Consider the following 111,734-nt stretch of genomic DNA (forward strand, 5'->3'; position numbering starts at 1 on the left):
GACTCGGCGAGCTCGTCGAGCCGCAGCGCCGGGTCCGGCTGGTAGCGATCCTTCCAGCGCCGCACGTGCGCGCCGAACGACGCGAATTCGTCGCGCGTCGTCCAGTCCGAATGAAAACCCGTCGCGAAGATCAGGAAATCGACCGTGTAGCGGCCGCGCGGCGTCGTTACTTCCAGCCCGTCCGCATGGTCGGCGAGCGTCTCGATCGGGCTGCCCGCATGAAAGTGCGCATGGTCGTGGCGCGAGACGCGCAGCACGCTGTCGCGCGGCGGCGGCGTTTGCGACGTCAGCGCGTAGTGCATGAAGCGCCACTTCGTTGCGTCGTCGAGATCGGCGTAGCCGTGCACGAGGCCCGGGCTGCCGATGCCGGTCAGCTTGTTGATGCGCGGAATGTCCGCGCGACGGAAGAACAGGTCGACGCGCGCGGCGCCCGCTTCCAGCGCCGTGCCCGCGTTGTCGAACGCGGACGCGCCCGCGCCGACCACGCCGACGCGCTTGCCCGCGAGCGCGGCGAAGTCGATCGGCTCGGACGAATGGGCCCAGCGCGTGCGCGGCGCACGTTGCGCGACGGGCGGCACATACGGGCCGCCGAGCCCGTCGCGACCGGTCGCGAGCACGACGTGCCGCGCGAGCAGCGTCTGTGCTTCGCCGTTGCCGCGCACGTCGAGCGCGAGCAGGCCGTCGTCGCGCGGGCGCAGCGCGACGAGCGTCGTGTCGTTGCGTACCTGCAGGTCGAGCACGCGCCGATACCAGCGCAGGTAGTCCATCCATTGCGGGCGCGGGATCTTGTAGAGCGCGTCCCACGCGTCGCGGCCGTATTGCGCTTCGAACCAGGCGCGGAACGTCAGCGCGGGCAGGCCGAGCGCGGGGCCCGCGAGCTGCTTGGGCGAACGCAGCGTCTCCATCCGCGCGAACGTGACCCACGGGCCTTCGTAGCCGGCCGGCGCGCGGTCGATCACGCACTGGTTGTCGATGCCGAGCAGGCGCAGCTCGGCGGAAGCCGCGAGCCCGGCCATTCCGCCGCCGACGATCGCGACGTCGAGCACGCGCACGCCGTCCGCTTCGCGCGACGGCACCCACGACGGCGCGGGCAGGTCGAGCCAGCGCAGGTCCTGCGCGAGCCGCGCTTCGAGTGCGTCGAGCTGGCTCGTCATGCGGCCTCCGGGCGCGCGCGGCGCGCACGGGTCGGGCGAGGCGGGCGCGCGGTGCGGTCGGTGCGCAGCCGGTCGCCGCGCAGCAGCGCGTCGTGCGCGGCGGCGTCGTGAAAGATCACGTCGTCGAGCAGCGTGCGCGTCGTGCGATGCAGCGCGTCGAGCAGCGCATCGACGGCCGCCGTGCGCGCCTTGCCGGCCGGCGTCGCGACGCCGAACGCGAACGGAATGTCGACGTCGAGCGCGCGCGCGACGACACCCTCGACAGGCAGTGCGACGCCGGTGGCCGGATCGACGATGCCGATCCCGATGCCCGCGCGCGCGGCCATCACCGCATTCAGCGACGCATTGGTTTCGATAAACACGCGCGCGTCGACCCGCGCGGCCGCGAACGCCGCATCGATCCGCTGGCGCAGCCGGTGCCGGTTCGCGACCGTCACGATGCGGCGTCGCGCGAGGTCGCGCAGCGCGATCCGCGGCTTCGCTGCGAGCGGATCGTCGGCCGGCAGCACGGCGACGCACGGCGTTTGCGCGATCCAGTGCACGTCGAGCCCGGCATGCGCCATCGGCAGCGTGACGACGCCGACATCGGCCGTGCCGGCCAGCACCTCGTGCACGACGTGCTCGGCCGATTCGCTGCGCAACTGATAGTGCGGCGCATGCGCGTCGTCGGGCAGCGCGGCGAGCGCGGCCGGCACGAGCGTGGCCGCGAGCGACGGCGTGGCCGCGATGCGCACGGGTTCGGCGGTTTCGTCGCCGAGCGCGCGCGCCCGCGCCTCGATCGCACGCAGGCCGACCAGCGAGCGTTCGACTTCCTCGTACAGCAGGAACGCGCGGCGCGTCGGCGTGACGCGCGGACCATGCCGGTCGAACAGCGCGTAGCCGAGATCGGCCTCGAGTTCCTGGATCTGCCGCGTGACGGCCGGCTGCGAGCGGCCGAGCAGTTCGCCCGCGCCGGTCACGCTGCCGGCCGACATGACCGCGGAAAAAGCTTCGAGTTGATGCAGCTCCATGACGCGTTCCGATGATGCAATTTGCGCATTGTAGGAGCGTGAGCATGCGTGATTCATATAATGATTTTTGCTATCGACAGCGGGAAAACTGCGAAGGGCGCGATCGTCGCGGCGGCCGGTGGTGCGCGTATGCACGCCGGTTGCGCGAGGTCGCGAGAACGAAACGCCAATCGAATCAATGCGATGCGATGCAGGCCCGTACTTCGCCTGATGCGCGACGGACAGCCGACCGTTCGCGAGCGTCGCTTGCTTCGCGCCGCATGCGATATCGATATGCGCAAAACTTCGTTGGATCGTCCTGAACCGGATGGTTACATGCCCTCACTCTTTTCGACTGACTGAAGCTGGGGGACGCATGAACGTTTCGGGGAACGACGCGCGCGGCGCATGGCGACGCGTGCTGGGCACGGTGGCGGCGCTCGCTGCCGCATGGGGGCTGTCGACGGGCGGCGCGCTCGCGGCCGGCGTGTCGGGCGAGCCGGTGGTGATCGGCGTGAGCGGCCCGCTCACGGGCCAGGACGCGCAATACGGCGAGCAGTGGAAGCGCGGTTTCGATCTCGCGCTCGACGAGATCAACGGCAGCGGCGGCATTCACGGCCGGCCGCTCGCGATCGACTTCCAGGACAGCCGCAGCGATCCGCGCCAGGCAGTGGCGATCGCGCAGAAGTTCGTCGCCGATCCGCGCATCGCGATCGAGCTCGGCGATTTCTCGAGCGCGACGTCGATGGCAGCGTCGCCGATCTATCAGCGCGGGCAACTGATCCAGTTCGGCTTCACGAATTCGCATCCGGATTTCACGAAGGGCGGCGATTATCTGTGGAGCACCGCGCTGAGCCAGGCCGAGGAGCAGCCGCTGCTCGCGCGCTATGCGGTGAAGGAACTCGGCTTCAAGCGGATCGCGGTGCTGTACCTGAACACCGACTGGGGCCGCACCAGCAAGGACATCTTCGCGAAGGCGGTGGCGGGGCTCGGCGCGCAGGTCGTCGCGGCCGAAGGCTACCAGCCGGCGGAGAAGGATTTCCGCTCGACGCTCGTGCGGATCGGCGCGTCGAAGCCCGATTCGATCGTGCTGATCTCGTACTACGCGGACGGCGCGCAGATCGTGCGTCAGGCGCGCACGTCGGGCGTCGCACTGCCGATCGCGGCGGTGGGCTCTGTGTATTCGCCGAAGTTCCTCGAACTGGGCGGCACGGCCGTCGAAGGCGTCTATACGGAATCGAACTTCTTCCCGGCCGAACCGCGCCCCGAGGTGCAGGCGTTCGTGCAGCGCTATCGCGCGAAATTCCACGCCGATCCCGATTCGTTCGTCGCGCGTGCGTACGACGCGCTGATCCTGTCGGCCGAGGTGCTGCGCCGCTACGGCACGACGCGCCAGGCCGCGCACGACGGCTTCGCGAAGATCAGCGACGTGCCGAGCGTGATCTTCGGCAAGGTGCGTTTCGATCCGCAGACGCGTCGCGTCGCCGGCGCGCGCACGGTCTATCTGGTCGTGAAGCAGGGGCAGTGGGCGCTGTGGGACGGCGCGAAGCCGCAGCTCGCGGCGCGCTGAACCCGACCTGAACCGCCTGCACCTGACGGACGCATCGTGATGGCTTCCTGGCTCGACTACACGCTCAACGGCCTCATCGTCGGCAACATCTACGCGCTGCTCGCGGTCGGGCTCGCGCTGATCTTCGGCGTGTCGCACCTGATCAACTTCGCGCACGGCTCGGTGTACATGGTCGGCGCATTCATCGGCTGGCTGTGCCTGACGCGCTTCGGGCTGCCGCTACCCGTCGCGCTCGCGGCGGTCGTGGTCGGCTGCGGCGCGCTCGGCATCGCGATCGAACGGATCGGGCTGCGGCCGCTGCGCCATGCCGCGCGCATCGCGCCGCTGCTCGCGACGATCGGCATCAGCTTCATCCTCGACCAGCTCGCGCAACTCGCGTTCGGCGCGGACCCGCGCGCGGTGCCGACGCCGCTGCCCGACTGGCACGTGCGGATCGCCGGCGCGACGCTCGGCTCGCTCGACCTGCTGATCGCGGGTATCGGCATCGCGGCGGCCGCGCTGCTGTACGGTTTCCTGCGCTTCACGCGGCTCGGCTGGGCCGTGCGCGCGACCGCGCAGGATCGCGACGCGGCGCTGCAGATGGGCGTCGACGTCGATCGCGTGAACCAGACCGTGTTCGCGATCGCGTGCGCGCTCGGCGGCGTGAGCGGGCTGCTGGTCGGCATGTACTACAACAGCATCGATCCGGCGATGGGTTTCCAGGCGACGCTGAAAGGCGTCGTCGCGCTGCTGATCGGCGGGCTCGGCAACGTGCCGGGCGCGATCGCCGGCAGCCTGCTGCTCGGTCTCGTCGAAAGCTACGGCGTCGCGCTGTTCGGCACCAGCTATCGCGACCTGTTCGCGTTCGGGCTGCTGATCGTGTTCCTCGTGTGGCGGCCGAACGGCTTGTTCAGCGCGGATCGCGCGCTGCCGCCCGAGCCGATGACGGGCACCTTCCTCGCCGCCGCGAAAGCCGTGCGCGTGCCGCGCCCGGTGCTCGTCGTGCTGATCGCGGCGGCGGCCGTGCTGCCGTGGCTCGGTGCATCGCCGTACGTGTTGCAGACGCTGACCAACGCGTGGCTGTACGGGCTGCTCGCGCTGAGCCTCACGCTCGTCGCGGGCACGGTCGGGCAGATCTCGCTCGGCCACGCCGCGCTGCTCGTGATCGGCGCGTATGCGTCGGCGCTGCTGTCGTCGGATCTCGGCTGGTCGCCGGCCGTGACGATTCCGTGCGCGGGCGTGATCACCGCCGTGCTCGGCACGCTGCTCGTCTATCCGGCGTTCCGGCTGCGCGGGCACTACGTGTCGATCGCGACGCTCGGCATCGGCGAAGTGGTGAGCCTCGTGATCCTGAACTGGGACGGCCTGACGCGCGGCCCGCTCGGCATCACCGGCATCGCGCCGCTGCCGTGGGCGACCACCGCGCGCGCCGCGTACTGGTTCACGTTCGCGGTGCTCGTCGTGTTCGCGCTCGTGCAGGTGCGGCTGCTGCGTTCGCATCTCGGCCGCACGCTGCGCGCGGTGCGCGAGGACGATGTGGCTGCGCGTGCGCACGGCATCGCGCCGAACCGCTACAAGGCGATCGCGTTCGCGGTCGGCGGCGTCGCGGCCGGGGTGAGCGGCGGCATCGCCGCGCATCTGTACAGCTACATCAATCACCAGACCTTCGATTCGCAGGTGTCGATCCTCGCGCTGACGATGGTGATCCTCGGCGGGCTCGGCAACGTGCTCGGCGGCATCGTCGGCGCGATCGCGCTGATCGGGCTGCCCGAGCTGTTCCGCTGGGCGGCCGACTACCGGATGCTGATCTATGGCCTCGTGCTGCTGCTGCTCGTCCGGTTCCGGCCGCAGGGCCTGCTCGGCACGGTGTGAGGAGGAATGCGATGACCACCACTCGACCCCTGCTCGACGTGCAGGGCCTGACGCGCCGCTTCGACGGCGTGACCGCGCTCGACGGCGCGAGCCTGACGCTGGCCGACGGCGAACTGCTGAGCGTGATCGGCCCGAACGGCGCGGGCAAGTCGACGCTGTTCAACCTGATCGCGGGCGCCGACCGGCCCGACGCCGGCCGCGTGACGTTCGACGGACGCGACATCACCGGCACCGCGCCGGAACGGCTCGCGGCGCTCGGCATCGCGCGCACGTTCCAGCACGGCCGCGTGTTCGGCAACCTGAGCGTGCTCGACAACGTGCTGATCGGCGCGCATGCGCGGCTGCGCGCGGCACGGCCGGGCTGGCCGGCGCTCGGCGCGGCCGCCGAAGTGCTGCGCGCGCTCGTGCGGCCCGCGTCGGTACGGCGCGAGGAAGCGGAACTGCGCGAAGAAGCGCGCGCGATCGTCGCCGGCTTCGGCGAACGGCTCACGCCGCGCATCGATCATCCGGCGCACAGCCTGTCGTATGCGAACCGGCGGCGCGTGGAGATCGGCCGCGCGCTCGCGCTGCATCCGCGCCTGCTGCTGCTCGACGAGCCGACGGCCGGGATGAACGAGACGGAGACGGCCGAGATGCTGCAACTGATCCAGTCGCTGAAGGCGCGCGGCCTGACGATCCTGCTGATCGAGCACAAGCTCGAACTCGTGATGCGCGTGTCCGACCGCGTGATGGTGCTCGACAACGGCGTGAAGATCGCCGAGGGCGCGCCGCGCGACGTGCGGCACGATCCGCGCGTGATCGAGGCCTATCTCGGCCGCCGTCATGCGGGCGGCACGTCGGCCGATCGGACCGTGCAGGCGGCCGCATGAGCGTACTATCCCCGGAACCCGATACGACCATGACCGATGCGCTGCTGAAACTCGAACATCTCGACACGTTCTACGGACCGGTGCAGGTGCACTTCGACGTGAACTTCGAGGTCGGTCGCGGGCAGATCGTCAGTCTGCTCGGCGGCAACGCGAGCGGCAAGTCGACGACGATGAAGCTGATTCTCGGGCTGATGCGGCCGAAGCGCGGCGTCGTGCGTTTCGACGGCGACGACGTGACGGCGCTCGCGACGCCGCAGCGCGTGCGGCGCGGGATCGCGGCCGTGCCGGAGGCGCGGCGGCTGTTCGCCGACATGAGCGTGCGCGAGAACCTGCTGATGGGTGCATACACGCGCGGCGATCGCGCGGCGGTGGCCGACGACTACGAGCGTGTGCTCGACCTGTTTCCGCGGGTGCGCGAACGGCTTGCGCAGCGTGCGGGCACGCTGTCGGGCGGCGAGCAGCAGATGCTCGCGATGGCGCGCGCATTGATGGCGCGACCGAAGCTGATCTGCATGGACGAGCCGACGATGGGACTGTCGCCGCTCTACGTCGACAAGGTGCTCGAACTGATCGACGCGATCAACCGGCAAGGCGTGACGGTGTTCATGGTCGAGCAGAACGCGAGCCTCGCGCTGGAGATCGCGCACTACGGGTACGTGCTGCAGACGGGGCGCGTCGTGCTGGAAGGGCCCGCGAAAACGCTGCTCGACGACGAGCGCGTGCGCGATGCGTATCTCGGTGGGGAGGCGGTGGCGGTGTAGTGGGCGTGGCGCGTTTCATCGCCCGGCATTCGCTGAGTGCGCGTCGCCGAGCTTGCCTTGAAGCCTGCGCTCGGGCTCTGTCCGATGCAAGTGAACCGCGTACGTGTCCCACGGGAGCTCGATATCCTGTGCCGAGAGCGCAGCCGCCTGAACCATCAGTCTGCCCGCTTCGCCACGATGATAGCCGCCGTGCGTGACGACATGGGTCAGCATCTCTTCGCGCGTCATGTATCCGTTGTCGCCATCGGTAAACAGAAAGGGAATCGATTCCGACAGCATGTCGGGTGTGGCGGTTGCCACATAGTCGAGATACCAGCGATCGAGCGTGGCGAATGCCGCGCGCAGCGCTTCCGGCTCCGGCGTGTCAGGCGTGTTGTCGGACACGAAGCCGTGACGCTCGCCGCTCAGATGCGCGGCGAATATCCGGTTCACCACGAGGCAATGGTTCATCAGCCGCAGCGCGAGATGACGTGCTTGCGCATGCCGCTCCGCGTCGAGCCCCGACATCGCCTTCAGCATTTCGTCATTGGCCCATGCCTGGTAGCGCAGCATGCGGGACAGGAGTGCGTTCGCGCTCATGGTCGTTTCCTCGTCGGGTTCACCTAATATGTGAGCTTCGTCACCATTATTTTCAGTGGGAGCCCGCATGTCCACTCGCGTTTCCAATGCCGTCGCCGCGATGCGCAAAGCCCCGCGCCAGGCTCGTTCGCGTGCGACGGTGGACGTGATCGTCACGGCCGGGGCTCGCGTTCTCGACAAGCACGGATGGGCCGGATTCACGACCAACGAGGTCGCGCAAGTCGCCGGGGTGAGCATCGGCTCCGTGTATCAGTATTTCCCGAACAAGCTCGCGTTGGTCGATGCGATTCGGCGTCGCCATTTCGACGACGTGCTCGCCGTGCTGCAGCGCGCGCATGACCGTCAGGCGAGCGCCGGGCGTCGGCTCGAAGGTCTGATCGGCGACCTGATCGCCGCGCACCGCGATTACCCTGCGCTGCACCGGGCGCTGCTCGATCTCCCCGATCCGGGCGGTGCGAAAGACGCGTATGACGCATTTCAGAAGGAATATCTGCGCCGGTATGCGCTGATCGTTGCCGCGTGTCGCGGGCGTGCGCCGGTCAAGGCCGATACGTTGACCGCGCAGGTGCTGTCGTCCGCGTTCGAAGGTGTCGTGCACAACGCGGCCCGGCGCGGGCTGCTAGGGGATCCGAAACTGAAGCGCGAGCTCGTCAGGCTGGCCGGCACTTACCTCGAAGATCACCGCTCGGCGACGGCGAATGTGCGTTCATGAGCCGACCGGAAAAATCGTAACGGATACCGAAATTCGCGGTAGATTGACGCTCTCCTGATTTCGAACACCACGGGGTTGCCGCGCCATGTTGACCTGTTCCATCCAGAAAGTCGGCTACGATGTCAATCAGCTCGATCAGCAGGGCGCGACCGACTACGCGTCGTTCGTTCACGCATTCGATGCGTTCCCTTGGGCGGCCCAGCACGTCGAATGGAACGAGACGCAGGACGGCCCGCTGCCGGCGCTCGTGCTGCAGCAGGCCGACGATCAGCGCGAGCTGTGGGTGACTGCGTTGACGGATGCGCATTCGGACGGCTTCCAGCTGAATGTGGTGTCCATGCGGATGAAGAAGGGGCTCTTCGGGATCGGCAAGGGAAAGCTGGAGCAGCACGTCGAGACGATCGACGTGAGAAGGCGCGTCGACGTCGATGCGTTGTGCCGGTTGTTCTGCGACCGTCAGTACGACGCGCTGGATCAACGGGTTGCGCGACACGCGCAGCGCAACACCGACGACGATCGGGACAGCGACGACTGAACGCGTGTCGCCCGGCGGCGTTCGATCGAGCGTACCTGCGCCGGATCCGCGGTTGTCTAAGCGTCGCGTGCGGCGTGCGTCGTCGTCGCCCGCGGAAACGTCAGCACCACCGCGAACCCGCCCGCATCGGGAAACGCGAACCCGACGCGCCCGCCGTGCGCCTTCATCACTTCCTGCACGATCGCGAGCCCGAGCCCGGACCCCGTGCGCCGCTCGCTGCCGTCCGGCGCGATCCGCACGAACGGCTGCAATGCCGCGTCCCAGTGCTCGCGCGGTATCCCGCGCCCGTTGTCGGTGACGGTCAGCGTCACGGCTTGATCCGCGTTGCCCTGGGTCGCGACCGACACGACGATGTCGTCCGCATGGCCATGCAGCAGCGCGTTGTGCAGCACGTTCGACAATGCTTCCTGCAGGCTGATCGCATCGCCGTCGATCCACGCATGCGGCGCGTCGCTCGCGAACGCGACGGCCACGTCGCGCTCGCCGGCGAGCGGAATCGTGCGGCCCAGCACCTCCTTCGCGAGCGCGACGAGGTCGACCGGTTGCAGCGGCACGGCCTCGGTGCGATGAATCACCATCGCGTGATTGAGCAACTGCCCGGTGAGCCGGCCGACGTCCGACGAGGTCGCGCGCAGCGCATCGAGCCGCGCCGCGTGACGCGCGGGGTCGGATTCGCCGTCGAGCAGCTCGATCTGCGCGTCGAGCCGCGCGAGCGGCGTGCGCATCTGGTGCGCGGCGTCGGCGATGAAGCGCTGCATCGCGTTGATCCGCTCGGCGAGGCGGTGCATCAGGCCATTGATCGACCCGATGATCGCGTCGATTTCGCTCGGCGTATCGACGGCCACGGGCCGCAGGTCGGCCGGGTCGCGTGCGGCGATGATCGCGCCGATCTGCGCGAGCGGGCGCAGGCCGCGCCGGATCGCGAGGCCGCTCGCACCGACCGCGAGCACGCTCATCAGCAGGATCAGCGTCCACACCTTGAGGCTCATGTCGTTCGTCAGCTGCTGGCGCGCGTTGGTTGTCTGCGCAACCGTCACGAGCGCCCAGCCGGGCGTGCTTTCCTCGGGCATGTAGCGTGCGGTCGTCGCGGTGCGGATCCGGTGCCCCTGGTAGACGGCGTTCGCGAACGCGGGGCCCTGCTTCGCGGCGGCGAGCGTCGCGGGGCTCGCGAGGTCGTTGTAGCCGGCCACGACGACGCCGCGCGAATCGACCACCTTGTAATAGACGAGGTCGTAGCGCGACAGTGTCGACAGCGCGGCCACCGGCGGATTCAGCGCGAGCACGCCGCCTTGCACGTACAGGTTTTCCGCGACCTGGATCGACGCGCCCGCCAGCAACTGGTCGTACGCGCGTTCGGCCGCGACGCCCGCGTAGTAGCGCGCGATCGCCGCGAGCGCGAGCGCGCCGGTCGCGACGACGAGCGCGATGAACAGCAGCGTGCGTCCGAACAGCGTCTTCGGAAACCAGTCAATGCGCGGCAATCTGATACCCCATCCCGCGGGCGGTGCGGATCTCGACCGAGCTGCCCTGCAGCTTCCTGCGCACGCGCGTCACGTATTGCTCGACCGCGTTCGCGGTCGGCTCGTTGCCGAAGCTGAACAACTGGTTCAGCAGTTCTTCCTTCGAGAAGATGCGCTGCGGGCGGCTCGCGAGGATTTCGAGCAGCGCGAATTCCTGGCGCGACAGCGACAGCGGCTGGCCGTCGAGTTCCGCGAGGCGGCTGCTGCGGTCGATCACGAGGCCGCCGAGCGTCAGCACGTCGTTCGCGTGGCCGCTGTTGCGGCGCAGGAGCGCCTGCACGCGTGCGTCGAGTTCGCGGTAGTCGAACGGCTTCACGAGGTAGTCGTCGGCGCCGAGGCCCAGGCCGCTCACGCGGTCGTCGATCGCCGAGCGCGCGGTGACGAGCAGCACGGGCGTCGTGCTGCCCGACGCGCGCAGGTTGCGCAGGACCGTGAAGCCGTCCATGCCGGGCAGATTCGCATCGAGCACGACGAGATCGAAACGCTCGACGCGTAGCAGCCCGTTCGCGGTCGCGCCGTCGGTTTCGAGATCGACGGCGTGGCCGAGCCGGGCCAGGCGGCCGCGGATCGCCGCGCCGATTTCGGCATCGTCCTCCACGACGAGAATACGCATGGTGCCGTTTGCAGGTAGAGGGGTTAGGGGTTTTCCCGAGGCCGGGATGTCAGCATTTTCTCAGACTCGGTCGATAACCTGTGTCGAGCCGGAAGCGGATGCAAGGACGGCATTAATACCAGAAATATTCAAGGAGACGGCAAGATGCAGCATGTCACGGGCACGACGAACGCGCGCCGCGGCGCCACGCCGGCCCGCGCGTGGCGGCTGGCCGTTCGCCGCACGTCGACGGTGCGTGCATGACGACGTCGCCGCGCCGCCGCGCGTTGATCGCCGCCGGGCTCGGCGTGCTGGGCGTGCTCGGGGCGCCGGCGCTGGTGCGCGCGAAGCCGCGCACGGTGCGGATCTCGAAAGGCTATGGCGTGCTGTACCTGCCGCTGCTCGTGATGGAGAAGCAGCGGCTGTTCGAGCGGCATGCGGCGCGCCACGGCGTGCGCGACGTCGCGGTCGAATGGGTGCTGCTCGACGGCGGCAATTCCGTCAACGACGCGATGATGGCCGGCACGCTCGATTTCGCGGGCGCCGGCGCGCCGGGTTTCATCGAGCTATGGGCGCGGGCGCGCGGCATTCCGAACGTCGAGGTGATCGGCATCAGCGGGCTGTCGACCACGTCGCTGTCGCTCAACGCGAACCGGCCGGGCCTCGTGTCGCTGCGCGACTTCGCGCCGTCCGACCGGATCGCGGTGCCGGGCATCCGCACGTCGCTGTCGGCGGTCGTGCTGCAGATGGTCGCGAGCCGGCAGCTCGGCCCCAGGCATTTCGCGCAGCTCGATTCGATCACCGTGAACCTGCCGCATCCGCAGGCGATGCAGGCGCTGATCCGCCGCGAGAACGGCGTGACCGCGCACTTTACGTCGCCGCCGTTCTCGACGCTCGAATTGCGGCAGCCGGGCATCCATCGCGTGGTGAGCTCGGTCGATGTGCTCGGCCCGATGACGCTCGACGTCGTGTTCGCGCCGAAGCGGCTCGTCGATGCGGAGCCCGCGCTCGCCGTCGCGTTTCTCGGCGCGCTCGACGAAGCGAATCGCCTGATCGCGCAGGACCCGCGTGCGGCGGCGGCGCTGTATGCGACGTCGTCGGGCGTCGGCGTGTCGCACGACGACGTGATGCGGATGCTCGCCGCGCCCGACACGCGCTTCTCGGTGCTGCCGAACCAGCTGATGGACTACGTCGAATTCCTGTACCTGGCCGGCACGATCAAGGCGAAGCCGCGCGCGTGGCACGAGATGTTCGCGCCGATGCTCGACGACTACCGGTCGGGTTGAGCCACGCCTGCGGCCAACCGAATCCATTCATCGAACCCGCTGACGCCGGCGCATTCGTCACGCGCGACGCCGAATCAACCCGCCGATTCAACCGATATGCAACCGATTCACGCAAGGAGCCTGAAGTGAACGCTACCGACACCCTGGACCCCGCGTCCGCCGAAGAACAGCGCATCATGTCGAAGATGGCGCGGCGCCTGCTGCCCATCCTCGTCGTGATGTTCCTGATCGCGTTCATCGACCGGCAGAACGTCGGTTTCGCGAAACTGCAGATGGTGCACAGCCTCGGGATGACGGAAGCCGCGTTCGGGCTCGCGTCGTCGCTGTTCTTCATCGGCTACCTGCTGTTCGAGGTGCCGAGCACGCTCGCATTGCATCGTTACGGCGCACGCGTGTGGCTCGCGCGGATCATGCTGACGTGGGGGCTCATCACGGTGCTGATGGGCTTCACGACGTCGATGCCGGCGTTCTGCTCGCTGCGCTTCGTGCTCGGCATCGCCGAGGCCGGTTTTTATCCGGGCGTGATCTATTACCTGACGCTGTGGTTCCCGCAGAGCTACCGCGCGAAGGTGCTCGGCATCTTCACGCTCGGCAGCGCGCTCGCGAACATGCTCGGCTCGCTGGTCGGCGGCGTATTGCTGAGCCTGAACGGCGTGTGGGGGCTCGCGGGCTGGCAGTGGGTGTTCGTCGCGACGGGCCTGCCCGCCGTGATCGTCGCGATCGTCGTGTTCCGCGTGCTGCCCGCGTCGTTCCGCGAAGCACCGTTCCTCGACGCGCGCGAGAAGCAGATCGTCGCGGCCGCGCTGGAGCGCGAGAAGCCCGCGCAGGCCGAGCACGGCCAGCCGTGGAAGGCGCTGCTCGATCCGCGCGTGATGCTGTTCGCGGCGACCTACATGCTGATGTCGACGTCGCTGTACGGCGTCACGTACTGGCTGCCGACGATCGTGAAGTCGTTCGGCGTGTCGAGCACGACGAACGGGTTCCTGAGCATGCTGCCGTGGGCGCTCGCGGTGGTGCTGCTGGTGTGGCTGCCGTCGAAGCTGCGGCGTGCGAAGAGCATCCTGCGCACGATCGCGATCGTCGCGGCGCTCGGTGCGCTCGGTTTTCTGCTGAGCCTCGTGCTGCCGTCGACGCCGCTGCGCTTCATCGCGCTCGTGCTCGGCGGCGCGTGCATCCCGCTGCTGTATCCGTGCTTCTGGTCGATGCCGCCGCGCTATTTCACCGGCGCGCGGGCGGCCGCGAGCGTCGCGGCGATCAACTCGATCGGCAACCTCGGCGGCTTCTTCAGCCAGAACCTGATGCCGTTCGCGGGCAAGGTGACGGGCACCGCGTTCGGGCCGATGATCGTGCCGATCGTGTGCCTCGCGCTGCTCGGCGTCGGCGCGCTGGTCGCGTGGACGCGCTCGGAGCGGGGGATGGTGGCGGCGCGGGCGTGATGGGGCGCGGCTTGGCCCGGGATACGTGGGTTAGGCCGAATGGCTGACTGCACGCGAAAAAGTGAGTGTGCTACCATGCATTACATATGTAATACATGGAGTGTGCGATGAAAACCGCGACCATGCCGGCGCTGCGTGTCGATCCGCAATTGCGGGAGGAGGCAGAGTCGGTCCTTGAGGAAAACGAGACGTTGTCTGCGTTCATGGAGTCGGCGCTGCGCGACGGGATCGCGCGTCGCCGTCTGCAACGCGAGTTTGTAACCCGTGGCCTCGCATCGCGCGACGAGGCGCGTCGTACCGGTGAATACGTCGATGCCGCCGACGTGCAGGCCGAACTCGAGGGTATGCTGAAGGCTGCGCGTGCAGCGAAGGCGGCTGATTGATCTATCGGGTCCGATATACACGTGCGGCCCGTGAGGATCTGGTACGGATGTATCGATACTTGCTCGAATGTGATGTGGATGCGGCGGCGCGGGCTGTGGACGCGATCGAACAAGGTGTCGCCATGCTCCGCATGTTTCCGTTCACATGCCGCAAGGTCGATCACGGAAATCCATTTTTGCGCGAGCTGATCGTGTCCTTCGGCACGTCGGGCTATGTCCTGCTGTTCGAGATTGAAGCAGCCGAGCAAGTTACGATTTTAGCCGTACGACACCAACGGGAAGATGATTACCTCTGATACGTGACGATGCGGTGGTTGTCGTTGCCGCGTTGGTCAGCGATTGATTCGCGAATCCCCGTCCACGCTATGCGCGACCGCCACAGGCGCCGGCACCCGCGGAATCTCGACCTCCACCGTCGTGCCTTCGCCGAGCGTCGTCGCGATCCGCAGCGTGCCGCCGACCAGATACGCACGCTCGCGCAACCCCACCAGCCCGAATGAACTCGACTTGCGCGGCACCGCGGGATCGAAGCCCGCGCCGTCGTCGCGTATCGTCAGCGCGATCGCTTCGCCGCCGCACACGAGTTCGACGTTCGCATGCGACGCGGCCGCGTGCCGGGCGACATTCGCGAGCGCTTCCTGAGCGATGCGGAACACGGCCGTCGCATACGGCTCGTCGAGCTGCAATTCGGGCGGCTCGACGTGCAGCGCACACGCGATCCCGTGACGGTGCCGGAAATCCTCCACTAGCCATTGCATCGCCGCCGCGAAGCCGAGATCGTCGAGCATCAGCGGGCGCAGGTCCGACGCGATGCGGCGGGTCGCGGCCACCGCGCCGCGCGCGAGCGCATGCATCGCCGCGATCTTGCGCGCGAGCGACGCGTCGTCCTGCGGCACGCGGTCGATCAGCCATTCGAGATCGTTCTTCAGCGTCGCGAGCGTCTGCGCCAGTTCGTCGTGCAGTTCGCGCGCGATGCGGCGCTGCTCGGCTTCGCGCGCGCTGGCGCTGATCGCGGCGATCTCGCGCAACTCCTCGCGCGACGCCTGCAGCGCCCGCTCCGCGCGCACGCGTTCCTCGACTTCGCGTCGCAAGTCGCGGTTCGACGCGCTCAGCTGCGCGGTGCGCGCGGCGACGCGCTGTTCGAGCCGTTCGTTCGCCTCGTTCAACTGCGCGCTTTTCTGCGCGACGAGCAGATGCTGGTAGCGCGCGCCGGCCAGCGCGCGCACCGTCTGCGCATGCAGCCGGCCGTTCTCGAACAGCATCGCGAACAGCACGACGCCCGACGCGACGAGACCGTACGCACGCCCCGCATAGAAGCCGAGGTCGAAGCGGCCGTGATTCAGCATCGACGACAGCGCGATGTCGAACAGCCACGCGACGAGCACCGTCATCACCCACAGATCGAGCACCGAATGGCGGCGCCGCTGCCGCCACATCAGCATCAGCGCGACGAGGTTCAGCCCCCAGACGACCGTGATCGCGTTCGTCATCGTCGCGGTCATCCTGTTGCCGCTCATGATGCGCGGCAACAGGTCGTGGCCGGCGGTCGCGAGCAGCGCGAGCGCGACCGTCGCGCCGATCGCGGCCGCGATGCAGAGAACGACCGGAATCGCCGCGCGGCGCTGCGGGGCCGGAGCCGGGCGCCCGCGCGACGCTGCGCGCAGCAGCGCGTATGCGGCGACCGACAGCGGAAAGCCGCCGTGCCAGAACAGGTACAGCCACGCGGTGGTCTGTTCGCCGGCGCCGAGCAGGCCGCGCGGCGCGAACAGGCCGGGGAAGGTCAGCATGTGCGTGCCGGCCATGAACGCCGTGAACAGGTAGCCGCCCGCCAGCACGAGCAGCGGCTTCTCGCGCAGGATCGCGTACTGGCCGAGCAGCAGGCCGGCCGTCACCATGTCGTTGACGACGATCGCCGACTGGTACACGGGAATGAACGCCCAGCCCGGCGCGAGCGGCAGGGTGGCGAACGGTGCGAGCGCGGCGAAGATCACGGCCGAGACGAGCACCGTCGCGAGCGCGAGCCGCCGCTCGCGCCGGCCCGGCGGCAGCGACGACATGAACAGGCGCGACGTATCCGGATCGTCGTCGTTCGGCGGCGGCGGCAGCGGTGCGGAGGGGAAGCGGAAGGCGGCCATCATGCGTCGTCGGCGCCGAGGTCGAGATCGTGGCGCACCGCGTAGCGGATCAGGGCGGCTTCGTGCGGCAGCGCCATCTTGTCGAGGATGCGCGTCTTGTACGTGCTGACCGTCTTCGCGCTCAGCGCGAGTTCAAACGCGATCTGCGTGACCGTCTGGCCGGCGACGATGCGGCGCATCACGTCGAGTTCGCGCGCGGACAGTCGCTCGTGCGGCAATACCTGAGCCGGCGCGCGCAGCGTGCGAGCGAGGCTTTCGGCCGCGGACGGGCTCACGTAGATGCCGCCCGCGGCCACCTTGCCGACGGCTTCGACGAGCTCGGCGGTCGCACTGTCCTTCGTCAGGTAGCCGGTGGCGCCAGCCTTGAATGCGCGCGCCGCATACTGCGTTTCCGCGTGCATCGTCAGCACGAGCGTGCGCAGCGACGGCGCCTGGCGCTTGACCAGCCGGATCAGCTCGATGCCGGTCGGCGCGGGCATCGACAGGTCGAGCAGCAGCACGTCGGCGACGGTGCGCTCGGCCAGCGCGAGCGTGCCCGAGCCGTCGCTCGCCTCGCCGACGATCTCGAAACCGCCGGCCATCTCCAGGATGTGACGCAGTCCGTCCCGCATGACTGCGTGATCGTCAGCCAGAATTACCCTGATCATCTTCCAGCGATCCTCTTCGGGATGACGCCGCGTGTTGCCGTCCGGTTGTCGCCGCGGCCGTTCTTCTGACCAATATATGCCCCCGGACCCGAAAACGGTACTCGTTCGAGAAATTTTCGGGAGGGTTGAACGCGGAATGTGCACTGAAACGAAATAATTCACGGGAAAGGGTACGGCGCGACGCGCATCCGGATCCGGGTATTCCCGGGTGATCGTGGCACCCGCGCGGGGCCGGCGCGGCATCACGGCAACCGGTCCGCGAACCGGTCCGATTCGGGACTAAACTGGTGCCCGATGCCACTCGCGTCAACCAAGGAGTCCTGCGATGATCGACCTTGCCGATATCCTGCCGTCCGCATTGCCCGCCGCTGTCGCGTGGGCCGAAGCGGAGGCGGCGCGCGGGCTCGCGCGGGGCACGCCGCTGACGCCGGCACAAGCCGACGACGCGCGCACGGTGGGCGTCGCGCAACCGGAGCGGATCCGCGTGACGGCCGTCGATCGCATGCCGTTTCCCGACACGCCGACGCTTGCCGCGCTCGCCCGCGACACCGGGCTGCTCGCGCCCGGGACGATCGGCCTCACGCTCGGCCATGCGGTGTACGTGCTGCGCGGGCAGGACACGCGCCGCCTGCTGACTCACGAATTCCGGCATGTGCATCAATACGAGGCCGCCGGCTCGATCGGCGCGTTTCTTGCGCGCTATCTGCACGAGGTCGCGACGGTCGGCTACCACGATGCGCCGCTCGAGGCCGACGCGCGACAACACGAATTCGATTGACCCCTGACCCCGACACCGGCGCGAGCGTGCGCATGTCGCGATGAACGTATCCAATGCCCCTGCCGGCCCGCCGTTCGCGCGCCGGGCCGCACCGTTCGGGAGCGTGTGATGAGCGACACGATCCATGCGTGGATCGGTGCGATCGGCGCGCATCCGCTGCTCGTGCTGGCGATCGTGTTCGTGGCCGCCTGCGCGGAGGCGATCGCGTTGATCGGCACGATCGTGCCGGCCGGCGCCGTGATGTTCGCGGCCGGCGCGCTGATCGGCGCGGGCGCGCTCGACGCGTGGGCGACGATCGGCGTCGCGGCCGTCGGCGCGGTGATCGGCGACGGGATCAGTTACGAACTCGGGCGGCATTACCGCGGGATGATCCGCAACGCATGGGCGCGCTTCGGCTATGCGAACGCCTACGCGCGCGGCGAGGAATTCGTGCTGCGTCACGGCATGAAGAGCATCGTGCTCGCGCGTTTTCTCGCGCCGGTGCGTGCGGTGGTGCCGGTCGTCGTCGGCTGCGCGACGCTGCCGCGCCGGTCGTTCTATCCGGTCAACGTGATCTCGGCGCTCGTGTGGGCGCCTGTCCACGTCGCGCCCGGCATCCTGTTCGGCGCGTCGGCCGCGCTGGCCGCGGCGATCAGCGTGCGGGTCGCCGCGATCCTGCTGGTCGTCGCCGCGCTGGTCGCGCTCGTGTGGATCGGCGTGCGCATCGCGCTGCGGCGCGGCTGGCCGCTGCTGTGCCGTGCGCTCGCCGAAGCCCTGCATGCCTGCGCGCGCCGCTGGCCGCGGTTCGGCGCGCGGCTGCACGACGGGATCGCGTACCTGCGCGGGTTGCCGGGCGCGGTGCCCGTGCTCGCGCTGCTGTTCATCGGCTGTGTGTGGCTGTTCGCGGGCATCGTGCAGGACGTCGTCGCGAACGATCCGCTGATGCACGCGGACATCGCGCTGTACGCGTTCCTGCAGAACCTGCGCACGCCGCCCGTCGACGCCGCGATGAGCGCGCTCGCCGTGCTGCATGGGCACGACACGGGGCTGATCGTCGCGGCCGCGTTTCTCGTCTGGCTGATGATTCATCGCTGCTGGCTGTCGGCTGCGTGGTGGCTCGCGACGGTCGGCGTCGCCGTCGTGCTCGTGCCGGTGTTCGGCGGAGGCGTGCCGGGCGCGACACCCGCGAGCCTGCCGCCCGGCGCGCCGCACGTGGCGCTGCCCGACGCCGACGCCGCGTTCGCGATCCTCGCGAGCAGCGGCCTCGGCTGGGTGCTCACGCGCGACCGGCCCGCGTTGTGGCGCATTCCGGTCGTGACCGCGGTCGTGCTGTGGATCGTGCTCGGCGGTTTCGCGCGGCTGTACGTCGGCGACACCTGGTTGTCGGGCCTGCTGGGCGGATGGAGCCTCGGGCTCGCGTGGTTCGCGTTGCTCGCCGGCGCCTATGCGTACTGGCGCGTGCGCGAGCATGTGCAGCCGAGAGGCGCGCTCGTCGCGGTCGTCGTCGTGCTCGCGACGGCCGGCGTATGGACGGTGCCCGCGCAATGGCAGCTCGATCGCGCGGCGCGTCCGCATGTCGGCGACGTGGTCGCGATGACCGTCGACCAGTGGCTGCGCGGCGGCTGGCAGCGCGTGCCGACGCGGCGTACCGAGATCGGCGGCGACCGCGAGGAATATCTGCCGCTGCAATGGAGCGCGACGTCGGACACGCTCGACCGGCATCTCGCGCAGGCCGGCTGGCAGCGTGCGACGCCGTGGTCGCCGGCCACCGCGCTGCGCTGGCTGTTGCCGCAGGCGCCGACGGATACGCTGCCCGTGCTGCCGCGCTATACGCATGGCGAAAGCACGCGGCGCGTGTTCGTCCATATCGACCCGGCCCACCCGGAAAGCCGTTTCGTGCTGCGGCTGTGGCGTTATCCGTACGTGCTGCAGGATGCGCTCGGCATGCGGCCGCTGTGGTACGGCGCGCTGTATCGCGAGACGCTGCGCCGGCCGGCGCGGCTGATGACGATCGTGCGCACGACGACGATCGACGATGCGGCGGCGATCGCGCAGGCGCTGGCGGTCGAGCCGACGATCGCGCATCGGCCGGCGGGAGTGACGGTCGCGCCGGACGAGATGCTGCTGGTGTGGATGGTGAGGCCGTGAGGGGGTGCGCGTGCCGTGCGCCCCTTACGCGTGCGACGGCTGCGCGGGAACGACGGACAGGCGCAGGCCGACGGTCTTGAGCACCGCGAGCAGGGTCTTCAGCGTCGGGTTGCCGTTCGGGGACAGCGTGCGATACAGCGATTCGCGGCTGATGCCGGCTTCGGCCGCGACGGCGCCGAGCCCGCCATACGCTTCCGCGACCGTGCGCAGCGCGAGCAGGCCGGCCGCGCGGTTGTCCGGGTCGTCGAGCGACTCCATCGCGACGCGCAGATAGGCGACCGCGAGCTCGCGGTCGGCGCCGAGTTCGGCGACCTCTGCGTCGTGGTGCGATACCGCGCCTTTGAGCTTGTTCACATTTGCCTCCGTTTCCAGTTCGACCAGTGTTCCTTTGCGCGCCGGATGTCGTCGGATTGACTCGCCTTGTCGCCGCCTGACAATAGCAGCACCAGGGCGCTGCCGTGCCGGCCGAAGTACACGCGATAGCCGGCGCCGACATGGACGCGCAGTTCGATCACGCCTTCGCCGACCGGCTCGCAGTCGCCGAAATTGCCGGTCTGTACGCGGCGCAGGCGCTCGCGGATGCGTGCCTGCGCGAGCTTGTCACGCACGGCGTTCAGCCATTCGGTGAAAGGCTCGCGACCGTCGTCGCGCTGATAGCGAAGCAGTTCGAACTTGGAGAGCATTGTAACTTATAAGCTACAAAAAATCAATGGAACGAATCGGGTCGCATGCAATGGCTTCACAGCCGACGCGCATGCAGCGTCTTCATGGTTCGGCTGTCAGGGCATGGAGCGGACCTCCCGGACGACGATCATTGTTTCATCCGGTCGGGCGCGCGACGATTCGGCCAAATGGCCGGTATCGATGGCGTGATGAGGGGGGATGCGCTCGGAGACGGAGAGCGAGAGGAACGACTGGGTGGAGGGTTTGCCGGCTCGCGATGTGTACCGCGAGCCGGCAGATTCCCGCGCTACTGCTTCGCCGGCACGGCGGTCGCGACTTTGTCGAGTGCCGCCGGAATGTACGTATCGAGTTGCGCGGTCACCGATTCGTAGAAGTCGATCGGCTTGCCCCATGCGTCGGGCACGTCGACGTGTTTCCCGCTCGCGTACTCGGCCAGCGTGAACACCTTGCCGGCCGCCGCTGGATAGAGCGCGAGCACCTTTTCCTTGTGCTTGTCGGTCATCGTCAGGATGACGTCCGAATGCTTGACGTCGTTCGCGTTCAACTGCGCCGCGCGATGCGCGGACGTGTCGATCCCGCGGCGCTTCATCAGGATCACGCCGTTCTCCTCCGGCTTTTCGTCGTACGGATCCTCGTCGACCGCGCGCGAAATTACCGCGACATGCGCGTGGCGCTGCGCGATCAACTGGCCGGCAATCGCTTCCGCCATCACGCTGCGCCCGGTGTTGCCCGTGTCGACGAACGCGACCTTCTTCGGTTCGTCGGCCCATGCCGACGTCGCGCACTGGATGCCGACGCCGCAGAGCAGCGCAAGCGTGCCGAGGGTGTGCCTTCTTTTCATGATGTCTCCGCCAGGGTGGGGTGGTTGCTCGCCCCGGTGACGCACCGGGGTTTGCGGGAAATCATGACGGCCGCATGCGGCGGAAAAAAATAAACGGCCGGTTTTCGCAAGTCGGTGTCGCTTCGTTGCAAGCGGGTGCGACGCTCGGGCCGGCGCCGAGCGTCGTACGTCGCTGCTTCATCGTCATGCCGGCGAGGCGACACGTTCCGCTGCAAACCCCGCCAACGTACGCAACGCATCCCGCGCCGAGCGCAGATAAAACGCCTGCAGATGAAACACGTGCCAGCGTGCCGCATGAATCTCCAGCCGGCACAGCACGCCGCACGCATGCGCATGCTCCGCGAGGCGCTGCGCGTCGGACAGCAGCACTTCCTGGTCGCCGGCCTGGATCAGCATCGGCGGCAGGTCGCGCAGGTCGGTGTCGAGCGGGCCGCGCGCCGCGGCGGACCCCGTGCCGTGATACCAGCGCAGGCCCTGTTCGAGCCAGCCGCGCCGGATCATCGGATCGTCGTGGCGGCGCGAGGCCAGCGTCGCGCCGTCGAGCGCCGGGTCGGTCACGGGCGAGATCAGCAGCAGCGCGGCGGCAGCCGGCTCGCCGCGCTCGCGCAGCGCGATGGCGAGCGCCAGCGCCAGCGCGCCACCGGCGGAGTCGCCGGCGATCACGATCCGGTGTGGCGCATAGCCCTGCGTGCGCATCGCATCGTAGGCGGCCAGTGCATCGTCGAGCGCGGCCGGGCTCGGATGCTCGGGCGCGAGCCGGTAATCGGGCACCCACACCGGCAGCCCCGCGTCGTTCGCGAGGCGCGTCGTCACGCCGCGATGCGTATGCGGCCCGCCGAGACAAAATGCGCCGCCGTGCAGATAGAGGATCGCGCCACCCGTATCGCCACGCTTCGGCGCGACGACTTCGACGGGCACGCGTTGCGCCGACGTGCGGTAGCGCAGCGTGCCGCCCGCGCCGGGCATCAGCGGCGACAGCAGCGCGACGACGCGGCGCTGCATGCGCGCGCCGAACGGCGGCCCGATCAGCGGCCGGAACGCGACGCGCAGGAAACCGCGCAACGAAGCGGCCGTGAAGGCTTCGAGTCTGCCGGCGGGCGGCGCGACCATCGTGCCGTGCAGCGGCGAGGCCGCCGCGGGCAGCGGCTGCGACAAGCGGTACGCGGACATGCCGGTGAAGCGCGTGATCCACCGGTAGGTCAGCGTGAAGCCCGGCCAGTTCGTGCTGTTGTGTCCCGACGCATCGACGTACCAGCTCTTGCAATTGCTCCATACCGACCCTGCGAGCCGTTGCTGCACGTGCACGTTGAAACGCCGGTAGCGGCGCGCGTCGACGTCGATCTCGCGCGCGCCGTCGCGACGCATCGCATGCACGCAGCGCATCACGTGCGCGATCTGGCTTTCGAGCATGTAGACGATCGAGTTGTGACCGAGGTTGGTGTTCGGGCCGTACAGCATGAAGAAGTTCGGAAAGCCGGGCACGGTGAGCCCGAGATACGCCTGCGCGCCGCGTCGCCACGCATCGTTCAGTTCGAGGCCGCCGCGGCCCGTGATGCGCATCGGCGACAGGAACTCGGTCGCCGCGAACCCGGTGCCGTAGACGATCGCGTCGACGGGATGATGCACGCCGTCGGCGGTTTCGATCCCGTCCTCGGTCACGCGCCGGATCGGCTGCGTGACGAGCTCGACATGGTCGCGGCTCATCGCGGCGAGATAGTCGCTCGACAACAGGATGCGCTTGCAGCCGACCGGATAGTCGGGCGTGAGCCGTGCGCGCAGCGCGGGGTCCGGCACGTCGCGCGCGAGCAGCTTGCGAAACGGCCGGCCGACCGCGACCTTCATCAACCCGTGCAGGCGCGTGAACGCGATCGCACGCGCTTCGTAGTGCAGGTAGATCGATGCGCGATGCAGTTTCATCGCCGCCGGCAGCCGGCGAAACAGCGCCTTTTCCCACGGGCGATACGCGCGGTCGGGACGCGGCATCACATAGGCCGGCGAGCGCTGGAACACCGTCAGGCGCCGCACGTCGCCGGCGATCGCCGGAACGAACTGGATCGCCGATGCACCGGTGCCGACCACGGCGACACGTTTGCCGGCGAGTGCATAATCGTGATCCCAGTGTGCGGAGTGAAACGCACGGCCGCGAAACGTGTCGATGCCGGGCAGGTCCGGCATGGCGGGGCGGCTCAGCTGGCCGGTGCCGCTGACGAGCAGCGCGGCGCTCAGCGTCGTGCCGTCGCGCAGCGTGACGTGCCACAGCGCGCCGGCTTCGTCGTAGCGTGCGTGTTCGACTTCGGCGCCGAAGCGCAGATATCGCGCGAGGCCGTACTTGCGCGCGCAGTGTTGCAGGTACGCGTGAATTTCAGGCTGCGGCGCGAACACGCGCGACCACGCCGGATTGGGCTCGAACGAGAACGAGTACAGGTGCGAAGGCACGTCGCACGCGGCGCCCGGATAGCGGTTGTCGCGCCACACGCCGCCGACGTCGTGCGAGCGTTCGACGATCACGAAATCGTGAATGCCGGCGCGTTGCAGCGCGACCGCCATGCCGATGCCGGCAAAGCCGGCGCCGATGATGATCGCGGCAAGCGGCGTGGCGGAGCCGGCGGAACGGGAAGGATCAGGCGACAGCATGGCGGGTTTCCTCGGGCTGGGCGGTATCGTGCGCGGCGTGGGGTGCAAGGGTAGCGTCGAAATCCGTCGCTGTCCTGACGATTGCTTCGGCATGCGGCTCTACCGCTACGCGGCATACGCCGCGCATCAGGTCGACGGCCTTCTCGGCGATCATGATCGTCGGCGCATTGGTGTTGCCGCCGATGAGCGTCGGCATCACCGATGCATCGACGATGCGCAGCCCTTGCAGGCCATGCACGCGCAGTTGCGGATCGACGACGGCGAGCGCGTCGCGTCCCATCCGGCAGGTGCCGACCGGGTGATAGACGGTGTCGGTGCGCCGCCGCAGCACGTCGCGAATCTCGTCGTCGGTCGTCACGTTCGCGGTGAACAGGTCGCGCGTGGTCCAGCTGGCGAGTGCCGGTGCGTCCATCAGGCGACGCGTGAGGCGGAAGCCCGCGACCATGTCGTCGAGATCGCGCGGATCGTCGAAGAATGCGGGATCGATGCGCGGCGCCGCGAGCGGATCGGCGCCGTTCAGCGTGACCGAGCCGCGGCTGCGCGGCCGCAGCAGGCAGACGTGGCACGACAGCCCGTGACCGGCATGCGGCTTGCGCGCATGGTCGTCGACGAGCGCGACGACGAAATGCAGCTGGATGTCCGGTGCGGCGAGATCGGCACGCGTTTTCAGGAAGCCGCCGCCTTCCGCGAAGTTCGACGTCAGCATCCCGCGCCGTTCGCGGCGAAAGCGCGCGAATTCGCGCAGCATGCGCAGCCCGCCGCGGACGGATACGCCCATCGTGTCGACGCTGCGCGTGCGGTAGCCGAAGATGAAATCCGGATGATCCTGCAGGTTGCGGCCGACGCCCGGCAGGTCCGCCCGTACCGCGATGCCGCGCTGCTGGAGTGCACTGCCCGGGCCGACACCCGACAGCATCAGCAATTGCGGTGTCTGCAGCGCGCCGGCCGCGAGCACGACTTCGCGCCGCGCGCGCAGCGTGCGGATTTCGCCGTGCTGCCGCACTTCGACGCCGGTTGCGCGCGTGCCGTCGAACAGGATGCGCAGCACCTGCGCATGCGTCTCGACCGTCAGGTTGTCGCGTCGCCCGACGTGCGGCAGCAGGTACGCGCGTGCCGCGCTCCATCGTTCGCCGTGCTTTTGCGTGACCTGGTAGATCCCGATGCCTTCCTGCTGCGCGCCGTTGAAATCGTCGGTGAGCGGCAAGCCGGCCTGTCGCGCGGCTTCCAGATAGCGCGCGTGAAACGGGTTGCCGGTGCGCAGGTCGCTGACCCACAGCGGGCCGTCGCGGCCGTGCCACGCATCGTCGAAGCGCTCGTTGTGTTCGCTCAGGCGAAAGTACGGCAGCACGTCGTCGTATGCCCAGCCTTCGTTGCCGAGCGCGGCCCAGCCGTCGTAATCGACGCGATGGCCGCGGATATAGACCATCGCGTTGATCGCCGACGAACCGCCGAGCGTCCTGCCGCGCGGCTGATAGCCGATGCGCCCGCCGAGCCCCGGCTGCGGCACCGTGTCGAAGGCCCAGTTGTTCAAGCGGGTGGGCATCATCGCGACCGCGCCGGTCGGCACGTTGACGACCGCGCCGTCGCCCCGGCCGCCGGCTTCGAGCACGCAGACGGTCACGGCCGGGTCCTCGGTCAGCCGCCCCGCGACGACGCAGCCGCCCGACCCGCCGCCAACCACGATGTAGTCGAAAGTCCTGCTCATGGAATCGTCTCCTTTCCTCGGTAACCGGTGGGTCACGCGATGCACGTCGGCATGCGGGGACGGGCGGCGCGCCGGTGGGCGAAGCGGGCGGCGGGATCGATCGGGCGACTCGGTCGCATGGTGTCTCCTCCTGGGGCGATGGCGTCGTTCGGGCGACGACCGGATGACGCCGATGGTGCGGGCCGCGTGGGAAAACACCAATGCTGCTTGGGGACAATTGTTTTAGTATTTGGGCCAAATCGGCGCTTCGAGGGTTTCTCCGCATGAGCTTCTGGGATTTCACCCGGAGTCCGGCCAGCGCCCGGCTGCTGGCCGATTTCGGCGACGAACGCGGCGTGCCGCCTGCCACGTTGCTGGCCGGCACCGGCCTCGCGAGCGCACAGCTCGACGACCCGAAAGTCGAGGTGACGGCCGCGCAGGAACTGCGGCTGACCGGCAATCTGCTGCGCGCGCTCGGCCGGGCACAGGGCCTCGGGTTCGAGGTCGGGCTGCGTTATCACTTCTCCGCGTACGGCGTGTGGGGCTACGGGCTGATCTCGAGCGCGACCGGGAGCGATGCGCTCGCGCTGGCGATGCGCTTTTTGCCGCTCACGTATGCGTACACCGTCATCACGTACCGCGAGGCCGCTGACACCGGCGTGCTCAACTTCGGCGCGCCGGAACTCGACGCCGACCTGAGCCGGTTCCTCGTCGAGCGCGACATGACGGCCGCGGCCGTGCTGCTGCAGGAAATCGCCAGCGGCGATTTCGCGTTGTCGCGCTTCACGCTGCAGGCGGTGCGTTCGCCGGCGCTTGTCGCGCCGCGCATCGCGGGTATCGAGCCGACGTTCGCGGCGCGTGCGAACAGCCTCGAGTTCGATCGCGCGTTTCTCGACCGGCCACTGCCGCATGCGAATCCGCTGACGGTGTCGATGTGCGAGCAGATGTGCGGCCAACTCGTCGAAGCGCGGCGTGCACGCGTGGGCACGTCGGAGATGGTGCGCCAGTACCTGAACGCGACGCCGGGCAGCGCGCCGTTCTCGCTCGAGGACATGGCGCGGCTGATGAACACGAGCCCGCGCACGCTCAAGCGCCGGCTTCAGGACGAAGGCACGACGTTTCGCGCGCTGCTCGCGCAGGCGCGCGGCGCGATGGCCGAGACGCTGCTCGCCGATGCGCGGCTGTCGCTCGCGGAGGTGGCCGAGCGGCTCGGTTTCAGCGATCTGTCCAGTTTCTCGCAGGCGTTCAAGCGCTGGTACGGCGTGCCGCCGGGCGCGTATCGCAGCGCGGCGCGGCGAACGGGCGACCCGCGATGAATCGCGGTACGATCGCTCGTTCGCCTGCCTTGCCTGCTGACATCACACTCACGAGACCCCCCGCATGATCACGATCCGCCCGATGACCGACGACGATTTCGCACGTTTCTGGCCGACCTACCGCGCCATCGTCGCTGCTCAGGAAACCTACGCATTCGATCCCGAGCCGACGCCCGAAGCGGCACGCGCACTGTGGCTCGACGCGCCGCTCTGTACGTGGATCGCCGAGGAGGACGGCGTGGTGCTCGGCTCGTATTACCTGAAGGCGAATGCGGCCGGGCCGGCCAAGCACGTGAGCAACTGCGGCTACATGGTGAACGAGGCCGCGCGCGGCCGCGGCGTCGCGCGCCTGATGTGCGAGCACTCGCAGCAGGTCGCGCGCGAGCACGGTTTTCTCGCGATGCAGTTCAATTCGGTGGTCGCGACCAACGAGGTCGCGGTCGCGCTGTGGCAGAAGCTGGGATTCGAGATCGTCGGCCGGCTGCCGCGCGCATACCGTCACGCGCGGCTCGGCTTCGTCGACTGCCTCGTGATGTTCAAGTGGCTCGGCGACGCGGCCGCCGCCGAAGCCTGAGTCACCTGCGCGCCGCGTCAGACGGCGAACGCGCCGTCGAACACGATCCGCTCGTCGAGCGCGAGCGTGCCGCGCGCGAAGATCAGGTCCAGATGGTGGCTGCCGTTTTCGCCGCCGCCGAGGCCGAGATGCAGGCCCGGATGGCGTTCCTCGAATCCCGCGTTGCGGCCGTACAGGCCGCGGATGCCGAGGTTCGTGCCGATGCCGAATTCCTCGATCCGCCGGTGATTCGCGTGCCGGTCCAGATAGGTCGAGAAGTCGCGCCGGAAGCCCGCATCGTCGGTGTCGAAATCGACGATCGTGCTGTGTTCGACATGCAGCGTCGCGAGCCGCTCGGCCACCTTGTACTTGATCGCGAACGGCACGGTGCCGAGAAACGTGCCGCTGAACACGACGGTGCCGTTCAGGTCCGTCACGTGCGTCGCGATCTCGCCGGGCACGACGTCGAGGTTGCCCATGCCGTCCACGCTCGTCCATTTCTGGTCCGGCGCGAGCGCGCCCGTCAGCGCGTTGCCGGCTTCGTCGATGAAGCGGATCTGCGACGCGCGCGAGGCCGCCTCGATCAGCCGGCCGTTGCGGGCGGCGATGTCGTCGAGCGATTCGGCGAACGCCTCGTCGAGGTGCGGGCCGTAATCCTTGAATAAAACCGATTTACTCCAGTGTTCGACGATCGCGGGGCGGATCGCGGCGAGGAACGGCGGCCCGCTCGGCGACGGCGTCGGCAGGCACGACGAGTCGTACAGCAGCACGAACAGGTCGGCGTTGTCGAGCGCGACGGCGATGTCGGCGGGCGCGGTGCTTTCGAGGCAGAGGGTGGTCGCGTCGAGCGAATCGGGCAGGGCGGAAAAGGCGCGCAACGCGATGTCGCGGTTGCGGGTGTCATAGCCGACCAGCAGTTTTCCCGATTCGCCGCGGGCCAGCTTGGCGCGCAGCGCCGGGTGAAAACCGAGCGCGCGGTGCAGGTTCAGCATGCGTATCTCCGGAAGCGGCGGAAGGGCCGAGGCCCTTCCGCGAGAACGGGTGGCCCGCTCAGACCGGCCAGAGCGCGGTGCCGAACGGCACCACGGCGTCCTCGACCATCATGTCGACGGCCTCGGGGTGCGTGTCTTCCTGCATCCAGTCAAGCAATTCGATTTGCTGGGTTTCCTGCATGTCAATTCTCCTGTGGTGAACATGAGTGATTCAACATGAAAGCGCGACAAAAAAATTGCCGCTCCTCGTTCGGCATTTTGTGAATCCCGGACAAGTGGCGTCGATATTAGTCTGACGAATTTTCGAATGCAATGCGTTGCCATGTTTTTAGCCGACACGTGCTAAACACGCAGCGTTTGCGCTTCACATACTGGAAAAACCGGATAAAACGGGCGACAGATCACGCATCATTTTTTTAGAGGACGGAATCCGGATCGACGAAATGAATTCGGCTATTTTTAATTCGAATTCAATTGTCCGGATTGCTGCGTTTTATGTCATTGACGAAAGCCGCATACGCATTCGCGTGGCGTTCGAATCCGCGATCGAACCGGTCCGCGATGTCACGCACCGCGCGCGGTTCGCACGCGAGCGTCATCCGAGCAACGCCTTGCCGATCGCCTTGGTCGGTTCGGAGCGCAGCACCAGCGAAGTCGTGACCGCGCCGAAGCGCGCAATCGCGTCGATGAGCGTTTCGAGCTGGCCCGGTGTCGGCACCAGCACCTTCAGCAGAAAGCAATCGTCGCCGGTCATGCGATGGACTTCGATGACATGCGGCATGTCGGCAAACGTGCGCAGCGCCGGTTTGATGTGCTCGTGAGTCGTCTTCAGCCGGATGATGGCCATCATGCCCAGCCCGAGCGCCGCCGGATCGATCCGTGCGCCGTAGCCCGCGATGATGCCGCGTTCTTCGAGCCGCTTGACGCGCTCCGACGTCGCGGGCTGCGACAGCCCGATGCGCCGGCCCACTTCCGACAGCGGCGTTCGCGCGTTGTCCTGCAGGGCCTCGAGGATCGCAAGATCCAGGCGATCCAGTGCTTCGTCCGGCATGACGGTCCTCCGGTACCGTTGATTCATCGGCATTTTGTCTCAATAACCGATGACTTGCCATTCCATGCCGACCGGCGCCCCGTCACACTGCCGGCTTTCGTTGATGGAGGGCGTGATGGAGCAAGCGATCGTGATCGTGCCGGGTATCGGCAATTCGGGACCGGATCATTGGCAGAGTCATTGGGAGACCGCGTTTCCCCGCGCCGCGCGCATCGCGCCTGAGTCGTGGGATGCGCCCGACCTGGCCGACTGGACGGCGGCGCTGGACGAGGCCGTGGCGAACGCCGGCGCGCCTGCGCTCGTGATTGGTCATTCGCTGGGTTGTCTGTTGTTCGCGCATTGGCATGCCGCGTCGGCGCGCGCGGTGCGCGGCGCGTTTCTCGTCGCCGTGCCGGACCCGGCAGGGCCGCGTTTTCCGGTGGCCGCCGCTGCGTTCGCGAAGCTGCCGCGCGGCCGGTTCGGGCGCGTGCCGGTGCTGGCGATCGCGAGCGCGGACGATCCGTACGATCCGTCCGGGCGAGCGCTCGAATGGGTCACGCAACAGGGCGCGACGCCGCTGCAGCTCGGCGCGCGCGGCCATCTGAACGCGGCTTCCGGGTTGGGGGAATGGCAAGAAGGACGCACGCTGCTGGCGGCGTTTGCAGCCGGGCTCGGGCGAGCGTGATCGTGCGTGCCTGCGCCGGCCGTCGGGTTTTTGTCGCCACCGCACCGGTTCACGGCGGCTCAAGTATGATCGACCGACGGCGGCGCAAGCCCCGCAATCGAACAACGATGGAGACACCCCCGATGCGCGCAGTGCCGCAACCGGAGCGTGCCGGCCGCTCGCGGCCGGACGCCGGCGCAACCGATCCCGGCCGCATGGCCGCGTGGCGACTCGCGATCTGCCTGTCGCTCGGCAGCGCGATCGCGCTCGGCCTCGCACGCTTTTCATATGCGCTGTTGCTGCCGCCGATGAAGGCCGATCTCGGCTGGACCTTCGCGCAGGCCGGCGCGCTGAACACGGCGAACGCGGCAGGCTACCTGATCGGCGCGCTCGCATTCCCGCTGCTGTCGCGGCGTTGGCGCGCGGGCACGCTGCTCGCGGCCGGCTGCGCACTGACCGCCGTGCTGATGGCCGCGGGCGGGCTCACGTCGGACATGCACGCGCTACTGGCGCAGCGGCTGGCCACAGGTATCGGCAGCGCGTTGATCTTCATCAGCGGCGGTGTGCTGGCCGCGCGGCTCGCGTCCGCGTCGCCGCGCGACGCAGGTCTGCTGCTCGGCCTCTATTACGGCGGCACCGGATGGGGCATCGTCGCGTCGTCGCTGCTCGTGCCGGCCACGCTCGTGCACCGCGTGCACGGCTGGCAGCCCGCGTGGTTCGCACTCGCGACGGCGTGCGTGCTGTTCTCGGCGGTGGCCGTGTCGGCTGCGCGCCGCATCGAGCATGCGCATGCGGCGCCAGTCAGACAGACCGACGGCGCGAAACGGGCGGCGAGCGCGAGCCCGGCCCGCTTCGCGCTCGCGCTGGCCGGCTACGGGCTGTTCGGCGTCGGCTACATCGGCTACATGACGTTCATCGTCGCACTGCTGCGCGGCGCGGGGATGAGCGGCACGGTGGTCGCCGCGTTCTACGTGATGCTCGGGATCGCGACCGTCGTGTCGGCGCGGCTGTGGTCGGGGCTGCTCGACCGGATGCGCGGCGGCCAGGCGCTCGCCGTGCTCAACGCGCTGCTTGGCGTCGCGACGCTGATGCCCGCGCTGTTCGTGCATCCGGCCGCCGCGTTCGCGTCGGGCCTGCTGTTCGGCGCGACGTTCCTGTCGGCGGTCGCGTCGACGACGGCCTTCGTGCGGCACAACCTGCCGCCCGACGGCTGGGCGAAGGGGATCAGCGCATTCACGACGGTCTTCGCATTCGGGCAGATCGCGGGGCCGGTCGCGATCGGCTGGGTGTCGGACAGCGCGGGGCTCGCGCGCGGGCTCGTGTATTCCGCGCTGACGCTGTTCGCGGGCGCCGCATTCGCGGCCGGGCAGCGCGCGCTGCGCAGCACGTCCGCGTAGTCAGGCACCCGTCACCGCACGCACGCGGTACGCGACACGCGATGAAACGCACGGCTGAAGTAGATGAGGCTGTCGCCGTCGTCGCGCACGCGAATCGACGTCGCCTCGATGAACATCACCGAATGCGAGCCGACTTCCTTCATCTCGGCGATCGTGCCCTGCAGGCTCGCGAGCGCGTCGCGCAGCACCGGCACGTCCTGTTCGCCGCGATCCCACACGGGCAACTGGAAACGCTGTTCCATCGGCAGGTCGGTGAGCCCCGCGAAGTGTCGCGCGAGCAGTTCGTGCTCGGCCGGCAGCACGTTGATGCAGACCTGACGGTTGCGCTCGAAGGTCGCGTGCATCGCGCTCGACCGGTTCAGGCACACGAGCAGCGTCGGCGGCGCGTCGGTGACGGAGCACACGGCGCTCGCGGTGATCCCGCAGCGGCCGTGCGGCCCGGCGGTGGTGATCACGTTGACGGCCGCGCCGAGGTGGGCCATCGCCTGGCGGAAGGCCTTCTGCGCGTCGGTCGGTTCGACGCGCGCCGGTCGCTGGATATCGGTCGTGGAAGACATGGGCGCTCCTGGTTGGACGAAAGCGGCGAACGATGCAGCGCGGCGAGCGCGGCGCCGGATCGCCGACGATGACCCAAGCGTACGTCGCGAAAATGCGGCCGACCATTCGCACGATTGGCGATCGGGATGGCGTTGCCGCCAACGCGTCTAAAGGTTCTACCTAGATGCGTGCCGCCGCGTGTGAAAAAAACCGCGATTGCGCGTTCGTGCGGCACGTGCAGGGGTTTGCAGCGGGTTTTCGGCTCGTTATGATGTGCCGCACACCCCCAGCGAACGACGCTCGCGACATGCCGGCCACCGGCTTCCCGCGCGGCGCGTGCGATACCGATACCGATATTCAGCGAGACACCCGCGATGACGTCACCCGCACCGATCGTATACATCGTCGACGACGACAGCGGCATGCGGACGTCGCTCGCGTGGCTGCTCGAATCGGTCGGCATCGCATCCGAAGGATTCGCGAACGCCGCCGACTTTCTCGCGCGCTTCGACGTGAACTTGCCCGCCTGCCTCGTGCTCGACGTGCGGATGCCGGAGAAAAGCGGCTTCGACGTGCAGGCCGAACTGAATGCACGCGGCGCGACGCTGCCGGTGATCTTCGTCAGCGGGCATGGCGACATTCCGATGTCGGTGCGTGCGTTGCAGAACGGCGCGATCGATTTCGTCGAGAAGCCGTACAACTCGCAGCAGATGCTCGAGCGCGTGCAGCGTGCGCTGCGGCTCGCGCAGCAGCGGCACGCGGTGAGCCAGCGCCACCGCGAGCTGCGCCAGCGGCTCGATGCGCTGACCGCGCGCGAGAAGGAAGTGCTGCGCGGCGTCGTGGACGGCAAGGGCAGCAAGCAGATCGCGTCGGATCTGTCGATCAGCGTGAAGACGGTCGACGTGCATCGCGCGAGCATCAAGGAGAAGCTCGGCGCGACGTCGATCGCCGCGCTGGTGCGCGACGTGATGGTCGTATGGGGCGACGACGGCGAATCGTCGCGATGAGTCCCGGCGCGTTCAGCGCATGTACAGCCCGCCGTTGATGTCCCAGCATGCGCCGTTCGCGAAATGCGCGTCGCCCGACGCGAGCAGCACGGCGGCATCCGCGACGAACCCGGTCGACCCGAGCTTGCCGCCCGGCAGGCTCGCGAGCACCTGACGCAGTTTTTCAGGCGCGACGCTTTCGTACACGATCGGCAGATCGAGCGGCCCCGGCGAGATCGCGTTGACGGTTACGCCGTGCGCGGCGAGATCGCGTGCGAACACCTTCGTCAGCGTCAGCGTGCCGCCTTTCGCTGCCGCATAGTGCGCGCCCGTCGCCGAGCCGCCGTTCTGCCCGGCGAGCGATGCGATGTTGACGATGCGGCCCGCGCCGCGCTGCGCGAAGTACTGGCCGAACACCTGGCAGCCGAACAGCACGCTGCGCAGGTTCACGTCGATCACCTGGTCGAACTGCTCGGCGGTGATCTCCATCGCCGGTACGACCTTCGACGCGCCTGCGTTGTTGACGAGCACGTCGACCGTGCCCCAGCGCGCGACGAGCGCATCGCGCGCCGCTTCGAAATCGCGTTTGGACGTGACGTCGAGCGGCAGCGCGATCGCGCGTGCGCCGCTCGGGTCGAGTTCGCGTGCATGCGCGTGAACGGCGTCGGCGGCGATGTCGGCCAGCGCGACGCGATAGCCGGCCGCATGGAAGCGTTCGGCGATGACGGCGCCGAGCCCGCGCGCGGCGCCGGTGACGAGAACGACTCGATCTGACATGGTGTGGAATTCCGTGGTTCGCGGGCGCACGCCGATGGAAGCGGCGCCCGCATCGTGGTTCATGCGGCGAGCGCCGCTTCGAAGTGGGCCGCGATCGCGCAGACCCGCTCGTCCGCGCCTTTGCGACCGACGATCTGCAAGCCGGCCTTCAGCGGTGAACCGGCGAGCGGTAGCGGCAGGCTCAGCGCCGGATGGCCGCTCAGGTTGAACGGCCGGATCAGCGACGACATCGCGATCACCGATACGCCGTCGCGGGCCTGCTGCAGCGTGATCGGCAGCGCGGGCAGCGTCGGCAGCACCAGCACGTCCGCGTGTTCGAGCGCGGCGTCGACCTGCGCGGTGAAGCGTGCGCGCACGGCTTCGGCTTCCGCGAGCGCGGCCGGTGTCGTCGTCGCGGCCATGCGCAGTCGCGCATCGAGATCGGCGCCGAGCCGCCCCGTTTCGACCAGATGGCCGAACGCGCGCGACGTTTCCGCATTGATCACGGTCAGCCCGGCCGCGAACGAGGCCGGCATTTCGTCGAGCACGACCGTGTGCGCGCGCAGGCTCGATGCGCGAACGGCCGCATCGAGCGCGGCGGCGATCGCCGGGTCGGCGTCGACGACGAGTTGCGCGACCGTGCAGCCTGCCGCGGCAGCCGTCGCCTGCGCACGATCGAAGCCCGGCGCGATCGCGGCCATCACCGCGACGAGCGTGCGCATCTCGCGTGCGAACGGCCCGACGCAATCGAGCGTCGTGTCGGCGGGCGCGACGCCGCGCCGCGACACGCGGCCGAACGTCGGTTTCAGCCCGGCCACGCCGCAGCACGCGGCCGGCCCGCGAATCGAGCCGCCGGTATCGGTGCCGAGCGCCGCATCGACGGCGCCGAGCCCGACGAGCGACGCGGAGCCGCTCGACGAGCCGCCGGGAATGCGCGTGGCATCCTGCGGATTGACGGGCGTGCCCGTGTAGTCGTTGATGCCGGTCATGCCGAACGCGAGTTCGTGCATGTTCGCCTTGCCGGCGATCTGCCAGCCGGCGTCGAGCAGCAGGCGGACCACGTCCGCGTGCTGCGCGGCGGGCGGCGCATCGGCGAGCGCGCGGCTCGCCGCGCGGGTCGGATGGCCGGCGATGTCGATCGTGTCCTTGATCGCGATCGTCGGGCCGGGGCCGCCGAGCGTGAAGGTGTCGATGAAGCCTGTCATGGTCGGTATCGTGCGAAAGCAGCGGGAAACATCAGGACCGTGGCGCGGCGGCGAGCGGCCACGGGCCGTCGAGCACGCGTTCGGTGCGGAAATGGCGGATCAGCCAGGTGGCGCCGTCGGCTGCCGGCGCGAAATCGACGGTCAGCCGCGCGGCGATCAGTTCGGCCGAGCCGTCGGCGTAGCGCGACGCCTGCAGCATGATCCAGCGGCCGCGCGCGCTGGCGCGATCGGCGCCGATCTCGATCGACTCCGACGTCAGGAAGTGCAGGTTCGCCGCGAAATGCGGATCGGGCGGCAGGTAGCGGCCGAGCATCGCGACGATCGCCGCGGGGCCTTCGAGGCGGCCGAACTTCCGCGCGTATTGCGGGCCGATGCCTTCCCACACGGCGTCGGCCGTGAACAGGTCGGCGAGCGACGGACCGGCGCCGGCGTCTGCGGGGACGTCGCACAGCGCCATGTAGCGCGTGAGCGTCGCGCGCACCGCGCGCTCGGCATCGAGCGCCGCGACGCGCTGCACGAGCGTGTCGATCGCGGCAGGGGACAGGTCGGTCATCGCGCGCCTCACGCCGCGGGCTTCGCGGCCGGCGGCACGGTTAGCGCGCGGCCCACGCGCGCCTCGATCTTGCCGTAGCGCCACAGGTTGTATTCGCCGACGGGTGTCGTGCGGTACAGGTTGCACACGGCGACCGTCGTGTCGAAATCGGCGACGTCGGCCATGATGTAGAAGGTCCAAGGCGCGCCGTCGGCCTGGCCGACCACGAGGCGGTCGTCGTCCATCACGCCGAGCACGCGCACGCCGGGCATCGCTTCGACGGCCGCGAGCATCGCGCCGTACGCCTGCCACACTTCGCCGATCTGCTCGCGCGGAAGGTCGAAGAAATTCTGCGACACGCCGCAGCAGAACAGGACGCGCAGCGGCAGCGGATTCGAATCGGACATATCGGTTTCTCCAGAGAAATCAGGCGGGCGCATGAGCCGGCCGGCGACGGCGCGACCGGTTCGGCTTCATGCGCGTTCATCAAAAGCGTCGGTCGATGCAGGTTACAGATAACCGGGAAACGGCGCGACGCCGGTGAATACCGCGCCCGCGCCGTCGAAGTTGCCTTCGGCGAGGAACGCGTGCTGCGTGACGACCATCGCATCGCGCAGCAGCCGCTGCAGCGGATGGGACCGGTAGATCGCCGCCGTGCCGCCGAGGCGGTACGCGCGCTCGACGACGCTCGCGCCTTCGCGGGCGATCTGCGTGGCCGCGAGCCGCAGCAGGCTGACCTGGTCGGGCGTCACCGGGTTGCCCGCGAGGATCGATTGCCACACCGAGTCGGTCGCATCGTAGAAGAACGCGCGCGCCGAGCGCAGCTGCGCCTCGGCCTTCGCGAGCTCGATGCGGAAATACGCGCGATCGGCCAGACGCGGCGCGCCGGTCGTCGTCTGGCGGCCGCCGGACATGCGATTCACGACGTCGAGAGCCGCACGCGCGAGGCCGAGGTTGACGACGGCCAGCACCTGCGCCGCATACGCGACAGTCGGATAGCGGTACAGCGGTTCGTCGACGGTCGGCTCGCCGCCGCGTACGAAGGTCCACGCCTCGGGCACGAAGCGGTCGTTCACGCGCAGGTCGTGGCTGCCGGTGCCCTGCATGCCGACCACGCTCCAGTTCTCGACGATCTCGACCTCGGCGGCGCGGAACACGGCCGTGCGCGGCTTGTTCGGCGCGGCGTCCTGCACACCCGGCACGGCGATGCCGACGCCGAGCCAGTCGGCGCCCTTGCAGCCGCTCGCGAATTTCCACGTGCCGTTCACGCGCCAGCCGCCCGGCGCGTCCTGCGCGGGCTGCACCGGGAACAGGCCGCCCGCGAACACCTGGTCGGGGCCGCCCGCGTACAGCTCGGCCTGGGTCTCGAGCGGCAGCGCGGCGAGGTAGACGTTCGCGGAGCCGAAGCTCGCGACCCACGCGGCCGAACCGTCGGCGGTCGCGATCCGTTCGATCATGTCGAGGAACGCGGTCGGCGCGAGCGCATCGCCGCCGAAGCGGCGCGGCGTGCCCGCGCGATAGATGCCGGCCTGCTTGAACAGCGCGATCACGTCGCGCGGCACGTGCGACAGCCGGTCGAATTCCTCGCGGCGCGCGGCGACCGTTTCGAGCACCGCGTCGAGCGCCGACAACTGCCCGGCCGCGGGAGAGGCCGCGGGCGGCGAGGTCGGCGCGGATTCGATGGCGAGGGCGGCTTGCGGCATGGTTGTCTCCTGGGGATGGGGGGCGATTTCTGTGTCGGTTGCGGGGAGCCAGACGATGCAACCAGTCTAGAAACGCCGAAAACACGCAGCAATTGGTGCGTTGGGCCGCGCGACTGGTGACGCTCCGTGCCGGCCTAAAGAAATCTTCAGATGCGATCGGCGCGCGCCGGTGCTATGTTGGGTTTCCGGCCGCGCGACGCCGCGCGCCTTCTTCCGAATCCGATCATGAGTTTTCCCGACGAAGACGATTTCCACCGGCTGCTCGACGCGCTGACGACCTGCGTGCTGCTGCACGACGCGCACACCAGGGCAATCGTGTGGGCGAATCGCGCCGCGTGCATCGCGCTCGGCTTCTCGGTCGAGGAACTGCTGCCGCTGAAGGCGCCGGACATGACGCGCCCCGAGCCGAAGTACCGTCGCGAGATCGCGGTGAGCGCATGGGATCGTGCGCTCGTCGACGGGCCGCAGGTGTACGAGTGGTGCTATCGCTCGCGTACCGGCGTCGACATGCTGTCCGAGGCCACCGCGACCTACGTGCCGCTGCGCGGGCGCGACGTCGTGATGGTGCAGTTCCGCGACATCAGCGCGGAGGAGGCGGTCCGCCAGCAGTTGCGCCGCTACGAGGCGCGGCTGCGCGAGTTCATGCAGGATCTCGACGAAGGCATCGCGGTCGTGACGCCGCACGGCGGCGTGCAGTTCATCAGCGAGTCGGGCCGCCGCGTGCTCGGGCTCGCGCCCGACGAGCCGCTCGGCGCGGTGCTCGACTACTGCTCCGCGGCCGATCGCGACCGGCTCGTCGCGCAGTTGCGCGACGCACCGTCGGCGCACCCGTCCGCACCGCAGCGCTACCGGATCGTGCGGCGCGACGGCTCGGCATGCTGGCTGCGCATCCTGTGCCGGCAGGTCGAGATCGAGGACGATCTCGACGGGCTGCTCGTGCAGTTCCGCGACGTGAGCGACGAAGTCGCGATCGAGGACGCGCGGCGCGCCGAGGCGCGCATGCTCGAATACGCGGGCCGTTACAACGCGATGGGCGAGATGGCGACCGTGATCGCGCACGAGTTGAGCCAGCCGCTCGCGGCCGTGCGCAATTTCATCGAAGGCGCGGTGCGGCGGCTGAACGGCGACGGCGCCGTCGACGACGCGATCTGGGGGCTGCGCAGCGCGGACCGGCAGGCCGAGCATGCGGCGCTGATCATCAAGAGCGTGCGCGAATTCATCGTGAAGCGCGAGCCGGTCGTCGCGCGGGCCGACCTGCGCGACATCCTCGCGGACGTCGCGTACTTCATCGAGCTGCGCGCGAAGGAGGCCGGCGTGACGGTCGCGATCGTGCAGGCCGACGCACCGCTGCCGATCCGCTGCGAACGCGTGCTGATCGGGCAGGTGATCCTGAATCTCGCGTTCAATGCGATCGAGGCATTCGCCAGTTGCGAGCGGCTGCCGCGCACGCTGACGCTCGGCACCGCGAACGTGGCCGGCCACGCGGAGTTGCGTGCGATCGACAATGGCCCGGGCATCGAGGCCGGCGCGCACGACCGGCTGTTCGACGGCTTCTCGTCGTCGAAGGCCGGCGGCAACGGGATCGGCTTGTCGCTGTGCAAGAGCATCGTCACGCACCACGGCGGGCGGATCGCCGCGAGCCCGGCCGCAGGCGGCGGGCTCGACTGCCGCGTGACGCTGCCGCTCGCCGACGCGCCCGCCTAGCGGCTGCGCGGCGTCACGACGGGGCAGCGGCGCGCGGCGCATGGTCAGCGCCCCAGCGCCCGCGCGGTCTGGCCGCCGATGCCGAAGTCCGTGTTCGGAATGTCCTTGATGATCACGCGCGTCGCCTGCAGCGGCGCGTCGAGCACGTGCGCGCCCGCGTCGGACAGCGCGGCGATCAGCGCGCGCTTCTGTTCGTCGGTGCGGCCGGCGATCAGGATCGCGACGATCACCGGCAGCGACGGCGGCGCGCCGTCCGCGGCGCTGCGGCCGCCGAGGCCGATATGCGTCGCCGGCAGCTCGGTGAGCAACACGCGCACCGATTCGATCGGTGCGCCGATCGCGTCGACGGTCGCACCGGTCAGCCTGGCGATCAGTTCGGCCTTGCGCGCGGCATCGTGGCCGGCCGGCAGGAAAACTTCGAGTGTGGGCATGGTCGTCCGGAAAGGTGAAGGTGACCGGCTCACCGTTGCGCAGGCGATGGCGAACCGGTGGGCCGCGCAAAGGTGAAGGTGACCGGCTCACCTTTGCGTTGGCGGCGGCGAACCGGCAGCCGCTCACAGGTGAAGGTGCCCGGTTCACCATTGCGTTGGCGACGTTGAACCGGTCAGGGCTTACAGCAGGAAGCCGATGGCGCTCAGCGCTTCGGTCGAGTCGATCAGGCGCACGACTTTCTCCGCGATCCGCATCTCGCCGTCGCCATCGACGTGCAGCTTGTGCGTGACGTCGGCCGCGAACAGCGTCGCGACGCCGCGCTTGTACGCGACGACGACCTGCGCCGATTTCAGCTCGACGGTATCGGCGCTGCCGCTCTCCAGCGTGAAGCGCGACACGGTGCGCACCGTGCGCGCCGCGTCGGTCGCCGACGCCGAATAGCCGGACACCATCCGCTGCACGCGCTTCTCGCGCATGTCCTGGTCGTCGAACACGTAGTTCAGCGTCGCCGCGAAATCGGTCGTGTCGGGATCGATCGGCACCACGTAGTGCCCGGACCGGTCCCACAGGTCGAGCCACGCGCGGTAGTCGCGGCGGTCGAGCATCTCGGCTTCGCGCCACACGAATTCGACCGCGCGGGCGAAGGTCTGCTCGGAAAAGAGGGCGTTGCGGTCGTCCATCATTGTTGCTCCATCATCTTGCGCCATTGCTGGTAGGCCTCGCGCATGCCGGTTTCGTCGGTCGCATGCGCGGTCTTTTCGCCGTTCGCGGCGGTCGTCTCCCGGTTCAGCCCGCGATTCACGAGGATCGGCACGTCGGGGCCCGCGTGCGCGCCGCGCTGCACGCGCTCCCAGGCTTCCGCGTCGTCGGGGCTGCCGAAGCCGAACGGGCCCTGGAAGTGCTCGTGGATGCGCAGCCGCTCGCGGTTCGCTTCGTCGGGGCCGCCGTCCATCGCGAGCGCGACGTGGCGGATCTCGGTTTCGTTCGCGGAGATCGGCCGCAGCACGCGGAAGAACGCCATCGACAGCGCCAGGTTCGGGAACAGGTTCAGGTTGAAGCCGACGCCCATCAGCGAGCGCACGATGCGGCGCACTTCGTCCGGCGCATGGCGCTCGGCGAGCTTCGCGGCGAGCGGCGCGAAGCGTTCGGGCAGCGGCGCGCCGTCGTCCTCGTCGAGATCGATCAGCTCGGGCATCAGCACCGCGAGGCTGTGGCCGTTGCCGAGCCCGCGGCAGAACGCGTGCTCGCTCGTCATGAAGCTCGTGATCGCGGCGGCCGTCTCGTCGTCGATCGACTTCATCCACGACTTGTGCACGACCGGGAAGTGATAGAGGTCGGTGGTGTTCTCGAGCTGGATCTTCCAGTTGCCCTTGAACTTGAACTTGTGTTCGCCGTTCGCCTTGATCGGGTAGCCGGCGCCCTGTTTCATGAACAGGTCGATCCACGGCTTCGCGCCGCCGAGGAAATCCTCGAGCGGTTCGATCGCATCGTTGAAGCTCGCGAAGATCAGCCCCTGGTACACGCCGACGCGCAGCTTCACGAGCGGCAGGTCGCCTTTGTCGCACACGCCTTCGTAGCCGTCGCCGTACGGCAGCGCGCGCAGCGTGCCGTCGAGCGCATACGACCAGCTGTGATACGGGCACGTGAAGCCCTTCGCGTTGCCCTTGTGCGCTTCGCACACGGTCGCGCCGCGATGGCGGCAGCGGTTCTGCAGCACGTTGATCTCGCCGGTCTTGTCGCGCACGACGATCACCGGCTGGCGGCCGATCGTCGTCGTGATGAAGTCGCCCGGGTTCGGCAGTTCGCTTGCGTGCGCGACCCAGATCCAGGTGCGGTAGAAGATGCGGTCGAGTTCGGCTTCGAACAGCGCGGGATCGTGATACATCGCGGGCGCGATGCGGTCGGGCTGCGCGAGGCCATGCAACGCGCGGGTGTCGATCGTCTGGTAGGCAATGTCGCTCATCGTCGTCGTGGGGAAAGAGTCGCGAAAATCGGGCCGCGCCGTGCGCAGCGTCCAGGGGCCAGTCTCGTCTTCTGCTACATATCGGTCAAATTGATCTAAAATTGATGATCAAATAAATACGGCAAATGATGGAGGTCACGATGACGTCGGTCGATCATCTCGATCTGAACCTGTTGCGCGTTTTCCAGGCGATCGTCGAGGAACGCAGCCTGACGAAGGCCGGCGAGCGGCTCGCGCTGTCGCAGCCGGCCGTCAGCTATTCGCTCGGCCGGCTGCGCACGCTGTTCGACGATCCGCTGTTCGTGCGGACGCGTTCGGGCATGCAGCCGACGCCGGTCGCGCTGGAACTCGCCGGCATCGTCGGCAAGGCGCTCGACATGGTGCGCGTCGCGCTGCGCTATGCGGAGCGCTTCGATCCGGCCGCCAGCACGCGCACGTTCCGGCTGTCGCTGTCGGATGCGGGCGAGATGGCGTACCTGCCGGCGATCTGCCAGGCGCTGCGCGAGCGCGCGCCGCGCGTGACGCTCAGCGTGCAGCCGCTGCCGGTGGAGGAGATCGAGGAGGCGCTGCGCGCGAGCCGGCTCGATTTCGCGATCGGCAACCTGCCGGAGCTGATGCCGCGCACGCGCCACCAGTTGCTGTTCGAGGAAACCTACGTGTGCATGACGGGGCGCCGGCGCGGGCTGCCGGCGGCTGCCGCGCTGAGCCTCGACCAGTTCGTGCGCGCCGCGCACGTCAACGTGAAATCGGTCGAGCACAGCCACCACGCGCTCGACGACGCGTTGCGCGCGCAGGGCGTGGGCCGCAACATCGCGCTCGAGGTGCCGCACTTCGTCGCGCTGCCGAGCGTGCTGTCGGTCACCGATCTGTATGCGACGCTGCCGAAGCGGCTCGCGCAGATCCTGAACCGCGACAACGCATTTCGTCTGTATGAGCTGCCGGTCACGTTGCCGCCCGCGCCGGTGACGATGCACTGGCACGAGCATTTCCACGAGGACGAAGGCAACGCGTGGATGCGTGCGCTGCTCGCCGAGATCGTCGAGCGCTTCGACGAGTGACGCTCGGGTGGTGCGCGATGGGCGGCCGAGGGGGCGCGCCGGCGTCGGCCTGCATCGGCTTCCAGCGCACCGGTGCATCGGCCCGTCGCTGGATCGGCGCCGCAGCATGTCGGCGCGCTGGCCGCATTAGAGATCGAGCACCAGCACGGCGGAACGTGCGCGCGACACGCAGCAGCAGATCACCGTATTGCTCGCGCGCTCGGCCTTGCTCAGGCAGTGATCGCGATGATCGGGCTCACCGTCGAGCACCGGCACCATGCAGGTGCCGCACACGCCTTCGCCGCATGACGTGTCGACCTCGATGCCGATCGTCGCGAGTGCGTCGACGATCGACGTATCGGGGGCGACGCGCACCGACTGGCCGCTGCGGTGCAGGCGCACTTCGAAGCCACCGGCCGGGCCCGAACCGGCTTCGGCATTGCCCGCATCCGCGGCGACGGGTTCCGCCGCGAAGCGTTCGAGATGAATCGCGTCTTCCGGGATTCGCGTGGCCGCGGCCGCGACGACGGCATCCATGAACGGCCCGGGGCCGCACGTATAGACATGCGCCGTCGGGTCGATCGATTCCATGCAACGGCCGAGTTCGGCCGCGAGCGCATCGGGCTCGACGCCGTAATGGAACGTCACGTGCGCTGCGAACGGCCCGGCCGACAGTTCGTCGACGAAGGCGGCATGGTCGCGGCTGCGCGCGAAATAGTGCAGTCGATAACGCGCGCCGCGCTTGTGCAGCGCATACGCCATCGACAGCAGCGGCGTGATGCCGATGCCGGCCGCGACGAGCACGTGTTCGCTCGCGTCATCGGTCAGACGAAACAGGTTGCGCGGCGTGCCGATCGACAACTCGGCGCCGACGCTCACGTCGTCGTGCAGCGAACGCGAGCCGCCGCGCGACCGCGCTTCCTTCTTCACCGCGAACAGGTAGCTGCCGCGCTCGTCGGGGTTGCCGCACAGCGAGTATTGCCGCGTGATGCCGGACGGCGCGGTGACGTCGATATGGGCGCCCGGTTCGTACGCGTCGAACGGCTGGCCGTCGACGCGCGAGACCCGGAAACAGCGGATGTCCTGCGCCGCGTCGATCAGCGCGTCGATCCGGACCTGGTGGCGGTTCGCTTGCATGGGAAATTCCGTGGGATAGAGGAAAGCGGCGCGGCAGAGCCCGCGCCTTCATGCGATCGAGAATAGGGACGGGCATCGCATAAATCAAATCGATTAAAAAGCGATGCCTGAATCAGCCGGATGGATAATACTCGGGCGCGCGGTCGTGCCCGGCGTTCAGCGCGCGGCAATCGCGTCGCCAGCGCCGGCGGCCTGCGGCGTCGCGGCCGACGTGTGACCGCGTTCACGGTCGAGGCTGCGGCGATAGTGCCGGCAGCCGACGGCGAGCAGCAGCGCGGCGAGCGTGGCCGCCGCGACGTTGACGATCGACATCGAATGGCCGACCTCGGCCGGCGCGCCGAACACGCGATCGGTGAACAGCGCGACGACGGTCGTGCCGATGCCGAGCGCGATCAGGTTCGACACGAGCAGGAACAACGCGGAGATCTGCGCGCGCATCTGGTTCGGCGCGAGCGTCTGCATCGCGGCGGTCGAGGTCGGCATCGGGAACGACGCGAAGAACATCGCGACGACCAGCATCGCGAGCGATGCGGGCAGGCTATCGAGCTGCGTGAACAGCGTCGCGGGGATCGCCATGCACGCGGCGCCGATCGCACCGGCGCGCATCGGCGCATCGCCGCGACCGCGCCGCAGCAGCCAGTCGTTGAGCCAGCCGCCGCAGAACACGCCGGCGGTGTTGGCGACCAGCAGCACGATGCCGAGCGTGTAGCCGGCTTCGACGGCCGTCATCCCGAAGCGGCGGATATAGAACGCGGGCGTCCAGCTCAGCAGGCAGTACAGCGCCATCGCGTAGAACGAGAAGCCGAGGTAGTGGCACGAGAAGGTCGCGCGGTGCGTGCCGACGAAGCGCAGCGAATCGCGCATCGACACGCGCCGCACGGCGCCCGAGCGATCCTGCGCGAGCCCCTTGCGCTGCGGATCGCGCACGGTCGCGGCGAACAGCAGCGCGACGAGGATGCCCGGCAGCCCGACGATCAGGAACGTGACCTGCCACGCATGCACCTGTCCGACCACCGGCAGCGTGAACGCGCTCGCATGCTTGAGCAGCGCGATCACGTAGCCGCCGATCAGGAACGCGATGCCGCCGCCGATGAACGAGCCGAGCGAATACACGGCGACCGCGCGCCCGAGCTTCTCCTTCGGGAAGTAGTCGGCGAGCATCGAATACGCGCCGGGCGACAGCGCGGCCTCGCCGACGCCCACACCCATCCGCGCGACGAACATCTGCACGAAATGCTGGCTGAGCCCGCACGCGGCGGTCGCGACGCTCCACAGCGCGATGCCGAGCGAGATGATGCGCGGGCGCGCATAGCGGTCGGCGAGATACGCGACGGGCAAGCCCATCACCGCATAGAACAGCGAAAACGCGAAGCCGTTGAGCAGGCTGAACTGCGTATCGGACAGGTGCAGGTCGCGCTTGATCGGTTCGATCATCAGCACGAGGACTTGCCGGTCGACGAACGAAAAGATGTACGCGAGCATGCAGATGACGACGACATACCATTCGTACGTATAGCGCTTGCCGTCGGCAGCGCGGGCCGTGGATGCGGACATGCGGGTTCTCCAGGAGCGGGCGGTGGGAAAGCGCGGCATCGGCCTGGCGGGCCGGGCGCGGTCGCGGCGCGAAAGCGTGCGGGTGACACGATCGACACGATCGGAGAGCAGCGTAGTCGGCCAAATTCGGCCGCCATAGCCGGAGTGACAGCCGCGCCACACGGACATTTACCGACCCGGATAAAGAAAACACCGAGACCGTGCGCACGGGCCGCCGTGCAGCGCGCGTGCGGCGGGGCCCGCGCGCGTCATGCGGCGCATCTATAAGCGTTATAGAGCGCATTGCGTCGACGTCCGAAATTGTCGTTCCTAGACTCGGCCCGGTTTTGATCGGCAGCGTTCGCATCTGAAAGCGAACGCGCTTCACATCAAGCGGCGCGATGCCGACAGGCGCCGCAACTTCTACGGGACGACGCAGATGAACCATCCGAACGGGCGGGCCGACCGGCTTGCCGTACCGCTTGCCGCGCTGCTCGCATGCATCGCGCTGCCGGCCGTCGCGCAATCGAGCGTGACGCTCTACGGCCGCATCGACACCGCGATCGAATACGCGAACGCCGGGCCGAACCACGTGGCGCGCATGGGCAGCGGCAACCTGTGGGCGTCGCAGTGGGGGCTGAAGGGCGTCGAGGATCTCGGCGGCGGTTATGCGACGATCTTCAAGCTGGAAGACGGTTTCAACGCGGCGAGCGGCGCGTTGTCGAACAGCAGCGCGCTGTTCGGCCGCGAAGCGTGGGTCGGCATCACCGGGCCGTTCGGCGGCGTGCAGTTCGGCGAGCTCTACACGATCCTGCATACGACGCTCGTCACGTACAGCCTGCCGGGGCTCGGCGCGGGGCTCGCCTGGGGCAACGCGACCAACAATTTCGTCGGGCCCGCGTTCCTGCGCGTGCGCAACTCGATGCGCTACACGTCGCCGCGCTACGCGGGCTTCATGCTGCGCGCGATGGCTGCACGCGGCGCCAACGGCGCGGCCGGGCAGCCGGCGACGCTCGGCGATACGTACGGCGCCGGCATCAATTACGTGCGCGGCGGCTTGTCGGTCGACGTCGACTACATGCAGCAGAAGTTCAGTCCGGTCGCGGCGTCCACGCTCGGCAGCACGAGCCCGGCCGCGAACGGCAACTACACGCTCGGCGCGATTTCGTACGACTTCAGCGTCGTGAAAGTGGCCGCGCTGTACCTGCGCCATCGCGGCGGCCCCGATGTGGCGACCGCGATCGACGGCCAGAGCGCGTATCCGCACAGCGACATCATGGAACTCAGCGCGACGGTGCCGATCGGGCGCGCGTCGCTGCTGCTGAGCATCGGCCATTACCGGAAGGTGGCCGACAGCGACGGCAACGCCGATTCGTACGGCATCCGCTTCGACTATCCGCTGTCGAAGCGCACGGTGCTGTACACGGGCGCCGCGATGGTGCGCAACGGCGCGCATGCGCGCTTCGTCGTCAACGGCGCGGCGGGCGGCGGCGTCGCGGTGGCGAAGCCGGGGGCGACCGCCAGCTCGCTCGTCGCGGGCATCCTCACGTCGTTCTGAGCGTTGCGGCGGCCCCGCGTGCGCCGCTATGCGCAGGCGGGCGGCTGCGGCGCGAGCCATGCGTCGAACGGCGCCTGCTCGCCGATATTGAACAGTTCGAGCAGCAGCGCCCGCAGCCAGCGATGGCCGGGGTCCGCGTCGAAGCGGCGGTGCCAGTACGCATTGACGGCCCATTCGCCGGCGCCGGCGATCTCGTACAGCACGCACGGCTGGCGTGCCGCGAACGTGATCGCGATCGTCTCCGGCAGGATCAGCGCGTAATCGCCGCCCTGCAGCAGGGCAGGCACCACCAGAAAATCGGGCAGCGCCGCGCGCACGCGCGGCATCAGCTCGTGCCGTTCGAGCAGTTGCATCGATTGCGGATGCGACGTGACCGCGACGAAGCGCAACGCATCGGGCGCCGTGCCGTCGAGCACGAAATCGTCGGGCAGCCCGACGCGCTGCGCGGTGCGGCGTGGCATCAGCAGCACGCAGCGCTCGTGCAGCAGCGCGGTGCGCTGGAAGTGGCTCGACGCATCGGCGAAATGCCCGAGCGCGAAGTCGATGCGCCCCGATTCGAGCGCGACGTTGAGCTGGCATTCGTCGACGTGCAGTGTCTCGATCACGGCGCCCGGCGCGCGCCGGTCGAACGCGGCGAGCAGCGTCGGCAGGAACGCGCTCGCCGCGAAATCGCTCATGTGCAGGCGGAACACGCGCTGCGTGCTGTCGGGCGCGAAGCGCGAGCCTTCGTCGAGCACGTCCTGCAGGATCGCGAGCGCCTTGTCGACCGAGATCGCGAGCCGTTGGGCACGCGGGGTCGGCTCGACGCCGGTGCCGGTGCGCACGAACAGCGCGTCGCGGAACATCAGCCGCAGCCGGCCGAGCGCGTAGCTGACGGACGGCTGCGTGACGCCGAGCCGCAGCGCCGCGCGGCCGACGTGCCGCTCCTCGTACACCGCGCGAAACGTCTTCAACAGGTTGAGATCGAGATCCTGCACGCGCAGGCCGTCGGGCGCGTCGCCGTCGTGCGGCGCGGGGTCAGGGCGGGCGGGGGCCGTCGCGCGGCCGGGAGCGGAGAGCGTCATCGGGTCTGCCTCGCGGTGACGGAAGGCGGGTGGCCGTAACGCCGCGCATACGCCTTCGCGAAATGGCCGAAGCCATGGATGCCGTGCGCGATCAGCACGTCGGTCACGCTGCGCGCGTCGCCGCGTTGCAGCGCCGCGTGCACGGCGGCGAGCCGACGCTCGCGCACGTACGCGGCCGGCGTGGTGTGCAGGAACGCGCGGAACGCATGCTGCAGCGTGCGCGGCGCGACGCCCGCGACGGCCGCCAGCGCGGCGAGCGCGAGCGGTTCGCCGAGATGCGCATCGACGTGATCGCACGCGCGGCGCACGTGCGCGGGCAGCGGCGGCGTGCCGCGCAGCAGCGCGTCGCTGTACGCGTGCGGCAGGTGCGTGAGCAGCAGCGACATCAGCCACGCGGTGAGGTCGGCGCCGAACACCGGCGAGGCCGTGCCGACGCCCGGCTGCGCGCCGAGCCGGCACAGGTACTCGAAGGTCGGCAGCACGAGCGCGGCGCCTGTGCCGCCGGCCGCGAGGTCGAATTGCAGCGGCCGCGTGAGCGTCGCCTGCAGCATGTCCTGCAGCTTGCATTCGAGCGCGCCGCGTTCGAGCCGCAGCACGAGGTTGCGGCAATCGGGGCTCGTGCGCAGGCGGCTCGCGAGCGCGGGCGACGACACGGTCAGCTCGCCGGGCCCGGCGCGTGCGACGACGCTGCCGGCCTGCAGCTCGCATGCGCCCGCGAGCGTCAGCCGGAACAGGAAGTGATCGGCATCGTCGCCGAAATCGATGCGTGTCTCGCGGCCGTAGCAGAGTTCGAGCAGCGCGCCGTGATGCAGCGGCACCTCGTACAGCTCCGCGTGAAACGGATCGCGGCCGGACGCGGCCATCCGGTGCGGCCCGAGCCGGTGCGCGACCGCGCGTTCGACCTCGTCGGGGGCCTGCAGCGTGCCGAGCCGGTTCGGCGCATGGCGGGAAAGGGCGATGTCCATGCCTAGACCTCGTGGCGGATACGGGAGCGCCGCGGCCTGCGCATCGCCGCGATTGCGTTGCGCGAACGGGCGCGTCGTTGCGCGTTTTGAAGCGACGCGGCGCGGGCGGCCGCGTAGTCTCGGACATACTCGATCACCGGGAGAAAACGATGAAGGTATGTGTTCTGGGCGGCGGCCACGGTTGCCATGCGGCGGCCATCGACCTGCTCGAAAAAGGCCACGACGTGACGTGGTGGCGGCGCGATCGCGAGCCGCATGCGCGGCTGCGCGAGCTTGGCGTGCTGAACGTCGCCGACTATCGCGGCAAGCGTTCGGTGCCGCTCGGCGATGCGCCGGGCGCGATCCGCCTGACCGACGATCTCGCCGCCGCGCTGCGCGGCGCGCAACTCGTCGTGGTGCCGCTGCCGGCCACGTCGCACGACGCGCTCGCCGCGCAGGTCGCGCCGCTGCTGGAGGATGGCCAGGTCGTGTTCCTGCCGCCCGGCACGTTCGGCAGTGCCGTGTTCGCCCGCGCGGCGGCCGATGCCGGCAACCGTTCGCGCGTCGCGTTCGCCGAAACGGGCACGCTGCCGTACCTGGTGCGCAAGCACGGCGACAACGACGTCGTGATCAGCGCATACGCGACGCGCCTGCCGACCGGCGTGTGGCCGGCGAATGCGGCGGGCTGGGCGTTCGACGTGCTGCGCGCCGGCTATCCGTCGGTCGAGCCGGTCGAGGATGCGTTGTCCGGCGCGCTGATGAACGCGGGCCCGGTGATCCATCCGCCGCTGATCCTGATGAACGCCGGGCCGCTCGAACACTTCGACGCGTGGGACATCCACAACGAAGGCACGCAGCCGTCGATCCGCCGCGTGACGAACGCGCTCGACGCCGAGCGCATCGCGGTGCGCGAAGCGCTCGGCTACCGCGCGCCGCATTTCCCGCTCGCCGATCACTACGCGACCGACGGCGACGAGTGGATGTACGGGCGCGGCGCGCACGGCAAGCTGACCGATAGCGGCGACTGGCGCGAGAAGATCGATCTGCGCGCGCATCGCTACATGCTCGAGGACACCCGGCTCGGGCTGTCGTTCATCGTGTCGTGCGGGCGTTGGGCCGGCGTGCCGACGCCCGTCGCGCAAGGGCTGCTGAGCATCGCGAGCGCGGTCGCGGTGCGCGACCTGTATGCGGAAGGCCGCACGCTGGAGCGGCTCGGGCTCGCGGCGCTGTCGAAGGACGCGCTGCGCGCGCTGCTCGACGCGGGGTATTCGGCATGAAGGCGGCTGCCGATGTGACACGCATTCACGTGCTCGGCGCGGGACGCATGGGGCAGGGCATCGCGCTCGTGTTCGCGTTCGCGGGCCTCGACGTGACGCTGATCGACTTCAAGCCGCGCGACGTGCACGCGTGGCGCGCATTCGAGGGCCGCACGCGCGACGAGATCGTGCGGCCGCTGCACGCGCAGGTCGCGCTCGGCCGCATCGACGCCGCGCAGGCCGACGCCGTCGTCGCGCGCATCGCGCTCGTGGCGCGGGACGGCGCGGCCGACGCGGTACGTGATGCCGACATCGTGTTCGAGGCGCTGCCCGAAGTGCTCGATGCAAAGGCCGACGCGCTGCGCTGGCTCGGCGAGCACGTCGATGCGCACGCAACGATCGCGTCGACCACGTCGACGTTCGTCGTCACCGAATTGCAGCGCCACGTCACGCACCCGGCGCGGATGCTGAACGCGCACTGGCTGAACCCGGCGCTGCTGATGCCGCTCGTCGAGGTCAGCCGCAGCGAGGCGACCGATCAGGCCGTCGTCGACGGGCTCGCGGCGCTGCTCGAACGCGTGGGCAAGAAGCCGGTGATCTGCGGGCCGGCGCCCGGCTATATCGTGCCGCGCATCCAGGCGCTCGCGATGAACGAGGCCGCGCGGATGGTCGAGGAAGGCGTGGCCAGCGCCGAGGACATCGACACTGCGATCCGCACCGGCTTCGGCCCGCGTTTCGCGGTGCTCGGGCTGCTCGAATTCATCGACTGGGGCGGTTGCGACATCCTGTACTACGCGTCGACGTACCTGGCCGGCGAAATCGGCCCGCGCTTCGCGCCGGCCGCGAGCGTCGTGCGCAACATGGAAGCCGGCCGCGACGGCGTGCGCACGGGCGCCGGCTTTCACGACTATGCGGCGGTCGACGTGCCCGCGTACATGCGGCAGCGGCTCGGCGAATTCGCGCGGCTGCTCGACCATCTCGGTCTGGCGCCGGCGTTCGACCGCGCGCGGCGCGACGCCGGGCGCTGAGCGGCGCGCGATCATGCCGGGTCGCCGCGCGAACCGGCGGCGGGCGTGGTGCGCGTCTCGCGCATCACGCACAGCGTCGCGACGGTCACGAGGCCGAGCGCAATGAGGAACAGCGACACCGGCCACGACGCGTGATAGCGCGCGAGCAGCGCGGTCGCGATCAGCGGCGACATCCCGCCCGCGAAGATCGATGCCACTTCGTGACCGAGCGCGACGCCCGAGTAGCGCACTTCGGTGCTGAACAGCTCGCCGACGAGCGCGGGCAGCGTGCCGATCATCGCGCCGTGGCTCACCGCCGTGCCGACCGTCAGCGCGAGCCACACGAGCGGCGTCACGCGCGTGTCGAGCAGCCAGAAGAACGGAAACGCGCACGCGACGAGGCTCAGCGCGCCGATCAGGTACACGGGCTTGCGGCCGATCCGGTCGGACAACCGGCCCCAGGCGAGCATCGCGCCCATTTCGACGATCATCGCGATCATCACGCCGGTCAGCATCGTGCCGTTCGGAATCCCGAGGTATTTTCCGTAGACGAGCGAGAACGCGAGGAAGATGTACGCGCCACCGTTCTCGGCCACGCGCAGCCCCATCGCGAGCAGGATTTCCTTCGGATGGCGGCGGATGCACTCGACGATCGGCAAGTGCGTGTGCGCGCCGCGTTTGCCGGCCTGTTCGAAGTCGCGGCTTTCCGGCAGATGGCGGCGGATATAGATGCCGATCGCGAAAATGACGATGCTCGCGAGGAACGGCAGCCGCCAGCCCCACGCGCGGAACAGGTCGTCCGGCAGCGCCTGCGCGGCGAGGAACGCGATCGACGACAGCACGAAGCCGCCGCCCACGCCGAGCTGGCTCCACGCCGCGTAGTAGCCGCGCTGCCCGGGCGGCGCGTTCTCGCTGATCATCAGCACGCCGCCACCCCATTCGCCGCCGGACGCGATGCCCTGCAGCAGGCGCAGCACGACGAGCGCGGCCGGCGCCCACAGGCCGATCTGCGCATAGGTCGGCAGCAGGCCGATCGCGAAGGTCGATGCGCCCATGATCAGCAGCGTCCAGACGAGCGACGCCTTGCGCCCGTAGCGATCGCCGACGTGGCCGAACACGATCCCGCCGAGCGGCCGCGCGACGAAGCCGAGCGCGAACGCCGCGAATGCGGCGAGGCTGCCCGCGAGCGGGGAGGCGCCGGGGGGGAAGAACACGTGGCCGAACACCAGCGCCGCGGCCGTGCCGTACACGAAGAAGTCGTACCACTCCATCGCGTTGCCGGCGACGGAGGCGATGACGATCCGGCGCAGTTGCCGGTCGGCGAGCGGCGCGGCAGCGGCGCCCGGGGATTGCACGGTGTCGGTCGGGTACATGGCGGACTCTGAAGGGGGAGGCAGGCGCGTGCCGTCTTCGCGATGCATGCGGCACTGCGGGCTAGTGTTGTCGGCCCGCCGCTTCCCGGTCAAATCCGCAGAAAAAGGGGAGTGTCATCACTCCCGCAAATGATGGTCGGCGCGTGCTGCGGCGCTTTCCCGCAGCAGCGCGATCATCCGTTGCGCGAGCGGCGGCACGTACGCGCCCGCGCGGTGCATCGCGCCGATGCGGCGGTCCAGTTCGAGTTCGCCGGCCCGCAGGTCGAGCGCGCGCAGCCCGGTCACCTGGGCGAGCGCGTCGGCGCCGCCGACGCACAGCAGCGACGTGCCGCGCAGCAACTGCAGCAGCGACGTGTTGCCGAAATCGGTCTCGACGCGCAGGCGCGGCGCCGGCAGCCCGCGCGCGCGGTATGCGTCGTCGATCCGGTGCCGCACCGGGATCGTCGTCTCCGGCAGCAGCCATTCCTGGTCGGCGAGATCCGCGAGCGTGAGCGCGCGCTTGCGCTGCAGCGGGTGGGCGGCATCGGCGAGCACCGTGAGCCGGTCGTCGAACAGCGCGATGGTGTCGAGCGCGGGGTCCGGCTGCTGCGGCTCGGGCGCCACCACCAGGTCGAGCTCGCCGGCCGCGAGCAGGTCGAGCAGCTCGCGCGCGAGCCGGCAGCGCAGCCGCAGCCGCGCGGCCGGCCGCTCGCGAATCAGTTGCCGGCACGCGCCGAGCACGAACGCGTTGGGCACGGTCGGCGAGTAGCCGACCCGCACGACGCCCTGTTCGCCGCCGCGGATCGCGCGCATCTCCTGCATTGCATCGTCGAATTCGAGCGCGATCCGCTGCGCGCGGGCGACGAAACGCGCGCCGGCCGGCGTCGGCGTCATCCCGTTCGCGGTGCGCTCGAACAGCGTCACGCCGACCTGCGCCTCCAGCCGCTGCACGGCCTTGGTCAGCGCGGGCTGCGACAGCCCCAGCGCGTCGGCCGCCTTGCCGATGCTGCCGTGCCGCTCCACGGCCAGCAGGTACTCCAGATCGCGGGTATCCATCAGGGGATTCCTGTCGGTTATGACTTTATATCCGGTAATGCATTGTGGTGATGCCTCGGCATCTTACAGACTGGCGGCACTGTTCGACCAGGAGAATCGTCTTGAGCTTCGCCTATTTCCTGCGGCGCGCGGCCCGCTACTGGGGCAGCCAGCCCGCCGTGGTCCACCGCGACCGCGCCGTCACGTACCGTCAGCTCGACGAACGTTCGACGCGCCTCGCGAACGCGCTGCGCGGCCTCGGCTTCGCGCGCGGCGAGCGTATCGCCGTGCAGGCGCGCAACTGCATCGAGCTCGTCGAGATCGAGTGCGCGCTGTACAAGGCGGGTCTCGTGAAAGCCGCGCTGAATCCGCGCTTCACGGCGGCCGAGGCCGCCGACGTCGTCGGCAACTGCACGCCCGTCGCGTTCATCGGCGGGCGCGGCTATACGGACTACACGCCCGATTCGCCGGGCTTCGGGTCGGTCGAGCGGTTCGTGTCGCTCGACGGCGCGGTCTCCGGCTACCTCGACTACGAAACGCTGCTCGCGAAGGGGAGCGATACGGCGCCCGACTACGTACCGGCGGCCGACGATCTCGCGGTGCTGCACTTCTCGTCCGGCTCGACCGGGCGCATCAAGGCGGCGATGCAGAGCTACGGCAACCGGCTCGCGTCGCTGCGCAAGATCGTGCTCGGGATGGACCGTCCCGCGCAGCCCGGCGACCGGCTCGCGCTGATCGGGCCGATCACGCACGCGTCGGGGATGCTGATGCAGCCCTACCTGTTCTGCGGCGCGACGCTGGTGCTGTTCGACGCGTTCGAGCCCGCGCAATTCCTCGCCGAAGTCGCGCGCCAGCGCATCACGCACACGTTCATGGTGCCGGCGATGGTCAACATGCTGCTCAACACGCCGGCGCTCGCGCAGGCCGACCTGCGCAGCCTGAAGGTGCTCGGCTACGGCGCCGCGCCGATGGCGCCCGCGCGGATCGAGGAAGCATGGGCGCGCATCGGCCCGGTGCTGTCGCAAGGCTACGGCGCGAGCGAATCGACGTCGGGCGTCACGCGGCTGGGGATCGCCGATCACGCGCATGCGCTGCTGCACGACCGCGAGCGGCTCGCGTCGTGCGGCCGGCCGCTCGGCGAAACGGAAGTGCGGGTGGTCGATGCGGACGGGCGCGAAGTCGAGGGCGATGCGATCGGCGAGCTGGTGATTCGCGGCGCGGACGTGTTCCAGGGCTACTGGAATGCGCCGGAGCTGACGCGCGAGGTGCTGATCGACGGCTGGCTGCACACCGGCGACCTCGCCCGCACCGATCGAGAAGGCTTCATCTACCTGGTCGACCGCAAGCACGACATGATCATTTCGGGCGGCTTCAACGTGTATCCGACCGAAGTCGAAGCGGCGCTGTACCGGCACGAAAGCGTGCTCGAGGCCTGCGTCGTCGGCGTGCCAGACGACAAGTGGGGCGAGGCCGTGAAGGCCGTCGTCGTGCTGCGTGCCGGCCATGCCGCGCAGGCGGCCGACCTCGTCGCGCACTGCCGCGCGCAGCTCGCCGACTACAAGGCGCCGCGCTCGGTCGATTTCGTCGCGGAGCTGCCGAAGAACGCGAGCGGCAAGATCGCCCGCAAGCTCGTGCGCGAGCCGTACTGGCGCGGCGTCACGCGTCGCGTCAACTGAAGGAGTCCGCCATGTTCGATCATCTGCAACGCCCCGAATTCGTCGCGCTGCGCGCGGCCGTGCTGCGCTTCGTCGACGACGAGCTGCGCCCGATCGAGCGCGAGCTCGGGCTCGACTCGGAAGACGTGTGGCCGCGCGACGTGCTGCGCCGCGTGTGGCAACGCTCGGCCGCGCTCGGCTTCTATACCGCGAGCCTGCCGGTCGAGATCGGCGGCCAGGGGCTGTCGATCGCCGAGGTGTGCGCGCTGAAGGCCGACCTGGCCGCCTGCGGCGCGGCGCTCGCGCCGCACGTGCTCGGCGAACTCGGCGGGCCGCCGCGCATCGGCAACATGCTGAAGTACGCGACCACCGCGCAACTCGACCGCTATTTCCGGCCGGTGATGCGCGGCGAGAAATCGACGTGCTTCGCGCTGACCGAGCCGCACTCGGGTTCGGATGCGATGAGCATCCGCACGACGGCGGTCGAGGACGGCGATGCACTCGTCATCAACGGCACGAAGCACTACATCAGCGGCGCGCCATTCGCCGATTTCGCGATCGTGATGTGCGTGACCGACGCAACCGCGACGCCGCCGCAGATCACGGCCGTGCTGGTCGATCTCGACCTGCCGGGCGTGAGCGTTCAGCATGAGTACGTGCCGATGTCGGGCCAGCACATCGACGCGGACATCCGCTTCGTCGACGTGCGCGTGCCGCGCGAGAACGTGTTCGGCGGGGTCGGCAACGGCTTCCGGCTCGGCATGTCGCGCATCAACGTGAACCGGCTGCTGCATTGCCCGACGATGCTGGGCCTCGCGATGTCCGCGTATCGCGCGTCGCTCGACCATGCGCGCACGCGCCGGCAGTTCGGCGGCCCGATCGCGCGCTTCCAGGCGATCCAGCACATGCTCGCCGACATGGCGGCCGCGCTGTGGGCGTGCGAAAGCATGATCGCGCACACGGCGGCCCTCGCCGATGCGGGCGCCGACCTGCGGATGACGGCGTCCGCGTGCAAGCTGTACGTGTCGGAGCGGTGCTTCGAGGTCGCGGACAAGGCCGTGCAGATTCACGGCAACGTCGGCGTGACGCGCGGCCATCCGGTCGAGCAGACGTTCCGCAAGCTGCGGATGTTCCGCATCCTGACCGGCACGAGCGAGATCCAGCGCAACGCGATCGCGAAGGCGATTCTCGACCCGGCCGGCGCGGGGCGCGACGCATGACGACCCGCGGCACGCGCGGCGCGTGGCCGGCCGGCGACGATCACGCGCCCGCATGGTCGTGCCTGCGCGGCGTGCGGATCGTCGATGCCGGCCAGTTGCTGCCCGGCCCGCATGCGTGCGCGCTGCTGCGCCAGCTCGGCGCCGACGTGATCAAGGTCGAGCCGCCGGGCGGCGACGCGTTGCGGCAGTTTGGCGCCGACACGTTCGCGCAGTTCAACCGCGGCAAGCGCTCGCTCGTGCTCGACCTGAAGACGCCGGACGGGCGCGCGCGCTTTCTCGATCTGGTGCGCGACGCCGATGCGGTGGTCGAAGGCAACCGGCCGGGCGTGATGGCGCGGCTCGGGCTCGATTACGCGACGCTGGCCCGCGCGAACCCGCGCATCGTGCTGTGCTCGATCACCGGCTACGGGCAGGACGGTCCGTATGCGAACCGACCCGGCCACGACCTGAATTTTCTCGCCGATGCCGGCTACTGGTCGGTGCCCGCGCAACTGCACGACACCGTCGCGCGGCCGCGCGTGCGGCTCGCCGATCATGCGGCCGCGATGCATGCGGCGCTCGCGCTGGCCGTCGCGGTGATGAGCGCGCGATCGAACGGGCTCGGCCAGCACCTCGACGTGTCGATTCACGATGCGATGTTCGCGTGGACCGCTCCGGCCGCCTGGGCGCTGCGCACGGGCCGCGATACGCCGGATGCCGCCCGCTGGGTGATGCCCGACAACGACCTGTTCGAAACCGCCGACGGGCGGCACATCGCGCTCGCGACGTTCGAGGACAAGTTCTGGGCCGCGTTCGCCGACGCGCTCGGCGATGCATGTCCGGCGCTGCGGGAGCCGCGCTACGCACGGCGCGCGGGCCGGCAGCAGCACCGGCACGCGCTCGGCGCGCAGTTGCGCGCGCTGTTCGCGACGCGTACGCAGGACGACTGGATGCGCGTGCTCGGCGCGCTCGGGCTGCCGGTGTCGCGCGTGCCCGATGCCAGCGAGCTGTTCGACGATCCGCAGGTGCGGGCTCGCGGCGCCGCGCGCGAAGTGGCGGCCGACCGCACGCTCGCGGTGCGCTTCCCGGTGAAATTCTCGCTCGGGCTGCCGGACGGCGACGACCGTGTGGCGGCGCCTGGCGAGCACGGCGGCGGGTAGCGCGACGCCCCGACCGCCCACGATAACGAAACAGGAGACAGCCATGACGAATGGTGCGCAGTACCGCCCCGGACGGGCGTGGTCCATCGCGACGATGCTCGCGCTGATGATGCTGGTGAATTTTCTCGACAAGGTCGTGCTCGGCCTCGTGTCGGTGCCGATGATGCGCGACCTGCATCTGAGCCCGACGCAGTTCGGCGTGATCGGCGGCAGCCTCAACTGGCTGTTCGCGGTCGCGGCGGTCGCGGGCGGCATCGCCGCGAATCGCTGGCCCGCGAAATGGCTGCTGTTCGCGATGGCCGCCGCGTGGGCGCTGCTGCAATTGCCGATGCTGGTGGCCGGCTCGATCTGGGTCGTCATCGCGTGCCGCGTGCTGCTCGGCATCGGCGAAGGCCCCGCGTCGCCGGTTGCGACGCACGCGATCTACAAGTGGTTTCCCGATACGCGGCGCAACCTGCCCGTCGCGCTGCTGCACCAGGGCAGCGCGCTCGGCCTGCTGATCGCGGGGTTGTCGATTCCAGTCATCACGACGCACTGGGGCTGGCGCGCGAACTTCGCGGTGCTCGCGCTGCTCGGGGCCGTGTGGTGCATTGCGTGGGCGGTGCTCGGCGAGGAGGGCACGCTGGCGCGGGCGCCGCGCGCGGCGGGCGGCGACCGCGTGCCGTACGGCCGGTTGCTGACCGACCGCACGGTGCTCGGCAACTTCCTCGGCCACTTCGCGGCGAACTGGATTCTCGCGATGACGCTCACGTGGATGCCCACCTACCTGCAGCTCGGGCTCGGCTTCGGGCCGCACGAGGCCGGCCGCATGTTTGCGCTGTTCGTCGCGGTCACGTCGCCGCTCAGCCTCGCGCTCGCATGGCTGTCGCAGACCCTGCTCGCGCGCGGCATGCCGTCGCGCCACGGCCGCGGCACCTTCATCGCGATCACGCTGGCGGTCGCCGGCGCGATGCTGGCGATGCTGCCGGTGCCGGACGTCCCGCGCGCGGCCAAGCTCGTGCTGCTGACGCTCGGCAGCGGCCTCACCTTGACCATGTACTCGATTGGCCCCGCGATGCTCGCCGAAGTGACGCCGGACGCGCAGCGCGGCGGCGTGCTCGCGCTCAGCAACGGTTTCGCGTCGCTCGCGGGCCTGGGCGCGCCGGTCGTCACCGGGATGCTGATCGAGGGCGCCGGCGCGTCGGTCGCACACGGCTTCGAACAGGCCAGCCTCGTGTGCGGGGTCGTGCTGATCGCGTGCGGCGTGCTCGGCGCCTGGTGCCTCGATCCGCAGCGCTCGCTGCGGCGTCTCTCGGGCGAAGCGGCGCGCGCCGATTCGCCGGTCGGCGCGTGCGGCCGCTAGCGCCGCGCATCGCATCGGTTTCGGCGTGCGGCCGGCTTGCCGGTCGGCGCGCCTTTCGACGGCAGGCAGTACCACGATACGCCGCGCAACGACGCGGCAGGAGGAGACATGAAGAAGATGATCGCGGCGACGCTGGTCGGCGCGCTGTGTGCAAGCGCGCACGCGCAGTCGAGCGTGACGCTGTTCGGCCGGATCGGCGGTGGCGTGCGGTGGGTCAACGGGCTGCCGGGCGGCAGCCAGGTCGGCTTCAACAACAACATCATCGCGGGAAACGAGTTCGGCATCCGCGGCCGGGAGGATCTCGGCAACGGGCTCAAGGCGCTGTTCGTGCTCGACGGCGCGTTCAACAGCGGCAACGGCGCGCTCAAGACGTCGGGCACGCTGTTTTCGCAGGCGGCGTATGTCGGCCTCGCCGGCGATTTCGGCCGCCTGACGCTCGGCCGCCAGTTCAACGTCGCGGAGGATCTCGGCATCGCGCTCGATCCGCTCGGCGGGCGCGGCCAGTCGCTCGCGGTCGAGCCGGGCGTGCTGTTCGACGGCAACTTCTTCACGCTCGATTCGCGTTTCAACAACACGATCAAGTATCTCGGGCAGGTGGGCGGGCTGCGCTTCGGCGCGAACTATTCGCCGGGCGGCGTCGCCGGCCGCTCGCATGCGGGCACCAGCTATTCGACGGCCGCGATGTATACGTATTCGGACCTGATGGGCGGCGTGTCGTACGCGAAGACGTACAGCCCCGACGGCTCGCAATCCGCGCAGACGATCCAGGCGGGCGGCACGCTGCAACTCGGCCGCGCGCGCTTCTACCTGAGCTATGCGTCGCTGAACGTGCGCGCGAACAAGGCCGGCGCGCCGTCGCGACGCGACGATATCCCGTCGTTCGGCGTCGTCGTTCAGCCGCTGCCGTCGGTGCAGTTGAGCGCGGCCGCGTTCTACGATCGCGCGCGCAATCTCGGCAACGTGTCGGGCGCGGACGGCCACAAGCTGACGACCTACGCGATCGCCGAGTATTTCCTGTCGAAGCGCACCGAGCTGTATGTCGAAGTCGACCGCAACGGGATGACGGGCGCGTACATGCGCGATCCGGCGACGATCGCGGCGCTGAACCTGCGGCGCGGCGCGAGCGCGACGACCGGCATGTCGATCGGGCTGATGACGCAGTTCTGAAGTCTTCCCTTCAACGATTTTCAGGAGCGTGATTCGATCATGCGTACTTCATCCAGAATGGCCGCGGGGCTGCTGACAGCAGCGTGCTGGACCCTCGTCGCCCATGCGCAGCCCGACGCCGCGAGCGCGGCGGTTCCGTCGTCATCGACTGCGATCGCACAGGAATCCGCGCAAGCGCCAGCACCGGCGTCGGCCGGCGTGCCGCCCGCGCAGCGCACGGCGGCCGACCGCAAGCTGAAGCGCCGCGTCAGCACCGCGCTCGCCCGCACGAAAAACCTGAACGCGACGCGCATCCTCGTGCGCGTGCGCGACGGCGGCGTGACGCTCGCGGGCTCGGTCACCGATACGGCCCAGGTGAATCTCGCCGCGGCGGTCGCGCGGCGCGTCGACGGCGTGACGTCGGTATCGAACCAGTTGCGCATCGACGGCCAGCAGCCGTGATGTCCGCGCGCATCGCGCGATCCTTTTCCACCAGGAGGCATGATCCGATGCAAATTCATCGACGCTTTACCCCGACCCGGCGAGGCCGCCGGCTGGCCTGCACCTTCGCGCTGGCCGGCGGGCTCGCGCTCGCGGCGACGGTCGCCGCCGCAACCGACGGCGTGGCGCCGACCGGCATGATGCAGGGCTTCCCGCCGCCGGCCGACCGGATCGTCGACAAGGCGAACGCGTTCACGCCGGCCCGGCTGCGCTGGGCGTTGAGCAACACGCGGCTGCTCGCGCCGACGGCCGGCATCCGGCATGCGGCCGCGCCGATGCCGCTCCCCGAGCAGCCGGCGCCCGGTCTCGACGCGCTGCCCGTGACGATCGGCGGCGAGACGCTGACGCTCGACGCGTACCTGCGTGCGACCCACACCGACGGCTTCATCGTGCTGCAGCGCGGCCGGGTCGTCTACGAGCGCTACTTCGACGGCTTCCGGCCCGACCAGCCGCACGCATGGGCGTCGATGACGAAATCGGTGACGGGGCTGCTCGCCGCGCAGATGATTGAATCCGGCGTGCTCGATGCGAATGCGCCGCTGTCGCGCACGGTGCCGGAGCTGGCCGACACGCCGTTCGGCGGCGCGACGCTGCAGCAGAACCTCGACATGGAAGTGCCCACCGCGTATGCGCCGGGCATCCCGCCCGATCTCGGGCTGTTCGGCGCGGTCGGGCTCGTGCCGCACCGCGAAGGCGCGCCGGCGAGCATCGCCGATTTCCTGCTGACCGTGCGGCGCGTGCCGGACGTCGCGCCGGGCAGCGCATGGTTCTACCAGAACGGGTCGCCGGAAGCCGTCTCGTGGGCGATGCAGCGCGCGACGGGGCAGTCGTGGAGCGCGCTGGTCGAGCGGTGGCTGTGGCGCGATTTCGCGGAAGACGATGCGTACGTCGCGGTGGACCGCAATGCGATGGCGATGGCAAGCGGCGGGCTGTACACGACGCTGCGCGACGCCGCGCGCTTCGCGGAACGCGTGCGCACCGGGCTCGCCGGCGCGCGCGGCACGCTGCCGGCCGCGACGATCCGCGCGGCATTGCAGCCGGCGCACAACGCGGCGCTGTTCGCGAAGGGCAACGTGGTGCCCGGCAAGGACGGCTACGCGTATCGCGACTACTGGTATCAGGTGAACGACGGTGATGGCTCGTTCGCGGCGGCGGGGCGCTTCGGGCAGGCGATCCTCGTCGATCCGAAAACCGCGCTGACGATCGTGAAGTTCTCGGCGTCGCCGGACTTCGCGCCGCGCGCACTCGATGCGCAGCGCGAGGCGACCCGGCCGCGCGCGGCGCTCGAGCGCGGCGATGCGCTGAGCGCGGTGGCGCGCGCGGTGGCGGAAAGGCTGCGGTAACGTTCCCGCGCCCCGTGCGCGGCTACCGTTCGATCTGCCGGTTCCAGCGCGTATCCCACTGCGCGCGGCGCGCGTTGATCGCGGTCCAGTCGACCACGGTCACCTTGCGCACCAGGTCGTCGACATTGCCGAGGCTCTGCTGCATCGTGGCGGGCATCTTCGCGAGACGGTTGGTCGGGATCTGCCTGCCGGCCTCGGCCGCCTTCGTCTGCGCGGGCGCGGATAGCAGGAACTGCGCGAGCTTCTGCGCCAGTTGCGGATCGTGGTTGTTCGCGACCACGCACAGGTCGACGAGCAGCAGCACCGGGCCTTCCTTCGGGTTCGCATATGCGACGGGGATGCCCTTGTCCTGCAGGTCGCCGACGCCGGTCGGCGTGAGCGGGAACAGGCCGGCTTCGCCCGTCTGCACCATCTCGGAGATCTTCGCCGAGTTCGGGATGTACTCGACGACATTCGGCCCGACCGTGCTCGCCCACTTGCCGAAGCCGGGCTCGACGTTCTGTTCGTTGCCGCCGAGCAGCCGGTTGATCGCGAGGAAGCCGTGCAGCCCGAACGTGCTGCTCGACGCCGACTGGAACACGACCTTGCCCTTGTATTTCGGATCGGCGAAATCCATCCACGACGTCGGCGGCGCCCAGCCTTTCTCGGCGAACAGCTTCTTGTTGTACGCGATGCCGGTCATTCCGAGCTGTACGCCCGCGCCGACGTCGTCCTTCATCCGCGCGAACGGATACAGCTCCTTCAGCACCGGCGAGTCGTCGAGTTTCTGGCATACGCCGAGGCTCACCGCGCGCGCCATTACGCCGTCGTCGAGGAACGCGACGTGGATCTGCGGCTTGTTCCGGTTCGCGAGCAGCTTCGCGAGCACGTCCGACGACGTGCCGGGCACGATCACCACCTTGACGTTGTTCGCTTTCTCGAAGTCGGGCAGCACCTGGCTCGTATAGGCCTTTTCCATCGGGCCGCCGTTCATGCCGACGTAGATCGTCTTCGTTTGCGCTAACGCGGGCGCGCCGGCGCCTGCGATGCCGAGGGCGGCGGCCGCCGCGATCGTTCCGAGCAGTTTCATCAAAATTTACTCCTGGAAACCCCGGCCTTTCTCCCAAGGGGACTTCCTTTGGGGGGCGAGGAGTGAAAGGATTGCCGTTGACAGGCAGCTTCTTCCACGGGTTAAGGTCACCGGTATGGTTCTTGTCTACAGCTACCGGGTGAAGTCGCTCGACGGTTTGCTGAACGAGCCGCGTAGTGCACTACGTCTGGAACCTCTGCAACGACACGCGGAAGCGTGCGCTCAAGTGGAACAAGAGGTGATCGACGGATTTCGACTTGAATGGCCTGGTGTCGGCTACGAAACTCGCCAACACCAGATGACGAAAAGCGTCTGCGACGCGTTCTGGTCGTCTTGCCGGAACACGCTCTGCTACAGGGCGACTACGCACTGAGCCACGTTCAAGAAAGTCGAAGAAAGCGGTTCCACCCAGTCTTGCCCGGCGTGCGAATCGAAAGACAGCACGACGCGGCCGAAAGGTATCGCAGGACTGCGAATAAGAGAGCGAGCTTGCTGTAGATGTCGTGTCGCACATTATCGTGATACCAATGCTGCGCTGATCATTCTCCGATGCGGACCGCATCGCCAGATGTGGGAATCCTTCGCCTTTAGGCGCAGGGGGACGTCAATTGTGGGGCTCCTCTTGACGGAAAGGGGCGGTCGGCGCGGCTTGGCGGAAAAAGCGGCCGATCGAGAATGCGTCGAGTGGCGTGGCGGTTTCGCCGGTCGTGACGAGATCGGCGAGCACGTCGCCGACGCCCGGCGCGAGCAGGAAACCGCCCCCGGAAAAGCCGAACGCGTGCAGCAGATTCGGCGTCGTGCGGCTCATGCCGATGATCGGGTTGTGGTCGGGCGTGCAGCCTTCGACGCCGCTCCACGTGCGGATCAGCAGCGCGTCGCGCAACGCGGGCAGCAGCGCGCACGCGTCGCGCATCACCGCGCGCGTCGTATCGACCGACGGCTGGCCGAATTCGCCGTCGCCGCGGCCGCGCCCGCCGCCGATCACGCAGTTGCCGCGCGCGACCTGGCGCGCGTACACGCCGCCGCCGTACACGCCGAGGTTGTGCATGATGAATGGCGGCAACGGTTCGGTTACCCACATGTTCGGGTAGATCGGCTCCATCGGTACCGCTTCGCCGAAGCGTTCCGCGATCGTGTTCGCCCACGCGCCGGCCGAATTGATCAGCCACGTCGCGGTGTGCGCGCGGCCGCCCGCCTGCAAGTGAAAGCGCGTGCCATCGTGATGGACCGCGTCGACGGGCGTGTGCTCGAACACGTCCGCGCCCGCCGCGCGGGCCGCGCGCGCGAACGCGGGCGACACGAGGCGCGGGTTGGCATGGCCATCGGTCTCGCACAGCGAGCCGCCGAGCGCCGCGCGGCCGAGCCACGGGTAGCGGCGGCGGAACGCATCGCCACGCATCACCTGCAGCGGCAAGCCGTGTGCGCCGGCGAGCGCCGCATACGCGTCGAGTGCGTCGAGATCGTCATGGCTGCGCGCGAGCCGCAAGTGGCCGGACACGACGAATTCGCCGTCGATGCCGATCAGCTCGGGCAGCCGATCCCAGATATGCCGCGCGCGCAGCGCGAGCGGCAGTTGCTCGGCCGGGCGGCCTTGGCAGCGTACGCCGCCGTAGTTCACGCCGCTCGCCTGCGCGCCGCAGTCGCGCCGTTCGAACAGCCCGACGCGCAGCCCGCGGCGCGTCAGCGCGAGCGCGGCCGACGCGCCGACGAGGCCGCCGCCGACGATCGCGACGTCGTAATGCCGGATCTCACTCATCGCGTGCCTCGTCGGGAATCGCCGTGACCTCGTCGCCCGCGAGCGCGGCCGAGATTGGGAACGGTTTCACCGGCGGTTGCGCACGCAACCGTCCGACGTCGGCGAGCGGGCGGCCGGTTTCGGCGGCGAGCACGAGCGCGGCCGCATCGCCGCACATGCGGCCCTGGCAGCGGCCCATGCCGACGCGTGTCAGCGCCTTCAGCCGGTTCAATTCGGTCGCCGCGCCGTCGCGCACGCAGCGGCGCAGCGTGCCCGCGTCGATCTCCTCGCAGCGGCACACGATCGTGTCGTCGGCGCAATGGGCAGCCTGTTCGGCCGGCGGCGCGAACGCCGTTTCGAGGCCGGCGCGGAATGCGCCGATGTGGGCGAGCGTGCGTTCGAGCGCGGCCGCGCCGGGTTTGGCGGACGGCGAGCGCGACGCGATGCCGGCGTCGTCGAGCAACGCGAGCGCCGCGCGCCGGCCCGATGCCTCGGCCGCGTCGGCGCCCGCGATGCCCGCGCCGTCGCCCGCCACGTAGAGGCCGCGCACCGACGTGCGTCCGGCCGCGTCGCGCTCGGGCAGCCAGGCGCGATTGAGCGGGTCGAATTCGAAGCGGCAGCCGGCGAGATCGGCGAGCTGCGTCTCGGAACGCAGGCCGAAGCCGAGGCCGAGCGCGTCGCAATCGAGTACGCGTGGCGACGCGGTTTGCCCATCGTCGCCGGCGGCGCGCCATGCGAGCCCCGTCACATGCCGGTCGCCGAGCACGCGCTCGAGCGTGACGCCCGTTTCGATCGCGACGCCATGCGCGCGCAGCCAGCCGATGGTGTAGAGCCCCTTCGCGAAGATCGACGGCATGCGCAGCAACGCGGGCGCGGCAGCGGCCTGGCGGCGCAGTGGGCTCGTGTCGAGCACGGCCGCGACGTTCGCGCCGGCCTTCGCATACTGGTAGGCGACGAGGTAAAGCAGCGGCCCCGTGCCCGCGAGCACGATGCGCCGGCCGATCGCGCAGCCCTGCGCTTTCAGCGCGACCTGGGCGCCGCCGAGCGTATAGACGCCCGCGAGCGTCCAGCCCGGCACGGGCAGCATGCGGTCGGTCGCGCCGCTCGCGACGATCAGGTGCGAGTACGGCACCGTCACTTCGCGGCCGTCCTGCAGCGTGTCGACGCGGCCGGCGCCGCATGACCACGCGAGCGTGTTCGGCCGGTAGTCGACCTGCGGCAGCAGCGCGGCCATCGTCTGGTGCACGGCGTCGGCCTTCGCCGCCTCGAAACCGTACAGCGTGCGCTTGCCCCGCACGAAGGCGGCGTCGGCCGGCGGTTGGCGGTAGATCTGCCCGCCCCAGCGCGCGTTCTCGTCGATCACGACCGGGTGCAGCCCCGCGTCGACCAGCGCCTCGGCCGCGCGCACGCCGGCCGGCCCCGCGCCGACGATCACCGGTTGCAGTACGGCGCTCACGATGCGTCTCCGGTCGCGGCCGGCCGGGCGGCCGTAAGAATCCGCATGCCGTCGGCGATCGGCGTCGAGCATGCGCGCACGCGTGCGCCGGCTTCGGTGCGCACCCAGCAGTCCTGGCAGGCGCCGATCAGGCAGAAACCCGCGCGCGGCTGGCCGCTGAATTCGCTGACGCGCACGCGACGCTGCGCGACCAGGATCGCGGTGAGCACGGTGTCGCCGGCGAGCGCCTGCGCGGGCCGGCCGTCGAGCACGAACGCGACGGGGGCGCGTTCGCGTTCGGCGACGCGCACGAACTGCGCGCCGTCGTCCGCGACGTGAGTGGAACGGGAAACGGGAGTCGTCATCAATGTTGGCCGATCAGGATGCGGTTCAGGCCGTACACGCGATCGAGCAGCAGCATCGCGCCGGCGGTGATGAAGATGACGAGCGCCGACACCGACGCCATCATCGGGTCGATCGATTCGGTCGCGTACATGTACATGCGCACGGGCAGCGTGACCGTCTGCGGCGACGTGACGAAGATCGACATCGTCAGCTCGTCGAAGCTGTTGATGAACGCGAGCAGCCAGCCGCCCGTGATGCCGGGCACGATCATCGGCAGCGTGATGCGGCGGAAGGTCGTCCACGGGTCCGCGCCGAGCGAGCACGCGGCCTGCTCGATGCTGCGGTCGAGGCCGGCGACCGACGCGAGCACGAGGCGCATCACGAACGGCGTGATGACGATCATGTGCGCGAGCACGAGCCACGCGAACGAGCCGGTCGCGCCGATCAGCGCGAAGAAGCGCAGCAGCGCGATGCCGAGCACGAGGCCGGGAATCACGAGCGGCGACAGCAGCAGCCCGTTCAGGAACGCGCGGCCCGGAAACGTCGCGCGGCCGATCGCGAGGCCGGCCGGCAGCCCGATCGCGAGCGACAGCGTGGCCGACGCGAACGCGAGCTTCACGCTGTTGAAGAACGCGGTCACGAAGTCCGGATAGTCGAGGATCGCGCGGAACCAGCGCAGCGACACGCCGCGGGTCGGCAGTGTCAGCGTTTCGTCGGGCGTGAACGCGACGAGCACGACGATCACGAGCGGCGCGAGCACGAACAGGATCACGAGCGTGTGGAAGGCGAGGGCGAAGGGACCGTTCTTTCTCATCGCGATGCGCCTCCGAGGCTGCGCGCGTAGCGGCGTTCGAGCACGCGGTAGTAAGTGAGCATCACGACGAGGTTCGCGGCGAGCAGCAGCACCGCGATCGTCGCGCCGAGCGGCCAGTTCAGCGAGCCGAGGAACTCGTCGTAGACGGCCGTGGCCGCGACCTTCAGCCGTCGTCCGCCGAGCAGGCCCGGAATCGCGAACGCGCTCGCCGACAGCCCGAACACCATCAGGCTGCCCGACAGCACGCCCGGCATCAGTTGCGGCACGACGATGCGGCGCAGCGTCGTGAACGGCGACGCGCCGAGCGACAGCGCCGCGTGTTCGGTCTGCGGATCGAGTCGCTGCAGCGCGGTCCACACGGGAATCACCATGAACGGCAGCATCACGTGCACCAGTGCGATCACGATCGCGAAGGTCGTGTATTCGAGCTTGTACGGCCCGAGACCCGCGAGCCCGAGCGCCTGGTTCACGAGCCCGCCGGTGTTCAGCAGCATGCTCCAGCCGAACGCGCGCACGACCACCGACACCAGCAGCGGCGCGAGGATCGCGAGCAGGAACAGCGAGCGCCACGGGTCGCGCATTTTCGACAGCACGTACGCTTCCGGCGTGCCGATCGCGACGCAGATCGCGGTGGTCAGCGCGGCGATCCCGAACGTGCGCGCGAAGATCGTGTGGAAATACGACGAGCCGAGCACTTCCGCGTAGTTGCCGAACTGGAACGCGGCGATCGGGCCGGTGGCCGGGTCGAAGCGGTAGAACGTCAACACGAAGGTCATCGCGAGCGGCACGAGCACGAGCGCGGCGAAGAGTGCGAATGCGGGCGCGCACATCAGCCACAGCGGCGCATGGGCGCGCCAGCTCGCGCGTGTCGTGCGGGCCGGCTGCGTCGCGTGCGCGGCGGTGCGTGTCGGCACCGCGTCATGCGCACCCGATCGCGCGAGTCCGGCCGGTGCGACGTCGGTCGAGAGCGGGCGGGAAGGCGGTCGCATTCAGGCCTCCCGGCGCATCACGCGCACCGCGTCGCTGTGCCAGTCGATGCCGACCGGCGCGCCTTCCGCGAGCGGTTCCGCGCCTTCGTTCTGGCAGCACACGAGCACTTCGCCGAGCGCGCTGTCGACGCGGTACAGCCACTGGCTGCCGAGGAAGAACCGGCTCGTGACGGTCGCGGCGAAGCGGCCGGCGTCGGGCGCGCACAGCCGCAGCTTCTCCGGACGGATGCAGACCGACACCGCGTCGCCGACGCGCATGTCGCGCTCGCGCGGCGGCAGGTGCGCGGTGCGGCCCGTCTCGGCGAGATCGTGCCCGAGGTCGATGCGGATCGCGTCGCCGTCGTGCGCGACGATCGTGCCGGGCAACAGGTTCGCCTTGCCGATGAACTGCGACACGAAGCGGTTTTCCGGGCGCTCGTACGCGCGGTACGGCGTATCGGTCTGCGTGATGCGGCCGGCTTCCATCACGACCACGCGGTCGCTGATCGACAGCGCTTCGGACTGATCGTGCGTGACCATGATCGTCGTCGTGCCGATCTTGCGCTGGATCGCGCGCAGCTCGAACTGCATCTCCTCGCGCAGCTTCGCGTCGAGGTTCGACATCGGTTCGTCGAGCAGCAGCACGGGCGGCTCGATCACGACCGCGCGCGCGATCGCCACGCGCTGCCGCTGGCCGCCCGACAATTCGCGCGGAAAGCGGTGCGCGAGCGCGTCGAGCCGTACGAGCGCCAGCGCCGCGCGGATGCGCTCCGCGCGCTCGGCCTTGTCGACGCCGCGCATGTCGAGGCCGAAGCCGACGTTCTCAGCGACGCTCATGTGCGGAAACAGCGCATAGCTCTGGAACACGATGCCGAGCCCGCGGCGGTTCGGCTTCAGGTGCGTGATGTCCTGCCCGTCGAGCGCGATGCGGCCGCGCGTGACGTCGACGAAGCCGGCGATCATCTGCAGCGTGGTGGTCTTGCCGCAACCGGACGGCCCGAGTAGCGACACGAATTCGCCCTGTTCGACCGACAGGTTGACGTCCGCGACGGCGGTGAGCGCGCCGAAGGTTTTCGTCAGATCCGTAAGCGTGAGAAACGACATGGAGAGCTCCGGTTCGCACACCGCGTGGCCGGTGCGCCGATGACGCGGACTCTAGCCAGCCATATTTCGGCGCGTCAATTTCGAATTCTGCTCAACGGGATGAATTTCGAAAAAATTCCGTTTAACGGAACGAACAGGCCGATCGCAGGTGAATCGTTCCGATGGATGAAGGGCGCCCGAGCTGCGAAACGCACGCGTCAATCCCGTGCACACCCGGATGTCAGCGGAATTTCGACCGGACGACAATGGCGGCTACCCTATTCCGTTCAATGAAATCGTCGAGGAGAGCCGGCATGCAGGAACCCCATTCGCCCGGAACGTCGCCGGCCGCGCGCACGCCGCGCCCGGACGAGGGCGTCGTCGACGCGGCAGATGCGGTCGAGCCGGCCGGCGCGCCCGGTACCGGCATGCTGCAGCGTGCGTTCGCGATCCTGCGCGCGCTGGCCGGCATGCAGCAGGACGGCGTGCGCGTCACGCATCTTGCGAAGGCCGTCGGCCTCACGCAGGGCACCGCGCACCGGATCCTGCAATCGCTGATCGCCGAAGGGATGGTCGAACAGGACGAGCAGTCGAAGCTGTACCGGCTGAGCGTCGACTTCTTCGCGCTCGCCGCGCAGGCCGGCAACCCGAGCAGCATGCGCACGCTGTGCCGTCCGGCGTTGCTGCGGCTGTGCGCGAGCCTCGGCGAGACGATCTTCCTGCTCGTGAAGAGCGGCTTCGACGCCGTGTGTCTCGACCTGTGCGAAGGGCCGTTTCCGATCCGCTCGTTTACCGGCGACATCGGCGGGCGCATCGCGCTCGGTGTGGGGCAGGGCAGCCTCGCGATCCTCGCGTTCCTGCCCGAAGCCGAACGCGAGGAGGTGATCCGCTTCAACGTGCCGCGCATTCGCGGCTACGGCGTGCTCGACGAGGTGTATCTGCGCACCGAGATCGAACGCGTGCGGCAACTCGGCTACGCGGGCCGCAATAGCGGCGTGCTCGACGGGATGGCCGGCGTCGCGGTGCCGATCCTCGACCGCACCGGTTATCCGGTCGGCGCGCTGAGCGTCGGCACGCTCGCGTCGCGGCTCGGCGACGACCGGATGCCGATGGTCGTCGAACTGCTGCGACGCCAGGCCGACGCGATCGGCCCGCGCACCAATCCGTTCGACGCCGCGTTGCGGCGGCCGATGCACGGGCTATCGGGGAAAACCGTCTAGCGAGCGTCGCGCGTTGCCGTTTCATCGGCTTGCTTGCGCAAGCCATGCACGTCCGATCAAGGCGCGCAGGGTCCGGCGGACTCGCGCGCTTTCGTTTTTCTTGCGGGCTTGCGCGTGTGGCGCCGCGAGCGCGCGATACGTTCGGATCGAATGGCGTTTTTCGAGGGTTATACGACCTTTGAGCCATATACGTCCCGTTCCATACTTCACATGAACGAGCAAGCCGGAGTCCGCACACAAACGCAATGACGCGTCGCATATCCGGCCTGATCAATCACGACATGAAAAGGAACGGAAGATGCGACTCAAGAGCAAATCGGCATTGATCACGGGCGGCACCAGCGGCATTGGTCTGGCCACCGCGAAGCTGTTCATTTCAGAAGGCGCGCGCGTCGCGGTGACGGGGCGCGACGAGGCCGTATTCGAGCGGGTGAAGGCAGAGCTTGGCGAGCATGCGATCGTGCTCAAGGGCGACGTACGGTCGCTCGACGACATGCGCGCGATTGCAGCCGAGGTCAACGACACGTTCGGCGGCCTCGATGTCGTGTTCGGCAACGCGGGCTGGGCGTTCCCGTCTGCCGTCGACGACATCGACGACACGCTCTACAACGACATCATGGACGTCAACGTCAAGGGCGTGGTGTTCACGCTTCAGGCGGCGCTGCCGTACTTGCGCGAAGGTTCGTCGGTGATCCTCAATACCTCCTTCGTCGCGCAGACCGGCAAGCATGGCATCTCGTTGACCGCCGCAGCGAAGGCCGCCGTGCGATCGCTGGCCCGCAGCTGGTCGTACGAATTTCTCGACCGGAAGATCCGCTTCAACGCGATCGCGCCCGGCGCGATCGACACACCGCTGCTCTCGAAATGGGGCAAGCCCGCCGAATGGGTGCGCGCCCGCAAGGCCGAATTCGCCGAAGCGATTCCGGTGGGTCGCATGGGCACGGCGGACGACATCGCCTGCGCCGCGCTCTATCTCGCCAGCGACGAATCGTCGTTCGTCGTCGGCACCGAGCTGGTCGTCGATGGCGGCGCGTCGCAGCTTTAAGCCCGTGCGTCACGTTTCCCGAGCCCGGTAGGTCGTCCCGGCGCGTTCCCCTCCCGATTTCACGTCCGCCGCGCGGTTCGCCGTGGCGGTTATTTCATCCGGCCCGGCGGGGTTGCGCTCGCCCATGGGCCGAAGTGCAAGGAGCAATCATCTTGACCGACAGTAGCGACAACCATGCGCCCACCGGGCCACTCACACGGGCAGGCCGTTCCCGCCGCGATGTCCTGAAGTTCGGCAGCGCCGCCACCCTCGGCGCCGTGCTGGGCGGCAGCGCGTTGCTCGGGCACGCCGCGCCTGCGCCGACACCGACAGGCAGCGCAGGGCTGCTTGCGCCGAACGAGCCGCTCGACATCCTGATCGTCAATTACGACGGCGGCACGCTGCTCGACTTCGCGGGCCCCAGCGAAATCTTTCACCGGCTGCCGAATACGAACGTTCGCTACGCGAGCCTCGATGGCGGCAACGTGACGCTCGAATTCGGCGTCGTGTACGGGAAGACCGAGCGATTGGCGGATATCGACAAGACCGACGTGATCCTCGTGCCCGGCGGGTCCGATTTGTCGGCGCCGATGCGGCCGGCGTATCAGGCGCAGATCCGGCGTCTGGCGGAAAGGGCGAAACACGTGACGTCGGTGTGCAACGGCTCGCTCGTGCTCGCCGCGACGGGCGTGCTCGAGGGCAAGCGCAGCGCGTGCCATTGGGCGTTCGTCAACAAGCTGGCCGAATACGGCGCGATTCCCGTTCCCGACCGCTTCGTCGAAGACGACAACGGCCGCTTCATGAGCGGTGGCGGCGTGACGGCGGGCATCGACTTCGCGCTGCGCGTGGCGGCGAAGCTGCGCGGCCAGCCGGCCGCCGAATACACGCAACTCGTGATCGAATACGATCCCGCTCCGCCGTTCCACTCCGGTCATCCGAGCGATGCACGGCCCGAACTCGTCGCGATGGTCGACAAGAAGCTGCCGGGCGCATCGAAGGGCCTCGCACGCATCCCCGGCGTTCGCTGACACGTTTGCTGGCAACCCGTGCAGGGTTGCCTGCCTCTTCAATTCAAACCCTATTCGGAAATCACTCGATGCGACAGATCCATCCGTGTACGGCTGCGTTTGCAGCCTGCGTGTCCTTTTTCGCACTCGCGACGCCGGCGCTCGCCGCAGGTTCGCAACGCCCGCCCGAAGCGGCCATCAAGGCCGAAAACGCGCGATGGGCGGATGCCTTTGCGCGAGGGGATTACGACGCGATCGGCCGCCTCTATACCGACGACGGCGCGCTCTTGCCGCCGGGAGGCGATAAAGTCACGGGCCGCCGCGCGATCACCGAGTACTTCACCAACGGGTATGCCGGATCGAAACCCGGCACTGTATCGTTCAGCCATTACGAGTTCTACGGCAATGAGCGGGTCGTGACGGAGGTGTCGGATGCGGAGGTTCGCGACGGTGATGGAAAGCTGAAGATCCGCGCCAAGCAGACGCTCGTCTTTCTGAAGCAGGGCGGCGTGTGGAAGCTGCATCGCGACATGTGGAACGCTTACCCGCCGGTCAAGGATTGACGATCGTCGACGTCCGGCGAAAGGACGCGCGACGTGCCCACGCGCCCATCGCCGGTTAGCGGGAAGCGGGCCACGCAGCGCGCTGATCGGCAGGGCTCGATCAGCGCGCTGCGTTCGTTCTGCTCTCGCGTCGAATCGCTTGCGGCGGATGCCCGTGCAGCTTGATGAACGCTCGGCGCATCCGTTCGGGATCGGTGAATCCCACCGCCAGCGCAATCTGTTCGATCGGTTCGCTGCCGCCCTGCAGGCGCAGCCTTGCGGCTTCGACGCGCAAACGCTCGACGGCCCGCGCCGGCGTTTCACCGGTTTCCCGGCGAAACGCGCGGCCGAACTGTCGCACGCTCAGGCTGGCGGCATCGGCGAGCCGTTCGACCGGCAACGCTTCGGCCAGATGTTCGCGGGCGAAATTCAGCGCAATGCGGATGCGATCCGATTCCGGCTCCATCTGCGACATCGCGGAGAATTGCGACTGCCCGCCGGGCCGCCGATACGGAACGACCAGCAGCCGCGAGACCTCGCGCGCGATCTCCGCGCTCATGTCCCGTTCGATCATGCCGAGCGCCAGGTCGATGCCGGAGGCAATACCCGCCGACGTCCAGACGCGGCCATCGACGACATAGATGCTGTCGCCGTCGACCCGCGTGCGAGGGAAACGCGACTGCAATTGCGCCGCGTATCGCCAGTGCGTCGCGGCTCTCAAACCGTCCAGCGAGCCGGTTTCGGCAAGCAGGAACGCGCCCGTGCACACGCTTGCCACCCGCGACGCCTTGGCGGCCAGTTTTTTGGCCGCGGCGATATTGTCCGAGGTCTGCATCGGCGCGATATCGCCGCCGACGAACACGACGGTGTCGAACGCGCGTCTTCCGATCGGTTTCGTGTCGATCGAAAGGCCGGTATTGCCGGGAATCGGGCCGCCGGTTGGCGAGATGACATGAAGCGCGTAGGGCGTATGGCCGGCGGCCGTGGCCACCTGATTGAAGGCCGACAGCGGGCCGCCAAGATCGAGCGCGTCGTAGCCACGGCAAACGAAAAATCCAATGCGATGCATCACGAAGCCATTGATCGAGAACCCCGGAATGGCGAATTCTACCGGGAACCCTCGAATTGTGTCGTTTGACTCGAAACGAGGGAAAACCGTTGTTTACGCCGCCGTCGATCAACTGTATTCGTTTGCGCCGTGCTGATGCGATGCCGACGGAAAGCGATGCTCAGCGACGGTAGATGAACTCGAGATCGGTCGATGCGCCGACCTTGAAATCGTACGTGCCGACCCGCTTGAAGCCGGCCTTCTCGTAGAACGCGATGGCCTTCGCATTGCCGGACCACACGCCCAGCCATACCGGGCCGGGGCGCGTCGCGGCGAGATACTCGAGCGCGGCGTCGAACAACGCGCGTCCGGCGCCGGTTCCCTGCGTGCCGCGGCGCAGATAGATCTGATGGATCTCGCCTGAACCGTCCGCCACTTCCGGGTGCGGAAGCTTGCACGGCCCCGCGTGCGCATACCCGACCAGCGTGCCGTCGTCGCCTTCCGCGACCCACGTCCGGCACTGCGGGTCGCCGAGCTGTTCGGTGATCGCGGCAACCGAGTAGGTGCGGGCCTCGTACTCGGCCAGATCGTTCGGCGGATAGTCGATGCCGAAGCCGTCCTGCAGAAAGGTTTCGCGAAACGTATCGCGTTTCAGTTCGGCAAGCGGTATGGCATCGGCCAGGGTCGCAACGCGGATCAACATGACGCTTCTCTCGGTTCGGTATCGGGCCGACAGTTTATCCCGGGTGATGTCGAGCAGCCGCTTCGTGGCCTGCCGACCGGCGACCGCCGCAGTCGGACGCACGGCGGCCTCGTTCACGTCGACATCGGCAGGCCGCGCGATCGCTTCCGGGTCGGGCAGCGATGTTGCGCGCGGTCGTGCAGGCGGCTTCCCGATGCGGAAAAAAGCGCCGATTTTGCAGCGCAGCGAAAGGCGCCGACGCTCGGCTGGCCCGGCCCCCGTAACCCACGGAAACCGCCGGCACGGTCATCATGCGGATGCCGATGGTTGACCGCCGGCGGACATGCTAGGATTTCCGTCAAACAACTCCGGAGACTGCGATGCCGTTCATCTGCGAAAACGTTGAATGTCGTGCCGTGCTGGCTCGCGGGCAGGTCAGGCACCATCAGGAGGGCGCCGGCTGGTGCTTCTACTGCCCGGACTGCAACACCAGAAACGAGTTGATGAATATCGGCACGCTCAGCGGCCCTGTCGAGCTGGTTCAGCCGGAGCGGGCCAGCCCGCCGCACAAGGTCGTCGCGACGGCCCGGCCGCTGGATGACGGCCGATACGCGGCGCAGTTGAGCGTCCAGCGGGCGCTCGCCGTGAAAGGCACCTACGCGGCCGAAGAGCACTGGGATGAACTCGGCGTATTCGGCGACGCGCAGGAAGCCGTCGCGCACGCGAAGTCTTTCGCCACCGACCTGCTGCAGCGCGCGGCGTAGTCGGCACTGTTCCGTGAATGAACGAGGGGCGTCGCGCATGCGTGCGCGACGCCCCGTTGCGTTTTCCGCCCGCGTTCGTCAGTCGCGGATATTGAACGAGACAGGTTGCTTCGCGATGCGCTGATACGTGCCGTCCCGAATCAGGCTACCTACCGAGAAAGCCGCGTGCGGTCACGCAGCCGGCGCCTGCGTTGCGCGGGCCCGTTCGCGCGCCGCGACGAGTTCCCTGATCCGCGCGCGGTCGGCCGGCGTCGCCGGCGTGAAGATCACGAGGCTCAGGTCCGGGCGGCCGGTAACCGAGAACGTCGAATGTTCGAGCGCGATCCGGCCGGCTCGCGGATGGCGGATCTCCTTCGTGGCTTCTTCGTGCGTACGGATATCGTGGTCGCGCCACATCGCGTCGAATTCGGCGCTGGTCGCGCGCATCTCGTCGACGAACGCCTGCACGGCCTGCGTCGCGCCGCTGCGCGCGACGTCCGCACGAAACCCGCCAACCGCGAACCGCGCGACGCGCTCCCAGTCCGACTGGGCATGGCGCACGCCCGCGTCGACGAAGATCAGCCGCAGGATGTTGCGCGCGGCCGGCGGGAGCGTCGCATAGTCGGTGAGCGTCGCGGCCGCCGCGTCGTTCCACGCGGCGACGTCCCACGTCGCGGTGCGGATGATCGCGGGGCTCGCGTCGAGCGAATCGAGCACGTGCTGCAGGCGCGGCGTCACGCCGGCCGGCGCGTGATAGCGTACCTCGGGCGGGTGGCCGAGGCCGATCAGGAACAGGTGCTCGCGTTCGGCCTCGTTGAGCATCAGCGCGCGGGCGAGCCGGTCGAGCACGTCGGCCGACGGCGCGCCGCCGCGCCCCTGTTCGAGCCACGTGTACCACGCGACGCTCACGTGCGCGCGCTGCGCGACTTCCTCGCGCCGCAGGCCCGGCGTGCGGCGGCGCGTCGCCGGCAGCCCGAGCGCGGCCGGGTCGAGTTTTTCGCGGCGGTCCCGCAGGTACGCGCCGAGCAGGTTGTCGGGGGCGTCAGCCATATCCTGTTAGTTCGTTTACCGGTAAACCGTCACGACTTCACCGCGCGCGGCGCTCGACAGATAGTAAGCCTCCATTTCATCCGGAGGTGCTGAACATGCGTGTCTTTGTTACGGGAGCATCGGGCTTCGTCGGCTCGGCCGTCGTGGCCGAACTCGTGGCCGCCGGCCACTCGGTGCTGGGGCTCGCGCGCTCCGACGCGGCCGCGGCGTCGGTTGCCGCGGCCGGCGCCGACGTCCATCGCGGGTCGCTCGAGGATCTCGACAGCCTCACGCGCGGCGCCGAAGCCGCCGATGCGGTGATCCACACGGGATTCAATCACGACTTCTCGCGTTTTGCGCAGAACTGCGAACTCGACCGCCGCGCGATCGAGACGATCGGTGCGGCGCTCGTCGGCTCGGCGCGGCCGCTGATCGTCACGTCGGGCCTTGCGCTCGTCGCGCCCGGCCGCGCGGCGACGGAGGACGATCCGCACGTGCCGGTGTCGGAAAATTATCCGCGTGCGTCCGAAGCGACGGCGGTCGCGCTCGAAGCGCGCGGCGTGCACGCGTCGGTCGTCCGGCTGCCGCCGTCCGTGCACGGCGACGGCGATCACGCGTTCGTGCCGCACCTGATTGCGTTCGCGAGGGAGAAGGGCGTGTCGGCGTACATCGGCGACGGCGCGAACCGCTGGCCGGCCGTGCACCGGCTCGACGCGGCGCGCGTGTATCGGCTCGCGATCGAGCGCGGCGCAGCCGGCGCGCGCTATCACGCGGTCGACGATACGGGCGTGCCGTTCCGCGCGATCGCCGAGGTGATCGGGCGGCGGCTGAACGTGCCGGTCGTCGCGAAGTCGGCGGCGGAAGCCGGTGAGCACTTCGGCTGGTTCGCGAGATTTGCGGGGATGGATGCGCCCGCAACCAGCGAGCGCACGCGGGCATCGCTCGGCTGGGCGCCGACGCAGCCGAAGTTGCTGGCCGATATCGACCGGCCGCGGTATTTCGAAAGCTGACGAGCGGCGCGCGCCGCTCGCCATGGGTGCGGCTCGGACAGCCGCTCACACCGTGACGACGATCTTCCCGACCTGCGCACCGGCTTCCATGTAGCGGTGCGCGTCCACGATGTCGTCGAACGCGAACCTGCGATCGATCCGCGGCTTCAGCGTGCCGGCCGCGAGCCCGTCGACGATGAAGCGCTTCGCGCGTTCGAGCCGCCGCGCATCGCCGGTGATCTCGAACAGCTCGTAGCCGCGCAGCGTCAGGTGGCGCGCGAGCAGGTCCATCACCGGCACCGGGATGTCGCGCGTATCGAGCGCGCCGTACTGGAAGAACGTGCCGTGGGTGGCCAGCGCGCGCAGCAGGTTCGCCGCGTCGGGGCCGCCGACCGGATCGAACGCGAGGCGCGCGCCGACGCCGCCCGTGATTTCCGCCACCTGCCGCGGCAGGTCGGCGGGGCTGCCGACGATCACGTGCCGCGCGCCGGCGTCGAGCAGCGCCTGGCGCTTCGATTCGCCGCGCGTCAGCGCGATCGGCACCGCGCCGACCTGGTTCGCGACCTGGATCGCGGCCTGCCCGACGCTGCTCGACGCGGCGCCGATCAGCACCGCGTCGCCGCGCTCGAGCCCGCCGAGTTCGATCAGCGCGCCGTAGGCCGTCACGAACATCATCCACGTCGCGGCCGCCTCCTCGAACGACAGGCTGTCCGGATGCTTGACGACCGCATGCGCGGGCACGTTGACCACCTCGCCGTACATCCCGTAGTCGGCGAACGAGAACGCCGGCACGACGCTCACCGCGTCGCCTTCCGCGAATGCCGTCACGTTGCGGCCGACCGCCGCGACGATACCCGACGCCTCGTAGCCGAGCGATGCCGGAAAGCGTGGCATGAACGTGTATTCGCCGCGGCGGAACATGACTTCCGCGCGATTGACGCCGATCGCCTTCACGCGCAGCTGGATGTCGTCGGGGCCCGGCGCGGGCACGTCGACGGTGTCGATCTGCAGGACTTCGGGGCCGCCGATGCGGTGGAAACGGACGATGCGGGTCATGGAGCGCTCCTTCGATGAACGGGTGTCGATGAAGCCGCATCGTAGGCGGGCGCCCGCACCGGATAAACGCGCGGCCGGATCATTGATTGTTATTTGACGAATAACAATCGACGCGAATCCGTGCTACGCCGGATAACGTCGCGCGAACAGCTCGGTCAGCCAGTCGATGAACGCGCGCACCTTGTCGGGCAGATGCGCGCGGTTCGGGTACAGCACCGACACCGGCTTCGGCACGGCCGGCACGCCGGGCAGCAGCTCGACCAGCTGGCCCGAGTCGATGCTCGGCTGCAGCGCGGGCCGCAACGCGTGCACGATGCCGAGACCGGCGAGCCCGCACGACAGCAATGCTTCCGAGTTGTCGGTGAGCAGGCTGCTCGCGAGCTTCACCGCGACGGTGTCGCCGTGCGGGCGGAACGTCCATTCGAGCACGCGGCGGTTGCGGCCGGTGAAGAAGTTGATCGCGCGATGCATCCGCAGATCGTCGAGCGTACGCGGCAAGCCGTGACGCGCGATATAGGCCGGCGACGCGCATGTGGCCATCGGCACCGCGCCGACGGTGCGCGCGACCATGCTCGAATCCTTCAGCGTCCCGACCCGCACCACGCAGTCGATGCCTTCGCCGATCAGGTCGGCCGGCTGGTCGCTCGCGCCGAGCACGAGCTCGATCTGCGGATAGCGCTGCTGGAAGTCGGGCAGCGCCGGAATCACGACCGTCTTCGCAAGCGCGAGGGCAACGTCGATCCGCAGCCGGCCCTTCGGCACCGCGCGTTGCTTCGGGAACGACGCGAACGCATCGTCGATGCTGCCGAGCAACTGCACGCAGCGCGCATGGAATGCCTCGCCTTCGGCCGTCACGCTGACGCGGCGCGTGCTGCGGTTCAGCAGCCGCACGCCGAGCTCCTGTTCGAGCTGCTGCACGGCTTTGGTGACGGCCGGCCGATGCAGCTGCAGCGCGTCGGCGGCCTGCGTGAAGTTGCCGCGTTCGACGATCTGTACGTAGATCTGCATCGTTTGCAGGCGGTCCATGGCGTTCCCGGATGGCGTGGCGAGCGGCCATCTTCGCACACCGATGGAACCGGATGCGCGGCCGCCCGCCTGCCGTGCGTCATTCGACCGGATGCAGATCCTGCAGCAGCGTCGGCACCAGCTCCGACACGGTCGGGTGGATATGCATCGCGCGGCTGATCGTCGTGTACGGCGCGCCGGCGGTCATCACGTCGAGGATCCCGTGCACGACTTCGTCGCCGGTCACGCCGAGGATCGACGCGCCGAGGATCGCATGGCTGTCCGCGTCGACGATCACCTTCATGAAGCCCTGGCTTTCGCCCTTCTCGACCGCCCGGCCGACACGCGTCATCGGGCGCGTGCCGACCAGCAGCCGGCGGCCCGTCTGCTTCGCTTCCGCGAGCGTCATCCCGACGCGGCCGAGCGGCGGGTCGATGTACATCGCGTAGGCCATGATCCGGTCGGACACCTTGCGCGGATCGTCGTCGAGCAGGTTGGCCGCGACGATCTCGTAGTCGTTGTACGAAGTGTGCGTGAACGCGCCGCGCCCGTTGCAGTCGCCGAGCGCCCAGATGCCGGGCACGTTGGTGCGCAACTGGTCGTCGACGGTGATGTAGCCGCGCGCGTCGGTGTCGACGCCCGCGCGGTCGAGCCCGAGATCGTCGGTGTTCGGCACGCGCCCGACCGCGAGCAGCAGGTGCGAACCCGCGACCTCGCGGCCGCCGCCCGCGCAGTCGAGGCCGACCACGATGCCGTCGCCGTCGCGGCGCGCGCTCAGGCAGTTCGCGTCGAGCTGCACGTCGATCCCTTCCTTTTCGAGGATCTCGCGCACGGCCTGCGAGACGTCTTCGTCCTCGCGGCGGATCAGGCGTGAGCCTTTCTCGATGATCGTGACCCTGGAGCCGAAGCGCCGGTACATCTGGCCGAATTCGAGCCCGACGTAGCTGCCGCCGACGATCACCAGATGATCGGGCAGGAAGTCGACGTCCATCATCGTCGAGTTGGTCAGGTACGGCACCGAGTCGAGGCCCGGCATCGCGGGCACCTGCGCGCGTCCGCCGACGTTGATGAAGATGCGTTCGGCTTCGAGTACGTCATCGCCCACGCGCACCGCGTTCGGGCGTTCGAACCGGGCATGACCCTGAAAGACGGTCGTGTTGTCGAGGCCGCGTACCCATTGCTCGACGCCGTGGTTCGAGCGGCCGGAAATCTGGTCCTTGCGCGCCTTCACGGCTTTCATGTCGACGGTGACGGGGCCGCCGACCGACACGCCGTACTCGCCGGCGCGCCGTGCGAGCTGCGCGGCGTATGCGCTCGCGATCAGCGTCTTGGTCGGGATGCAGCCGGTGTTTACGCAAGTGCCGCCGAAGCGGCCGCGCTCGACGATCGCGACTTTCATTCCGGCGCCGGCGAGGCGCGCGGCGAGCGGCGGCCCGGCCTGGCCGGTGCCGATGACGATCGCATCGAAGTGTTGCGTCATGACGTCCTCCTGTGCGGGTGCAACGAGGAAAGGGGCGGGCGCAAGCCGCATGCCGTGCCGGCGGTCGCCCGCGGGCGACGAGCGCCTATGGTAGACCGGTTGGCCGGGGGCCGCGAGCGGCGCCCGGACGACGCGTCGTATTGAAAAACGGCGCTGCCGCGGGCGGCGTCTAGTCCTTGCGCGTCCACTGCCCGAACGACACCGGCCGGTGCGCGTCGGCGCGCGTCACGGTGACGTGGTCGGGCTGGTCGTCGAGCGGAAACGATTCGGTGACGATCTGGCTCGAAAAGAGCCAGCCGTGCGTGCGCGGGTCGTAGCGGAACGTGACGTAGTCGGTCCAGTGCTGCCCGCACGCGACGACGTTTTGCACGGTGAAATAGCGGCCCTTCACCGCCAAGCCGTTGTCGCCCGCATCGTCGGGATCGAACGGATCGCATTGGCCGCCGTCGTTGGCGCGCAGCACGGCCTGGTCGTTGCGGGCCGCGAGACGGTACGTGTGGTCGGCTTGTTCCTCGTAGATCAGCAGCGGGCGCGGCGACGGCTGGTCGCGCGTATCGACCGCGCGATGCACGACCACCAGAAAGCTGTGCCGCCCGTTGTCGAGATCGGGGCCGGCGTGCGCGATCAACGGCTGGTAGCCGGCCGGCAGTTGCGCGGCGATCGATTTCGGCAGGCTGTCGGCGCGGGCGCCGAGCGGGAGCGCGGCGAGCAGCGGGAGCAGCAGGGCAGCAAGGCGAAGAGCGCGCATGGCGGGCGGTCCGGTCGAAAGGAGAAAAGGGGATCAGTCGCGCGGCGTTACAGATCGCGCCCGAGAAAGTCCGTGCCCGGCACCGGATTGAACGCGACGGGCGGCGCGGGCGTGAAGCCGAGCGACGCATACAGTTGCCGGGCGGCGACGAATTCGGGCAGCACGTCGACGCACATGCGCGCGTAACCGGCCGCCTTCGCGTCGTGCAGCAGCCGTTCGACGAGCTGGCGGCCGACGTTCAGCCCGCGCGCCTCGGGCCGTACGTACACGCGCTTCATCTCGCAGGTCGCCGGGTCGATTTCGCGGAACGCCGCGCAGCCGACCACGCGCTCGCCGCGCCACGCGAGCAGCAGCCGTCCGCGCGGCGCCGCGTATTTCCCGGGCAGCGCGGCAATTTCGGGCTCGTAGTCCTGGAATTCAAGGCTGACGGTCGGGCTCGCGACGTACTCGCGAAAGATCCCTTCGACGGCGGCGGCATCGTCGGGATAGCGGGCGGCGCGGATCTCGATCATGGGTGGCGCGTGATGACGGGAAAGAGGGCCAGCATAGCAGCGCACGGCCGCTTTCGGCGATGCGCGAAGCGTGCCAGAATCAGCGGCTCGACCGTCGGAAACGACACGCAGGCGCCGGCGCAGCGGCGTCGCTGACCAAGGAGACTTCGATGACCGCATCGGCTGCCGTACTCGCCATCCTGGCTGCGCTGTTTCTCGGCGCGATGATTCCGGGCCCGAGCTTCGTGCTGGTGGCCCGCAACTCGATCGGGCTGTCGCGCCGCGACGGGCTGGCCACCGCGCTCGGCATGGGCATCGGCGGCATCGTGTTCGGCGGCGTCGCGCTGGCCGGGCTGTACACGCTGCTGCAGGCCGTCGAATGGCTGTATGTGGGCCTCAAGGTCGCGGGCGGCGCCTACCTGATCTACATGGCGTCGAAGATCTGGCGCGGCGCCGACCGGCCGATCGCGATGGACGATCCGCAGGCGATGGCCGGCGGCAGCGCGCGCAAGTCGTTCCTGACGGGCCTCACGACCCAGCTCAGCAACCCGAAGACGGCGATCTGGTACGGCAGCATCTTCGCGGCGCTGCTCCCGCAGCATCCGCCGCTGTGGTGCTATCTCGTGCTGCCGCCGCTCGTGTTCGCGGTCGAGTTCGGCTGGTACACGCTCGTCGCGCTGTGCTTCTCGACGCGCCGGCCGCGCGAACTCTACCTGCGCGCGAAGAAGTGGGTCGACCGCATCGCGGCCGGCGCGATCACGCTGCTCGGGCTGCGGCTGATCCTGAATGCGCCGAAAGCGGGGATCTGAGCGCTGTCATTGCTGAGCCGCGTCGGCGCGCGCGGCGGCGGTCATGGCCGTCGCGGGCCGTCGGCGCGACCCGGCCGAGACCGGCCGGGTCGCCCGCCCGAGTACGCGTCGGCGGCCCGCCGACGCATCGCTTCCCGATGGCGCGGCCGCTCGCCGGCCGCCGCCGACCGTGTTTCCCGACCGCCACCATCCCACGCCGAGCCTTGCGCGACGGGCGTTCGCGTGTGTCACCCGGCGCGCCGGACGGCGCCGCTTCCCCGATTCTGGCGGCCGACCGCCCGACGACGTGTAAACTGCTGCCTTTTTTGACGGTTTGCAGCATGGTGCAAGCATCTCCGCGCCCGGCGTTGAGCGGTCCGACGCTCGTCCGGCTGCTCGCGCGCCTGGCCGATGCCGACGTCGCGGAATCCCGGCAAACGCTGTCCGACCGGCTGAGCCAGTGGCTCGGCTGGACCGACGCGATCACGCTGTCGTCCGCGCTGAACGCGAGCCCGCCGGGCGTCGCGGCCGGCGTGCGCGGCTACGACGCGGAGCGCGACTGCGCGCGCGTGCGCCACGACCTCGCGCAGGCGATCATGGCCGCCAACCGGCCGCGCACGCGGCGCCGGCCGGGCGACCTGCCGCCGCCGGCGGCCGATACGGCGGATTTCGCGGACTTCCGCCAGCGTTATCTGACCCTGCAGCAGGACATGGAAACAGCGATCGGCCAGTTGCGTGGCCGTCTGCGGGTCGCGCTCGCCGCGCGCTCGTCCGGGATGGCGCGGCTCGCGACGCTCGACACGATCATGGAGCGCGTGCTCGGCGCGCGCGAGCGCAGCCTGCTGTCGGCCGTGCCCGCGCTGCTCGGCACGCGCTTCGCGCGGTTGCGCGACGCGGAGCGGCAGGCGCTGGCCGACGCCGAATCCGCCGCTGCTGCGGCCGCCGGTTCCGATGCGCCCGACGCCGCCACTGCGGCCGATGAAGGCGCGGCGGCGGCCGACACCCCGACCGTCGCGGCGATCGTGCCCGGCGCATGGCTCGATACGTTTCGCGACGAGATGCAAAGCATCCTGCTTGCCGAACTCGAAGTCCGGTTTCAAACGGTAGACGGGCTGCTCGCGGCCCTTCGCACCTGCTAATCAACACGCTATGTCCAGAATTCGCCTTGATCTCGTTGTCTTCGTCGCCGGTCTGCTCGCTGTGGGCTGGATCGGTGCCGGCTATGTCGCGTCGAACCCGCTGGCGGCGGCTGTCACGCTGCTGATCGGCGCGTGCTACGTCGCCGGCGCATGGGAGCTGCTGCGCTACCGGCAGGCAACCGCCACGCTGTCGCACGCGGTCGCCGGCCTGACCGAGCCGCCCGCGAAGCTCGACCCGTGGCTCGACACGCTGCATCCGGGCCTGCGCGGCGCGGTGCGCGCCCGGGTCGAAGGCGCGCGCGTCGCGCTGCCGGGCCCGGCGCTCACGCCTTACCTCGTCGGCCTGCTGGTGCTGCTCGGCATGCTCGGCACGCTGCTCGGGATGGTCGTCACGCTGAAGGGCACGGGCGCCGCGCTCGAGAGCGCGACCGATCTCGATGCGATCCGCGCGTCGCTGATCGCGCCGGTGAAGGGGCTCGGGTTCGCGTTCGGCACGTCGATCGCCGGTGTGGCTACCTCCGCGATGCTCGGGCTGCTGTCCGCGCTCGTGCGCCGCGAGCGGATCGATGCGGCCCACCAGCTCGACGCGAAGATCGCGACGACGCTGCGCGTGCATTCGTCCGCGCACCAGCGCGACGAATCATTCCGGCTGCTGCAGCGCCAGGCCGACGTGATGCCGGCGCTGGTCGACCGGCTGCAGACGATGATGACGACGCTCGAGGCGCGCAGCGTCGCGCTGCACGATCGCCAGCTCGAAAGCCAGCAGGCGTTTTTCGACCGGACCGAGCGGGCGTACGCGGGCCTGGCGTCGAACGTCGGCGACGCGCTGAAGGAGAGCGCCGCCGAAAGCGCGCGCGTGGCCGGCGCCGCGCTGCAGCCGGTCGTCGCCGCGACGATGACGGGGCTCGCGCAGGAGATGGCCGCGCTGCGCGACACCGTGACGGGCGCGGTGCAGCGTCAGCTCGACGGGCTGACGGACGGCTTCGAGAAGACCACCGGCAACGTGACGGCCGTGTGGAATCGCGCGCTCGACGAACAGCGTCGCGCGGGCGACGCCGTCGCGCAGCAGTTGCAGACGACGCTCGGCCAGTTCACCGACACGTTCGCGCAGCGTTCGTCGGATCTGCTCGATGGTGTCGCGACGCGCCTCGAATCGACCGAAGGCCGCCTGTCGGACGCGTGGCGCGACGCGCTGGCGCGCCAGGAGCAGGTCGGCGAGACGCTGGCCGGCCAGCATGCGCGCGCGCTGGGCGAAGCCGCCGCGACGTTCGAGCGCCATTCGGCCGCGACGCTCGCCGCGATGCGCGAGTCGCACGCAGGATTGCAGACGCAACTGGCCGCGCGCGACGAAGCACGCTTGTCCGCATGGAACGATTCGCTGACTGCGATGGCCGCGAAGCTCGGCGACGAATGGCAGCGTGCGGGCGAGCACAGCGCGGGCCGCCAGCAGGAAATCTGCGACGCGCTCACGCAAACGACGCGCGACCTCGCCGCGCAGGCGTCGACGTTCGAACAACGCTCGAACGATCTGCTGACGACGATTCGCGAATCGCACACCGGCCTGCAATCGCAACTGGCTGCACGCGACGAAGAACGTCTGTCCGCATGGAACGATTCGCTGGCCGCGATGGCCGCGAAGCTCGGCGATGAATGGCAGCGTGCTGGCGTGCACAGCGCCGGCCGTCAGCAGGAAATCTGCGACGCCCTCGCGCAAACGACGCGCGACCTCGCGGCACAGGCATCGACATTCGAACAACGCTCGAACGATCTGCTGACGACGATCCGCGAGTCGCACACCGGTCTGCAATCGCAACTGGCTGCACGCGACGAAGAACGTCTGTCCGCATGGAACGATTCGCTGGCCGCGATGGCCGCGAAGCTGGGCGACGAATGGCAGCGTGCAGGCGTGCACAGCGCCGGCCGTCAGCAGGAAATCTGCGACGCCCTCGCGCAAACGACGCGCGATCTCGCCGCGCAGGCGTCGACGTTCGAACAACGCTCGAACGATCTGCTGACGACGATCCGCGAGTCGCACACCGGTCTGCAATCGCAACTGGCCGCGCGCGACGAAGCACGTCTGTCCGCATGGAACGACTCGCTGGCCGCGATGGCCGCGAAGCTCGGCGACGAATGGCAGCGCGCAGGCGTGCACAGCGCCGGCCGCCAGCAGGAAATCTGCGACGCCCTCGCGCAAACGACGCGCGATCTCGCCGCACAGGCGTCGACGTTCGAGCAACGCTCGAACGATCTGCTGACGACGATCCGCGAATCGCACACTGGCCTGCAATCGCAACTGGCCGCGCGCGACGAAGCCCGCCTCGCCGCGTGGAACGATTCGCTCGCCGCGATGGCCGCCGCGCTGCGTGACGAATGGGCGCAGACGAGCGCGCAGGCCGCGGCGCGCCAGCAGGACATCTGCGACACGCTGACCCGCACCGCGAGCGACATCACCGCACAGGCGCAGGTTCACGCGAGCGACACGATCAACGAAATCGCGCGGCTCGTGCAGGCCGCGTCGGAAGCGCCGAAGGCCGCGGCCGACGTCGTCGCCGAGCTGCGCCAGCGCCTGTCCGACAGCATGGTGCGCGACACCGCGACGCTCGAGGAACGCAGCCGCCTGCTCGCGACGCTGGAGACGCTGCTCGGCGCGGTCAATCACGCGTCGACCGAACAGCGCGCCGCGATCGACGCGCTCGTCAGCACGTCGGCCGATCTGCTCGATCGCGTCGGCGCGCGCTTCAACGACACCGTCGAGGCCGAAACGCGCAAGCTCGATTCGGTGGCCGCGCAGGTCACGGCCGGCGCCGTGGAAGTGGCGAGCCTCGGCGACGCGTTCGGGATGGCCGTGCAGGTGTTCGGCGAATCGAACGACAAGCTGCTGACCCATCTGCAGCGCATCGAGGCCGCGCTCGAGAAATCGCTCGCGCGCAGCGACGAGCAGCTCGAATACTACGTCGCGCAGGCGCGCGAAGTGATCGACCTGAGCGTGATGTCGCAGAAGCAGATCGTCGAAGACCTGCAGCAGCTCGCCGGCCGGCGAGCGCCTGTCGGAGCGTAACGCATGCATGACGAAATCGACGGCGGCGCGCAATCGGCGCCGGTATGGCCCGCGTTCGCCGACCTGATGTCGGTGCTGCTCGGCGCGTTCGTGCTGATCCTCGTCGGCGTGATCGGCATGCAGCTCCAGCTCACGTCGAAGCTCGAGGAAGCGGTGCGCGCGCGCCAGCTCGAGGCGCAGCAGCGCAAGTCGCTCGAACAGGCGCTCGCCGGGCCGCTCGCGGCCGGCCGCGTGACGCTCGTGAACGGGCGCATCGGCATCAGCGGCAACGTGCTGTTCGCGCTGAACTCCGACCAGTTGCAGCCCGCGGGCCGTGATTTGCTGAAGACGCTGGCCGTACCGCTCGCCACCTATCTGAAGACCCGTGACGAGATCCTGATGGTCAGCGGCTTCGCGGACGACCAGCAGGTACATGCCGGCAACCGCCTGTTCGCGGACAACTGGGAACTGTCGGCCAAGCGCGCGTTGACGGTCACGCGCGCGCTGATCGATGCCGGCGTGCCGGCGTCGTCGGTGTTCGCGGCCGCGTTCGGTTCCGAACAGCCGGTCAGCTCGAATGCGGACGATGAAGGCCGCGCGAAGAACCGCCGCGTGGAAATCGCGCCGGTGCCGCGCAAGTCGGCGTCGAACGGAGGCAACGCAAAGTGACGGACGACGCGACGCAGGTGCGCGCGACGCTCGACGCCTGGCGCGAGCAGGGCGCCGACCGGCTCGATCCCGTGCGGTTTCACCGGATCGATGCGCTCGAACGGCGCGCGGCCGTGCTCGACGGCGCGGCACGCGCGCTGCTCGACGCGCGGCTGGCGACGCTGATCGACGGGTTTGCGGCGCTCGTCGTGCGCGCCGACGACGATGCCGAAGTCACGCGCGAGACGGGGCAAGCCGCGACGAGCAGGCCCGCGCGCGGCGCGCTGGCCGCGCTCGTCGAAGGGCTCGCGCGCGATCCGCAAGCGGACCGGCGCGGGCTCGATCCCGAACTGGTCGACTACTTCCGCACGATGTGGTCGAAAGTCCGCACGGAACAGCAATACCGCCAGTCGCTCGACCAGGTGCCGCGCAACGCCGGGCCGCTCAATTCGAACAGCCTCGTGCACCGCTCGCTCGCGACGATGCGCGAGCTGTCGCCGGACTATCTGCAGCAGTTCCTGTCGTACGTCGATGCGCTCGCATGGCTCGAGGATCTCGCCGGCGGCGGCGCGCAGCCCGAGAAGGAAGCGCCGCGTGCGAAGGCGGCCAAACCGGCGAGAAAGACGACGCGCACCAAGGCGCGATAACGCGACGCCCCAGGGGGCAGGCGTGCGGGGTACTTAGCGGCCTGGCGCCGACTCGGCGATCGCCGCGCGCAGCGCGTGCAATGCGTCGACGAGCGCCGATGCGAACGGCGGATGCGCGGCGATGCCCGCCGCGTCGAGCCGGCTTCCGAGGATCGGCAGCGCGATCGAGGCGGGCTCGACGATGCGCGCTGACATCAACGACAACGTTTCGCGCAGCGCCGCGTCCGCATGCGTCGCGCGCGGCGACGCGTTCAATACCGCGACCGGCTTGTACACGACGGCCTCGCATCCCACGACCCAGTCCAGCGCATTCTTCATCACGCCCGATATGCCGTGCGCGTATTCCGGGCTCGCGATCAGCACGCCGTCGGCCGCGTTCAGGCGGTCGATCAGGTCGCGCACCGCGGCGGGCGTCGGGTATTCGGCATCGGGATTGAACAGCGGGAATGCGCCGAGACGATCGAAGCGCGCGATGCGCATGCCGTGCGGGGCAACGAGCGCGGCTGCGTCGAGGAGTGCCGCGTTGTACGACTGCGCGCGCAGGCTGCCGCACAGCGCGACGATGTCGAGCGGGCGGCCGACGTCGGTTCGGGGATCGATGGTCATCGCAGGGCGTTTCGATTGGCGGGTCGAGCCGGCGCGTCGCGCGGGCTCGGCGGATTATCGCATCGGCGTTCGCGCCGCGTCGCTCATCCCGGCCGCCTGCGCGAATTCTCCGATGCCCCAGCCGCTCCCGAGCAACAGCCGCCGCGTATGCAGTGCGCCGTGCACGTCGTCGGCAACGGTATCGCCGAGATAGCGCAGCGCGCGGCCTTCGACATCGACGAAGCCGTGCCGGTAGTGCTGCGCGAGCGCCGTCCACAACCGCGCGGCGCCCACCGACTGGCGCGCGCCGCTGATCAGGCACAGGCCCGCGTCGAGCCCCCAGCGGTACAGCGTCGTCGCGAGGCCCTTGCGTTGCGCCGAGCCGCGCAGCCGCGTGTGCGGCGCGCGCAGGTAGCGGTCCGCGCGGCGCGGGATTTCGGGCAGGCGGTTGAACACCGTGTAGCCGGCGAGCTGGCGCGCGGCCAGATCCTCGACATACAGGAAGTATTCGCCGTCCGCTTCGCGATGGCGGACGACCAGGCCCGAGCGGCCGAGCGCGACGCCCGGCAGGCCGTGCAGGCGATGGCCCGGCTGGTGGAGGCGTTCATAAAGGGTGTCGAGTTCGTCGTCGATGTCGTGCTGGGAATGCTGTACGTCGATACGCATGGCGAAAGGCGCCCGTCTCGGGCGCATCGAGAAAGGAGTGCATGGCAACGGGGAAGCGGAAAGGGAAGCGGCCCCCGGGCTCGGCGAAGCGAGCCGGGGCCGCGCATCAGCTGGGGATGTGCTGGAAACCGGCGGCGATCGCGGCGAGGCCCGCGATGCAGAGTGCGAACAGGATCAGGACTTTGTGGATCACGCCTCTTTCCTCATGAATGCGCGGCGCCGGCGGGCGGCGTCGCGGAGACGGTGAGCGGCGGGCACGGCCCGCACGGCCGTCGTGCGGGACGACGGTCGGGGTCCGGCGACGGATCGTGCGCGGACGGCCAGCACCATACGCGACGCGTCGGGGGCGGGCAATCGGACTGGGGGAGAAAAGCGACGAAAAGCGGAGAATCGCGCTGTTTCGCGACAATTGGCCGCATGGGGCGCTCAAACGTTCGGGCGATTCACGCGAAAGCGCATCGCCCAGCGCCGGAGAGCATGCGTGCAACAGTGTCGTTGCGGATGCGAAGTCCGCGACCGATCCGACACCCACGCGAGGGACCGGAGCGGCATGGCGGCCGCCCCGGCCGCTGCGTCACACCGCCTGCCGCCCGCCGAACGTCTGCCTGATCCGCGCGAACAAGCCGTGCTGCGCGATCCATTCGGCATACGCGCGATAGTCCGGATCGCGCATCAGGTGACGCTCTTCCGTCTTCGCGCGCGTGTAGTAGATCAGGTTGACCGCGACGAGCCCCGCGCAGTGCATGAGCCCGATCTGCCAGCCGAGCGGCTCGACGAACGGCACCGACACCATCCAGTACGACAGGTTCTTCGTAATGTATGCCGGGTGCTTCGTGAAGCGGTACGGGCCCGACGTGATGATCCCGCGGTTGGTGAGGTTCGAGAACCGCAGTCCGAACGAGATCGTGCACAGCGCGTAGGTCAGCAGCAGCAGGATGATCACCGTGCCCCAGATCACGCGCAGCGTCGGCGCCGACAGCAGCCAGTTGTCCCAGAACACCGACCCTTCGTAGCGGATGTAGTTGTTCGAGATCAGCGACCAGAACGGCTGGTAGCAGATCAGCGCGGCCACCCAGCCGAGCGTCGTCGGCTCGACGGTGCGCACGTGGCTGTCGAGGATGCGGAACGTGCACAGGTAGCCGACGGTGCCGAACATCAGGTCCATCGTGAACGACAGGTCGTACATGAACACGAAGGTCGCGATCGTCATCGGCGCGTGCATCGCGTTCGCGAGCGACGCGCTCAGGTGATCGGCATCCTTCGACAGGTAGACGGTCATCAGCGGCAGGAAGAACGCCTTCACGCCCCAGCCGGCCAGCATCTCGCGCACCGGCTTCCAGCTCGCGGGCTGCTCGCGGCGAAACAGGAAGCGGCCCCACAGCAGGTACGCGTCGTCGGTCTCGCGCTGGTGGCGGTCCATCCACGCGAAGTAGAACGGCGCGGCGACGATCACGTACGGCGCGAGCGAGCGCAGCAGCGACCAGAACGGCAGGTAGAACGCGCCGTGGTATTCGGGCAGCAGCCAGTAGATCGCGCCGATGCCCGCGTAGATCGACGTCAGCCCGCCGAGCCGCGTCGCGACGCGCGCGAGGCCGAGCGGCCGGACGGCCTGCCGCGACAGCCCCGCGCTCGGGCGCAGGTAGACGCGCGAGATGAAGAGTTCGTGCAGCGCGATCGTGCCGATGATCGCGAGGCTCGCGATGACCGCGCGGGTGGCCGCATCGAGGGCCGGGTGGTCGCGCGTGATCCACAGCGCGAAGAGTCCGGCCGTGATGCCGAACAGGCCGGCGCGGAGCGGCGTGGCGGAACGGGGTGGGCGGTCCGGGGCAGCGACGATGCCGTCGAGCGTGGAGTTCATGATCGGATCCTCGTAGGGATGAGGGCCGGCGCCCCCGCTTGGCGGGTGACGCCGGCCGTCGGCCGGGCTGTTTATCGATGTGTGCCCGGCCATTGGCCTGTCGTTCTGGTACGTGATGCGTTAAAGCTTACTTCTTGGTGCCGGCGCCCAGCAGACCGCCGAGCAGGTTGGTCACCGGCGACAGCAGGTTGCCGGTGCCGCCTGCGGCGCCGCCGCCCGTGCTGCCGGTCAGGCCGGTCACCACCGAGCCGCTGCCGCCCGGCGTCGTCACGGTGCCGGCTGCGCCGCCGGGGCTGACCGTGCCGGTGGCGCCGGCCGAGCCGGCCGGCGTGCCCAGCGCACCCGTGAGCGTGCCGACCGGGCCGCTCGTCAGCACGCCGCCGAGCGTGCCGGACAGGTTGCCGCCCGGCGTCGTGACGGTGCCGGTGAGGCTTGCACCGAGCGGCGTCAGCGAGTTGACGAGGCCGGTGACCGGTGCGAGCAGACCGCCGAGCCCTGCGCCACCGGTGCCGCTGGTGCCGCCGGTCCCGCTCGTGCCGCCCGTACCGCTGGTGCCGCCCGATCCGAGGCCGCCGAGTGCGCCCGTCACCGTCCCGAGCAGGCCGGTGATCGGCGCGAGCGGACCGCCGCTGCTGGTGCCGCCCGACCCGCTCGAGCTGCCGCCGCTGAGGCCGCCCGTCAACGTGCCGAGCAGGCCCGTGATCGGGGCGAGCGGGTTGGTGCCGCCCGTGCCGCTGCTGGAGCTGCCCGCGTTGTTGTCGTGGACGAGGCCGCCGGTCGACGTCACCGTATTGCCGAGCTGCGTCACGACGCCGCCGAGGCCCGTGCCGACCGGGTTGTCGGTCGCGCCGCCGACCTTCGTGCCCGCAAGCGCGAGACCGTTGCCGAGCGTGCTCAACAGGCCGTTGAGCGGGGTGCCGAGCAGCGTCACGCCGCCGAGCGTCTGCGTCGCGCCGGGCGTCGTGACGCCGCCGGTGAGCGTGTTCGTGATCGGGTTGATCACCTTGCCGAGCTGCGTTTCGAGCTGCTGGACCGGCGAGCTGTTCAGCGCCGTATTCAGCGCCGAGGCGGTCGAGTTGACCGCGGTGCCGACCGTGTTGACGAGGCTGCCGACGAGGGTCGTCGCCGGCGCGAGCGGCGACAGCGGACCGGTGCCGAGGCTCGTCACTGCATTGCCGAGGTTGTTGACCGCGCCGCCGGCGCCCGTCAGCAGGCCGGTGGTCGACGTGAGCGTCGGTCCGAGCGGGTTCGCCGACACGCCGATCGAGCCGAGGCCGGCCGCGATGCCGTTGCCGAGCGACTGCACGCCGTTGCCGAGGCTGCCGACCGCGTTGCCGACACTGGTGGCCGTCGTCGGGTTCGTGCCGGGGATCTGCACGCCGCCGATCTGGCTGCCACCGTTGACGACCGTCGTGCCGAGCGCCGTCACGAGGTTGCCGGATTTCTGGAGGACGTTGCCGAGCGGGGTGACGCCGGTGCCGGACGTGCCGGAGGTGCCGGACGTGCCTGAGGTACCGGAAGTGCCGGACGTGCCGGAAGTGCCCGAGGTGCCGGACGTACCCGAGGTGCCGGACGTACCCGAAGTGCCGGACGTACCCGAAGTGCCGGACGTGCCCGAGGTGCCGGACGTACCCGAGGTGCCGGAAGTGCCCGAGGTGCCGGACGTGCCCGAAGTACCGGAGGTGCCCGAGGTACCGGAGGTGCCCGAGGTGCCGGAGGTGCCCGAGGTGCCGGAGGTGCCCGAGGTGCCGGAGGTGCCCGAGGTGCCCGAGGTGCCCGAGGTGCCCGAGGTGCCGGAGGTGCCGGAGGTGCCCGACGTACCGGAGGTGCCCGAGGTACCGGAAGTACCCGAAGTACCCGAAGTACCCGAAGTACCCGAAGTACCCGAAGTACCCGAAGTACCCGAAGTACCCGAAGTACCGGAGGTGCCCGAGGTGCCGGAAGTGCCCGAGGTGCCGGAAGTACCCGAGGTACCGGAAGTACCCGACGTACCGGAGGTGCCCGACGTACCGGAAGTACCCGAGGTACCGGAAGTACCCGAGGTACCGGAAGTACCCGACGTACCGGAAGTGCCCGAGGTGCCGGAAGTACCCGAGGTGCCGGAAGTACCCGACGTACCGGAAGTACCCGACGTACCGGAAGTACCCGAGGTACCGGAAGTCCCCGACGTACCGGAAGTCCCCGACGACCCCGACGACCCCGAAGTCCCCGAACTACCGCCACCCGAAGTCCCCGACGAACCGCCGCCCGACGTACCCGAAGTCCCCGACGTGCCGCTCGTCCCGGACGTGCTCGGCTTGATCGTCGGCGGGGTCGTCGGTCCATCGACCGAGCCGCAACCGTACAGCGCGAGCAGTGACGAGACGGCCATCGTTACCGTCGTCTTCTTGAAGAGATTCTGCATGTTGGCCTCGACATTGGAAGTGTGTCCAGGCCTTCTCTGCAAATTCCGCGCCACGACATGTTTGGCGAAACGGTGTCGCGATTTGTTGCGGAAATCGGGACTATCGACGCGATTTAAACGGAGGAAAGGCGGTTTCGCGCGACAGGCACGTGCGGTGCGCGAACGTCGCGGCTGCGATGTTCCCGTAAGGCGCCGTAACGCGCGGCCGGATGTTACGTAGCGTCCGGCCGCCGGTGACGCGAACGGCCGCGAACCGAGCGCCGCATCTTTGACGAAACGCGCGGTCGCGCTGAACATGGCGCGACATCCCCGGCCGCCGGCAGCGCGACAGCGGCCACGACTCCAACCACCAGGACACCGACATGAGCGAACAGGACAGGGAATACGGCAAGGCGCGGCGGATCGACGTGATGGGCGAGGCGTTCGTCGAGCGCGCGATGCGCGACCTCGACGGATTTTCGCGTCCGCTGCAGAACTGGCTGAACGAACATGCGTGGGGCAGCACGTGGCAGCGGGGCGGGATCGACCTGAAGACGCGCAGCCTGTGCACGTGCGCGATGCTGGCGGCGCTCGGCCGCGGCACGGAGCTGAAGGGGCATATTCGCGGCGCGCTCAACAACGGCGCGAGCCTCGTCGAGATTCGCGAGGTCTTGCTGCACAGCGCGCTGTACGCGGGGGCGCCGGCCGCGGTCGAGGCGTTTCGCAGCGCGCGCGAGGTGCTGTCGGATCTCGGACTGTCGATACCCGACGACGAAGCCTGATTCCGTCGCGGCGCCGGCTGCCCGGCGGCGGGAGCGGGGAAGCAGGATCAGGCGCCGCTTCGCTGCCGCGATCTACGCGATGCGTACCGTCTGCGTGGCCGTGTCGGCCGGCGCGGCGGCGACTTCGAGCAGCCAGTCGGCCGTCGCGTCGGGAATCGTGACCGGCAGCATGTGGCCGCCCTCGACGACCTTCAGCCGCACACGCGCCGATTTCTTCGCGAGCGCGTCGCCGTGCTCGCGCCAGTTCAGGATCGGATCGGCGCGGCCGTACAGCACGTCGACCGGCAGCGCGAGTTCCGGATAGCGACGCTCCATCGCGGGCAGGTCGACGGGCGCCGACAGCAGGTCCGTCGCCGTCGCGTAGAACACGTGCGGGCGCATCCCGAGCAGGCCGCCGCCCTTGACCGGGAAGTCGCGCGGCACGTCTTCCGGCGCGAACACCTGGCGCACGGCCTGGCGGCCCGTCAGGATCGTCAGCGGGATCGCGAAGGTCCACGACACGAAACGGCGCACGAGCGGCGACGGCAGCATCAGCGGCTTGAACGGCGCGGGCGGCTCGGTCTGCTCGTGCGACAGCGGCGCGATCAGCGCGAGCCGGCTCACGCGGTCCGCATGGTTGAGGCCGACCGCGAGCGCGATCGCGCCGCCGAGCGAGTGGCCGACCAGCACGGGCTTGTCGAGCTTCAGCGCGTCGATGAACGCGGCGACCGTACGGGCCTGCGCGAACACGTTCGCCTGCGACGCCGCGCCGCGCAGCGACCGGCCGGCGCCCGGGCGATCGAGCAGGATCACGCGATGCTGCTGGGCGAGCCGCGTGAGCGGCAGGTACGCGAAATTGCGCCATTGCCCCGCGAGCCCGTGGACGAACACGATCGGCGGGCCGTTGCCGTATTCGACGTAGTGGATGCGGTCGCCGCCGATGTCGACGAAGCGGCCTTCGGGCGGAAACGCGCGGGTCACGCGCCGGGCCACGTAAGCGGAAAACAGCGCGAGCGCGGCGAGCACCGCGACGACGCCGAGCAGCACGTTCTGGATCAGATGGAGCGTAGGAGTCATGTCGGCCTCAGCGGGTTTCGAGTGCGGGTTCGGCGGCCGGCGCGGTGGCCGCCGGGCCGGTCGTGGCGCGGCGCTCGAAATGCATCGCGGAATCGGCGAGCGCGCTGAACTTCAGCGACGCGAGATCGAGCACGTAGTTCTGGTGGAATTTCCATGGCTTGCGGTGCCCCTGCTTCGGCAGGATGCCGGCCGCGCGCTGGATGTAGCCCGAGCTCAGGTTGACGGCCGGCACGTCGCCGAGATCGCCCGCGCCGAGCCGCGGCACGCACGTGTCGTACCCGTTCGCGCGCATGTGGTTGAGCAGCCGGCACACGTAGCGCGCGATCAGCTCGGCTTTCAGCGTCCACGAAGCATTCGTGTAGCCGAACGACGACGCGAGGTTCGGTACGTCGCTGTACATCATGCCCTTGTACGACACCGTCTCCGGCAAGTCGACCACGCGGCCGTCGACCGTCACGCGCGCACCGCCGAGCATCTTCACCTTCAGCCCGGTCGCGGTGACGATCACGTCCGCGTCGAGCTGCTGGCCGCTCTTCAGCTGGAGGCCGGTCGGCGTGAAGCGCTCGATCTCGTCGGTGACGATCGATGCGCGGCCCGCGCGGATCGCCTTGAACAGGTCGCCATTCGGCACGAGGCACACGCGCTGGTCCCACGGCATGTAGCGCGGCGTCAGGTGCTTCGCGACGTCGAAGTCGGGGCCGAGCTGCCTGCTGGCCGCGCGGATGATGAATTGCTTCGTCCGGTCGGGCTTGCGGCGCGACACGTTGTACAGGTACATCGTCAGCAGGACGTTCTTCACGCGTACGAGCCGGTGCGCGAGCCGCGACGGCAGCACGCGGCGCAGCGCGTTCGCGATCTTGTCGCGCGCGGGCAGCGACACGATGTAGGTCGGCGAGCGCTGCAGCATCGTCACGTGCTGCGCGTCGGCCGCCATCGACGGCACGAGCGTGACGGCCGTCGCGCCGCTGCCGATCACGACCACGCGCCGGTTCGCGTACGACAGATCCTTCGGCCAGTGCTGCGGATGCACGAGCTTGCCCTCGAACGTGTCCATGCCGGCCCAGTCGGGCAGGTAGCCGGCGTCGTAGTCGTAGTAGCCGCTGCACATGAACAGGAAGCGGCAGGTGTAGACGAGCGTGTCGGTCGCGCCGTCCTGCGTGCGCTCGATGCGTACCGTCCAGCGCGCCCGGTTCGAATCCCAGTCGGCCGCGACGACCTTCTGGCCGTAGCGGATCGTCTTGTCGATGCCGTAGGTGCGCGCGGTGTCGCGGATGTAGTCGAGGATCGTCTGTCCGTCGGAGATCGCCTTGTCGCTGTGCCACGGGCGGAAGCTGTAGCCTAGCGTGAACATGTCGGAATCCGAACGAACGCCCGGATAGCGGAACAGGTCCCAGGTGCCGCCGATCGCGTCGCGCGCCTCGACGATCGCCACGCTCGCATGCGGGCAGCGCTGCTTCAGGTGATACGCGGCGCCGATGCCGGACAGGCCGGCGCCGACGATCAGCACGTCGAGGTCGCGGTTGTCGCCGCTGTCGCGGCGGGCGCCGGGGGCGGGCGGCGCATCGCGCCGGTCGGTCGTCGTCGAGGTCATGCGGGGTCCTTGGTCGGCGTGATCGGGCGCGCGGCCGGAGCGGGCGCGCGTTCGAGATTGCGTGCGCGGGCGCGGCGCACGTGGCGCAGCACCAGCCACTGGTAACCGGCGCCGAGCAGGCGCGCGATCCGGTCGAGCCGGCGCGCGTCGGCGCCGACCAGCACGCGGCGCGCATTGCGCTCGACGCCCGCGAGGATCTGCCGCGCGGCCTCGTCGGCCGTCGTCGCGTTGATCAGGCGGTTGGCCTGGCGGCGATGGGTCGCTTCGTCCTGGCCCGTCAGCGCGTGGATGCTGGTATCGACGCGGCTCGCGTCGACGATGCTCGTCGCGACGCCGCCCGGATGCACGCAGGTCGCGCTCACCGGCGCGCCGTCGAGTTCGAGTTCCATCCGCAGCGCCTCGGTGAAGCCGCGCACCGCGAACTTGGTCGCGTTGTACGCGCTTTGCGTCGGCATCGCGACGAGCCCGAACAGGCTCGACGTGTTGACGACGTGGCCGTCGCCCGACGCGCGCAGATGCGGCAGGAACGCCTGCGTGCCGTGCACGACGCCCCAGAAATTGATGCCGACGATCCATTCGAGATCGGCGAGACGCGCGGTTTCGGCGCTGGCGGCGAGCGACACGCCCGCGTTGTTGAAGATCAGGTTGACCTTGCCGTGCTCGGCGCGAACGAAATCGGCCCACGCGAACACCGCGTCGCGATCGGCGACGTCGAGCCGGCGCTTGCTCACATGCACGCCGTGCTGCGCGCAGAGGGCCGCCGTGCCGGCGAGCCCCGTTTCGCTGACGTCGGCGAGCGCGACCGCGCAGCCGCGCCGCGCCAGTTCGACCGCGAGGCTGCGGCCCATGCCCGAACCGGCGCCCGTGATCGCGGCAACCTTGCCGGAAAATCCCTTCATCCGTCGTTCCTCCCGTTCCGCTTGCGCTGCACCGGCGGCGCGTCTATTGTGGTGTTGTGTGTCACCACTTTAGTTTTCGGGTGTCCTGATGTCAAATAGCGGAATGGAGAAAGCACTCGAAACGGAAAAAAGGGGCCGGTCGTACGGCGGCGTGGCGCCCGAGGTACGGGCCGCCGAGCGGCGCGACGCGTTGATTCGCGCGGCGACGCGCGTGTTCGGCACGGTGGGTTTTCGCAAGGCGACCGTGCGGTCGATCTGCCAGGAAGCGAAGCTGAACGATCGCTACTTCTATGCGGCGTTCGACAGCACCGAGGATCTGTTGCGCTGCACCTACCTGCATCACGCGCAGCAACTGCATGACGCGGTCGCGCAGGCGGTCGCCGCGCGCGGCGGCGAACTGCGCGAGCGCGTCGACGCGGGGCTCGCCGCGTTCTTCGCGTTTCTGCGCGACCCGTGCGCGGCGCGCGTGCTGCTGCTCGAGGTGATGGGCGTGAGCGCGGACACCGACATGACGTATCAGCGCATGCTGATCGACTTCGGCAAGCTGATCATGGCGATCGGCGCGCCGCGCGAGGCCGTGACGCCGGCGGAGCGCACCGAGCAGCGGCTGATCGGGCTCGCGCTGGTGGGCGCGATGACGAACGTCGGCGCGGCGTGGCTGCTGACCGACTATCGCGATCCGGAGGCGCAGATGATCTCCAGTTGCAGGAAGGTGCTGCTGGGGACGTTGCAGGCGGCGTAGATTCGCGGGGACGGGGCCGTTCGCCGCGCACATCAATGGTGGTCGATGAATAACAAGGAAATCATGCAAGCACGCAACCGATGGGTGCGCCGCGTGACGTCGGCGGGGATGGCCGTTTCCGTCCTGATGCTGACGGGCTGCGGCTGCTGGCCGTTTAGCGAGACCACGCGCTATGAAACCGAGTGGAAATCGCAAACGGTCGGGGCGCTGTTCAGGGATGCGGACCGGACAGGCGATGTCTGTCGCGACGCCCTCTATACGCAGCACCTCAAGGACGCGGTATCGGCCTGCAAGGACGGGGCGTATGAAAAAATCCGCAACCGCATCAGCGGCGAGCCCGTCAGGCTGTCGCTCGCGAAGGCGACCTGTGCGGAAGCGCAAGCCCAGCTGGACCAGGGCATCCCCGCCAATATCCAGGACCGGATCTTCAATCTGAACCCGTTCCCCGACGAATTTACTGCCTGCATGAGCGAAAAGGGATTCAAGCGCGAAGAAGTCGAAAAAAAGGCGTGCTACGTGAAGTTCATGTGACGGGCGAGCGACCGGTCAGCCGTTCGCGCGTTTCGGCCGACCGGGGCGTGCGCGCGGCGTTGCAGGCGTCTCCCCGAGCCTCGCCTTCATCGCATCGATGAACGCTCGCACCTTCGGCGAAGGCAGCCGCGTCGACGGATACACCGCGTGAATCCCGGCCGGCGCCGTACGCCAGCCCGGCAACAGCCGCACGAGCCGGCCGGCGGCGACGTCGTCCGCGGTCGAGAAATCCGTCAGCAGCCCGAAGCCGCCGCCCGCGAGCACGATCGCGCGGCACGCGGTCGCGGTGTTCGACACGACCGGCGCGACGCAGCGCACCGATGCGTGGCCGCCGCGCGCATCGTCGAGGTCGAGCGTATGCGGGCGCGGCAGCGACGACAACATCACGAAGGGCAGCGCGGCGAGCGCATCGGGGTCGCGCGGCAGTCCGTGCCGCGCGACGAACGCCGGGCTCGCGACCAGCCATTTCTCGTAGGTGCCGAGCTGCACCGCGCGATAGTTGGAATCGGCAAGCCGCCCGATGCGGACCGCGACGTCGAGGTTGTCCGCGACGAGATCGATCACGCGGTCGTTCGCGACCAGTTCGACATCGAGCCCCGGATGCCGGTCGCGCAGCGCGACGACGGCCGGCGCGACGACCAGCGCGCCGTAGTCGATCGGCACGCTCACGCGCAGCGTGCCGCGCAGTGGCCCGGCGTCGGACGACACCGCGTCGAGCGCGGCTTCGGTGGCACGCACGATGTCGCGGCACGCGTCGTAGAACACGCGTCCGGCATCGGTCACGCTCAGCCGCCGCGTCGTGCGCACCAGCAGGTTCGCGCCGACCTCGGATTCGAGGCGCTGCATGTGCGTGCTGACGACCGTCTTCGCGAGGCCGAGCCGCTCGGCCGCGGCCGTCAGCGAGCCGGCCTCGACCACCGCGACGAAGATCGCCAGCCGGTTCAGGTTCACGTCGCGCAGATCGGCCATCGTCGATTGTCCTATGGAAACGGATAATGTTTCCGCGATTATCCGTCTTCTGGCGACGAACGGCGAGCGCTACGCTGGAGCCGTTCGTCGCCGATCCCCGGCGGCGCGAGATTCCGGAGTGTTTCCATGTCTGCCGCCAGCAAGCCTGCCTCGCCGATCCGTGTCTATTCGTTCCTGTTGTCCGGCCACGCGCACCGCGTCCGGTTGTTCCTGTCGCTGCTCGGGTTGCCGTCGAAGACCATCGACGTCGATCTGGCGGCCGGCGCGCAGCGCGAACCGGCGTTTCTCGCATTGAATCCGCTCGGGCAGGTGCCGGTGATCGACGACGGCGGCACCGTGATCGCCGATTCGAACGCGATCCTCGTGTACCTCGCGAAGCGCTACGGCGATGCGCACTGGCTGCCGGACGACCCGGTCGGCGCGGCCGTCGTGCAGCGCTGGCTGTCGTACGCGGCCGGCCCGATCGCGTCGGGTCCGGCCGCCGCGCGGCTCGTGACCGTGTTCGGCGCGCCGCTCGACCCGGAAGTGGCCAAGCGCACGGCCGCAAAGGTGCTCGACGTGATCGATCGCGAACTGGCCGGCAAGCCGTTCGCGGCCGGCGCGCAACCGACGATCGCGGACATTGCCGCGTACACGTACATCGCGCACGCACCGGAAGGCGGCGTGTCGCTCGAACCGTATCCGCAGGTGCGCGCATGGCTCGCCCGAATCGAGGCGTTGCCGGGCTTCGTCGCGATGCCGACGACCCGCGCGGGCCTGCTTGCCGCCTGACGCCTCTGCCACCGCGCCTGTTCAGGAGAATGCGATGAATGCGCCGACCGCCGTCGTCCCGGGTTGGGAACTCGATACCGCGCCGTTTCATGCGGGCGAGCTTGCCGTGCAGCAGCGCGCAGGCGTGACGGACGCGGCGAGCGCGGCCGGCCGGCGCGGGATCCGGCGTTTCATGCCGGACCAGCACCGGACGTTTTTCGCGCAACTGCCGTTCTTCGTGCTCGGCGGCGTCGACGCGCACGGCCAGCCGTGGGCGACGCTGCGAGCCGGCGCGCCGGGGTTCGTCACGTCGCCGGACCCACGCACGCTGCGCATCGCGGCGCGTGCGCTGCCGGGCGATCCGCTGGCCGGCGCGTGGCACGTTGGCGCGCCGCTCGGCGGGCTCGGGATCGAATTCGATACGCGCCGCCGCAATCGCGTGAACGGCGTCGTGCGCGCGGTCGACGGCGATGCGCTGACGATCGCGGTCGAGCAGAGCTTCGGCAATTGCGCGAAGTACATCCAGGGCCGCAAGCCGACCTTCGTCGCGCGGGACGTCGACGCGTCCGTCGCGCCGGACGTGTCGGATGCGCTGGGCGACGCGGATCGCGCGCTGCTCGCGCAGGCCGATACGTTCTTCGTCGCGAGCGCGAACACGTCCGCGGGGGCGGGCGCGGCGCGCGGCGCGGACGTGTCGCATCGCGGCGGGATGCCGGGCTTCGTGCGCGTCGACGACGCGCGCACGCTGACGACGCCCGATTTCAGCGGCAACCGGTTCTTCAACACGCTCGGCAACCTGCAGCACGATCCGCGCGCGGGGTTGCTGTTCGTCGATTTCGACAGCGGCGATCTGCTGTATGTCGCCGCGCACGCGGAGATCGTGTGGGACGGGCCCGTCGTCGCGTCGTTCGACGGCGCGCAGCGCGTGGTGCGCTTTCATGTGCGGGAAGTGCGGCGCATGCGGGCGGTGCTGCCGTTCCGGTGGTCGGCGGTCGAGCGCGCGCCGCAGTTCGCGGCGATGGCGATGGCGTCGAGCGGGGCGGCGGCAACGGCCGGGGAGGTACCGTCCGCGGCCGCGCCGGCATCGGCGCCCGCATGGCGGTCGCTGCGGATCGCGAAGATCGTCGACGAAGCGCGTGCGATCCGGTCGTTCCATTTCGAGCCGGCGGACGGCGGCGCATTGCCTGCGTACGAAGCCGGCCAGCATCTGACGTTGCGCATCGCGCTGCCCGACAGCGACGCGCCAGCGATTCGCAGCTACACGCTGTCCGATGCGCCGGGCGGCGCGCATTACCGGATCACCGTGAAGCGCGAAGGGCGCGTATCGGCATGGCTGCACGATCACGCACAGGCCGGCATGACGCTCGACGCGCAGATGCCGCGCGGCCGCTTCACATTCGATGTCGCGAGTCCGCGGCCGGCCGTGCTCGTGTCGGCCGGCATCGGCATCACGCCGATGGTCGCGATGCTGCGCCGGGCACTGGCCGATGGCACGCCGTCGCGCCGCGTCGTGTTCGTGCATGGCGCACGCGAAGCGGCCGACCGGCCGTTCGCGGCGGAACTGGCGCGCAGCGCGGCCGCCGATGCACGCGTGTCGCTTCACTGGTTCGACAGTCATCCTCACGAAGGCTCGGCCGCGCGGGGCGGCCGGATCGACATCGGGCAACTGAAGCGGGTGTTGTCGTTCGACGACTACGACTTCTACCTGTGCGGGCCGTCGGCGTTCATGCGCGACCTGTACGACGGGCTGCGCGCGCTGAACGTGCCGGACGAACGCATCCGCTTCGAGGCGTTCGGGCCGTCGAGCGTGTCGCGCAGTGCGACCCGCGCGGCTGCCGAGCCCGCGGCGGCAAGCGTGCCGGTCATGTTCCGGCGCACGGGGCGCGAAGCTGCGTGGACGCCCGCCGACGGCACGCTGCTCGAATTCGCGGAAGGGCAGCGCGTGGCCGTGCCGGCCGAATGCCGCTCGGGTTCGTGCGGCACGTGCGCGACGCGCGTGCTGTCCGGCGCGATCGACTACGCGCAAACGCCCGATGCGCCGGTCGAACCTGGCTGCGCGCTGCTGTGCGTCGCACGGCCCGCGCAAGGCGCGACGGCGCCGCTCGTGCTGGATCGCTGACGCACCTGCGACATGCGGCCGCGGAGAGCCTGCTGCGCAAAAAGCGCGCGCAACTGCTTCTTTTTTCGGATGCCGTCCGGATCGACGATAGCGTCAACCGATTCGATAAAGGAGCCCATCATGAAACTGCTCGGCATGGTCCGCCTGGTCCTGTGGAGTTTCTTCGGCGTGCGCAACAGCAAGGCGCACGCGACCGACCTCGCGAACGCCAACTTCACGCTGCTGCCGTTCGTGGCGATCCTGCTTGCGCTGCTGGTCGGCGCGGTGATTTACGGCGTCGTGCATCTGGTCGTCGATCCGACCGTGACGATGCAGGGTTTCTGAGCGAGCGGCCAGTGAGCCGGTAGCGGGCCGCCATTGCCGCTCCGGTTCGAGGTCGCCTGATCGGCGCACGATGGCGTCGATGTCAGTGGCCGGCACGGCACCACCGGCATCGCGACCACATCGCCACCGTCGTCGCACCGCCCGAACCGCCTGTCCCTGTTCCCGCCTTCCCCGTTTCCCGTTCCGCCCGATTCCGCGGCCCTTTGCCGCGCCCGGGGTAAAATGCGCGCCACGCCGCGATGTCGCGCGCCGGGCAGGCCGCCGTTCCGATGAACGGCCGGCGTGAGTGTCCGCCGCCCGCACCGGGGCGTTCGAAGCGTCCCCCGCATGACACGACCGCGCGAGGCAGCCGGCCGGCCGACAGGCATCCGACGAACCCGTCGGCCGCTGCGTCGGTTCCCGGCGCGTCATCCGAATCCGATGTCCCATCCTGCGTTGTTCCGACCGGTCGGCCCGCCTGCGTGCCGCAAGGTCCGGTTCGTCTGATGAATATCGTGTCGACGCACGTGTCCGGCGGCATTCGTGGGCGCACGCTTCGCAGCTTCGTAACGGGTTTCGACAGGTCGAGTGGCGAGTTTTCCATCCAGAACAATGACGGTGAATAGAACAACAGCGGCGCCCGCACGGCGGCGGCGCGCGAAGGTCGGGCTCGGTGTCGGTCTCGGCGTCACGCTTTTCGCGGCGCAGGCGGCCGCGGCCCAGGGCGACACGCCCGCGCCGGGCGCCGACGCGGCGGGCAGCGCGACGCTGCCCGCGATCACGGTGAGCGGCGAGCGCGGCCACCCGCTGCGCGCGCGAAGCGTCGGTCGCGGGGCTCGACGACGCGCCGCTGCGCGACACGCCGGCGTCGGTGAACGTGATCACGCGCGCGCTGATCGACGACCAGCAGGCAAAGCGGCTGAGCGACGTCGTACGCAACGATGCGTCGGTCGTCAACGACTATGCGCCGGTTGGCTATTTCGAAGGTTTCGCGATCCGCGGTTTTCCGGTCGATCTCGCGAGCGCGATCCGGATCGACGGGCTGACGGTGTCCGGCGAGCAGAACGTGCCGCTCGAGAACAAGGAGCGCGTCGAGATCCTGAAGGGCCTCGCGGGCATCGACAGCGGCGTCGTCGCGCCGGGCGGCGTGATCAACTTCGTGACCAAGCGCTCCGCGAACGTGGCGAGCGTGACGGGCGGCGTCGACAGCCGCGGCTCGACGTCGGCGGCCGTCGATCTCGGCCGGCGCTTCGGCCCCGACCATCAGTTCGGGTTCCGGATCAATGCGGCGAAGGAGAACATGCACTCCTATATCGACGGCACGAACGGGCGACGCACGTTCGGCTCGATCGCCGCCGACTGGGACATCAGCCCGCGCGCGAGCCTGCAGCTCAATGCCGAATTCCAGCAATGGATCCAGCGTTCCGCGCCCGGTTACCAGTTGCTCGGCGGCACCGTCGTGCCGTCGGTCAAGACGACGTCGAAGGCGCTCGGCACGCAGCCGTGGGCGAAGCCGGTGACGACCGATGCGCTGAACCTGAATGCGCGTTTCGACTACCAGTTCAACGACGACTGGAAGGCCTATATCGCCGCGGGCCGCAGCCGCACGATGATCGACGACAACAGCGCGTTCGCGTACGGCTGTTCGTATGCGGCAAGCTGCGCGGCCGGCGCGACGTCGCCGTTCTTCTTCGGCGCGAACGGCGACTACGACGTGTACGACTTCCGCAGCCCCGGCGAATACCGGCGCAACGACGATCTGCGCGCGGTCACGACCGGCAAGTTCGCGACGGGGCCGCTGCGGCACGAGCTGACGCTCGGCGTGAGCGTGCAGCGCCGCGTCGTGCACATGGCCGACGCCGTGTACGACTACGTCGGCAGCGAGAACGTCTACGGGCCCGACCTGACCTTTTCGCCGTCGCCGAATTCGCCCGGGCCGTCGTACCCGCGCCTCGACGCGTGGCAGTACGGCGTGTTCGGGCTCGATCGCATCAGCATCGGCGAACACTGGCAGGTGCTCGCGGGCGGCAAGGAAGTGCTGCTGCGGCAGCGCAGCTGGAGCAGCCTCGACGGCGAGACGACGCATACCGACCGGTCGGTGTTCCTGCCGCAGGTCGCGCTCGTCTACAAGCCGGTGAACGTGCTGTCGCTGTATGCGTCGTACAGCAAGGCGCTGTCGCTCGGCGATCAGGCGCCGGTGCGCGCGACCAACGCGTATGCGTTCCTGCCGCCCGTCGAATCGCACCAGTTCGAGGTCGGCGCGAAATACGACTGGCTCGACCGGCTCAGCCTCACGGCCGCCGTGTTCTCGATCAGCAAGCCGTTCCAGTTCGCCGACCCCGACGCGTCGGGCACCTCCTACACGTTCGTGCAGCGCGGTACGCAGCGGCACCAGGGGATCGAACTCGGCGCGGCCGGGCGCGTGACCGAGCGCTTGGGGCTGACGGCCAGCGTCGCGGCGATTCGCGCCCGCGCGGTCGATTCGGGCTCGCCCGCCTACGAAGGGCACCAGATCATCAACGTGCCCGCGCTGCGCGCGTCGCTGTATGCGGACTACGCGGTGCCGGGCGTCGCGGGCCTGAACGTGCTCGGCGGCGTGGAATACAGCGCGGCGCGCAACGCGAACGAGGAAGGCACCGCGCGCGTGCCGTCGTGGTTCGTGTTCAATCTCGGCGCGCGTTATACGACGAAGATCGGCGGCCATCGCACGGTGTTGCGCGTGTCGGTGGACAATCTGTTCAACAAGTTCTACTGGCGCGACGCAGGCGAGCAGCAGGGCGATGCGTACCTGTTCCCGGGTGCGCCGCGCACCGCGCGCGTATCGTTGACCTATGATTTCTGACCGACCGGCATCGGCCGCGTGACGCGCGGCCCCGGCAGCCCACCAGGAGAGCACAGACGATGTCCCCACTCGAAATCGCCGGCGTGATCGTCAGCGCGCTCGCGATCTGGCTGACCGCGAAGCGGCGCATGCTGTGCTGGCCGGTCGGCCTCGCGTCGGTCGCGCTGTACGGCTGGATCTTCTTCGACGCGAAGCTGTACTCGGACATGCTGCTGCAGGGTGCGTTCGCGGTGCTGCAGGTGTACGGCTGGCAGCGCTGGCTCGCGCAGCGCGCGAGCGAGGCCGACGGCGAGGCGGCGCCAGCCGGCGATGTCGCGCCCGTCACCGGCGTACGGCCGCTCAGGATGCTGCCCGACCTGGTCGCGGCGGTCATCGGCAGCGCGTTGCTCGGCGGGATGATGGCGCGCTGGACCGATGCGGCGCTGCCGTTCGTCGATGCGTCGCTGACCGCGTTCAGCCTCGTCGCGCAATACTGGACCGCGCGGCGCTACATCGCGTCGTGGGGGCTGTGGATCGTCGTGAACGTCGTCTATGTCGGGATGTTCGTGTTCAAGGAGCTGTATCTGACGGCCGGACTCTATGCGCTGTTCATCGGGCTGGCGGTGGTCGGCTGGCGCGACTGGAGCCGCACGGCCGCCGCATTGCGGGCAGCCGCGGGCGGCCCGTGCGCATCGGGCGGCGGCGCCCGCTGATTCACGCACGGATTCAACTACGGAGCAACGTCGGTCATGTCATTCCCCCTCGAGCCGGACGGCCCCCTGTCGCGTGACGTCGCACCGCCGCAATTCGGCGTGGACGGCGAGCAGGCCGAACGCGACTGGCCGCTGATGACGCACGGCGAGGTGGCGGCCGTGCTCGCGCGGATCGACGGCGCGGGCGAGCCGGTGCGGCTGACGTGGCACAGCCCACGGCAGTTCGCGGCAGCGGTGCTGGTGCGGATGGCGGACGGGCGCGGGTTGTTCGTCAAGCGTCATCACGCGAGCCTGCGCGATGTCGCGGGGCTGGAGGAAGAGCATCGCTTCATCGCGCATCTGCGCGAGCGCGGGATGCCGGTGGTGGACGTGCTGGCCGATCGCAATGGTGCGACCGCGTTCGCGTCCGGCGAATGGACATACGAGGTGCATGTTCTCGCGCCCGGCGTCGATCCGTATCGCGGCGTGATGTCGTGGCAGCCGTTCACGCATCCTTCGCATGCATATGCGGCCGGCCGCGCGCTGGCCGAACTGCATCGCGCGTCGGCCGGCTACGATGCGCCCGCACGGCCCGTGCGCACGCTGCTGTCGAGTTTTCGCGTGCTGTCGTCCGCCGATCTGGCGGGCGCGCTCGAACGCTGGGTCGACGCGCAGCCGTTGCTGGTGCGCGCGCTGGGCGCGCGCGACTGGCGTGGCGACGTGGCCGATGCGATCGGCCCGTATCACGCGCGCCTCGTGCCGCTGCTGCCCGCGTTGCCGCCGCTGTGGACGCACGGCGACTGGCATGCGTCGAACCTGCTGTGGACCGATGCGGGGCCCGGCGCGCAGGTGCGCACCGTGCTCGATTTCGGCCTGTCGGACCGCACCTGCGCGGTGATGGACCTCGCGCTCGCGATCGAGCGCAATACGGTCGACTGGATGGCGCCGGCCGATGCGCGACGCGTGGAATACGACCAGATCGACGCGCTGCTCGATGGCTACGAATCGCTCGAACCGCTGAGCGACGACGCGTATGCGGCGCTGGTCGCGTTGTTGCCGATCGTGCATACGGAGTTCGCGCTGTCGGAAGTCGCGTATTTCGGCTGCATCATCGACGCGCCGGCGATCGTCGACATCGCGTACGACGGCTACCTGATCGGGCATGCGCGCTGGTTCGGCGAACGCGACGGGCGGCAACTGCTCGACTGGCTTGTGCGGCGACGGCGGGGGAAGCAAGGGCGCGTTTGATTCTCGAGAGTGCACGGATAGCTTCCCGGGTTCGCTGATTGACATATCGCTCGAATCGAACATCAAACGCTCGTCCGGATGGGTTCGATGGACCGTTACACGCGAGCGTTGGAGGTACACGGGTCAACGCGAGCGCGGGGGCAGTGAATGAGCCGACTTCATGTCAATGGCCGGTACAGCAGTTGTCAAGGCAGCCGGGGCTCACTTGAATGGTGACTTCACGTGTTTCCGACGTCGATCCGGCTGTACTGCTGGCGGGGTAAATTTGCGTTTTTATCTGAAGCGGTGCGTTTGTCAGACCGTCGTCTATGACGACTTTCGCCGTCGCGGAAGCCCGTTTCGTTGCAAGTCGTACCGGATTGGCCTCAATCTTGGAAGCGCTCCCAATTATAGTGATCCAGTTTTGTATTGGATAATCGGAGTTCATTGCTGAAATCCATTGTCCAATTCGTATTTGCTCGGATTCTGAGATCTCGTGGCTGTTGTGGGGGAAGGCTACGAAAAATTGCCGTGATGGCAGATTTTGTGACTCCTGACATTCCGCCGCAGAGCTTGCCGGGAAAAGGAACGGCGTTGCGATAGTTGCGATTAGTGACGCAATAAAAATTCTCATGATGAATTCGGCTCCTTACTCTGCAAATAATTCTTTGCCGTAAATCACGAATCCTGTGAGTGTATCCGCGTTCCTCAATGCCTGGTCGGGATTGGCCCTTGCCCATGCGGCCGCCGTGGGATCGAGCCCGTAACGAGGGTCGCCGCTACCGAAGGTATCGACGAAGTGAGTGACTTCGTGAATGACCGTGGATAGGCTGGAATCTCCGAACATATTCTGATCGCGTAAGCCGGTACAAAATTTCATCGCAATACTGATAAGCCTGCGTTCCGTGTTGGGCCCGCAAACGTGCGCGGCTTCATTGTCGATATCGACCATGTTCGGAACACAACCTAACATTCTATCGAGATTCGGATCACTTCGAACGAAATGGTGTGGTGTTAGCGTTTTGAGAATGGAGAGATGTCGTGAGAAGCCGTCGAGAAGGTATTGTCGTGTATTTTCATCGCATCGATTGAACCAATAGATCATTCTGTCCTTGGTTGTTTTGTCATATCGCTTCAGATCGGTGATCCTGCGTTCAACCAGAATTATGGACCATTTAAGTAGTCGCGATGCCGTAATTCTAAATTGTCGATTGGTCATGTTGGGGCAGATGGGTGTTGTGTTGATGTAAACGTCAACCATCGATCCCGGGTTTGTGTTGGTGACGGCTCCGGAGTGAACGAGAAACCATTCTTTGTCTTCGTTAGCGTCAAAGTCGTACTTGTTGTGATCGAAGAGGTTTTTCATTGATTCAAAGTCTCGATTCGTAGGTTTTCAAGCGGGTAGCACGACCTTGAGGTCATAGAACAGCATGGTTTTGTTCGTGTTGCCGGGGCCTTGAACAGTCATCTTTTCGAGCGAATACGTCTATAGAACTAATTCTAAATTTCGAAAGATATTTTTTTGCTGACGTGACCGTCCGAGCAAATATGCACGTCGATTCGGCGAGTACATCGCACCAAACATGACGGAAATATCATCTTCGCCTCATGTTCGCACTGCGGCTGGTCCGTAGCATCGGTCGCAAACCGTTACCGCAGAACCGAACATGCTCAAGCCCTACCTCGCCGTGGCCATCGTTTTCGCGATGGCCGCGACGGCTCATGCGCAGCCATCGCTGTCGCCGGGGCCGGCCCCGGCTGCCGCCGCCGCCGCGCCGATCGGCGCACCGCCGTCCGATGCGCTTCCTGCGTCGTCGTTGACGTTGTCCGACGCGCTCGCGGTTGCGGCCCGGAACAATCCGGCGCTGCGCGGCGCACGCGCGGATGTCGATGCATCGGCCGGCGCGCTGATGCAGGCCGGCGCGCGGCCGAACCCCGAAGTGTCGTTCCTGCAGGAAGGCTTTAGTCGCGCCGAACGCACGTCCACCGCGCTGATCAACCAGACCATCGAGCTGGGCGGCAAGCGCCGCGCGCGGCTCGACGTCGCGTCATACGGCCGGGAGGCGGCCAGCGCGTCGCTCGATGACCAGGGCGCCGCCGTGCGCGCCGACGTGATCGCCGCGTTCTACGGGCTGCTCGCCGCCCAGCGCCAGCTTCAGGTGACCGAGGAGTCGGCCGCGATCGCCGCGCGTTCGGCGGACCTCGCGGGGCGCCGCGCGCAGGCCGGCAAGGTGTCGCCGGTCGAGGCGACCAAGGCGCAGGTCGCGGCGGCCGGCGTGGAGATCGAAGTCGTGACCGCGCGCGGCCGTGTCGAGGTCGCGCGCGAGAAACTGAACGCGGTGATGGGCGAGGCGCGCAACGACCGGCTCGCGGTGCTCGGCGACCTGGAAACCGTGCCGCCGGTCGAGCCGTTGTCCGCGCTGACCGCGCAACTCGACGATGCGCCGCTCGCGCGGGTCGCGCGCGCCGAGATGCTGCGCTCGAACGCGGCCATATCGCTCGAACGCGCGCGGCGCATTCCGGACGTGACGGTCAGCGCCGGCGTGAAGCGCGTGACCACCGGCGGCGTGCTGGACAACCAGGCGGTGGTCGGCGTGTCGATCCCGATTCCGCTGTTCAACACGAACAAGGGCGCGCTGCTCGAGGCGACGCACAAGGCCGAGCGCGCGAATGCCGATCTCGATCGCGAACGCACCCGCCTGCGGCTGGAGTTGACGCAGGCATACGCGAATTTCGAGGCGGCCGAGCAGGAAGCGCAGCGGCTGAAGTCCGACATCCTGCCGGCCGCGCGCCTCGCGCTCGATGCGATGTCGCGCGGCTACGAACTCGGGAAGTTCAGCTTCCTCGACGTGCTCGACGCCCAGCGCACGCTGTTCCAGGGGCAGTCGCAATACGTGCGCGCGCTCGCCGGCGCCCATGCGGCTCGCGCCGATATCGGCCGCCTCGTCGGCACGCCGCTCGCGGCCGTCGCGCGATAAGCGCCCCTCCTACCTGAAGGATCATCATGTCACGCAGCAGAATCTTCGTTATTGCGGCGGCCGTGCTCGGCGGCGCAGGGATCGTGATCGGCGCGCTCGCCGTCACGCGGGGCGGCGGCGGCGCATCGGCGCCGACCGCCGCCGAAGTCGCGCAGCCGGCCGACGGCGTCGGCGCGCGCGGCGGTGTCGTACTCAAGCGCGGCA

General features: G+C 69.1%; 105 protein-coding genes and 2 pseudogenes (2 of these 107 cut by a window edge). 52 read left to right on the forward strand and 55 right to left on the reverse strand.

All coding sequences use genetic code 11. From position 1 onward, the window contains the following. Both DTA15_RS08330 and DTA15_RS08335 read right to left on the reverse strand, forming a co-directional pair. On the reverse strand, positions 1 to 1,154 hold the 5' portion of the coding sequence (locus DTA15_RS08330; protein WP_006491074.1) for an NAD(P)-binding domain-containing protein. 307 nt of this gene lie to the left of the window's left edge; the window shows 1,154 of its 1,461 coding nt (coding positions 1-1,154); the start codon lies at positions 1,152 to 1,154; the stop codon falls past the left edge of the window. Then, positions 1,151 to 2,164, reverse strand: coding sequence for a LysR family transcriptional regulator (locus tag DTA15_RS08335; protein WP_012338678.1), 1,014 nt, complete (start codon positions 2,162 to 2,164; stop codon positions 1,151 to 1,153). Before DTA15_RS08335 ends, DTA15_RS08330 begins: the two co-directional genes overlap by 4 nt. Positions 2,165 to 2,519: 355 nt before the next feature. On the opposite strand from DTA15_RS08335, the gene DTA15_RS08340 reads away from it, so the two are divergent. The 4 genes from DTA15_RS08340 to DTA15_RS08355 are packed head-to-tail and all read left to right on the forward strand — an operon-like array spanning position 2,520 to position 7,194. After that, positions 2,520 to 3,713 (forward strand): ABC transporter substrate-binding protein, encoded by a 1,194-nt coding sequence (locus DTA15_RS08340; protein WP_006483404.1) that lies wholly within the window; start codon positions 2,520 to 2,522, stop codon positions 3,711 to 3,713. Between the two features lie 39 nt (positions 3,714 to 3,752). Beyond that, positions 3,753 to 5,564, forward strand: a complete 1,812-nt coding sequence (locus DTA15_RS08345; protein WP_006483401.1) for an ABC transporter permease — start codon at positions 3,753 to 3,755, stop codon at positions 5,562 to 5,564. An 11-nt stretch (positions 5,565 to 5,575) separates the two neighbouring features. Next, the gene (locus DTA15_RS08350; RefSeq protein WP_012493136.1) at positions 5,576 to 6,433 is read left to right on the forward strand and encodes an ABC transporter ATP-binding protein; all 858 of its coding nucleotides are present in this window, start codon (positions 5,576 to 5,578) and stop codon (positions 6,431 to 6,433) included. Further along, complete coding sequence (locus DTA15_RS08355) at positions 6,430 to 7,194, forward strand: ABC transporter ATP-binding protein (protein WP_020979738.1); 765 nt, start codon at positions 6,430 to 6,432, stop codon at positions 7,192 to 7,194. The genes DTA15_RS08350 and DTA15_RS08355 overlap by 4 nt, the downstream gene beginning before the upstream one ends. A gap of 15 nt (positions 7,195 to 7,209) precedes the next feature. Here DTA15_RS08355 and DTA15_RS08360 read toward each other — a convergent pair whose 3' ends face one another. Next, complete coding sequence (locus tag DTA15_RS08360; RefSeq protein ID WP_006486114.1) at positions 7,210 to 7,773, reverse strand: DinB family protein; 564 nt, start codon at positions 7,771 to 7,773, stop codon at positions 7,210 to 7,212. Between the two features lie 67 nt (positions 7,774 to 7,840). Here DTA15_RS08360 and DTA15_RS08365 point away from each other — a divergent pair, with 67 nt between their 5' ends. After that, on the forward strand, positions 7,841 to 8,485 hold the full coding sequence (locus tag DTA15_RS08365; RefSeq protein ID WP_006493349.1) for a TetR/AcrR family transcriptional regulator: 645 nt from the start codon (positions 7,841 to 7,843) through the stop codon (positions 8,483 to 8,485). A gap of 85 nt (positions 8,486 to 8,570) precedes the next feature. After that, positions 8,571 to 9,020, forward strand: a complete 450-nt coding sequence (locus DTA15_RS08370) for a hypothetical protein (RefSeq protein WP_006486119.1) — start codon at positions 8,571 to 8,573, stop codon at positions 9,018 to 9,020. A gap of 56 nt (positions 9,021 to 9,076) precedes the next feature. Here the strand turns inward: DTA15_RS08370 and DTA15_RS08375 are convergent, their stop codons facing one another. Both DTA15_RS08375 and DTA15_RS08380 read right to left on the reverse strand, forming a co-directional pair. Further along, positions 9,077 to 10,501: a sensor histidine kinase gene (locus tag DTA15_RS08375; RefSeq protein ID WP_006486115.1), complete on the reverse strand. Its 1,425-nt coding sequence runs from the start codon at positions 10,499 to 10,501 to the stop codon at positions 9,077 to 9,079. Then, on the reverse strand, positions 10,488 to 11,153 hold the full coding sequence (locus DTA15_RS08380; protein ID WP_006486117.1) for a response regulator transcription factor: 666 nt from the start codon (positions 11,151 to 11,153) through the stop codon (positions 10,488 to 10,490). The genes DTA15_RS08375 and DTA15_RS08380 overlap by 14 nt, the downstream gene beginning before the upstream one ends. Before the next feature lie 239 nt (positions 11,154 to 11,392). Between DTA15_RS08380 and DTA15_RS08385 the strand changes: the two genes are divergently transcribed. The 4 genes from DTA15_RS08385 (at position 11,393) to DTA15_RS08400 (ending at position 14,533) form a co-directional block, all read left to right on the forward strand. Then, positions 11,393 to 12,418 (forward strand): ABC transporter substrate-binding protein, encoded by a 1,026-nt coding sequence (locus DTA15_RS08385; protein WP_006495662.1) that lies wholly within the window; start codon positions 11,393 to 11,395, stop codon positions 12,416 to 12,418. A 125-nt stretch (positions 12,419 to 12,543) separates the two neighbouring features. Further along, positions 12,544 to 13,854, forward strand: coding sequence for an MFS transporter (locus DTA15_RS08390; protein WP_012493137.1), 1,311 nt, complete (start codon positions 12,544 to 12,546; stop codon positions 13,852 to 13,854). Positions 13,855 to 13,961: 107 nt separating this feature from the next. Beyond that, complete coding sequence (locus tag DTA15_RS08395; protein ID WP_006482105.1) at positions 13,962 to 14,237, forward strand: YlcI/YnfO family protein; 276 nt, start codon at positions 13,962 to 13,964, stop codon at positions 14,235 to 14,237. Then, on the forward strand, positions 14,234 to 14,533 hold the full coding sequence (locus DTA15_RS08400; RefSeq protein WP_006482103.1) for a type II toxin-antitoxin system RelE/ParE family toxin: 300 nt from the start codon (positions 14,234 to 14,236) through the stop codon (positions 14,531 to 14,533). Before DTA15_RS08395 ends, DTA15_RS08400 begins: the two co-directional genes overlap by 4 nt. A 36-nt stretch (positions 14,534 to 14,569) precedes the next feature. Here DTA15_RS08400 and DTA15_RS08405 read toward each other — a convergent pair whose 3' ends face one another. Continuing rightward, positions 14,570 to 16,375, reverse strand: a complete 1,806-nt coding sequence (locus tag DTA15_RS08405; RefSeq protein ID WP_012493138.1) for a sensor histidine kinase — start codon at positions 16,373 to 16,375, stop codon at positions 14,570 to 14,572. Continuing rightward, positions 16,372 to 17,019, reverse strand: coding sequence for a response regulator (locus DTA15_RS08410; protein ID WP_006495658.1), 648 nt, complete (start codon positions 17,017 to 17,019; stop codon positions 16,372 to 16,374). Before DTA15_RS08410 ends, DTA15_RS08405 begins: the two co-directional genes overlap by 4 nt. A 325-nt stretch (positions 17,020 to 17,344) precedes the next feature. Here DTA15_RS08410 and DTA15_RS08420 point away from each other — a divergent pair, with 325 nt between their 5' ends. Both DTA15_RS08420 and DTA15_RS08425 read left to right on the forward strand, forming a co-directional pair. Further along, the gene (locus tag DTA15_RS08420; RefSeq protein ID WP_006482104.1) at positions 17,345 to 17,797 is read left to right on the forward strand and encodes a hypothetical protein; all 453 of its coding nucleotides are present in this window, start codon (positions 17,345 to 17,347) and stop codon (positions 17,795 to 17,797) included. Between the two features lie 108 nt (positions 17,798 to 17,905). Continuing rightward, positions 17,906 to 19,924 (forward strand): VTT domain-containing protein, encoded by a 2,019-nt coding sequence (locus tag DTA15_RS08425; RefSeq protein WP_006493340.1) that lies wholly within the window; start codon positions 17,906 to 17,908, stop codon positions 19,922 to 19,924. A gap of 24 nt (positions 19,925 to 19,948) precedes the next feature. Here the strand turns inward: DTA15_RS08425 and DTA15_RS08430 are convergent, their stop codons facing one another. The 5 genes from DTA15_RS08430 to DTA15_RS08450 form a co-directional block, all read right to left on the reverse strand. Beyond that, entirely contained in the window at positions 19,949 to 20,278 is a 330-nt protein-coding gene (locus tag DTA15_RS08430) for a helix-turn-helix domain-containing transcriptional regulator (protein ID WP_006479699.1), read from the reverse strand. Further along, positions 20,275 to 20,607 (reverse strand): type II toxin-antitoxin system RelE/ParE family toxin, encoded by a 333-nt coding sequence (locus DTA15_RS08435; RefSeq protein WP_006490499.1) that lies wholly within the window; start codon positions 20,605 to 20,607, stop codon positions 20,275 to 20,277. Before DTA15_RS08435 ends, DTA15_RS08430 begins: the two co-directional genes overlap by 4 nt. 287 nt (positions 20,608 to 20,894) lie before the next feature. Next, positions 20,895 to 21,449: an arsenate reductase/protein-tyrosine-phosphatase family protein gene (locus DTA15_RS08440; RefSeq protein WP_006490500.1), complete on the reverse strand. Its 555-nt coding sequence runs from the start codon at positions 21,447 to 21,449 to the stop codon at positions 20,895 to 20,897. A 183-nt stretch (positions 21,450 to 21,632) separates the two neighbouring features. Further along, positions 21,633 to 24,083 (reverse strand): alpha/beta hydrolase fold domain-containing protein, encoded by a 2,451-nt coding sequence (locus DTA15_RS08445; protein WP_006490501.1) that lies wholly within the window; start codon positions 24,081 to 24,083, stop codon positions 21,633 to 21,635. Further along, complete coding sequence (locus DTA15_RS08450) at positions 24,070 to 25,788, reverse strand: GMC family oxidoreductase (protein WP_006490508.1); 1,719 nt, start codon at positions 25,786 to 25,788, stop codon at positions 24,070 to 24,072. The genes DTA15_RS08445 and DTA15_RS08450 overlap by 14 nt, the downstream gene beginning before the upstream one ends. A 263-nt stretch (positions 25,789 to 26,051) precedes the next feature. Here DTA15_RS08450 and DTA15_RS08455 point away from each other — a divergent pair, with 263 nt between their 5' ends. Then, positions 26,052 to 27,083, forward strand: coding sequence for an AraC family transcriptional regulator (locus tag DTA15_RS08455; protein WP_006490497.1), 1,032 nt, complete (start codon positions 26,052 to 26,054; stop codon positions 27,081 to 27,083). Between the two features lie 64 nt (positions 27,084 to 27,147). Continuing rightward, on the forward strand, positions 27,148 to 27,657 hold the full coding sequence (locus tag DTA15_RS08460; RefSeq protein ID WP_006490509.1) for a GNAT family N-acetyltransferase: 510 nt from the start codon (positions 27,148 to 27,150) through the stop codon (positions 27,655 to 27,657). 17 nt (positions 27,658 to 27,674) lie between these two features. Here the strand turns inward: DTA15_RS08460 and DTA15_RS08465 are convergent, their stop codons facing one another. From DTA15_RS08465 to DTA15_RS08470, 3 genes are all read right to left on the reverse strand, one after another. Next, the gene (locus tag DTA15_RS08465; RefSeq protein WP_006490492.1) at positions 27,675 to 28,628 is read right to left on the reverse strand and encodes a CgnE/CgnB domain-containing protein; all 954 of its coding nucleotides are present in this window, start codon (positions 28,626 to 28,628) and stop codon (positions 27,675 to 27,677) included. A gap of 58 nt (positions 28,629 to 28,686) precedes the next feature. After that, positions 28,687 to 28,809 carry a hypothetical protein gene (locus DTA15_RS38975; RefSeq protein ID WP_006479692.1) on the reverse strand — a complete coding sequence of 41 codons (123 nt, stop codon included), beginning with the start codon at positions 28,807 to 28,809 and terminating at the stop codon, positions 28,687 to 28,689. A 414-nt stretch (positions 28,810 to 29,223) separates the two neighbouring features. Next, positions 29,224 to 29,679 carry an Lrp/AsnC family transcriptional regulator gene (locus tag DTA15_RS08470; RefSeq protein WP_006490496.1) on the reverse strand — a complete coding sequence of 152 codons (456 nt, stop codon included), beginning with the start codon at positions 29,677 to 29,679 and terminating at the stop codon, positions 29,224 to 29,226. A gap of 115 nt (positions 29,680 to 29,794) precedes the next feature. On the opposite strand from DTA15_RS08470, the gene DTA15_RS08475 reads away from it, so the two are divergent. After that, the gene (locus tag DTA15_RS08475) at positions 29,795 to 30,343 is read left to right on the forward strand and encodes an RBBP9/YdeN family alpha/beta hydrolase (protein WP_006490495.1); all 549 of its coding nucleotides are present in this window, start codon (positions 29,795 to 29,797) and stop codon (positions 30,341 to 30,343) included. A 122-nt stretch (positions 30,344 to 30,465) separates the two neighbouring features. Then, complete coding sequence (locus tag DTA15_RS08480; RefSeq protein WP_006490504.1) at positions 30,466 to 31,719, forward strand: YbfB/YjiJ family MFS transporter; 1,254 nt, start codon at positions 30,466 to 30,468, stop codon at positions 31,717 to 31,719. Between the two features lie 11 nt (positions 31,720 to 31,730). Here DTA15_RS08480 and hpaC read toward each other — a convergent pair whose 3' ends face one another. Further along, positions 31,731 to 32,276 (reverse strand): 4-hydroxyphenylacetate 3-monooxygenase, reductase component, encoded by a 546-nt coding sequence (hpaC, locus tag DTA15_RS08485; protein ID WP_006490502.1) that lies wholly within the window; start codon positions 32,274 to 32,276, stop codon positions 31,731 to 31,733. Between the two features lie 354 nt (positions 32,277 to 32,630). Here hpaC and DTA15_RS08490 point away from each other — a divergent pair, with 354 nt between their 5' ends. After that, the gene (locus DTA15_RS08490) at positions 32,631 to 33,263 is read left to right on the forward strand and encodes a response regulator transcription factor (RefSeq protein WP_006479687.1); all 633 of its coding nucleotides are present in this window, start codon (positions 32,631 to 32,633) and stop codon (positions 33,261 to 33,263) included. Between the two features lie 12 nt (positions 33,264 to 33,275). On the opposite strand, the gene DTA15_RS08495 is transcribed toward DTA15_RS08490, so the two are convergent. From DTA15_RS08495 to DTA15_RS08515, 5 genes are all read right to left on the reverse strand, one after another. Further along, on the reverse strand, positions 33,276 to 34,019 hold the full coding sequence (locus DTA15_RS08495; protein ID WP_006493346.1) for an SDR family NAD(P)-dependent oxidoreductase: 744 nt from the start codon (positions 34,017 to 34,019) through the stop codon (positions 33,276 to 33,278). A gap of 59 nt (positions 34,020 to 34,078) precedes the next feature. After that, positions 34,079 to 35,203 (reverse strand): amidase, encoded by a 1,125-nt coding sequence (locus DTA15_RS08500; RefSeq protein ID WP_006490494.1) that lies wholly within the window; start codon positions 35,201 to 35,203, stop codon positions 34,079 to 34,081. Positions 35,204 to 35,234: 31 nt separating this feature from the next. Continuing rightward, the gene (locus tag DTA15_RS08505; RefSeq protein ID WP_006490491.1) at positions 35,235 to 35,756 is read right to left on the reverse strand and encodes a nuclear transport factor 2 family protein; all 522 of its coding nucleotides are present in this window, start codon (positions 35,754 to 35,756) and stop codon (positions 35,235 to 35,237) included. Between the two features lie 8 nt (positions 35,757 to 35,764). Then, positions 35,765 to 36,142, reverse strand: a complete 378-nt coding sequence (locus DTA15_RS08510) for a hypothetical protein (RefSeq protein WP_006490490.1) — start codon at positions 36,140 to 36,142, stop codon at positions 35,765 to 35,767. Positions 36,143 to 36,244: 102 nt separating this feature from the next. Beyond that, positions 36,245 to 37,438, reverse strand: coding sequence for an acyl-CoA dehydrogenase family protein (locus DTA15_RS08515; RefSeq protein ID WP_006490498.1), 1,194 nt, complete (start codon positions 37,436 to 37,438; stop codon positions 36,245 to 36,247). 150 nt (positions 37,439 to 37,588) lie between these two features. Between DTA15_RS08515 and DTA15_RS08520 the strand changes: the two genes are divergently transcribed. Further along, positions 37,589 to 39,142, forward strand: coding sequence for a sensor histidine kinase (locus DTA15_RS08520; protein ID WP_006493344.1), 1,554 nt, complete (start codon positions 37,589 to 37,591; stop codon positions 39,140 to 39,142). A gap of 44 nt (positions 39,143 to 39,186) precedes the next feature. Here DTA15_RS08520 and DTA15_RS08525 read toward each other — a convergent pair whose 3' ends face one another. The 3 genes from DTA15_RS08525 to DTA15_RS08535 form a co-directional block, all read right to left on the reverse strand. Next, on the reverse strand, positions 39,187 to 39,573 hold the full coding sequence (locus DTA15_RS08525) for a tautomerase family protein (RefSeq protein ID WP_006493343.1): 387 nt from the start codon (positions 39,571 to 39,573) through the stop codon (positions 39,187 to 39,189). A gap of 180 nt (positions 39,574 to 39,753) precedes the next feature. After that, the gene (locus DTA15_RS08530; RefSeq protein ID WP_006483601.1) at positions 39,754 to 40,257 is read right to left on the reverse strand and encodes an aromatic-ring-hydroxylating dioxygenase subunit beta; all 504 of its coding nucleotides are present in this window, start codon (positions 40,255 to 40,257) and stop codon (positions 39,754 to 39,756) included. Next, the gene (locus tag DTA15_RS08535) at positions 40,254 to 41,537 is read right to left on the reverse strand and encodes an aromatic ring-hydroxylating oxygenase subunit alpha (protein ID WP_006483596.1); all 1,284 of its coding nucleotides are present in this window, start codon (positions 41,535 to 41,537) and stop codon (positions 40,254 to 40,256) included. The genes DTA15_RS08530 and DTA15_RS08535 overlap by 4 nt, the downstream gene beginning before the upstream one ends. Positions 41,538 to 41,677: 140 nt before the next feature. On the opposite strand from DTA15_RS08535, the gene DTA15_RS08540 reads away from it, so the two are divergent. After that, a complete protein-coding gene (locus DTA15_RS08540) occupies positions 41,678 to 42,595 on the forward strand; it encodes a LysR family transcriptional regulator (RefSeq protein ID WP_021033498.1) in 918 nt (305 codons plus the stop codon). Positions 42,596 to 42,721: 126 nt separating this feature from the next. Here DTA15_RS08540 and DTA15_RS08545 read toward each other — a convergent pair whose 3' ends face one another. Together DTA15_RS08545 and DTA15_RS08550 are read right to left on the reverse strand one after the other, a co-directional pair. Further along, the gene (locus tag DTA15_RS08545) at positions 42,722 to 43,711 is read right to left on the reverse strand and encodes a PDR/VanB family oxidoreductase (protein ID WP_006483603.1); all 990 of its coding nucleotides are present in this window, start codon (positions 43,709 to 43,711) and stop codon (positions 42,722 to 42,724) included. A 156-nt stretch (positions 43,712 to 43,867) separates the two neighbouring features. Then, positions 43,868 to 45,265 carry a spinster family MFS transporter gene (locus DTA15_RS08550; protein ID WP_006483592.1) on the reverse strand — a complete coding sequence of 466 codons (1,398 nt, stop codon included), beginning with the start codon at positions 45,263 to 45,265 and terminating at the stop codon, positions 43,868 to 43,870. Between the two features lie 418 nt (positions 45,266 to 45,683). Between DTA15_RS08550 and DTA15_RS08555 the strand changes: the two genes are divergently transcribed. Further along, positions 45,684 to 46,802 (forward strand): porin, encoded by a 1,119-nt coding sequence (locus DTA15_RS08555; protein ID WP_006483607.1) that lies wholly within the window; start codon positions 45,684 to 45,686, stop codon positions 46,800 to 46,802. Positions 46,803 to 46,828: 26 nt separating this feature from the next. Here DTA15_RS08555 and DTA15_RS08560 read toward each other — a convergent pair whose 3' ends face one another. Next, positions 46,829 to 47,866, reverse strand: a complete 1,038-nt coding sequence (locus DTA15_RS08560) for a LysR family transcriptional regulator (RefSeq protein WP_006483611.1) — start codon at positions 47,864 to 47,866, stop codon at positions 46,829 to 46,831. Continuing rightward, positions 47,863 to 48,831, reverse strand: a complete 969-nt coding sequence (locus DTA15_RS08565; protein WP_006483612.1) for an AraC family transcriptional regulator — start codon at positions 48,829 to 48,831, stop codon at positions 47,863 to 47,865. Before DTA15_RS08565 ends, DTA15_RS08560 begins: the two co-directional genes overlap by 4 nt. Before the next feature lie 149 nt (positions 48,832 to 48,980). Here DTA15_RS08565 and DTA15_RS08570 point away from each other — a divergent pair, with 149 nt between their 5' ends. After that, positions 48,981 to 50,087, forward strand: a complete 1,107-nt coding sequence (locus DTA15_RS08570; RefSeq protein ID WP_006483602.1) for an NAD/NADP-dependent octopine/nopaline dehydrogenase family protein — start codon at positions 48,981 to 48,983, stop codon at positions 50,085 to 50,087. Then, entirely contained in the window at positions 50,084 to 51,094 is a 1,011-nt protein-coding gene (locus DTA15_RS08575) for a 3-hydroxybutyryl-CoA dehydrogenase (protein WP_006483597.1), read from the forward strand. The genes DTA15_RS08570 and DTA15_RS08575 overlap by 4 nt, the downstream gene beginning before the upstream one ends. 11 nt (positions 51,095 to 51,105) lie before the next feature. Here DTA15_RS08575 and DTA15_RS08580 read toward each other — a convergent pair whose 3' ends face one another. Together DTA15_RS08580 and DTA15_RS08585 are read right to left on the reverse strand one after the other, a co-directional pair. After that, positions 51,106 to 52,446 (reverse strand): MFS transporter, encoded by a 1,341-nt coding sequence (locus tag DTA15_RS08580; protein WP_006483609.1) that lies wholly within the window; start codon positions 52,444 to 52,446, stop codon positions 51,106 to 51,108. A 117-nt stretch (positions 52,447 to 52,563) separates the two neighbouring features. Further along, positions 52,564 to 53,481, reverse strand: coding sequence for a LysR family transcriptional regulator (locus tag DTA15_RS08585; protein ID WP_006483600.1), 918 nt, complete (start codon positions 53,479 to 53,481; stop codon positions 52,564 to 52,566). Between the two features lie 101 nt (positions 53,482 to 53,582). Between DTA15_RS08585 and DTA15_RS08590 the strand changes: the two genes are divergently transcribed. The 7 genes from DTA15_RS08590 (at position 53,583) to DTA15_RS08620 (ending at position 61,806) form a co-directional block, all read left to right on the forward strand. After that, entirely contained in the window at positions 53,583 to 55,136 is a 1,554-nt protein-coding gene (locus DTA15_RS08590) for an AMP-binding protein (RefSeq protein ID WP_006483606.1), read from the forward strand. An 11-nt stretch (positions 55,137 to 55,147) separates the two neighbouring features. After that, positions 55,148 to 56,335 (forward strand): acyl-CoA dehydrogenase family protein, encoded by a 1,188-nt coding sequence (locus tag DTA15_RS08595; protein WP_006483605.1) that lies wholly within the window; start codon positions 55,148 to 55,150, stop codon positions 56,333 to 56,335. Next, positions 56,332 to 57,474, forward strand: coding sequence for a CaiB/BaiF CoA transferase family protein (locus DTA15_RS08600; RefSeq protein ID WP_006483594.1), 1,143 nt, complete (start codon positions 56,332 to 56,334; stop codon positions 57,472 to 57,474). Before DTA15_RS08595 ends, DTA15_RS08600 begins: the two co-directional genes overlap by 4 nt. A 43-nt stretch (positions 57,475 to 57,517) precedes the next feature. After that, a complete protein-coding gene (locus tag DTA15_RS08605; RefSeq protein WP_006493195.1) occupies positions 57,518 to 58,816 on the forward strand; it encodes an MFS transporter in 1,299 nt (432 codons plus the stop codon). 108 nt (positions 58,817 to 58,924) lie between these two features. Further along, the gene (locus DTA15_RS08610; RefSeq protein WP_006483599.1) at positions 58,925 to 59,983 is read left to right on the forward strand and encodes a porin; all 1,059 of its coding nucleotides are present in this window, start codon (positions 58,925 to 58,927) and stop codon (positions 59,981 to 59,983) included. Positions 59,984 to 60,022: 39 nt separating this feature from the next. Next, positions 60,023 to 60,424 (forward strand): BON domain-containing protein, encoded by a 402-nt coding sequence (locus DTA15_RS08615; RefSeq protein WP_012493141.1) that lies wholly within the window; start codon positions 60,023 to 60,025, stop codon positions 60,422 to 60,424. Positions 60,425 to 60,471: 47 nt separating this feature from the next. Next, on the forward strand, positions 60,472 to 61,806 hold the full coding sequence (locus tag DTA15_RS08620) for a serine hydrolase domain-containing protein (protein ID WP_006483595.1): 1,335 nt from the start codon (positions 60,472 to 60,474) through the stop codon (positions 61,804 to 61,806). Positions 61,807 to 61,828: 22 nt separating this feature from the next. Here the strand turns inward: DTA15_RS08620 and DTA15_RS08625 are convergent, their stop codons facing one another. Further along, positions 61,829 to 62,875, reverse strand: coding sequence for an ABC transporter substrate-binding protein (locus tag DTA15_RS08625; protein ID WP_006483608.1), 1,047 nt, complete (start codon positions 62,873 to 62,875; stop codon positions 61,829 to 61,831). Between the two features lie 263 nt (positions 62,876 to 63,138). Between DTA15_RS08625 and DTA15_RS38980 the strand changes: the two are divergent. Then, a pseudogene (locus DTA15_RS38980) lies at positions 63,139 to 63,466 on the forward strand (zinc ribbon domain-containing protein); the annotation flags it as partial. 13 nt (positions 63,467 to 63,479) lie between these two features. Here DTA15_RS38980 and DTA15_RS08640 read toward each other — a convergent pair. Genes DTA15_RS08640 through DTA15_RS08665 form a run of 6 tightly spaced genes read right to left on the reverse strand, consistent with a single transcriptional unit; the run spans position 63,480 to position 69,276 of the window. Beyond that, complete coding sequence (locus DTA15_RS08640; RefSeq protein ID WP_006493199.1) at positions 63,480 to 64,631, reverse strand: NAD(P)/FAD-dependent oxidoreductase; 1,152 nt, start codon at positions 64,629 to 64,631, stop codon at positions 63,480 to 63,482. Next, positions 64,624 to 66,066, reverse strand: coding sequence for an FAD/NAD(P)-dependent oxidoreductase (locus DTA15_RS08645; RefSeq protein WP_012493143.1), 1,443 nt, complete (start codon positions 66,064 to 66,066; stop codon positions 64,624 to 64,626). The genes DTA15_RS08640 and DTA15_RS08645 overlap by 8 nt, the downstream gene beginning before the upstream one ends. Then, positions 66,063 to 66,410, reverse strand: a complete 348-nt coding sequence (locus DTA15_RS08650) for a (2Fe-2S)-binding protein (protein ID WP_012493144.1) — start codon at positions 66,408 to 66,410, stop codon at positions 66,063 to 66,065. The genes DTA15_RS08645 and DTA15_RS08650 overlap by 4 nt, the downstream gene beginning before the upstream one ends. Next, on the reverse strand, positions 66,410 to 67,204 hold the full coding sequence (locus DTA15_RS08655) for an ABC transporter permease (RefSeq protein WP_006485918.1): 795 nt from the start codon (positions 67,202 to 67,204) through the stop codon (positions 66,410 to 66,412). The genes DTA15_RS08650 and DTA15_RS08655 overlap by 1 nt, the downstream gene beginning before the upstream one ends. After that, a complete protein-coding gene (locus tag DTA15_RS08660) occupies positions 67,201 to 68,193 on the reverse strand; it encodes an ABC transporter permease (protein ID WP_006485910.1) in 993 nt (330 codons plus the stop codon). The genes DTA15_RS08655 and DTA15_RS08660 overlap by 4 nt, the downstream gene beginning before the upstream one ends. After that, entirely contained in the window at positions 68,194 to 69,276 is a 1,083-nt protein-coding gene (locus DTA15_RS08665) for an ABC transporter ATP-binding protein (protein ID WP_006485925.1), read from the reverse strand. It abuts the gene before it with no gap. A gap of 293 nt (positions 69,277 to 69,569) precedes the next feature. Between DTA15_RS08665 and DTA15_RS08675 the strand changes: the two genes are divergently transcribed. From DTA15_RS08675 to DTA15_RS08690, 4 genes are all read left to right on the forward strand, one after another. Beyond that, a complete protein-coding gene (locus DTA15_RS08675) occupies positions 69,570 to 70,475 on the forward strand; it encodes an IclR family transcriptional regulator (RefSeq protein WP_006485919.1) in 906 nt (301 codons plus the stop codon). A 298-nt stretch (positions 70,476 to 70,773) separates the two neighbouring features. Then, positions 70,774 to 71,520: an SDR family oxidoreductase gene (locus tag DTA15_RS08680; RefSeq protein ID WP_006485909.1), complete on the forward strand. Its 747-nt coding sequence runs from the start codon at positions 70,774 to 70,776 to the stop codon at positions 71,518 to 71,520. Positions 71,521 to 71,672: 152 nt separating this feature from the next. Beyond that, positions 71,673 to 72,527 carry a DJ-1/PfpI family protein gene (locus DTA15_RS08685; RefSeq protein ID WP_006485911.1) on the forward strand — a complete coding sequence of 285 codons (855 nt, stop codon included), beginning with the start codon at positions 71,673 to 71,675 and terminating at the stop codon, positions 72,525 to 72,527. Positions 72,528 to 72,595: 68 nt separating this feature from the next. Beyond that, positions 72,596 to 73,069 carry a YybH family protein gene (locus tag DTA15_RS08690; protein ID WP_006493483.1) on the forward strand — a complete coding sequence of 158 codons (474 nt, stop codon included), beginning with the start codon at positions 72,596 to 72,598 and terminating at the stop codon, positions 73,067 to 73,069. Between the two features lie 100 nt (positions 73,070 to 73,169). Here DTA15_RS08690 and DTA15_RS08695 read toward each other — a convergent pair whose 3' ends face one another. Then, entirely contained in the window at positions 73,170 to 74,117 is a 948-nt protein-coding gene (locus DTA15_RS08695) for a GlxA family transcriptional regulator (protein ID WP_006485916.1), read from the reverse strand. Positions 74,118 to 74,277: 160 nt separating this feature from the next. Continuing rightward, the gene (locus DTA15_RS08700; protein WP_006493481.1) at positions 74,278 to 74,799 is read right to left on the reverse strand and encodes a GNAT family N-acetyltransferase; all 522 of its coding nucleotides are present in this window, start codon (positions 74,797 to 74,799) and stop codon (positions 74,278 to 74,280) included. Positions 74,800 to 75,158: 359 nt separating this feature from the next. Between DTA15_RS08700 and DTA15_RS08705 the strand changes: the two genes are divergently transcribed. Continuing rightward, a complete protein-coding gene (locus DTA15_RS08705) occupies positions 75,159 to 75,542 on the forward strand; it encodes a hypothetical protein (protein WP_006493487.1) in 384 nt (127 codons plus the stop codon). A gap of 171 nt (positions 75,543 to 75,713) precedes the next feature. On the opposite strand, the gene DTA15_RS08710 is transcribed toward DTA15_RS08705, so the two are convergent. Next, complete coding sequence (locus DTA15_RS08710) at positions 75,714 to 76,571, reverse strand: helix-turn-helix transcriptional regulator (RefSeq protein ID WP_006485907.1); 858 nt, start codon at positions 76,569 to 76,571, stop codon at positions 75,714 to 75,716. A gap of 95 nt (positions 76,572 to 76,666) precedes the next feature. Here DTA15_RS08710 and DTA15_RS08715 point away from each other — a divergent pair, with 95 nt between their 5' ends. Continuing rightward, on the forward strand, positions 76,667 to 77,560 hold the full coding sequence (locus DTA15_RS08715) for an SDR family oxidoreductase (RefSeq protein ID WP_006485917.1): 894 nt from the start codon (positions 76,667 to 76,669) through the stop codon (positions 77,558 to 77,560). A gap of 45 nt (positions 77,561 to 77,605) precedes the next feature. Here DTA15_RS08715 and DTA15_RS08720 read toward each other — a convergent pair whose 3' ends face one another. The 5 genes from DTA15_RS08720 to DTA15_RS08740 all read right to left on the reverse strand — a co-directional run bounded on the left by DTA15_RS08720 (position 77,606) and on the right by DTA15_RS08740 (position 82,340). After that, on the reverse strand, positions 77,606 to 78,595 hold the full coding sequence (locus DTA15_RS08720) for a zinc-dependent alcohol dehydrogenase family protein (RefSeq protein ID WP_006485922.1): 990 nt from the start codon (positions 78,593 to 78,595) through the stop codon (positions 77,606 to 77,608). A gap of 123 nt (positions 78,596 to 78,718) precedes the next feature. Continuing rightward, the gene (locus DTA15_RS08725; protein WP_006485923.1) at positions 78,719 to 79,621 is read right to left on the reverse strand and encodes a LysR family transcriptional regulator; all 903 of its coding nucleotides are present in this window, start codon (positions 79,619 to 79,621) and stop codon (positions 78,719 to 78,721) included. A 79-nt stretch (positions 79,622 to 79,700) separates the two neighbouring features. After that, the gene (locus DTA15_RS08730) at positions 79,701 to 81,080 is read right to left on the reverse strand and encodes an FAD-containing oxidoreductase (RefSeq protein WP_006485924.1); all 1,380 of its coding nucleotides are present in this window, start codon (positions 81,078 to 81,080) and stop codon (positions 79,701 to 79,703) included. 169 nt (positions 81,081 to 81,249) lie between these two features. Continuing rightward, on the reverse strand, positions 81,250 to 81,828 hold the full coding sequence (locus DTA15_RS08735) for a hypothetical protein (RefSeq protein WP_006485913.1): 579 nt from the start codon (positions 81,826 to 81,828) through the stop codon (positions 81,250 to 81,252). Positions 81,829 to 81,875: 47 nt separating this feature from the next. Next, positions 81,876 to 82,340 carry a GNAT family N-acetyltransferase gene (locus DTA15_RS08740; protein ID WP_006485921.1) on the reverse strand — a complete coding sequence of 155 codons (465 nt, stop codon included), beginning with the start codon at positions 82,338 to 82,340 and terminating at the stop codon, positions 81,876 to 81,878. Positions 82,341 to 82,489: 149 nt separating this feature from the next. Here DTA15_RS08740 and DTA15_RS08745 point away from each other — a divergent pair, with 149 nt between their 5' ends. The 5 genes from DTA15_RS08745 (at position 82,490) to DTA15_RS08765 (ending at position 88,578) form a co-directional block, all read left to right on the forward strand. Further along, the gene (locus tag DTA15_RS08745; RefSeq protein WP_012493146.1) at positions 82,490 to 83,128 is read left to right on the forward strand and encodes a LysE family translocator; all 639 of its coding nucleotides are present in this window, start codon (positions 82,490 to 82,492) and stop codon (positions 83,126 to 83,128) included. A 320-nt stretch (positions 83,129 to 83,448) separates the two neighbouring features. Continuing rightward, on the forward strand, positions 83,449 to 84,246 hold the full coding sequence (locus DTA15_RS08750) for a DUF3348 domain-containing protein (RefSeq protein WP_006494007.1): 798 nt from the start codon (positions 83,449 to 83,451) through the stop codon (positions 84,244 to 84,246). A 10-nt stretch (positions 84,247 to 84,256) separates the two neighbouring features. Continuing rightward, entirely contained in the window at positions 84,257 to 87,304 is a 3,048-nt protein-coding gene (locus DTA15_RS08755) for a DUF802 domain-containing protein (RefSeq protein ID WP_006491237.1), read from the forward strand. Positions 87,305 to 87,307: 3 nt separating this feature from the next. Continuing rightward, positions 87,308 to 87,952: an OmpA family protein gene (locus DTA15_RS08760; protein ID WP_006491235.1), complete on the forward strand. Its 645-nt coding sequence runs from the start codon at positions 87,308 to 87,310 to the stop codon at positions 87,950 to 87,952. Further along, on the forward strand, positions 87,949 to 88,578 hold the full coding sequence (locus tag DTA15_RS08765) for a DUF2894 domain-containing protein (RefSeq protein WP_006494009.1): 630 nt from the start codon (positions 87,949 to 87,951) through the stop codon (positions 88,576 to 88,578). Before DTA15_RS08760 ends, DTA15_RS08765 begins: the two co-directional genes overlap by 4 nt. 33 nt (positions 88,579 to 88,611) lie before the next feature. On the opposite strand, the gene DTA15_RS08770 is transcribed toward DTA15_RS08765, so the two are convergent. From DTA15_RS08770 to DTA15_RS38985, 4 genes are all read right to left on the reverse strand, one after another. Beyond that, positions 88,612 to 89,184 (reverse strand): NADPH-dependent FMN reductase, encoded by a 573-nt coding sequence (locus tag DTA15_RS08770; RefSeq protein WP_006485513.1) that lies wholly within the window; start codon positions 89,182 to 89,184, stop codon positions 88,612 to 88,614. A 54-nt stretch (positions 89,185 to 89,238) separates the two neighbouring features. Further along, positions 89,239 to 89,829, reverse strand: a complete 591-nt coding sequence (locus tag DTA15_RS08775; protein ID WP_006485515.1) for a hypothetical protein — start codon at positions 89,827 to 89,829, stop codon at positions 89,239 to 89,241. Positions 89,830 to 90,403: 574 nt separating this feature from the next. Next, positions 90,404 to 91,687 (reverse strand): isoprenylcysteine carboxylmethyltransferase family protein, encoded by a 1,284-nt coding sequence (locus DTA15_RS08780; RefSeq protein ID WP_006485511.1) that lies wholly within the window; start codon positions 91,685 to 91,687, stop codon positions 90,404 to 90,406. Between the two features lie 127 nt (positions 91,688 to 91,814). After that, entirely contained in the window at positions 91,815 to 94,091 is a 2,277-nt protein-coding gene (locus DTA15_RS38985; protein WP_012493148.1) for a collagen-like triple helix repeat-containing protein, read from the reverse strand. 362 nt (positions 94,092 to 94,453) lie between these two features. On the opposite strand from DTA15_RS38985, the gene DTA15_RS08795 reads away from it, so the two are divergent. Then, positions 94,454 to 94,852: a carboxymuconolactone decarboxylase family protein gene (locus DTA15_RS08795; protein WP_006486153.1), complete on the forward strand. Its 399-nt coding sequence runs from the start codon at positions 94,454 to 94,456 to the stop codon at positions 94,850 to 94,852. A 72-nt stretch (positions 94,853 to 94,924) separates the two neighbouring features. Here DTA15_RS08795 and DTA15_RS08800 read toward each other — a convergent pair whose 3' ends face one another. The 3 genes from DTA15_RS08800 to DTA15_RS08810 are packed head-to-tail and all read right to left on the reverse strand — an operon-like array spanning position 94,925 to position 98,398. Continuing rightward, a complete protein-coding gene (locus DTA15_RS08800) occupies positions 94,925 to 95,908 on the reverse strand; it encodes an alpha/beta fold hydrolase (protein ID WP_006486152.1) in 984 nt (327 codons plus the stop codon). Between the two features lie 7 nt (positions 95,909 to 95,915). Then, positions 95,916 to 97,499 (reverse strand): flavin-containing monooxygenase, encoded by a 1,584-nt coding sequence (locus DTA15_RS08805; RefSeq protein ID WP_006486159.1) that lies wholly within the window; start codon positions 97,497 to 97,499, stop codon positions 95,916 to 95,918. Beyond that, positions 97,496 to 98,398 carry an SDR family NAD(P)-dependent oxidoreductase gene (locus DTA15_RS08810; protein ID WP_006486160.1) on the reverse strand — a complete coding sequence of 301 codons (903 nt, stop codon included), beginning with the start codon at positions 98,396 to 98,398 and terminating at the stop codon, positions 97,496 to 97,498. Before DTA15_RS08810 ends, DTA15_RS08805 begins: the two co-directional genes overlap by 4 nt. 88 nt (positions 98,399 to 98,486) lie before the next feature. Between DTA15_RS08810 and DTA15_RS08815 the strand changes: the two genes are divergently transcribed. Both DTA15_RS08815 and DTA15_RS08820 read left to right on the forward strand, forming a co-directional pair. Further along, entirely contained in the window at positions 98,487 to 99,140 is a 654-nt protein-coding gene (locus tag DTA15_RS08815) for a TetR/AcrR family transcriptional regulator (RefSeq protein ID WP_034178474.1), read from the forward strand. Between the two features lie 45 nt (positions 99,141 to 99,185). Beyond that, a complete protein-coding gene (locus DTA15_RS08820; RefSeq protein WP_006493706.1) occupies positions 99,186 to 99,671 on the forward strand; it encodes a hypothetical protein in 486 nt (161 codons plus the stop codon). Between the two features lie 15 nt (positions 99,672 to 99,686). On the opposite strand, the gene DTA15_RS08825 is transcribed toward DTA15_RS08820, so the two are convergent. Continuing rightward, positions 99,687 to 100,640: a LysR family transcriptional regulator gene (locus DTA15_RS08825; protein WP_006486155.1), complete on the reverse strand. Its 954-nt coding sequence runs from the start codon at positions 100,638 to 100,640 to the stop codon at positions 99,687 to 99,689. 126 nt (positions 100,641 to 100,766) lie between these two features. On the opposite strand from DTA15_RS08825, the gene DTA15_RS08830 reads away from it, so the two are divergent. The 6 genes and pseudogenes from DTA15_RS08830 to DTA15_RS08860 all read left to right on the forward strand — a co-directional run bounded on the left by DTA15_RS08830 (position 100,767) and on the right by DTA15_RS08860 (position 108,573). After that, entirely contained in the window at positions 100,767 to 101,411 is a 645-nt protein-coding gene (locus DTA15_RS08830) for a glutathione S-transferase family protein (protein ID WP_006486156.1), read from the forward strand. A gap of 34 nt (positions 101,412 to 101,445) precedes the next feature. Next, positions 101,446 to 103,509: a pyridoxamine 5'-phosphate oxidase family protein gene (locus tag DTA15_RS08835; protein WP_006486151.1), complete on the forward strand. Its 2,064-nt coding sequence runs from the start codon at positions 101,446 to 101,448 to the stop codon at positions 103,507 to 103,509. Positions 103,510 to 103,629: 120 nt separating this feature from the next. Then, positions 103,630 to 103,833: a DUF2970 domain-containing protein gene (locus DTA15_RS08840; RefSeq protein WP_006486164.1), complete on the forward strand. Its 204-nt coding sequence runs from the start codon at positions 103,630 to 103,632 to the stop codon at positions 103,831 to 103,833. Positions 103,834 to 104,424: 591 nt separating this feature from the next. After that, positions 104,425 to 106,654, forward strand: a pseudogene (locus DTA15_RS08850) (TonB-dependent siderophore receptor). A gap of 59 nt (positions 106,655 to 106,713) precedes the next feature. Beyond that, the gene (gene pnuC, locus DTA15_RS08855) at positions 106,714 to 107,346 is read left to right on the forward strand and encodes a nicotinamide riboside transporter PnuC (RefSeq protein ID WP_006482766.1); all 633 of its coding nucleotides are present in this window, start codon (positions 106,714 to 106,716) and stop codon (positions 107,344 to 107,346) included. Positions 107,347 to 107,382: 36 nt separating this feature from the next. Beyond that, entirely contained in the window at positions 107,383 to 108,573 is a 1,191-nt protein-coding gene (locus tag DTA15_RS08860; protein ID WP_006482769.1) for a phosphotransferase enzyme family protein, read from the forward strand. 163 nt (positions 108,574 to 108,736) lie between these two features. Here the strand turns inward: DTA15_RS08860 and DTA15_RS08865 are convergent, their stop codons facing one another. Next, a complete protein-coding gene (locus tag DTA15_RS08865; RefSeq protein WP_012493149.1) occupies positions 108,737 to 109,186 on the reverse strand; it encodes an OmpA family protein in 450 nt (149 codons plus the stop codon). Positions 109,187 to 109,201: 15 nt separating this feature from the next. Further along, complete coding sequence (locus DTA15_RS08870) at positions 109,202 to 109,918, reverse strand: M35 family metalloendopeptidase (protein WP_012493150.1); 717 nt, start codon at positions 109,916 to 109,918, stop codon at positions 109,202 to 109,204. 301 nt (positions 109,919 to 110,219) lie between these two features. Between DTA15_RS08870 and DTA15_RS08875 the strand changes: the two genes are divergently transcribed. Together DTA15_RS08875 and DTA15_RS08880 are read left to right on the forward strand one after the other, a co-directional pair. Next, positions 110,220 to 111,530, forward strand: coding sequence for a TolC family protein (locus DTA15_RS08875; RefSeq protein ID WP_006482767.1), 1,311 nt, complete (start codon positions 110,220 to 110,222; stop codon positions 111,528 to 111,530). Between the two features lie 26 nt (positions 111,531 to 111,556). Continuing rightward, positions 111,557 to 111,734: the beginning of an efflux RND transporter periplasmic adaptor subunit gene (locus DTA15_RS08880; RefSeq protein ID WP_012493151.1), read on the forward strand. It continues 1,292 nt past the right edge of the window; the window shows 178 of its 1,470 coding nt (coding positions 1-178); the start codon lies at positions 111,557 to 111,559; its stop codon lies beyond the right edge, outside the window.

The sequence above is a fragment of the Burkholderia cenocepacia genome (genome assembly GCF_900446215.1).
In the GTDB taxonomy this organism is placed as follows: domain Bacteria; phylum Pseudomonadota; class Gammaproteobacteria; order Burkholderiales; family Burkholderiaceae; genus Burkholderia; species Burkholderia cenocepacia.

Coding starts and splice junctions, on each gene's coding strand:
- DTA15_RS08470 (WP_006490496.1), bottom strand. CDS start 29,679: ATGCCGGACGAAGCACTGGATCGCCTGGATCTTGCGATCCTCGAGGCC.
- DTA15_RS08505 (WP_006490491.1), bottom strand. CDS start 35,756: ATGACCGACCTGTCCCCTGCCGCGATCGACACGCTCGTGCAGCGCGTC.
- DTA15_RS08690 (WP_006493483.1), top strand. CDS start 72,596: ATGCGACAGATCCATCCGTGTACGGCTGCGTTTGCAGCCTGCGTGTCC.
- DTA15_RS08860 (WP_006482769.1), top strand. CDS start 107,383: ATGTCATTCCCCCTCGAGCCGGACGGCCCCCTGTCGCGTGACGTCGCA.
- DTA15_RS08560 (WP_006483611.1), bottom strand. CDS start 47,866: ATGACGCTCTCCGCTCCCGGCCGCGCGACGGCCCCCGCCCGCCCTGAC.
- DTA15_RS08650 (WP_012493144.1), bottom strand. CDS start 66,410: ATGACGACTCCCGTTTCCCGTTCCACTCACGTCGCGGACGACGGCGCG.
- DTA15_RS08605 (WP_006493195.1), top strand. CDS start 57,518: ATGACGAATGGTGCGCAGTACCGCCCCGGACGGGCGTGGTCCATCGCG.
- DTA15_RS08840 (WP_006486164.1), top strand. CDS start 103,630: ATGAAACTGCTCGGCATGGTCCGCCTGGTCCTGTGGAGTTTCTTCGGC.
- DTA15_RS08480 (WP_006490504.1), top strand. CDS start 30,466: ATGCGCGCAGTGCCGCAACCGGAGCGTGCCGGCCGCTCGCGGCCGGAC.
- hpaC (WP_006490502.1), bottom strand. CDS start 32,276: ATGTCTTCCACGACCGATATCCAGCGACCGGCGCGCGTCGAACCGACC.
- DTA15_RS08710 (WP_006485907.1), bottom strand. CDS start 76,571: ATGGCTGACGCCCCCGACAACCTGCTCGGCGCGTACCTGCGGGACCGC.
- DTA15_RS08820 (WP_006493706.1), top strand. CDS start 99,186: ATGAATAACAAGGAAATCATGCAAGCACGCAACCGATGGGTGCGCCGC.
- DTA15_RS08395 (WP_006482105.1), top strand. CDS start 13,962: ATGAAAACCGCGACCATGCCGGCGCTGCGTGTCGATCCGCAATTGCGG.
- DTA15_RS08580 (WP_006483609.1), bottom strand. CDS start 52,446: ATGTACCCGACCGACACCGTGCAATCCCCGGGCGCCGCTGCCGCGCCG.
- DTA15_RS08530 (WP_006483601.1), bottom strand. CDS start 40,257: ATGATGGACGACCGCAACGCCCTCTTTTCCGAGCAGACCTTCGCCCGC.
- DTA15_RS08540 (WP_021033498.1), top strand. CDS start 41,678: ATGACGTCGGTCGATCATCTCGATCTGAACCTGTTGCGCGTTTTCCAG.
- DTA15_RS08520 (WP_006493344.1), top strand. CDS start 37,589: ATGCGATCGGCGCGCGCCGGTGCTATGTTGGGTTTCCGGCCGCGCGAC.
- DTA15_RS38975 (WP_006479692.1), bottom strand. CDS start 28,809: ATGCAGGAAACCCAGCAAATCGAATTGCTTGACTGGATGCAGGAAGAC.
- DTA15_RS08495 (WP_006493346.1), bottom strand. CDS start 34,019: ATGTCAGATCGAGTCGTTCTCGTCACCGGCGCCGCGCGCGGGCTCGGC.
- DTA15_RS08610 (WP_006483599.1), top strand. CDS start 58,925: ATGAAGAAGATGATCGCGGCGACGCTGGTCGGCGCGCTGTGTGCAAGC.
- DTA15_RS08760 (WP_006491235.1), top strand. CDS start 87,308: ATGCATGACGAAATCGACGGCGGCGCGCAATCGGCGCCGGTATGGCCC.
- DTA15_RS38985 (WP_012493148.1), bottom strand. CDS start 94,091: ATGCAGAATCTCTTCAAGAAGACGACGGTAACGATGGCCGTCTCGTCA.
- DTA15_RS08335 (WP_012338678.1), bottom strand. CDS start 2,164: ATGGAGCTGCATCAACTCGAAGCTTTTTCCGCGGTCATGTCGGCCGGC.
- DTA15_RS08575 (WP_006483597.1), top strand. CDS start 50,084: ATGAAGGCGGCTGCCGATGTGACACGCATTCACGTGCTCGGCGCGGGA.
- pnuC (WP_006482766.1), top strand. CDS start 106,714: ATGTCCCCACTCGAAATCGCCGGCGTGATCGTCAGCGCGCTCGCGATC.
- DTA15_RS08775 (WP_006485515.1), bottom strand. CDS start 89,829: ATGCGTATCGACGTACAGCATTCCCAGCACGACATCGACGACGAACTC.
- DTA15_RS08705 (WP_006493487.1), top strand. CDS start 75,159: ATGCCGTTCATCTGCGAAAACGTTGAATGTCGTGCCGTGCTGGCTCGC.
- DTA15_RS08810 (WP_006486160.1), bottom strand. CDS start 98,398: ATGAAGGGATTTTCCGGCAAGGTTGCCGCGATCACGGGCGCCGGTTCG.
- DTA15_RS08350 (WP_012493136.1), top strand. CDS start 5,576: ATGACCACCACTCGACCCCTGCTCGACGTGCAGGGCCTGACGCGCCGC.
- DTA15_RS08835 (WP_006486151.1), top strand. CDS start 101,446: ATGAATGCGCCGACCGCCGTCGTCCCGGGTTGGGAACTCGATACCGCG.
- DTA15_RS08380 (WP_006486117.1), bottom strand. CDS start 11,153: ATGCGTATTCTCGTCGTGGAGGACGATGCCGAAATCGGCGCGGCGATC.
- DTA15_RS08525 (WP_006493343.1), bottom strand. CDS start 39,573: ATGCCCACACTCGAAGTTTTCCTGCCGGCCGGCCACGATGCCGCGCGC.
- DTA15_RS08815 (WP_034178474.1), top strand. CDS start 98,487: ATGTCAAATAGCGGAATGGAGAAAGCACTCGAAACGGAAAAAAGGGGC.
- DTA15_RS08695 (WP_006485916.1), bottom strand. CDS start 74,117: ATGCATCGCATTGGATTTTTCGTTTGCCGTGGCTACGACGCGCTCGAT.
- DTA15_RS08730 (WP_006485924.1), bottom strand. CDS start 81,080: ATGACGCAACACTTCGATGCGATCGTCATCGGCACCGGCCAGGCCGGG.
- DTA15_RS08345 (WP_006483401.1), top strand. CDS start 3,753: ATGGCTTCCTGGCTCGACTACACGCTCAACGGCCTCATCGTCGGCAAC.
- DTA15_RS08420 (WP_006482104.1), top strand. CDS start 17,345: ATGATCGACCTTGCCGATATCCTGCCGTCCGCATTGCCCGCCGCTGTC.
- DTA15_RS08620 (WP_006483595.1), top strand. CDS start 60,472: ATGCAAATTCATCGACGCTTTACCCCGACCCGGCGAGGCCGCCGGCTG.
- DTA15_RS08585 (WP_006483600.1), bottom strand. CDS start 53,481: ATGGATACCCGCGATCTGGAGTACCTGCTGGCCGTGGAGCGGCACGGC.
- DTA15_RS08490 (WP_006479687.1), top strand. CDS start 32,631: ATGACGTCACCCGCACCGATCGTATACATCGTCGACGACGACAGCGGC.
- DTA15_RS08615 (WP_012493141.1), top strand. CDS start 60,023: ATGCGTACTTCATCCAGAATGGCCGCGGGGCTGCTGACAGCAGCGTGC.
- DTA15_RS08435 (WP_006490499.1), bottom strand. CDS start 20,607: ATGCTCTCCAAGTTCGAACTGCTTCGCTATCAGCGCGACGACGGTCGC.
- DTA15_RS08440 (WP_006490500.1), bottom strand. CDS start 21,449: ATGAAAAGAAGGCACACCCTCGGCACGCTTGCGCTGCTCTGCGGCGTC.
- DTA15_RS08725 (WP_006485923.1), bottom strand. CDS start 79,621: ATGGACCGCCTGCAAACGATGCAGATCTACGTACAGATCGTCGAACGC.
- DTA15_RS08800 (WP_006486152.1), bottom strand. CDS start 95,908: ATGACTCCTACGCTCCATCTGATCCAGAACGTGCTGCTCGGCGTCGTC.
- DTA15_RS08385 (WP_006495662.1), top strand. CDS start 11,393: ATGACGACGTCGCCGCGCCGCCGCGCGTTGATCGCCGCCGGGCTCGGC.
- DTA15_RS08640 (WP_006493199.1), bottom strand. CDS start 64,631: ATGAGTGAGATCCGGCATTACGACGTCGCGATCGTCGGCGGCGGCCTC.
- DTA15_RS08735 (WP_006485913.1), bottom strand. CDS start 81,828: ATGCGCGCTCTTCGCCTTGCTGCCCTGCTGCTCCCGCTGCTCGCCGCG.
- DTA15_RS08715 (WP_006485917.1), top strand. CDS start 76,667: ATGCGTGTCTTTGTTACGGGAGCATCGGGCTTCGTCGGCTCGGCCGTC.
- DTA15_RS08825 (WP_006486155.1), bottom strand. CDS start 100,640: ATGGCCGATCTGCGCGACGTGAACCTGAACCGGCTGGCGATCTTCGTC.
- DTA15_RS08365 (WP_006493349.1), top strand. CDS start 7,841: ATGTCCACTCGCGTTTCCAATGCCGTCGCCGCGATGCGCAAAGCCCCG.
- DTA15_RS08340 (WP_006483404.1), top strand. CDS start 2,520: ATGAACGTTTCGGGGAACGACGCGCGCGGCGCATGGCGACGCGTGCTG.
- DTA15_RS08410 (WP_006495658.1), bottom strand. CDS start 17,019: ATGATCAGGGTAATTCTGGCTGACGATCACGCAGTCATGCGGGACGGA.
- DTA15_RS08675 (WP_006485919.1), top strand. CDS start 69,570: ATGCAGGAACCCCATTCGCCCGGAACGTCGCCGGCCGCGCGCACGCCG.
- DTA15_RS08550 (WP_006483592.1), bottom strand. CDS start 45,265: ATGTCCGCATCCACGGCCCGCGCTGCCGACGGCAAGCGCTATACGTAC.
- DTA15_RS08565 (WP_006483612.1), bottom strand. CDS start 48,831: ATGGACATCGCCCTTTCCCGCCATGCGCCGAACCGGCTCGGCACGCTG.
- DTA15_RS08405 (WP_012493138.1), bottom strand. CDS start 16,375: ATGATGGCCGCCTTCCGCTTCCCCTCCGCACCGCTGCCGCCGCCGCCG.
- DTA15_RS08355 (WP_020979738.1), top strand. CDS start 6,430: ATGAGCGTACTATCCCCGGAACCCGATACGACCATGACCGATGCGCTG.
- DTA15_RS08870 (WP_012493150.1), bottom strand. CDS start 109,918: ATGAAAAACCTCTTCGATCACAACAAGTACGACTTTGACGCTAACGAA.
- DTA15_RS08740 (WP_006485921.1), bottom strand. CDS start 82,340: ATGATCGAGATCCGCGCCGCCCGCTATCCCGACGATGCCGCCGCCGTC.
- DTA15_RS08460 (WP_006490509.1), top strand. CDS start 27,148: ATGATCACGATCCGCCCGATGACCGACGACGATTTCGCACGTTTCTGG.
- DTA15_RS08755 (WP_006491237.1), top strand. CDS start 84,257: ATGTCCAGAATTCGCCTTGATCTCGTTGTCTTCGTCGCCGGTCTGCTC.
- DTA15_RS08510 (WP_006490490.1), bottom strand. CDS start 36,142: ATGTCCGATTCGAATCCGCTGCCGCTGCGCGTCCTGTTCTGCTGCGGC.
- DTA15_RS08865 (WP_012493149.1), bottom strand. CDS start 109,186: ATGAGAATTTTTATTGCGTCACTAATCGCAACTATCGCAACGCCGTTC.
- DTA15_RS08625 (WP_006483608.1), bottom strand. CDS start 62,875: ATGAAACTGCTCGGAACGATCGCGGCGGCCGCCGCCCTCGGCATCGCA.
- DTA15_RS08805 (WP_006486159.1), bottom strand. CDS start 97,499: ATGACCTCGACGACGACCGACCGGCGCGATGCGCCGCCCGCCCCCGGC.
- DTA15_RS08555 (WP_006483607.1), top strand. CDS start 45,684: ATGAACCATCCGAACGGGCGGGCCGACCGGCTTGCCGTACCGCTTGCC.
- DTA15_RS08655 (WP_006485918.1), bottom strand. CDS start 67,204: ATGAGAAAGAACGGTCCCTTCGCCCTCGCCTTCCACACGCTCGTGATC.
- DTA15_RS08570 (WP_006483602.1), top strand. CDS start 48,981: ATGAAGGTATGTGTTCTGGGCGGCGGCCACGGTTGCCATGCGGCGGCC.
- DTA15_RS08770 (WP_006485513.1), bottom strand. CDS start 89,184: ATGACCATCGATCCCCGAACCGACGTCGGCCGCCCGCTCGACATCGTC.
- DTA15_RS08515 (WP_006490498.1), bottom strand. CDS start 37,438: ATGCCGCAAGCCGCCCTCGCCATCGAATCCGCGCCGACCTCGCCGCCC.
- DTA15_RS08475 (WP_006490495.1), top strand. CDS start 29,795: ATGGAGCAAGCGATCGTGATCGTGCCGGGTATCGGCAATTCGGGACCG.
- DTA15_RS08545 (WP_006483603.1), bottom strand. CDS start 43,711: ATGCAAGCGAACCGCCACCAGGTCCGGATCGACGCGCTGATCGACGCG.
- DTA15_RS08425 (WP_006493340.1), top strand. CDS start 17,906: ATGAGCGACACGATCCATGCGTGGATCGGTGCGATCGGCGCGCATCCG.
- DTA15_RS08450 (WP_006490508.1), bottom strand. CDS start 25,788: ATGAGCAGGACTTTCGACTACATCGTGGTTGGCGGCGGGTCGGGCGGC.
- DTA15_RS08535 (WP_006483596.1), bottom strand. CDS start 41,537: ATGAGCGACATTGCCTACCAGACGATCGACACCCGCGCGTTGCATGGC.
- DTA15_RS08500 (WP_006490494.1), bottom strand. CDS start 35,203: ATGACAGGCTTCATCGACACCTTCACGCTCGGCGGCCCCGGCCCGACG.
- DTA15_RS08660 (WP_006485910.1), bottom strand. CDS start 68,193: ATGCGACCGCCTTCCCGCCCGCTCTCGACCGACGTCGCACCGGCCGGA.
- DTA15_RS08720 (WP_006485922.1), bottom strand. CDS start 78,595: ATGACCCGCATCGTCCGTTTCCACCGCATCGGCGGCCCCGAAGTCCTG.
- DTA15_RS08595 (WP_006483605.1), top strand. CDS start 55,148: ATGTTCGATCATCTGCAACGCCCCGAATTCGTCGCGCTGCGCGCGGCC.
- DTA15_RS08455 (WP_006490497.1), top strand. CDS start 26,052: ATGAGCTTCTGGGATTTCACCCGGAGTCCGGCCAGCGCCCGGCTGCTG.
- DTA15_RS08600 (WP_006483594.1), top strand. CDS start 56,332: ATGACGACCCGCGGCACGCGCGGCGCGTGGCCGGCCGGCGACGATCAC.
- DTA15_RS08875 (WP_006482767.1), top strand. CDS start 110,220: ATGCTCAAGCCCTACCTCGCCGTGGCCATCGTTTTCGCGATGGCCGCG.
- DTA15_RS08750 (WP_006494007.1), top strand. CDS start 83,449: ATGGTGCAAGCATCTCCGCGCCCGGCGTTGAGCGGTCCGACGCTCGTC.
- DTA15_RS08665 (WP_006485925.1), bottom strand. CDS start 69,276: ATGTCGTTTCTCACGCTTACGGATCTGACGAAAACCTTCGGCGCGCTC.
- DTA15_RS08745 (WP_012493146.1), top strand. CDS start 82,490: ATGACCGCATCGGCTGCCGTACTCGCCATCCTGGCTGCGCTGTTTCTC.
- DTA15_RS08780 (WP_006485511.1), bottom strand. CDS start 91,687: ATGAACTCCACGCTCGACGGCATCGTCGCTGCCCCGGACCGCCCACCC.
- DTA15_RS08700 (WP_006493481.1), bottom strand. CDS start 74,799: ATGTTGATCCGCGTTGCGACCCTGGCCGATGCCATACCGCTTGCCGAA.
- DTA15_RS08465 (WP_006490492.1), bottom strand. CDS start 28,628: ATGCTGAACCTGCACCGCGCGCTCGGTTTTCACCCGGCGCTGCGCGCC.
- DTA15_RS08445 (WP_006490501.1), bottom strand. CDS start 24,083: ATGCTGTCGCCTGATCCTTCCCGTTCCGCCGGCTCCGCCACGCCGCTT.
- DTA15_RS08370 (WP_006486119.1), top strand. CDS start 8,571: ATGTTGACCTGTTCCATCCAGAAAGTCGGCTACGATGTCAATCAGCTC.
- DTA15_RS08830 (WP_006486156.1), top strand. CDS start 100,767: ATGTCTGCCGCCAGCAAGCCTGCCTCGCCGATCCGTGTCTATTCGTTC.
- DTA15_RS08795 (WP_006486153.1), top strand. CDS start 94,454: ATGAGCGAACAGGACAGGGAATACGGCAAGGCGCGGCGGATCGACGTG.
- DTA15_RS08360 (WP_006486114.1), bottom strand. CDS start 7,773: ATGAGCGCGAACGCACTCCTGTCCCGCATGCTGCGCTACCAGGCATGG.
- DTA15_RS08680 (WP_006485909.1), top strand. CDS start 70,774: ATGCGACTCAAGAGCAAATCGGCATTGATCACGGGCGGCACCAGCGGC.